Here is a 115343-nt window from a genome sequence, read left to right as displayed (position 1 = left end):
GTCATCTGTTTAATGATAAAGCGGACGTGGCTCGATATATGTTTGCGGTTATTTTTGGTGGAATGTTACTGCAATACCCTGTAGGTAAACTATCGGATGTCATTGAGCGGCGCCTGGTGCTTATTTTGATTGCTACAGGAACGGCTATCGTATCGATATTAGCCATCATTATCGCGACTCACAGAGAGCTTCTTTTTATTTTGATGGGTTTGTTTGGCGGGTTGACCTTTACCCTTTATCCTATCAGTATAAGCCATGCCTGTGATGCACTGGACAATCGTGATATTGTTGCCGGTACGCAAAGTCTACTGTTGGCCTATAGTGTAGGCGCGATGACAGGACCGTTTATTGCCCCCTTCTTTATGCAGTATTTCGGAACAACAGGGATTTTTACTTTTTTTATTACGGTTTGTTTGCTTATTATTCCTGTGTTTATCATACGTAAGGCACAAAAACCGGATATTCCTCAGGAAGAACCCTTTTTATCCATGCCGCAAACAACGCCCATTATGGCAGAAATTGATCCTAGAGGTGAAAATTAAAGGCGGTTCAAGCAGGAGAACACCTGCTTGAACAGAGAAGGATTAAGAAGGCTGAGCCATTGAGCCGGTGTCATCTGTATCGGAGTCTTCATTCGTTGAGTTATCATCATCCATGCCGCTCATGTCTTCATCACCGCTGCCATCCGCATCAATACCACTGTCAGTGTCCGAAAGTTGATCATCATCGGTTGTTGTTTGATTATCATCCTCATCGCTTGTCGCTTGATTCTCATTGTCATCGGCAGAAGTGCTGTTGCTGACCGGTTGATTTTGTATCTCACCAGGCTGATTTTCTGCCACAATGTTTTCTCTGGCTGTGGAAGGAGTTTCTATGACATTGGCTTGAGTGTTGGTATGTTTAGCGGAAGGGGCATTGGTGTCTTGTTTTGAATTGGATTGCTTTATTTGAGCATATGCCAGAAAAGAAATGGCCAGGATGGCTATCAGGGTAATTATTTTTCTCATTGTTTTCTCCCCAGGATTAATAAATATAAGTCATAACAGGGTTATAACCACTGCATACTATAACTTGAAATATTTATAATTAAAACAACTGATTAGGCTGATGAACAGGGAACCTAAACAGACCTACATAATTTTTTCAGTTGATTTAAATAAGAGGATTCATCGGGGATGCGGTTATCTTTTTGTGCCGCCCATAAACATTCTGCGAGACGTTCCATCATGAGATGTTCAACATTTATTGGCTCATTTCCTTTGTTAATTAGAAGTTGATATATGTTTTTTATTCCCTGAGGCCTGTCCGTTGCTATCTGTTCTCGAACAGCCATGTGAAGCCCCATATGCAAAAAAGGATTGGTTTCCCCCATTTCCGGTAGATAGGATTTATTCAGATTAGAGGATTGATTATCAAGAAGTGCATGATATTCGGGGTGGTCAATGATGACATTTATGATTTGTGTTTCCAAAGGAAGCAAAGGCAGCTTTTTTTTGTATTTTTGCCAGCACGTAAAAAAAAGTTGACGTGTATCCTGAACATGGTTTCCGTAAAACATGAGAAGGGCCTGGATTTTAAACTGATGATAATGGTACAACATGAGCTTCTTTCTAACAACTCATGTTATGCAGCTTTCTCTTTTTTGTATCTTTGAAACAACATGGAGTGGTTTGTAGCGAGCGGAATTTTGCAGTAAGAAGGATGTCAGGGTAAACGCTAATAGATCAATATAAAATCAATATGCCTTCATTGCGCGCTTTATGCGAGGAATTTAACACAACGCTTGATATGAGATCGTATGGATATTGTGCATAAAGAACAGAAATTAGCTACGTTTGTCCGGAGAAGATGTTAAATAAGTTGACAATGACTTCTTTCTTATGAGATATTACAACTGCGAGGTTGGACTTGCTATGTGTCAATCCACTGGGTCAATTGGCGACACACCGATTGGCCCTTTCTATATTCTTATTTTAATTTCACTGATATTGAGCAATATTCACTTATTTTCTTACCGCTAAGCTATACTTTTCTTAAAAACCTATTTTGTACTGGAAGATGTCATGAAACGATTAATAGCAACCTTTATTGGCGTTGCAGTTATTCATTCCCTCTATGCGTCAGGAATAAATTCAGATATCCATTTAAACAAGTGGACAAATTTAGCCAGCTTAAACACCGACAATTTTTTACATTCTCATAAAAAAACAGGTACCGATATCCAGAACGGTGGTTCACATCTTAATGCGGACACCTTTATGCACACAACCAATAAAAAAACTGGCACAGATATTGAAAATGGTTCACACATCAATACCGATACTTTTATGCATACAACCAATAAAAAAACAGGTACTGACATTGAAAATGGTGCTGGCATCAACACTGATACTTTCATGCACACCACCAATAGACCAACAGGTACGGATAAGTACTAGAGCGCCGCTGATGGGAGCAATCTGTGGTCAGGGTAATACCAGTTTGATTCCCATGCCAATCATTAACAAGCCGCTGACAAATTCAATTTTTTGCCAAATCATGGTTTGAGAGAGGATGGTCGAATAATAACGTGTAGTCAGTGTAAGGGATGAAAACCAGAGAAAGCTTGCTGTTAATACTCCCAGTAAAAAAGCCATTTCGTGATGAGGAAATTGACTACTGCCACTGCCGATAATGATTAAGGTATCGATAATGGCTTGAGGGTTGAGTAAACTAAAACCTATTGCAAGTAAAATAATTTGCCATCGGCTGTGGGAACAGAGCCTTTTTTCTTCAGACGATGTTGTTTGCAATAAGGCATTTTTTAGTGCGCTTACTCCATATAAGGCAAGAAAGCCGGCGCCTAACCATGTCATCCAGTTTTTTAGTAAAGGATGGAGTTCAATGAGCTGGTGTAGTCCAATAATACTTGCCGTGGCTAAAATGGCGTCGCAACAGAAACAAATCAACACAGATAAGACAGCATGGTTTTGCCGTGCTCCCTGGCGGATGAGAAAAATATTTTGTGGTCCGAGAGCCATGATAAGTGATAGCCCAAGGATAAGACCATTTAAATAGACGATCATCTTAAGATTCAGGATCAATGATTAAAATTTGAAAATAATATCATTATTTTTGCAATAAATAAACAGGATGTATTCTTTTGTGTCTAAAAAACACGGTACTGTTCAATGGCGCTTCAGGCTGTGCTTTCAAGTTTTGAAACTTGAATCCTGATTCATAAAGACAGATCATCGCAGTTGTCTTAAGTTTTTTATTTGTGCACTTGGTAAAAATTATTTTCATATGTGTCAGAGGTAGATTGAAATCCTTGTATTTTAGATTGCAACTTCTCTGCTCTGAGGTATAAAATGCCTAAATTATTTTTTGACGCAAAAAATTTTTTTCAGAGGAGAGAATGTGGTCCCTTTGTCAAAAAACAAGCCAATTGTTTTCTGTTTTCTATTTATGCTTTTGATGAGTAGCAAGACCATATATGCTGTGGAAACCATGCTCGGTAAAAAGAAAGTCGAACCTCTCATTCAAGGCTATTATCCTCAATATCCTCCCACGAAAGAAGCGACTGGCACTGAAAAAGAATTAATCAAGCGTGGTGAATATCTTGCAAAGGCCGGTGATTGTATTGCGTGTCATACCGATGTTAAGGGAGGAACCCCAGCTTTTGCCGGTGGCTTGCCGATCAATACACCTTTTGGAACGTTCTATAGTCCGAACATTACGCCAGATAAAGAAACAGGTATTGGCAAGTGGAGTGAAAAAGATTTTATTCGTGCTTTAAAAGAAGGCAGAGATCCAAAAGGGCGCAACTATTTTCCGGTTTTCCCTTATGTTTATTTTTCTAAAATTACCGACGATGATGCCCGTGCCTTGTATGCCTACTTCATGAGCATTCCAGCCGTGAATCAGAAAAATAAACCTTTGCCTTTTCCCTTTGGTGTGCCTGGCGCCCGCTTTTCTCTCTGGGGATGGAATTTACTGTTTTTCTTTCCTGACAAAGATGAATTTAAATATCAGCCTGACAAATCACCCCTATGGAATCGTGGACGTTATCTTGTAGATGGGCTTGGTCATTGCAGTATGTGCCATACCCCGTTAAATATTTTCGGAGCTCCAAAGGAACGCTTTTATTTAACCGGCGGCTTTGTTGACGGATATTGGGCACCAAACATTACTAATTATGGTTTGGAGTCCGCCAGTCGCTATGAGGTGGCGGATGTATTTATTAAGGGAGAGCTTATTAATAGAGCTGGCCCTGTCGCGGGACCGATGGCCGAAGTGAATCATAACAGTCTCAGTTATCTGACTGAACAGGATCGCCTGGCCATTGCCACGTACTTGAAAACAGTGGTGAGTGAAGAGCCTTTGGGCGTTCCTCCTTCGGAAGCACAGCCTACTTTAAAACGTGGAAGGCAGGTGTATGTGAACGCTTGTATCATCTGTCATCAGAAAGGTGAGTTGGGTGCCCCACGCATTGGTGATGGCGCTAATTGGTACATGCGATTAAAAAGCAGTGGGTTGACCGCTTTGTATCGTCATGCTATCCATGGCTATAACCAGATGCCCGTTAAGGGAGCCTGCGTAACCTGCTCGGATAATGATATTATAGCCGCGATCCAATACATTCTGAATAAGTCTTTGTCTCGTTCCCAGTGGAGTGATTTGATTTCTGGTGGTCCGGCGAAATATCCATCAGATGGCAAGGCAATATATCAGGAAAATTGCAGCGTTTGTCATGATGAAGGGAAACTCGGGGCTCCAAAAATTGGGGATCAGAAAGTCTGGAAGCCTCTTATTGAACAAAACATGGATGTTTTGATTGAAAATACACTCAAAGGCGGGCAGCACCCAAAGAATGCAGGCTGCAGCCACTGTACCACGGATGAAGTGATAGAAGCGATCAAATATATTATTAGCCAATCCAAGACCAAAGGTAATTACACTTTATGGTAATAAATAGGCTATTTATGCAAAACGAAAGTAAATGAATCTATGAGATGTTTTTTTAATGTGTACCTTGCACGGGTTACGGTTTGACATATAGCGAAAGAAATATACTGCCACCTGTGAAGGTATAATTTTGAAGAGGTGAGAACGGGGATGTTAAACAGCTTAAAAGCAAGCCGCCTGCTTGCTGCATTTATCGGGATAATAACCGCTCAAATGACATTTGCTGCTGCAGACAACTGGCAATTGAATATGTATAAAGGCGTCACTCCGATAAGCCATGATATGTATGATTTACATATGATTGCCATTGTTATATGTGGCATTATCGGAATTGTGGTTTTTGGCGTGATGATCTATTCACTGATACATCACCGCAAATCAAAAGGTTATCAGCCCGCCTCCTTTCATGACAATACGCGTCTTGAAGTTGTCTGGACCATCATTCCTTTCCTGATACTGATAGGTCTGGCTATTCCTGCCACTAAAGTATTGATGCGCATGGAAGATTCCGAAGAATCGGATGTTACGGTCAAGATCGTGGGTTATCAGTGGAAGTGGCAATACCAATATCTTGATCAGGGAATCAGCTATTTCAGTAATTTGTCAACCCCTTATGATCAGATTGAAAACCAGGAAAGGAAAGGTCAATGGTACTTATTGGAAGTGGATAAGCCCCTGGTTGTTCCTATTCATAAAAAAATTCGTTTTCTGGTCACATCCAATGACGTTGTCCATTCGTGGTGGGTTCCCGAACTGGGCGTAAAGCGAGACGCCATTCCTGGTTTTATGCACGAAGCCTGGGCTAACATCGAAACGCCCGGCATTTATCGTGGCCAATGCGCGGAACTTTGTGGAATTAATCATGCTTTTATGCCCATCGTGGTGCAGGCCGTTACAGAGGAAGACTTTGACAGCTGGGTAAAAAAACAACCGAAAGTCAAGGACAAATATGCTGCGGAGGAAGCAGACACTGAAGCTCCTAAACAAATGTCTCGTGAAGAATTGATGATTTTAGGTAAAAAACAATATGAAATGATCTGTGTGGCTTGTCATAAGGCTGACGGAACCGGAATACCTCCTATGTTCCCTGCATTGAAAGGAAGTTCCGTGGCTGTCGGTAAGCCTATTTCCCGCCATATTGATATTATTTTAAATGGTATTCCTGGCACAGCCATGCAGGCCTATAAAGACCAGTTGTCAGATGAAGAAATTGCTGCGATTGTGACCTATGAGCGAAATGCCTGGGAAAATAATACCGATGATCTGGTTCAACCTGCCGATGTTAAAAACGTGCGTCAGGGAGAAATGAAAAAACCTAAAATGGTGACAAAAGCTCAAGCTGGAGGTTTTCGATGAGTCAGGTGTTAACCCATGATGCAGAACATGAAGAACATGGTCCGGAACAAGGTAAAGGGCTAATTGGATTTGCCAAGCGCTGGTTGTTTACCACTAACCATAAGGACATAGGCACTTTATATCTGTGGCTTGCACTGATGAGTTTTTTTGTGGCGGGTGCAATGGCCCTGGTTATTCGAGCGGAACTGTTTCAACCGGGCCATCGCTTTGTGGATCCTAACTTTTTTAACCAAATGACCACCATGCATGGTCTTGTCATGCTGTTCGGTGTCGTTATGCCCGCATTTACCGGCATGGCGAACTGGCAGATTCCAATGATGATCGGGGCTCCTGATATGGCTTTGCCGCGATTAAACAACTGGAGTTTCTGGATTTTGCCTTTTGCTTTCAGCCTTTTGTTTTCCACTCTGTTTCATTCCGGCGGTGGGCCAAACTTTGGTTGGACGATGTATGCGCCTCTATCAACCAAATATGCTCCTCCCAGCACGGATTTTATGATCTTTGCTGTTCATATGATGGGCTTATCCTCAATTATGGGCTCTATTAATATTATTGCCACCATTTTAAACATGCGCGCGCCAGGCATGACTTTAATGAAAATGCCGCTGTTTGTCTGGACCTGGCTCATCACAGCCTTTTTGTTGATTGCCATTATGCCCGTTCTGGCAGGCGCTGTAACCATGATGCTGGCTGATCGGCATTTTGGTACCAGCTTTTTTGATGCTGCAGGTGGCGGTGATCCTATCCTGTTTCAGCATGTTTTCTGGTTTTTTGGTCATCCCGAAGTCTATGTTCTTATTCTTCCTGCTTTTGGGGTCATTTCCGAGATTATACCGACTTTTTCCAGAAAACCTCTGTTTGGCTACCACTTTATGGTTTATGCGACCGTGAGTATTGCCTTGTTGTCGTTTATTGTCTGGTCACATCATATGTTTACCTCAGGCATACCGCTTAGCGCTGAGCTCTTTTTCATGTATACCACGATGTTGATTGCCGTGCCAACGGGCATTAAGGTGTTTAACTGGGTAAGCACTATGTTCAAAGGTTCAATGACTTTTGAAACTCCCATGCTTTTTGCTCTTGCCTTTGTGTTTTTATTCACCATAGGTGGTTTTACTGGCCTGATGCTTGCTTTGGTACCAGCAGATTATCAATATCAGGACACCTATTTTGTGGTTGCTCATTTCCATTATGTTCTTGTTCCCGGCGCCATTTTTTCTCTCTTTGCCGGTGCCTACTACTGGCTGCCTAAATGGACGGGACATATGTATAACGAACGCTTAGGCAAATGGCATTTCTGGCTGTCAGTAATTTCCGTGAACCTGACTTTTTTCCCCATGCATTTTTTAGGATTGGCAGGCATGCCGAGAAGAATTCCTGATTATGCTTTGCAATTTACCAATTTTAATGTCATCACTACAATTGGCGCCTTTATTTTTGGTTTTTCACAATTGCTCTTTTTATATAATGTTATTGTGACGGTGCGTCGAGGTAAAAAAGTGGATAACCGCGTATGGGAAGGTGCGCATGGTCTGGAGTGGACGCTTTCTTCGCCACCTCCATACCATAGTTTTACCACGCCACCAGAAATACATTAATTCCGGTAGATGTCTATGGCTGGAAAAAGTCACACGCGGCTTATTGTTAAATTGCTCTGCGTGGTTATCGGCATGTTTGCTTTTGGTTTTGCCCTGGTTCCTATCTATAACAGTTTGTGTAAGAGTTTGGGAATCAACGGCAGAACCAATGCGCAGGCTGTTGCCTATGATGTTCAAAAAATAAAAATTGATAAAACCAGGATGGTGACGGTTGAATTTGTCGCTACAAACAACAGTAGTGTACCCTGGGCGTTTTATCCGAAAACCAGAAAATTGAAAGTGCACCCTGGAGACATTGCCAGGCTTGCATTTTATGCGGAAAACAAAACCAACTATCCTATGACCGTACAGGCTATTCCAAGCGTTACTCCGGGAATTGCTGCAAAATACTTAAAAAAAACCGAATGTTTTTGTTTTACTCAGCAAACGTTGAACGGACATGAAGCAATGGATATGCCTTTGCTTTTTCATCTGGATCCAGAATTGCCTAAATATGTAAAAACCGTTACCTTGTCTTACACTTTATTTGATGTAACGGGCAGAGTATAAATAAGATAAGGGCGACACAATAAACCAGTACCTTCTGTGTCGCTAAATAGGATTTTGACAAATCAATTCATCTCTAACTGTCGTATAGGAGAACAGAATACAATGGGAGCTCATGGAACTTATTATGTGCCTAAACCCAGTCATTGGCCTCTGGTCGGGTCGATTGGATTAACAACCACACTAGTTGGTGCAGCCTCCTGGCTACATGCCGACTGGTATGGGCCTTATATTTTTATTTTAGGATTGGTTATTTTAATGATCATGATGTTTGGCTGGTTTGGTCAGGTGATTTATGAAAACCAGAAAGGACTTTATGATTTGCAGGTGGACCGCTCTTTTCGCTGGGCAATGTGCTGGTTTATTTTTTCAGAAGTCTGTTTTTTTGCGGCCTTTTTCGGCGCTCTCTTTTTTGCCCGTTTCTGGTCTGTCCCTTTGTTGGGTGGCGAAGTGCATCCCATTACTCATTATACGCTCTGGGCAGATTTTAAGGCGACCTGGCCTCTGCTGACCAATCCTGATAATCAAACCTTTGTGGGGGCGAAAGAAGCAATGGGAGCCTGGGGACTTGCTGCCATAAACACCTTGATCCTTCTGACTTCCGGGGCAACCATCACTTGGGCTCACTGGGCATTGAAACTCAATAAGCAAAAACAATTAATTATCGGTATGTCCTGCACGATAGCTTTAGGTGTACTTTTCCTTATTCTGCAAGGTTATGAATATCATGAAGCTTATACTGAAATGGGCTTAACGTTGGATGCCGGTATTTATGGCACAACCTTTTTTATGCTGACGGGCTTTCATGGTCTGCACGTGACCATAGGAACCATCATGCTCATCGTAATTTTGATTCGCTGTGTAAAGGGACATTTTACACCGGAACGTCATTTTGCATTTGAAGGGGTGGCCTGGTACTGGCACTTTGTCGATGTAGTGTGGTTGTTTTTATTCGTTTTTGTTTATTGGTTATAATCAACGATGTTAAGCAAGAGGGAGCAAATATCCCTCTTAAGCATTTACGAGAAAATACAGCCACCTAACAAAAATCAAATGTTCAAATAAACCGTAGGATCCGGAACACCTGCCTGCAGGAAACCTTGTTTTCTGAACGTGCAGCTATCACATTGCCCACACGCAGCACCTTCAGAATTGGCCTGATAGCAGGAAATGGTCAAAGCATAATCTACCCCCAGCTTTGTTCCGCTAAGAATGGTTTCGGCCTTTGACATATATTGCAGAGGAGCGTGAATTCGAAAAGAATCGCCTTCAACGCCCGCTTTCGTTGCCAGATTGCTTAATTGTTCAAAAGCTTTGATAAATTCAGGACGACAGTCTGGATAGTGGGAATAGTCAATGGAACTGACACCAATGAAAATATCTCGCGCACAAAGCGCTTCGGCAAGTCCCAGCGCAATACTTAGAAAAACCGTATTTCTTGCCGGTACATAAGTGACCGGAATTTCTGTGTTTCCCTGATAAGAAGGGACATCAAGGCTGTTATCAGTAAGTGCAGAAGCGCCAAATTGACCAAGGTCAAGATGAACGACACGGTGCTCATGTGCACCCAAAGATTGAGCAATACGCTTTGCTGCCATTAATTCAACGGCATGCCGCTGTCCGTAGGCAAAACTTAAAGCGATGCATTGATAACCCTGATTCCTGGCAATAGCAAGGCAAGTACTGGAATCCAATCCTCCAGATAACAAGACAATGGCCTTTTTTTTCATGAGTGCTCCAAAATATTCTGAGGCTCAGGTAATTAAAGGTAGAGATTGCACATTTCAAAACAGTTTAATTTGCCATAAATGACAGACAAGCCACAAAAATGTTTTGATGTTGTTTGAAATGAGCAGCCTGCACCTTCACTATTACTTACGAACAGGCAATGAACATTGTAGTATTGGTTAAATTCTTGCTAGAATGTTGCCAGATTACGGTCAGTACGGAACATAATGATATCAAAAAATATACATCCTGTCATACTTGCAGGCGGCTCTGGCACACGTTTATGGCCGCTTTCCCGTAAAAATTATCCAAAGCAGTTTCTTCGGTTGCATGGAGAACAGTCATTATTGCAACAAACCGTACAGCGTGTTTTATCATTAAATGCAGCCTCTCCTTTGATTGTCAGCAATGAAGCGCATTATTTTCTTTGTCAGGAGCAATTACAGGATTATCAGCTGGATGAGTTTTATTTGCTTGAACCTTGTCCTCGCAATACAGGCCCCGCTATTGCAAGTGCCGCTAACTATCTTCGGGAAAAAATAGCTCCTCATGCTTTGATGCTGGTGTTGCCCTCTGATCACTGGATAGGTGATGATGAGGCGTGGCGTGAAGCAATGTTGACAGCAGCTCAATTTGCCATAGAAAACCAAGTGCTCGTGACTTTTGGCATTCGTCCGGATTCAGCAAAAACAGGTTATGGTTATATTGAAGCCGGCCAGGCATGTAATGAAAAAATCCAGCAGGTGCTCTCTTTCAGAGAAAAACCAGATGCTGAACTTGCAGCTCATTTTATTGCTCAAGGCAGTTATTATTGGAACAGTGGCATGTTTATGTGTCGCGCTGACGTTTTTCTTGATGAAATTGGAAAATATGCCAGTGAGATACTTCAACAAAGTTCTCTTGCCTGTTCTAAAGGCTGCCAGTACCATGACTATCTGCGGCTTGATTTAGATGCATTTTCACAGTGCGAAGCAAATTCGATCGATTACCTGGTGATGGAAAAAACACAAAAAGCGGTCGTTGTCCCAGTGACAATGGCATGGAGTGATCTGGGTTGTTGGCGTTCTGTTGCAGAGTCCAGGGAACAGGATGCGGAAGGCAATTCCCTGCAAGGCAATGTCATGGCAAGAAACACCCACAATTGCCTCATCAGCAGTGAGGGGACTTTAGTAACGACTTTAGGAATCAAAGATCAAATCATTATTGCCACAGGCGATGCGGTTCTTGTTGCCGATAAACAATATGCCCAGCAGGTCAAAGATATCGTCAGTCAGCTTGGAAAAGAGCAACATCCATTGGTTCATGATCATCAGCGCGTATTTCGTCCATGGGGATATTATGAGATCCTTGCTGAAGGTGAGGATTTCAAAGTGAAACGCTTGATGGTTAAGCCTGGAGCACGTTTATCCTTACAAATGCATCAGCACCGTGCCGAACATTGGGTGGTCATTGGCGGTGAGGCAGAAATAGTCAATGACCAGCAAACAAGCCGTCTATCGGTAAATCAGTCCACCTACATCCCTCAGCGTACCCGCCATCGTTTGAGCAATCCCGGCAAAGAACCGCTTTATGTCATCGAAGTGCAGAGCGGCAGTTATCTGGGAGAAGATGACATTGTTCGTTTCGATGATATTTATCAACGCCAATTCCTGCAGTCAGAATGTGTGTCTTCATAAATTACAAGCCAATTCAGTTTGTAAGTCAGTTTTTGTAACTATCACAAACTAAATGACAAATTATCTTTCAATTTTGTAAATTCTTTGTTAAGCAACTTGTCCTGCAAATAAATGATATGTTATAAAAAAGTACATTTAATTTTTTTGTGAATGGTTTGATGTAAATAATTAAAGATTTCATCACCAAGAATACTCTAAAAGAGGTGATACCATGAATGCGCAAACACAAGTCATTATTCCAGATTTTATTCTGAGTGATGAAGAGATGCGCCAGTATCGTCCTCAGCATGAAAATGAATTCTTCCAAAAACACATCAAATACAAAAAACAAAGGGCTGAAGAGGAAGAGGTTGAGAAGCTGCGAATTTCCTTATTAAGCTCTTTAGAGTATTACCTCAATATCTTGCAAAAATGCAACCCAGCCATGTTTAAATACATGAGCAATGATGAGCTATATCAGCTCTTTCAGGATCTTCATCATGCTTATTTATTGCTTGTTGCCAAATATCAGCATGATTTATCGTTTGGGAAAAAGGAACAATTAAAAGAGATTAAACAGCAGCAACGTCATTGTCTTCGATTGCTCAAGGCTTTGCAGTCTGAGCTTTATGATACTGATAGTATCCCTGTAGAATACCTGCAAGAAGAACCAGTTAAATACTGCGGCATTCCTTTTGCCCGCTGGTTTGTTGAAAAAATCCATCAATTTTCCACGGGTAAAACCAAGGTCATCAAGGAATGGATGGGTGATATCAACGAAAGACGGCTTTACTGGGTATGGGGCGGTGGCCTGTTAAAGACGGTTCTTGACAGTCTTCCTGATGAGTTTTTTAACAACCATCAAGCCAAGCAGGAGACGTCGGCTCCAAGCCCCTATATTGGAGCTTTAGGCTGGATTTTGTATTATGCCCGCTTTTTTATCAATTTAGGCTTGTTGCTGAAGCATACTATAAGAGGCCCATGGATGAGTGAGGAAGAGAAAAGCACTCCATGGACAAAACGGTTAAGTATGCAATGGCAGCAACGTAAATTTGCGCTGCTGAACGATTCCATCTGGGCGACGGCCAATCTGGTCTGTTATTTCTGGTTAGTGGGGCCCGGTGTTAAAGGTCATGCCGGTGATGCTTTGACCATCCTGTTATTAGCTATGGATTTAGGTCTTAGCATTTGGCGATATAAGGAGTCCAAGGCCCAGTTTAAAAAAGAGTTGACTGCTCTGGAAGCGAACAGACAGGCACTAATGGATAAGTTAAGCCTGTTAGAGGAACAAGAAGAAATCAATAGAATCAATATTCAAATCCGGCAGATGGATAAAGCCATTGCCAGGTGCAAAAGCGACTGGAAGTATAAACAGATTTCATTGATTAACGATATATCCTATGCTTTGGCGCTGATGGTCAGTTTTGCTGTATTAAGCGCGCCCTTTTTGCCCTTTGCCGCACCTGTATTAATGACCATGGCGATTGTCGGCACGGTGGCTTGTTTTGCCTTAACGGTGATTTACAGTGCTATCAGCGCTGGGGTGGAAGTGGCCAAGGCCAATCACGCCAAAAATGAAGCTAAAGAAGAGTTGCGTTTGCTTTTAGCACAGTACGAAACGGAAGAAGATGAGAATATAAAAAAGCGGCTTTATTTAGAGATGAAAGACTTAATGGCTGAGACGGAGTATCAAAAGAAAGTCTGCCGTTATCAAGCCATTTGCATGGTACGCTCAGTGCTTATTGATGCCATGATCCCAGTGGTTGTTTTTGCTGCAACGGTTTTTATGCCTTTGGGAGTTGGCCTTGCAGTTATGGGCGCCGCTCTGGTGGTCGGTTTGTTATCGAAAGTCATCATCGATAAACTTGCAAAACCCAAAGAAGCTGAAAAAAGTGAATTTAATAAAGAAGAGTATAAACGCTTTAATAACGCCCCAAGCCTGGAGACTTTAAAGCCTGAAGTTCCTTCTAAAACATCATTATTGTCAGGACTTTTCAGTAAGAAGAAAGGGAATGAGGCTAAGGAGACTAAAGGAAAACCTGAAATCAACGAGGATGTGGTTCTAGCCCATTAGGTTTCAACAGCGCCTCTGACATAGCGCAGCCTGTCATTTATCTTGATATTCGACTTTTTTCGATACACTGGCTTGGCCATTAAGTTCAAGCCAGATGCAACCTGTTGCATCACTGAAATAAAAATCCAAGTCCAAAGTTTTAATCAATAGTAAGTCTTTTCCTGGTTGAGCACCAAAAAACTAGTATGTCTTTTATAAAAAATTATTGCATCCAATGATTAAAAAATAAAATCATATTGGTCAAAATATGCACAATAACGTACAATTTAAATATGTGCTCTTGAATATTAAATCATATGCCTTTAATTTCTGACATTCTTAGTGGAGCAGATATAACTGAACATTACCTGGATGTAGAAAACGAACAATTTAAAATTTATCGTTATAACAAAAACGTTTATGCGGTTCGCTATGATGAAAACACTTCCCAACCCGTTGATTTTGTTCATATGTGGCATAGCCACAAAGGTGGGCCTAAAGACCCTCCAAAATATCTGGATCAAGGTGCATTTGGCACTGTATATGAAAAAACAGAAGATAAAGTGTTTAAAGAGTTGGAAGATAAAATGTCTAGAGGGCATGAGAAAAAAACGAACATTGCTATTTTAGAGCAAAAATTTCTTCTTAAAGAAAATAATATTGAAGAATACTTCATTTTGGGATTATGGAATATTAAAGATAAAAATAACGTATTTTTTAACATGCCGAGTGTCAAAGAGACTTCAAACAATTTCGACGACAACAAGTTGGAATTGATGTCTGATGAATTTATTCTGGCGCTTAAGAAGCTTAATGAATTAGGTTATATGCATCCCGATTTAGCCAGTATTAAGGGTACTCGTTTTCATTGGAGTCCTCAAAATATGCTCAAAACAGTAGAAGGCATAAGGCTCATCGATCTTGACAGGGGTTTAGATAATTATAGAGAGAATGCCAAATTTAGGATTTCCGGTAGAGATCAATGGATATATGTATATAATTTTTCCCAAAAAGGAGATTGGAAAAAAGTGCTGCAGCATTGGTATGAAAAAAATGAAGGGAAATCCTTATCAGACAATCCTAAAGCTCTTCTTAGTTTATATAAAAGCGGAAGTATCTCATTGCCAAAAAGCGTTGTCTATGAGATGCACTTAAGCAATTCAAGTGAAAACGTTACAGAATATCGATCTGGAAATAAAGAGGATAGAAAGCATACTTTTCATGAAGTCAGTGCAGAGGATTTTAAATCCCAAGAATATAAACAAGAATATCGGGGAATAAGAGGAGATGCTCTAAAAAGAACGATTCTTAAAGAGCTTAAAGACGCTTTAGAGGATGTAAAAACGGAAGAAGAGTTGGAAGAAATTAAGTCAAATTTTTTTAAATCTCCTGAAATGAAAATCATCGATAAGCCTCAGGGCAGAGCAACAAGGATGCTTGGTCATTTTGGTTTAAAAACTGATGCTCACAAAGCTGCTGAAGAAATATTTAAAAAAGCTGAAGAAAAAATAAGCAAATTTTCAAATACACCGTTATGATTTTGCTTGATGCCTAATAAAACTGTTTTTTTGTAACTCGACTTTAGCCATTTTTTAGGGCTCGAATCCCCGCTACTTGATAGCGGGGTCCATACGGGAGCTTCGCATAGATACCGCGGTCGATGCCGCGGTAATTCGTGCGCTGCGCGCCATGGAAGGCTGAAAGCCGAGGCGCGTAGTCCGCGATAGGCTGCGATTTTTTTAAACAGCCCGAAGGGATGTTAAAAAAATCTTTCTGCAGCCGTTAAGTCATTGGTGAAGGCGTACGCTTTGCTCGTTCAGAGCAAACGTGCCGTAAACAGGACGCTCGCGGCCCAAACACTTCGCGCGTTGGCGAGTCGATTTTGGTGACTTGGATGTCCCAAAATCTTTCATGAGGTAGCGCGACTCTTGCCATTCTATTTTCTCAAGTCATCGATTTAAAGCGACTTTGATAAATATAACGATGCGCTTCTATGGCTTTATCTATTGCTTTCCTTTACTTGAAATATGGCTAAAGTCCAGTGTAAAACCAATCATAAAAATGATTGAAAATCGAACACATAATTAATGAAATATTAAGATTATTATATTATCATATTGTGTAAAATATCAAATCAACCATTTGCAGCTAGTTCGCAGGAGAAGTTAAACATGCCTTTAATCCAAGCCTGGGTAGAAACTCCCACACCTTATTAGATTTAATGAATAGGATTCCTAATGTAAGAGATGAAAGACAATTAAATCGTCTTTATCAACAATACTGTCAAACATATACAACTTTAACTTCAGATTCTGCTGTAAAGGCAAACTCTGACACACAAAAAGCACTACAGGAGATGAATCCGTGTAAGATTGCTGATATTAATGAAAAGAAAATTCAAGTAGAGTTGTCTGCTTTATGCGGAAAGCGTGCCAGGAAACAAAAAAAGGCCATTCAGCAAGAACTCGTTGGAGCAACTTTTAATGAAGACAGCGGTAAAATCACACTTGACTCAGGAAATAACCTGCAGATATTTGATGAAACTTTTGAATTTTCCGGGCTTAGTGGAAAAGCAGTCACGTTAATTGATACGGATGGATCAGGGCTTACTTCTCGTGAAGCGGTATATTATGACCCTTCCGATGCATTGTTCGATCAGAATAGCAAATTGGATAAGTTATATCGTCAGATTTTAAGAGAAAAAACCCCAGCACTGAGAAAAAGCTGCAAAAAATTCAGAGCCAACTAAGTCAGTGCTTTTTTTCTGATGATGTAAAATCTTTAACGGAACAATGGAAAAAAGAGCATCCTGAAGCTGTTCTGAAAAGTAGCAAGGGAGAAGTGACACCTCTCGTTCCCCTGGAAAAATTCATTCAATCCGGCCGAGGTAAATGTCGTCATCACTCTTTTGCAAATGCTGTTCTTTTAGGCCGTCTTGTTCGGGACGGAATTCTTCCTGAAGGGAAGGTCAGACATTATAAAGGAACAGCTTATAATGGCAGTGCTCATACTTGGGTTATTTATCAAACAGGCAAACATACTTATCTGCTGGATTCTACTTTAAAAAACAAACAAGTATTTGATTTGAACGATGTTAAAGATAGACAAAACGCTATTGAAGCATATAGTAGCCGAGGCTTAAATGGGATTCTAGATGACATGTTGGAACAACTTCAATTAATGTCAATTAATAGGCCTATAGCAGCAGAACTAATAGACGGTGCTTTAAGCAGCGTGGTTGAGTTAAATGAGGAAGATGAACAAAATTACCTTTGTCCAATCTCCTTGCAAATCATGAAAGATCCTGTGGGTTTTAAAACCAAAGCCGGAAATATTATTTATTACGATAAAAAATCAATTGAAACTTGGCTTAGAAGTCATAATACAGATCCAATGACTCGACAGCCTGTAACTCTCTCTAGTTATTTACCTTCTGATGAAAAAAAGAAAGAAATACGTGAGTTTTTAGAAGGTAAGCTACCGGAGACGACTGAAGATCAGATTCAATCTCATTCATCACCTGAGGAAAATGAGGAAGTTTATAAGCGTAAATACGAAATACTGGTCAATAAGGTAAATGCAATTAGCCAGTCTGCTTATGCTGGTCGGTGTGCCCGCTTTTTCAGGACGGCTCATAAATCCCGCTTTGAATCGCTTGATGCGGTAAAAGAAATTATTGAGCGATTTAATGAGAGTGAAGGTATGAGTTATCAGAAGCGGTACGAACATTTACGCCAGGAAATTGAGTTTCAAAAAAACGTAACTAAGGCGGATCATGATGGAATTGATCAAACCAAGGGGCGGAAAACGTTGCAAGGCAATAAAAGCCGTTTAGTTCGGTTTTATGATGATGCACTTCTTGCTGCTGATACCATCAGCCTTGAAAGCGGAGCAATATATAAGAGTATACACTGAAATTAACGTGAATTGGTTTTGACTTAATCTGGCATAGGATCTCGTGTCGCAGCATCACAATAGAGGTAACCTGAAATGCTGATGTAACACGCAAAAAGTTGAATATCGCTTTCATCTGGATATCTCCCGGTAAAAAAGTGTATAATTGCACGATTTATTGCGCAATAAATACACGCTATGAATCTTGACAAAAGATATGACGTTATCGTTGTAGGTGGAGGCCATGCCGGAACCGAGGCAGCGCTTGCGGCTGCCCGTATGGGAGCTCATACCCTTTTACTGACCCATAACATGGACATGCTCGGCCAGATGTCCTGTAATCCGGCCATTGGTGGCATTGGCAAGGGGCATTTGGTAAAAGAAATTGATGCGCTCGATGGCATCATGGCCAAAGCAGCCGATAAGGCCGGAATACAATTCCGTATTTTAAATGCTTCTAAAGGACCCGCCGTAAGAGCAACCCGTGCTCAGGCGGATCGTGTTTTGTATCGTCAGGCGATAAGAGAAGCCTTGCAAAGCCAGCCAAATCTCACTTTATTTCAGCAAGCCGTAGATGATTTGCTGATAGAGAAGGAGCAAGTCATTGGTGTGGTTACCCAGATGGGGCTGAAGCTATACGCTCGTTCGGTGGTCCTGACCGTGGGAACCTTTCTTGGCGGTAAGATTCATATCGGAAAAGTCCAGTCAGCCGGTGGGCGTGCAGGTGATCCTCCGGCCATTGCCTTGGCCCAGCGATTGCGTGAAATGCAATTACCCGTAGGGCGGCTAAAAACGGGGACACCACCGCGCATTGATGGAAAAACGGTGGATTTCAGCCAGATGACGATACAACCTGGCGATACTCCTGTTCCCGTGTTTTCTTTTCTTGGGGAGGTCAGTGATCATCCAAAGCAGGTACCCTGCCATATCACTTCCACGACGGAAGCAACCCATGAGATCATTCAGAATAACCTTCATCTGTCAGCCATGTATTCAGGGAACATCGAAGGCGTGGGACCCCGTTACTGTCCTTCCATTGAAGATAAAGTGGTTCGTTTTGCCGATAAGTTATCTCATCAGATTTTTGTTGAGCCGGAGGGATTGACTAGTCAGGAACTTTATCCCAATGGTATCTCCACCAGCCTGCCTTTTGAAGTTCAGGTTCAGTTTGTAAGAACCATTAAAGGGTTTGAACAGGCTCATATCACACGACCAGGCTATGCCATTGAATATGATTATTTTGACCCGCGCGGACTGACTTCTTTTCTGCAAACCAAAGTGATCGCCAATCTTTTTTTTGCCGGTCAAATCAATGGCACTACCGGCTATGAGGAGGCTGCAGCTCAGGGCTTGATTGCCGGAATGAATGCTGCCCTGTGGGTGCAAGAACAGGAACTTTGGTGCCCAAGACGTGATGAAGCCTATATCGGTGTTCTCATCGATGACTTAATTACCTGCGGAACGCAAGAGCCTTATCGAATGTTTACCTCAAGAGCTGAATATCGTCTTTTGTTGCGAGAAGATAATGCTGATTTGCGGTTGACGGAAAAAGGACGACAACTGCACATGGTCAATGAGGAGCGATGGCAGCGTTTTTGTGCGAAACGAGAAGCCATTGAGCAGGCTAAAAAACAACTTGACAGTACTCATGTAAGAGTCAACCATAATGCTTTCCTGCAAGATATACTTGAAAAACCGCTGCAGCATGACTGCCGTGCGGCGGAATTTCTGAAACGCCCGGAAATTCATTACCAGCATTTATTGGCTTTAAAAGATTTGGAGTTGCCCGAGCTCTCTAAAGAAGTGGCAGAGCAAGTTAACATTCAGACCAAGTATGCCGGTTATATTGAACGACAACAGATGGAAATAGAACGATTGCGCAAGCATGAAAACCTGCGCTTGCCAGCCTCACTTGATTACGCTGAAGTCATAGGTTTATCCGCGGAGGTGGTGCAGAAGCTGAATCAGATTAAACCTGTATCACTGGCTCAGGCAGGCCGTATTTCTGGTGTGACACCGGCGGCATTGTCCCTGCTTTTGGTTCATTTGAAAAAGCGAAATTTAAGCGCATGAACGAGACGGATTTAATGCTGAAACTGAATAAGCGATTAAAGCCATTCGGTTTTGAGCAGTACAGCGATAAACTCATTCTTTATTTATATTTGCTGAACAAATGGAACCAGGCTTATAATTTAACTGCTGTTCGTGAGATAGAAACAATGCTGGACAGACACATCATGGACAGTCTTGCCATTTCTCCCTGGCTTAAAGGGAAACGTCTCATTGATGTCGGTACAGGGGCCGGTTTACCAGGCATTCCGCTTGCTGTTACCCATCCTGACCGTCAATTTGTGTTGTTGGACAGTAATGGCAAAAAAATTCGTTTTCTTCAGGAAGTCAAGCGTCAACTATCCTTAACGAATGTTCAAATTGAGCAAAATCGTGCCGAGAACTACCGCCCTGCTCAAGGTTTTGATACAGTAATAAGCCGGGCATTCAGCAGTCTTGAACAAATGATCCGCTGGACTCGCCATTTATTAGCGAAGCAGGGAATCTGGCTTGCTATGAAAGGTCGTTATCCGGAAAATGAATTAAGACAGTTGGCCTATTCTTATACGGTACGTTGTTACACGGTGGAAGGCATTGAGGCTGAACGTTGCTGTGTTCTTATTGACTCATGAGTTATTGATAACCAAACTAAGGAAATATGTATTATGGCGAAAGTCATAGCCATTGCAAACCAAAAAGGCGGTGTAGGTAAAACCACAACAGCCATTAATCTGGCGGCATCCATCGCTGCCAATCGCCAGCAGGTGCTATTGGTTGACCTGGATCCTCAGGGAAATGCCACCATGGGCTGTGGCGTGGATAAAAATCAGCTGGTCCATAGCATGAATGACGTATTGCTCAGAGATTGTCTTGCCGAACAAGCCTGTTTAACCACCGCTTGTGGTTTTGATTTGCTTCCTGCTAACGGTGATTTGACCGTGGCTGAAGTCAGTCTGATGGAGCGCAACCATCGAGAAACCTTTCTTTTTAAAGCTTTACAGCCTGTAAAATCAGCCTATCATTTTGTTTTAATTGATTGTCCGCCTGCCTTAAACACCTTAACCATCAATGCTCTTGTGGCCGCGGATTCAGTATTGATTCCAATGCAGTGCGAGTATTACGCCCTTGAAGGACTGGCTGCTTTGATGTCTACCATTGACCAGGTAAAAGCCTCTGTCAATCCGCGCTTACATATAGAAGGCGTGTTGCGTACCATGTATGATGCACGTAATCGCCTGTGTGCAGAGGTTTCAAGACAGCTGTTGGATTATTTTAATCATCGGGTTTACCGCACAGTCGTGCCCCGGAATGTCAGGCTCGCCGAGGCACCCAGTCATGGCATGCCGGCCCTCCAATATGATAAGAATTCCCCTGGTGCAGCAGCCTACATGGTATTGGCATCTGAAATCCTTAACAAACAAACGGTAGCAGGCTAATTTTGAGGTGGTTATGACGGTTAAACGCAGCAGCTTGGGTCGGAATCTTTCAGCTTTACTGGGACAATCCCATGCGATGATGTCGCCTCAAAATCCTGCAGAAAGCTCTTTAAGATTAGATGTGAGCTGTCTGCAGCCTGGAAAATATCAGCCACGGGCTGAAATTGAAGAAACACCGTTGCAGGAACTGGCTGCCTCCATTAAACAACAAGGCGTATTGCAACCCTTACTGGTTCGGGAAATCAGTAACGGTTGCTATGAAATCATTGCTGGTGAACGTCGCTGGCGTGCGGCTAAACTGGCTGGATTAACGGAAGTGCCGGTGATTTTACGGCAGGTGGATGATGAGACAGCCATGGCCATGGCCTTGGTGGAAAATTTGCAAAGGGAAGACCTAAATGCCATTGATCAGGCTCGTGCCATGCAGCGACTGGTCTCTGAATTTGCTCTGAGCCATCAGCAAATTGCTGATTTACTGAGTAAATCAAGGGCTGCTGTTAGCAATTTTTTACGTTTGTTGAGCTTATCCACAGAAGTTAAACGTTTGCTTGAACACGGTGATCTTGATATGGGACATGCCAGAGCCATGCTGACTCTTGATGAGGAACAGCAGCATCAGGTGGCGCAAATCATTATCGCCAAACAGTTGTCGGTGAGAGAGACTGAGCATTTAGTCAAGCGAGTTAAAGAAGGTAAAAAGGAGTCTAAGAATAAACCGGATATTCAACCTGTTTTCAAAGAGCGTGTCCAACGATTGGCCGAGCATTTGCAGGCTAAAATTAAATTAAAACCAACACAATCGGAAAAAGGAAATTTGATCATCCATTATGACAGCCTGGACAGTCTCGAAGAGATACTGGATCGATTTATTGATTAACATGAGTGATTACTCCCCCCAGCGTTTTATCAGATCATTGTCAATCTCAAACAAATCAAGAACCCGTCCTACGGTATCATTTACAATATCCTCAATGGTTTTTGGCCGGTGATAAAAGGCAGGAACCGGCGGGCAAATGATACCGCCCATTTGCGTGACGGTGGTCATGTTTTGCAGGTGAATCAGATTCAGTGGGCATTCACGTGGTAAAAGCACTAGCCGACGTCGCTCTTTCAAAACGACATCGGCTGCACGGCTTAACAGATTTGAACTGATGCCATGGGCGATTTCACCTAAGGTTTTCATTGAGCAAGGGGCAATGATCATTCCTAAAGTTTTAAATGAACCGCTGGCAATGCTGGCAGAAATATCATTGCAGGGATGATAGACGTCAGCCAGTGCCTTAAGCTCAGAGGCTGAAAGCTCGGATTCATAAGCGCGGGTCAGCTGCCCAGCTTTAGAGACCACTAAATGTGTCTCAATGGATAGAGTTTGCAGCACTTCTAACAAACGTATGCCGTAAATGATGCCGGAAGAACCGCTGATACCAATAATGAGTCGGGGATGTTGGGCCATAAGGATCCACAGATAACCGTTTTGAGTATTTTTCTATGTAAAAATAAGCTAATCACAAACCAGATTCGGAATAGAGAAAGATGATTTAAGTTTAAATCATTCGACGCTCTGGCACTTTAGACAGTATAAATGATTTCACTACTTCTTGCATCTTGACATTTCCTGTATAATTTGTCCTTTTTTGAACGCAGGGATAACCGGCATGAGCAAGAAACGTAAAATGTTAGTGACCAGTGCATTGCCTTATGCCAATGGTCATTTGCATTTGGGCCATTTGGTAGAGCATATTCAAACCGATATCTGGGTCCGTACCCACAAAATGCTTGGTGTGGATTGCATCAGCGTTTGCGGCGATGATGCGCACGGTACACCCATAATGCTTAAGGCAGAGCAACTGGGCATTTCTGCCGAAGAATTGACGGCACGTATGCAGAAAAGTCATGAAGAGGATTTTAAAGCCTTCGCCATTCACTATGACAGTTACCATTCCACCCATTCAAAGGAAAATAAGGAGCTGGCGACAGCCATTTACCAGCAGTTGCAGGCCAGAGGCGATATTGTAAAAAAAACCATACGTCAAGCCTTTGATCCTGTAAAGGAAATGTTTTTGCCCGATCGTTTTGTTAAGGGGACTTGTCCAAACTGTGGCGCAGAGGATCAATACGGTGACAACTGCGAAGCCTGTGGGGCAACATATGACCCAACTGAACTGATTCGTCCTGTGTCTGCCCTGTCAGGTGTTACTCCTGTTGAAAAGGAATCCGAACATTATTTTTTTGATTTGCCACGTTATGAAGCCTTACTCAGGGAATGGACACAGCAAGGTCATTTGCAATCCGAAGTCACCAACAAGCTTGATGAATGGTTTACCTCAGGTTTAAAACCTTGGGATATTTCCCGCGATGCGCCTTACTTTGGTTTTCTTATTCCAGGGACAAAAGATAAATATTTCTACGTCTGGTTAGATGCACCTATTGGCTACATGGCCAGTTTTAAAAAATACTGTGATGAAAAGGGAGTGTCATTTGCGGACTACTGGTCGGAGAGTTCAGTGACTGAACTTTATCATTTTGTCGGCAAGGACATTATCTATTTTCACGCCTTATTCTGGCCTGCCATGCTGGCAGCCAGCGGACACCGGTTACCAACTGCCATTTATACTCATGGTTTTCTGACTGTAAACGGCCAGAAAATGTCAAAGTCGCGAGGAACGTTCATTGAAGCGCGTACCTACCTTCAATATTTAAATCCCGAATATCTGCGTTATTATTTCGCTGCCAAGCTGAACGGAAGCGTGGATGACATTGATTTGAATTTTGATGATTTTGTCTACCGCGTCAATGCTGATCTGGTGGGCAAAGTGGTGAACATTGCCAGTCGCTGCGCTGGATTTATTAACAAGCGTTTTGAGCAAAGATTAAGTACGGAGTTGCCCGAACCTCATCTTTATGCAGACTGGCTTTCAGTAAAAGACACAATTGTAGAGGCTTTTATTGAGCGTGATTATGCTCGAGCTGTTCGAGCGATTATGAACTGTGCCGATAAAATTAATCAATATATCGATCAACACAAACCCTGGGTCCTGGCTAAAGAGGATGAACGTTTACCGGAGGTTCAAGGGATTTGCACGATGGGATTAAATGGATTTCGCCTGCTGATGACCTTTTTAAAGCCGGTATTGCCCATCATGGCTGAGGCGGCTGAAGATTTTTTAAATTCACCACCTCTTTTGTGGTCTACGGTCGATAAACCCTTATTGGACCATCGCATTGAAGCCTTTAAGCCTTTAATGGTTCGGGTAGACAGGGAGAAAATTGACGCCATGTTGGCTCAGGGCAGGGAGGGTTAATGGTCTCGGTAAAAGACATTGATGCTCTTCTTCCTCAGACTCAATGTGGTGAATGCGGGCATGCGGGATGTATGCCTTATGCTGAAGCGCTGGCGGCTGGACAGGCTTCTGTTGATCGTTGTCCACCTGGGGGAATAACGACCTTAAAGCGTTTGGCAAGCCTGTTAAAGATTGATCCTTCGCCTTATCTGGAAGCTGTAAAAGCGAATACCCGGGCGCCGGCAGTGGCTAACATCAGGGAAGCGGAATGCATTGGCTGCACTAAATGTATTCAAGCTTGTCCTGTAGATGCTGTCATTGGCAGTGGGAAGCATATGCACACTGTTATCCCTCAGGAATGTACCGGTTGCGGCTTATGTATTGAACCATGTCCTGTGGATTGCATCGATTTGTTACCTCTGCCTGAACCTCTGTATGATAAAGAGCAGGCAAGAGCTCGCTACCATGCTCGCCAAAGTCGTTTATTAAGAGAAGAGCAGGACAAACAGCGACATTATAAGGAAAAAAGGCGTCTGGCAAGCCTCAAGGCTGATCAATCACAAGACAAAAAGGCTAAACAAGATTATATTTTAAAAGCGCTCGCTCGAGTACAGGCTAAAAAATCTTATGAATAAAGAAAAACGACGCGCCATTTTTGAACGCTTTCAAGCAAAAAACCCTCATCCTGAGACGGAATTAAACTATAATTCTCCTTTTGAATTGCTGGTAGCTGTCATTTTATCGGCACAGGCAACCGATGCCAGTGTGAACAAGGCAACGGCTAAATTATTTCCTAAAGCTAATACCCCGGAGGCTATTCTGAGCTTGGGAGAGGAGAAGCTCAAAGAGCTGATTAAAACGATTGGGCTGTACAATTCCAAAGCTCAAAATATTATCAAAGCCTGCCAAATCTTGAAAAAAAAACATAATGGAAAAGTTCCAGGGACTCGGGAAGAGTTGGAAGCATTGCCTGGGGTGGGAAGAAAAACGGCCAATGTGGTTTTGAATACAGCTTTTAATCAACCCACCATTGCAGTAGACACCCATATTTTTCGTGTATCCAACCGTACTGGTCTGGCTAAAGGTAAAACACCACTGGAAGTGGAGAAAAAACTTTTAAAATACCTGGATAAGGAATTCATAAAAGATGCTCATCATTGGTTGGTTTTACATGGGCGATATATTTGTGTGGCACGCAAACCGAAATGTCCTGAATGTTTGATTCGTGATTTATGTGAATATCCACACAAAACCGCTTCTGAAGATAAAAGTAAATAGCAAGCGCCTGGCAGGCATTATGCATCATCATAATGATTTAAAAACGGTACAATTCATAAAAATTGTTGTCAAAATGCTTTTTTTCCTCTTAGAATAAAATCCTAGGGAACAGGGAGAGGACTATGGGTTGGGTTTCTTGGGCAAAGGAAAAAGCATGGGGGGCTGTCAGTGCGACCGCTAAATACACCTATGGAACAGTATCTCATCTTTTTGAGCAGATTGGAGTTTTGCCTAAAACAATACGCTCATTGCTCGCTCACGAGAGTTCACGGACCATCACTAATCATCTTGCTTATATCATAAGCCATGATTTGCTTCCTCTTTTACTGGTTAATTTTGCCAATAATTATATTCAACAAAGCTTCTCCCCTGAATACGATGAAGAAGATAGCAGCTGGCTCAGTGCCAATTACTTTATTGACTGCTCGCTGATGTTACTCGGTCTGGCAGTTAAAGCGTATAACTTTCGTCAGGGAACACAAATGGCGACTCGGACTATCCTTGTTTCCTTACGGGCAGCCGATGCATTTAATCAAATCAATCCCCGAGAGCGCTCTCCACTTTGCATTGAAGAGAAATGTACGGTGGCTCAACAGATTAAAGGCAGTGGCCGTGAGTTGGTCGAACTTATGGCTAATGATCTTGCGGTTCATCTGATAAGCCAAATCCCCGGCATGAGCGGTGTATCCTACCTGGTTTCTATTTATGTGCGTGGGCGTTATATAGCAAAAAGTACCACGCCGGAGCGCTGTCCTGATCATCGTGCACTCGAGTCAGAATATGCTTTGGCTTTGGGCTTGGGGCATGAAGGGATGGCCATGCTTTTAAGAGCTGCATTGACAGCGACGTCAGGATTACCTCCCGAGTTTTGTTTGAAAACCATGGAGCAGATGTTATTAATGTTTCAAATTGCCATTGCTGCTCATTTAAATCCTCCCTTGGTACGATCAGGGGAGCAGACCATACCTGTTGATCCCATGGATTTATATGAGCGTTTCATGGGCTGGTGGACCAAAGTTGTGGCTTCTGGCTTGAAAAAACAAATCCCTCCATTGCTGCAAGGTCCTCCTTCCAATATCCCCTGGCAAACCATCTCCAATTCTCTGTATAAAGTTGCTCATCACCCTCTGACTCGTCAATTAAAATATATTATTTTGCCTCCTATGTTCCATTCAGAAGACCAGTTTATTAATGACCCCATCATAAAAAGGGACTGGGAAACCTTAATGAATCGAACGGATAGTGTATTGGCGTTTATCATCAATAAAGGCAATCCTGAAAAATCCTATACCGTTAAAGTGGCTGCCTGGGCACCAAAAAGCACTGCGGCAGCGGTGAAAGTGGTATATGGTATTCCCCAGTTCATTACAAAAAGTCTGCTAATTGTGGTTGGAGAAGAAGTTTCACTGGATTACTTACGCGCAGTACGAAACTGGGTTGGTGAGTTAACGATTAAAGTGAATGCAAATACAGAGAAAAAGCTGCTCTTGCCTAGGGCGCCGGATTTAAGAAAAAATATGGAGCCGTCTGTAATCAGCGAAGTCCAGGACAACCTTAAGAGAACTTCTACTAACAGAAATAAAAAAGCAGAAATTAATCCCCGGCTTTTACTGAAGAAGCCTAAGCCAACCATTGATACGACAAAATTACTGCCTTCAAGAGCTAAAGATTCAGTTGTATTTTTCCCAAGTGATTCCCAATTGAAAAAAGAACCCTCACCCCTGAATAAGAATAATTTGTTGAAGTTTTAATTTAGATTAACCAATCTGCTATATAAAATGAGCAAAATTTTCTTTACAACAGTTTTTTTCGCTTAAAATAATATAGCATAATAAAGGCTAACGCTGCCATACCTATAAGTACCACAGGATAAGCATAACGTAATTTTAATTCTGGCATGTACTCAAAATTCATGCCATAAATTCCAGCTATGAAGGTCAAGGGAATGAAAATGCTGGCAAATAAAGTTAACAGCTTCATGGTTTCATTCATACGATTGTTCAATGTGGACAAATAAATATCCAGCATACTGGTGGTCATATCCCGGTGCAGATCCACCATTTCCAGCAGACGGGTACAATGATCATGCAGATCACGATAATAAAGATGGTGTTTTTTACGGATCCAATTGTTTTGCTCAGTTAGCAGCAGATGCACAATATCTTTTATGGGAGCTATCGTTTTACGCAGAGTCAAGGTCCTTCGTTTGATGGTATAAAGCATATCCAGTTTAATTGCTTCTGGATCTTTAATGAGAAGATCCTCCATTTTTTCAAGACTCAAAGCCGTTTCTTCCACAAAATTGAAATAATCATCAATGATATTGTCCATAATGAGATAAGCAAGATAGTCGGTACCATGTTCTCTGATAATAGATTGTTTTAAGGCGAGACTTTTATAAAGATCATGTAAGGAATAATCCTCTGTTTCTCTGACGGTGAGCAAAAGATTGCTTTTTAGAACCATGCTGAATTGTTCACTGTTATAAGACGGCTTGTGAGGCGGATTATCCAGTAACTTAAAAACGATAAATAAGTATTCCTCAAAAATATCCAGCTTAGGTCTTTGATGCGTGTTGAGTAAGTCTTCAATGATTAAAGGATGTATGGAAAATTCGAGGCACAAATCGTTGATTTGGGTGCTGTCGGCAAGTCCTATAATATCCACCCAGACATTGTTTCCTGATTTCAGTGCTTTTTGAATGTCATTGCTTTGGAAACCTTCAAGAACCTGATAGCTTTGAGAATCGTATATATGTGTAAGGATTCTGGTGGATTGCGGAGGCTCTTTACCGACATATATTGCTGTGCCTGGTAACATACCAATTTTTGCTGAAGCCTGCCTGTTATATTCAGCCACGTTTATCTCTTTATATCAGTTCAACTGCCAAGATTCTGTAAGGATTTTTTTCATATCGGAAAAGATCGAGCCAAATAGGAATGTTTGTCAAGATTTTGGCCGCAAAAATGTTAAAATCCTTCGTAAATATAACATCCAGTATATCAAAAATGTTCTTTAAAAAAAGAACATTAAAAAATATCAGGCCAGATTACTTCTGCTGCAGCAGGCTTTTTACGTTATTGAATGTGGATTAATTTGGTTATCAAAGTGGATGTGTGGTATATTAATGTCCAACTTGGATTACAAACAACAATAATCACCAGGATTTTGGACATACAAAATGATTATTTCCGGATGTAACATGGTGGATAAAAGACAAGATGTACTTTTCAATTTCATCACAGTCAAAAAGTTTTTTGGTGATAGCAGTCAGCATGATTTCATGCTTGCTGCTCTTAATTAATCTTTCCTTTAAAATCGTTGCTGTATCGGGCTTGGTTTTTACTGCCAGCAGTCTGTTATGCCCTTTGATAACATGGTTTTATTTACTTGCCCTGCGACAGTGCTCGCTGGCTGAACAGCGGCATATTCTGAATTTGTCATTAATGGGTGTCTACATTTTTTCTATCGGGGTGTATTTACTGGTTAATCTTCCAGCTGCCGAGTACATGCATAACAATCCCGTATATCAGATCGTTTTTGAAGACATCCCCAAGAAATTTTTTGCAACAGTCTTTGCTTTTGGAGTGAGTTTTTATCTGCCTCATATTTTATTTAGTCGAAAACGGGATTCCTTCTTCTCCTCAACAAAAAATGCCGTTCTTTTAGCTGTTTTTGGGGGGATGAGCTTTTTTGCTGTTGATTTTTATTTTCTGTTCTCTGTGCCAAGAATTCAGAATTTTCAATTGATCTTTTTTGACTCCTTTCTTATTTGTGCAAGCCTTCTTTTAATCATAGGGGTCAGTTATCTTGCTTGGTCCGTGAGTTATGGAAAAGACATGAAAAAAAAGGAGAAGGTGGCGCAGAAGCTACCTATATTCTATTACTTAGTTTGTATCGCTGTCGCTATTTTACTGATTTGCTTAGCCTGTGAATATCGTTTGGTGACTCTTAATGGGCAATGGACTTTAACAGCAAACGGTTTATTATTTCCAATAGCTTTGATGTCCGGTACCTTGATTGGTGAGCTTTATGGTTATAGAGCTTCAATTTTGCTGACCGTGATATTGATTCTTGCGCAATTGTTTTTTGATGCCTTATTGATGCTTGCCGTAGCTTTACCCTCCCCCGATTTTTTTAACTTAAATCCTTTTTACTCCATCATTTTACCGCGACGTATTCCTGCAGCAACGGTAGCGCTATTGATTATTTTTTTAAGCAATGGCTTTCTTCTTGATCGGTTACGTCGTTTGCCCTGGCTTACCAGTCGGGCAGCACGAATGTTTATTGCCAATTTCTGTGCCAGAACCCTTCTGGTTCTCGTCAGCTACAGCTTATTATTTACTGGTGTTTACAGTTATGAACAGATGTTAACGCTTGCCTTCAATGCCTGGGTATACAAAAATATTTTTGAACTTCTTATCTTGCCTCTATTGGTTTGGGTGTGTCATGCCTTGGAAAAGCGTTTACAGAATGAACAGGACAGCAGCCTGTCATTGACAAACACGAGTAAAGCCAGGTCAACCATTTCATAATTCTTCCCCCAAAGCAGATTGTCAATTAAACAATTTGCCTTGATCTTGCGAATCTGATAAATGTTGTTATGATTAAAAAACCGTACTAAAGGGAGTGTAGTCATGACCATTTTTCTAAAAGTTGCCCAGGAATTTCTCAATGTAAGGCTCAATTCAACCTATAAGACGTCGGTAGCGGCAGATAACTGTGTATCAAACACGGTATTGAGTTATTTGTGGACTGGGAGAAATACAGAGTTATCAGAGGAAAAAAGACAATTGCTGATGAACCTGATGCTTGAAATTAAGACAATGGACGGTAAGGAAAGTGACGAAGCTACCCTGGAGTATTTGAAACAGTTACTTGATGATAAAAGAGCTGAAAATCAGCGATTATGCAAGAAATATGGCTATAAAAATGAAGGGGAGACAGGTAGAAGTTTGGTCGCCATCAAGAATTTTCTTGATGATATCCATAAAAAACTCTCTGAACATGAATTCATTGATAAACCCTTTGATAGCGCCGATCCTTTTAATGAATTTCAATATCATGCAGCTTTTTATCTGATCCAAAAAATTGAAGATGTGAACAATCAGGGTTTAATTGAAAAATTGGCTATTCACTTAGAGATCAGCTCATTATATGAGCTTGCGGAAGATAAAGAAAATATGCTTCTTTCCGTATTAAAAAAATGTGAAGAAAGTTTACAGGCTTTAGGTGAAGAAAAGCCTGACTATTTAAAATGGCGCAAAAATAATGTCATTGAGGCAATAGAAAAGGTAAAACGAGAAAATACTGCCTTATGTAAAAAATATGGCTCAAAATTCGATATACCTTTTGCATTAAGTCTTTTTTCCACCCTGAAGATAGGTCTTCCCACACTTCGCCCGGATGTAGGGGAGTTGGATAAATGCATGCAGAAGGCTTTAGAGCAAATATCTCCCGAAGAGTCAATTGAGAAATCCAGTAGCCTTGTTTTACATTAACTGTAAGTGTTAGCCCCGCTCAAGAAACGGCCATATCTGGTGCTTGAGGTTTTGATAAGGTAAAACTAATGACTCAGCTCACCGCACAAATCCGTTTCAACCCATGTTTTGATGTGTTGAATGTTCTGATGTTTGCTCAGTAAATAAAGGAGCTTGCAATGAGCGGCCTCAGGTGTCATGTCATGACCGCTGATGAGGCCTGCTTTCTTAAGCGACATACCGGTGGCATATTGATTCATTTCCACTTTTCCCTGGTGACACTGTGTGCAATTGACAATAATCACTCCCTTGTCACAGGCTTTTTTGAGCAGATGAAGAAAATGTGGATCATTATTTTGCGCATTACCTGTGCCATAACTTTCCAATATGAGGCCTTTCAGTGGTTGATTTAAAATATAACCGAGAACTTCAGAGGAAAAACCGGGAAAAAGACGAAAATTGGCAATAAAACTGGGAAAAATAGTATGCAGGTGAAAATCTCCTTCTGGTTTAGGGCGTAAGTATTCACGGTTCAGTTCAATATGAATTCCGATACGTGCTAAAGGAGGATAGTTAGGTGAATTAAAGGCATTAAAACTTTGCGCATTGACTTTTTGTGTTCGATTGCCCCGCAATAATTGTTGATTAAAATAGATACATACTTCATAAATGGGTTGGGTTGCGCAAAGCCAGAGTGAGGTGATGACATTGTCAATTCCATCACTGCGTATTTCTGACAACGGGATCTGAGAACCGGTCACAATAACGGGCTTGGCCAGATTTTCCAGCATAAAAGAGAGAATGGAAGCGGTATAGGCCATGGTATCTGTGCCATGAAAAACGATAAATCCGTCGAACGCTTCATAATGATCGGCAATGTCTTTGGCAATATGGTTCCAGTCATGGACGGTCATGTTGGATGAGTCAAGCAGTGGTTTGTATTCCTTGATGGTATAATCAGGCATGGCTGGATGGGACAGAGTCGGAATCTGTTTCAAGGCCCCTTCAATGTAATCCTGGGCAGGCTGATAACCCTGCGGAGTTTTAATGCTGCTGATGGTACCGCCCGTATTGATGATAAAAATGCGTTTTTTTTTCATAGCGTGCTTCTAATGGCTAAATCCAAATCTGCTAAAAAAGACCATGCATGCATAACATGTCTTATAAACCCTCATTAAATGGGAAATATACACGCTTTAATCCTTCGTTCAAGCGAATTTCTCATCGATTTTAGCTTGCACGTGTTAAAATTATTAAATATAGGCAAATAGTTCATGGTTTTATTTGCCAAAGTCTTGTATTTTGTGGAAAAATCAAAGCAATATCGACTTAGTGTAAGTAGTGACAAAATGGTGATTGATCGCGCCGGTTATCGATTGAATGTTGGAATCATTCTCGTCAATAATTACGGCAGAGTTTTTTGGGGGCGACGGTATGGGCACGATGCCTGGCAGTTTCCGCAAGGCGGGCTTGCTACAGGCGAAACGGCCATGCAGGCCATGTTCAGGGAATTACGAGAAGAAGTGGGCTTGGAAAAGGATGACGTGGAAATTTTGGGCTCAACGCGACGCTGGTTGAAATATCGTTTGCCTAAGCAATATTTGCGTCATGGCAGCACACCTTTGGTGATCGGCCAGAAGCAAAAATGGTTTTTGTTGCGTTTGATAGCCAGTGAACAAAAAGTTCGCTTAGACTTAAGTGACTCCCCTGAATTTGACAGCTGGCGATGGATTGATTTTCATGAACCTGGACAGCAGGTTATTTTTTTCAAGCGTCAGGTGTATGTTCAGGCGTTAAAAGAGTTAGAGCCCCTGCTGAAAAATCGTCGACACCCCTTCATTGGTCGTAAGAAAAAAAAGTGATAATTTTTCACCATAATCTATCCATCTTGGTGAAAAGCCGGATTTCCGTTCAAGAGGCGACAAATATGGTTTTTCGGTGAGTGCTGAACAGTTACAAAAAGAGGTAGTCATAGATTATAGATGCTAAAAATACTGAAACGAATCGTTCAAGATGTAACGACGGCTAATGATTTATCCGAAGCCCTGGGCGTATTGGTTAAGCGTGTGAGCAAAGCCATAGATGCCGAGGCCGTTTCTGTATATCTCATTGACAATAAAACCGCTGAATATGTATTGATTGCAACTGAAGGTTTAAATAAATATGCCGAGTCAAGGGTACGTATCGCTCTTGACTGTGGTTTGCTGGGTCTGGTAGGTCGCCGCGAAGAACCGATTAACCTGGAGGATGCCTCTTTACATCCTGACTATTACGAGAATCCCTTATTGGGAGAGGAGCATCTAAAGGGTTTTTTAGGGGTTCCTGTTATCCAACATCGCAAGCTGTACGGCGTGATGATCATTCAGCAAACTGAGTCACGATGTTTCGATGATGCTGAAGAAGCTTTTTTAATTACACTTGCCGCACAGCTTGGGGGAGTCATCGCTCATGCAGAGGCAACGGGTGAACTTGAGGCATTGACGCGACCCAAAAAATCCCTTGGCGTTACAAAAGTGGAAGTGGCGCAAGCTTCTTTGACGGGGATTGGTAGTGTTCCTGGGGTGGCGATTGGAACCGGTGTGGTGGTTTATCCACCTGCCGATCTGGATGCTGTTCCCAGGCATTTGGCTGATGATGTGGACAATGAAGTCGCGGTTTTTTACCAGGCACTGGAATCGGTAAAAGACGATATGCGTCGTTTGGGCAAGCGAATTAAATCCACTGTTGTGGCGGATGAAGAACATGCCTTGTTTGATGTGTATCTGCGCATCCTGGATAAAGACAGCCTGGGAGCTGAAGTAGCCAGCGTGATTCGGGAGGAAAAATTGAGCGCGCAGGCAGCCTTAGCTTCTGTCATCAAAAAACACGTCCAGCAGTTTGAATCCGTCGAAGATGATTATTTGCGGGAGAGAGCCAGTGACTTTCGTGATTTGGGTCGCCGCGTTCTGGCTGAGTTACAGCTGACACAGCGGCAGGAAATTGACTATCCTCGCCGGACAGTGTTGATTGGAGAAGAAATCACGGCCTCTGAACTCGCTGAGGTACCTGAAGGACAACTGGTTGGTGTTATTTCTGCAAAGGGCTCAAATAACTCGCATGTGGCTATTTTGGCTCGGGCATTAGGTGTGCCAACCGTTATGGGGGTTCGCGGGTTAAAAGTGGAACATCTCTCTCGTCGTGCAGTGGTGGTGGATGGTTACTATGGCCATGTTTTTATTTCTCCTTCCAAAGCGGTGTTGGCTGAGTTTAAACAGCTTCTTCAGGAAGAAGAAGAATTGAATCAAAGTCTGGTTAGTCTGCGGGATAAACCGGCTGAAACCACGGACAATTACCGTATTTCTTTACAGGTCAACACCGGTTTAGCCATGGATGCCGGTTTGTCAATGAGTGTAGGCGCTGAAGGCATTGGTTTATATCGTTCTGAAATACCTTTTATGAGCCGGGATCGCTTTCCTTCTGAGGATGAGCAAACCATTATTTATCGCCAGCTGTTAAAAGCTTTCGCACCTCGTCAGGTGACGATGCGCACACTGGATATTGGCGGGGATAAGCTTTTGCCTTATTTTCCGGTAAAAGAGGATAATCCTTATCTGGGCTGGAGGGGAATCAGGATAACACTGGATCATCCCGATGTCTTTTTGATTCAGGTGAGAGCAATGATGCGGGCCAGTGAAGAACTTAATAATTTACGTATTATGTTGCCGATGGTAACCACTTTAGGAGAAGTGGATGAAGCCGTTTATCTTATTGAGCAGGCTTATGAGGAATTGCTTGAAGAAGGATGTAAAATTGAGAAGCCACCGCTGGGCGTTATGATTGAGGTGCCTGCTGCTGCCTATTTATCACGCGAGTTGGCCAAGCGTGTTAATTTTCTTTCCGTAGGTAGCAATGATTTGACCCAATATGTACTGGCTGTTGACAGAAATAATGCCAGAGTTGCAGAATTATATGATGCATTACACCCAGCCATGTTACGCATGTTAATGAAAATTGTGGAGGGAGGGCATGCGGCGGGCGTTGAAGTCAGTATTTGCGGCGAGATGGCCAGTGATCCCTTAGCGGTGGTTTTGTTGTTGGCTATGGGATTTGATACCTTAAGTATGAATTCTGCCAGCTTGCCTCGTGTTAAATGGGTCATTCGCCATTTTTCCCTGGCCAATGCCCGACGAATTCTTGCTGAAGTTCTGGAACTGGAGCATCCTGCAGAAATTCGCTTGCTTTTGCGAAAAGCATTGGAAGAAGAAGGTCTAGGTGGGCTTATAAGGGCAGGGAAATCATGATCATTACTGAATTGTTGGAAAATGGCGCAGTGTTTGCTTTGACCGGAGCTTTTGCTGGTCTGATGGCTGGTATTCTGGGTATTGGCGGTGGGATGGTAGTGGTGCCTGCTTTGGCATTTATTTTTCGTCATAACCAAACTGTTCCGCCTTCTCTTATCATGCATGTTGCCGCGGGAACCTCTCTGGCTGTTATGATCATCACATCTCAGGCTTCTGTTCGTGCTCATTATCGTCTGGGTGAAATTTTATGGTCGGTCTATCGGCGTCTTTGGCCTGGTATAGTCATTGGTGCTGTGTTGGGAGCTATTCTTGCGGATTTACTGCCTTCCCATTGGTTAAAAATCATTTTTGGCGTTTTCTTGCTTATTGTGGCCTATAAGATGTTTCTTGACAGGCATATCACTCGGCCGCATCAATATCCAAGAGCCTGGATACATCACTTCATCAGCGGTTTAATCGGTGTAAAATCAGGTCTCTTAGGAGTGGGTGGTGGGGCTTTGATCATTCCTTACCTTACTTATTGTGGGGTTGATATTCGTAAAATTGCTGCTATTTCAAGCTTATGCACTATGACAGTTGCCGTTGTAGGAACCCTGGCCTTTATGGTTACCGGTAGCAATGAGCCGGGGCTGCCAGCCTACTCTATAGGTTATGTTTACTGGCCGGCTGCTTTTTGGGTGGCGATACCCAGTGCTTTATTTGCGCCTGTGGGTGCCCGCTTAACCTACGTATTGCCTGTGGCACAGTTAAAAAATGGATTTATTGTATTTTTGCTTTTAGCTGCCCTGGATATGTTGATTTAAAAAGAAAGGATATTCCATTGTCTATGTTAGTTTTTCCTCATATTGATCCAGTTGCCTTCTCTTTCGGGCCTGTAAAAGTGCATTGGTATGGGCTGATGTATCTCTTGGCGTTCATTGGTGCTTGGGGCTTGGCACATTTACGCGTCAGACTTTATAAGCTTCAATGGACTTCCGAGCAAATTGCTGATCTGATTTTTTATGGTGCCCTGGGTGCTGTGATCGGTGGACGCTTGGGATACATGCTCTTTTATAATTTTAAAGAATTGCTGACACAGCCCTGGGTTCTTTTCAAAATATGGGAAGGCGGAATGTCCTTTCACGGTGGGCTTTTGGGGGTTTTTCTGGCTTTAATTCTTTTTGCCCGCCAGAAAAAAAAGAATTTCTGGCAAGTGGCTGATTTCATTGCACCTTTAGTACCTTTGGGATTGGGACTAGGCCGGATAGGTAATTTTATCAATGGCGAATTGTGGGGTCGGGTAACGAATGTTCCCTGGGCAATGGTCTTTCCTCACGTGGATGGGCAGCCAAGACACCCTTCACAAATCTATGAATTTACCTTGGAAGGTGTCGTATTATTTATGGTGGTATGGTGGTATGCCTCCAAGCCTAGGCCGGAAGGTCGCGTTTCGGCTGTGTTTCTGATTGGCTATTCCTTGTGCCGCTTTTTGGCCGAATTTTTCCGCGAGCCTGATGCTCACATAGGTTATATTGCTTTTGGCTGGTTGACGATGGGACAGTTGTTATCCATACCTATGCTTATTGCTGGACTTCTCATATGGTGGATTAAACGATGAAAACATATTTACAATTGCTGCAACATATTTTAAGACAAGGCGTTGAAAAATCTGACCGTACGGGTACTGGCACTTTGTCCGTCTTTGCTTATCAGATGCGCTTTAATTTACAGGATGGTTTTCCATTGGTGACCACGAAAAAATTACATGTGCGCAGTATTATTCATGAGTTATTATGGTTTTTGCGCGGCGATACCAATATTCGTTATTTGAATGAAAATGCTGTAACCATTTGGAATGAATGGGCTGATGAAAAAGGTGAGCTTGGTCCGGTATATGGCCGTCAGTGGCGCAGTTGGCCTGCCTCTGATGGTCGCCATATTGACCAATTAACTGAGATACTTGGGGAAATCAAGCGTAATCCGGATTCCCGTCGTTTATTGGTGAGCGCCTGGAATGTGGGCGAACTCGACAAAATGGCTTTAATGCCATGCCATGCCCTGTTTCAGTTTTATGTGGCGGAAGGTCGCTTATCTTGTCAATTGTACCAGCGTTCAGCGGATGTTTTTCTTGGTGTCCCTTTTAACATAGCGTCGTATTCCCTCTTGACGCATATGGTAGCTCAGCAATGTGATCTTGACGTGGGTGAATTCATCTGGACAGGCGGCGACTGTCATTTGTATTTAAACCATATCGAGCAGGCTCGTACTCAGTTGCAGCGCGAACCTTTCCCTCTGCCTCAATTAATGATTAACAGAAAACCCTCATCTTTATTTGATTATCGTTTTGAGGATTTTGCATTTAGGAATTATCAGTGTCATCCTGCGATTAAAGCACCCATCGCGGTATAAGGCATGAAGCGGGATTTATTCATTAAACAATTTGCGAATGGATTCGGGTAAAGGAATCGCCTTGTTGCTGTTGTAGTCGATCCAAACAATTTTGCTGCTTCCCTGCGCCATGAGATTTTGATCCTGATATAAATCATGATCTATCAGTAAACTCGAACGACCTGGACTGTGTGCCTTGCTTTTCAGGGTTAAGGTGGCTGGATAAATGATGGGTTTAAGATAAGTACAGGCAATATGAATCAGCACTGGTCCTTGCTGTTGTTTCATATCCAACTTAAGCTGCTCCAGCCATTCAATTCTTGCTTGCTGGAAATAATCAAAATACCTTCCATTATTGACATGCCCCAAGGCGTCCATATCACCCCAAGCAATATTAAAGGTTCTTTCATGTGTCTTTAAGTTATGGGTCATGATTTTCTCGATTTAATGTGTCTTTGGATAGTAAAATTATCGAGATTTCCCGTTAAGGTCAAATTCTTATTCACTGAAATTATTTTTTTCATCGGATAGAAAGATAACCTCCAGGTTTTCCGCCTTTACTGAAGACAATTTGCCATAATTGCTGGCTGCGCGCACGAAAGCAAGCTGCCGAACCTAAAAGAAAATATGTCCACATCCGGTAAAAGCGTTCATCATAATCCTTTTTTAATGCTTCCCAGTGATGAGAAAAATTGTCATACCATGCCATGAGTGTTTTATCATAATCAGCACCAAAATTATGCCAGTCTTCCATAGTAAAAAAGGGTTCAGAAGCTGAGGCAATTTGTTGAATAGAAGGAAGATGTCCTTTGGGAAAAATATATTTACGGATCCACTGGGAGCTTAAAAAATGACTTCGGTTGGAGCCGATGGTATGCAGTAAAAACAATCCTTTTTCGATGAGAGAACGGTGAACGATCTCCATAAATTTCCGATAGTTCAACGGCCCCACATGTTCAAACATCCCGATGGATACAATTCGATCAAAGCATTCATTGAGGTCTCGATAATCCTGTAAACGTATTTCCACGTCCAGGTTCTTGCAATTTTCTTTGGCAAATTGATATTGTTGTTCCGAAAGAGTTATACCGGTGACATGAACAGCAAATTTTTCTGCCATATACTTGGCTAATCCGCCCCATCCGCAACCTATATCCAGAACTTTCATGCCGGGTTTTAATTGTAATTTCTGGCAAACCAGCTCCAGTTTTGCAGTTTGAGCTTCATCTAACGTTGACACATTCCTGAAATAGGCACAACTGTACATCATCTTTTCATCTAACATGGCCTTAAAAAGAGAATTGCCAAGATCATAGTGGTGGTGGATAGCCTGTTTTGATTGGGTTTTCCCTTGAAAATTGATGAGCCTGGCCATCGAGTAGGATATAAAAAAATGCCAGGGTATTTTTATTTTTTCATCAAGTTTTGCCTCAAGCAAACGCGTAATCAATACATCAAGGCGCTCGCAATCCCAACCATTTTCCATATAAGCTTCACCTAAACCAAGCTCTCCCTGCCTGAGTACACGACGATAAACATTTTCATCGTGTACTTGGATATCCCATGGTTGATTTCCATTTATGGTGATCCCGGCATGTTCCAGCATGGATTCAATGAATTTTTTTTCTGATGTCCTTGTCATAATCACCTGCTTGAAGAAAAAAATTAATTTAAAACAAGAATAAATTATGTTTAGAAGAAAGATATGTCAAATCGTTTATATCTCACAGTCAGTAGAGAATACAAGCCAGGGCAAAAAAGGATTCAAGATTTGATTTTTTTCTGCGGTTTTTAACTAACTTTATGATGTAAACCTTGCTATGCTTCAATGCATTGGTGATAATTTCCCTTTTGGCTGCGGAGAAAAGATTGAGTTTATATATAAAAGACACGGCAACATCCACTGAGGCCTGTGTGATCTGGTTGCATGGTTTAGGGGCGGATGCTTCTGATATGGCGGGGCTTGCCGAGCAACTACCTTTGTCGGATCTTGCACTGCGTCATGTGTTTGTGGATGCCCCTGTTCGGCCCGTGACTTTGAATGGTGGTATGCCTATGCAGGCTTGGTATGACATTATTGGCATGAAACTTACTGATAGAGAAGATAAAGAGGGCATCAAGGATTCTGAAACACATATTTCTTCCATTGTTCAGGGCCAGATAGAACAAGGTTTTTCCTCCCGCCAAATTTTTCTTGCCGGTTTTTCCCAAGGTGGAGCGATGGCTTTATATACTTCACTGCAAATGGCTGAGCCTTTGGCTGGGGTTATTGCCTTGTCGGCTTATCTTCCCTTGCTATCGGACATTGATGTTCAACAACCGTCCCAACTGCCTTTGTTTATGGCCTCTGGTAAATTTGATCCGCTTGTTCTGCCTGTTTGGACACGCGCCAGCGCGGATTGGCTGGAATCAAAAGATTTTACCAATATCTCCTGGCATCAATATGATATGGAGCACTCCGTATGTATGGAAGAAATTAAAGATATCGCTGTCTGGTTAAGACAACAGGTAAAAAAGGAGGCTCAATGACTGTTGTTAAGAAATCACGAACCGTCCCTTATTCCTGCAATGAGATGTTTGCTCTGGTGAATGAAGTGGAGCATTATCCAGAGTTTCTACCCTACTGTTCAAAAAGTGATGTGCACCATCGAGATGAGGATGAAGTGCAGGCTACGCTTGTCATTTCTGCTGCGGGAATAAGCAAATCTTTTACGACACGAAATCGTTTGCAGCATGGTAAAATGATAGAGATCCGTTTGATTGATGGTCCTTTCAAGCACCTTGAAGGTTTTTGGCGTTTTGATGAGCATTCTGAAGGATGTACCATCTCTTTTGACTTGGAATTCGAGTTTGCCGGGCGTATGTTTTCCATGTTGCTAGGTCCGGTATTTGAGCAGGTTACCAATAAAATGGTGGATGCTTTTTGTGAACGAGCCGAGGTCTTATATGGTCAACGTTGAAGTGGTGTATGCGGCCGCTGATCAGAAAATAACCCAGATTAAACTATGCTTGCCTGATAACAGCACTGTAGCTGATGCGCTTGATCATTCGAACATTTATATCAAACAACCGGAAACAAAGGATTTGGCCTTAGGTGTTTTTGGTAAACAAGTTTCTTTGGAATATGTTTTAAGCTCAGGTGATCGAATTGAAATTTATCGTCCTTTGGCTCTTGATCCCATGGAAAGGCGGCGTAAGAGAGCAGGGAAGTTTGCATAGGTTGCTATATGTTTAATTATCTTGTTCTTTGGTTTTTTAATTTCTCTAAGATGTCTTCTGTCTCTTTTTTTTGAAGCGCTTTCTCTAAACTATCTTTTGCCGCCCCTGTTGCCCTATTGGAAATAAAGAATATTGGATTGTTCGCTAAAACATTTGCGCCTTTCTTTTGTAATGACTCATGTTACGCACAATCGACTTTAACGAGCCATATTTTTTAACTCCTGCATAGCAATTTGGTTAGCCCTGAGTATTAATTTGTACTTGATGGCAAAGTGATTCAATTTTGTCTTTATTTTCATCATTTCCAGTTTGCAGTATGCAATGATTGCGGCAAAGATATGGTTGGATTGTGTTTTAACCGTACGGGTTGGAGACTTGTTCAGGCTTGCATTTTGTTTAATTGACTTGTGATACTCTTCAATCCGCCACCGTTTCTGGTACACTTCATAAAGACGTTCGGCACTGCTGGTCATGTCATTAGAAACGAGATAGAGAACCCCTGTAGAACCATTTTCGTTTTTGAAAATTTTCTTCAAAAGCCTCACTGGGAAGTCTAATCCCTTGAGATAGACTGTGTGGGCTATGTCCTCTTCAAGCTCTAATTCTCTGACTTTTGTGTACCGTCCGTTGTTGGCGTCGTTTTTGGATAAAGCTAAGGTTCGATTAGATTTAATCCCAATAATAAACGATTTTTGAAGGTCATTATGGATGTAAGCCATATTGGCCTTCGAGCCAAACCAATTGTCCGCAAGTACAAAGTCAAACAACACATGATTACTAACCGCTTGTGCGATAAGCTTGCGAAAAAGTTCATTTTTAGTCGTGGATGACTTTCTGCGAGCTTGCCTTGTTTCAATGTCACAAAAAGCAACGTCTTTTTTGATAACTTCATAACCAACAGGAACACTGAAGTCACCATACCGAACCATGCAGGTCAGGATATTAATCCCTTTGACCACATCACCTTTAGCATGGGAATAATGCCAACAATTAATTTCATTCTCATCCGTGTAAGGCTTCTCCTCAATCGAGTCATCCAATAAAAGAACACCGTCTGATGCTTCACTCTCCCTGACTGACTTCTTGACATAATTCCAGAGCGCTTTGGAACCAAAATCTTGTAGTCGTAAAAATCGTGTCACCTTGTCGTGAGCAAATTCACCATCCAACATCTCCGATAAACCTGTAGCTGTTGCATATTTATTCTGGCAAATCAAATAGTCACTATAAATATCAAGCATATCCATTAAATCTTCCTCCCTAAAAATCAGGGATGAAATTTTAATTAAATTTCAGGGAGCAGCAAGGTTTAGTGCGTAACATGAGTAATGATTCAAGCTTAGGTCTATAGGTTTCATTTTTTTCCAGGATCATTATTGTGTCCTTCGCAAGACAAAAAGTCCCATCAGGACGTATAGTCGTATATTCTTCAATGGGGATGTATAATCGTACCACTTTAAATTTTTCTTCTGCAATGTTATTAAGTTGAGCCCAAATTTTAATGTTTTGTTTTGCTTCATCTAAATGACAAGGATTAGAGATCAGGGATTTAGAACCATTGATACAATAAAATACATACTTTTTATCTTGACACATTTTCTGATATTCATTTAATTGCAAAATTAGATTTAATTATAAACAAAGAGCTTTATTGGTATAAAGGAAAGATGTACAAAATTGCTTATATTTCTACTAACCCGACGTGACTCTTGATTTTCTGTGCAAAAATAAGGATGCTTGAAATTGAGAATTTTTTCTAGAGTGCTTTTTTGCTCAAGCCGTGAAATTCCTGCTTGTCTATCGATTATTTACAGAGCGTCTTGCGCGAATTCGCTCCGTTTTTCTTCTGCTATTACTCCTGGTGCTTCCTCCTGAGTTAAATGCCCATAACTTACCCGTTAAATCCACCGCATAAATACCCCCATTTTTCGCAATGGCTGGTGTTGAGACCCCACCGGGGAAATCTTGTGCCCGGGAATGTTTTTCTCCTTCGAAAGTATGTGTATACAAGCCGTGGCTTGTAAGCAAATAACAATAGGAAGCTGATAAAGAAGGAGCGGCCAAGACTTTTTCGTAACTCGGGTAATGTATTTCTTTGTAAAGTTCATTACCGGAGTCAATGACAGAAAAAGTATTCATTGCGCAAACATATAACTGGCGTCCGAAGCTGGCAATAGGAGAAACCACTGCTTTTCCCGCTTTTACCCAGGGATGATATAAATTTGAGCCGTCGGCTGCATTAAAAACCAAGACTTTGCCATCTTCCTGTCCGATAACAATCGTTTCATTGGGAAAAACTGCCGGAGATGAGCGGTAGCGAAATTTTCTGTCTGCCCTCTTCCAAATCGGCAGTAAATCCCTGTTCCGCCATGCATAAGCAGCCAGGGTTCTTACACCGTCTTCAAAAATAATGACAGGATTCTGCAGATTGTGCAGCGAGTTTACAATTGCCAGCGAGGGAGGGGGCCTGCTTCCGACCAGTTTCATGTATTGTTCCCGTGCACTTGAACTTCCCGGAATTCCGGAGGTATCAAAATCAACGGGTGAACTTATAAAATCCCAAATGGAATCCCAGAGGTCGCCCCAATCCGTGCCACCGGTGATCGCTTCAGGTGGATAGCTGGAATGTTGCTGTTGTTCCAGCAAATTACCGCTTTGATCGATGGCAATAATATAATGAACAGTATTTGCGCCTTCCGTCGTCATCATTGTTGTAAATATAATGGATTCTCCGGCTTCATTTTCCAGTATTTTCGGCGAACTGAAAGTATACGAGCCTTTTGAATACGGATCGATGCTATCGGGAAAAGAAAACTGCCATTTTTTATTGCCGTCCTTATCATAACAATGCAATTTACTGTCAATTTTTTGTCGGTAATCGGTTTCTCCGATACGGTGGTCGGCCTCCTGGCGTGCGAAAGTGTCAATGACGTAAACATTTCCTTCATGGTCCACGGCCGCAGATGCGGTGATTTTAGTGTGTCCTAATCCGGGCATTAACTCTTTTTTCCAACGAATGAAGCCATCAGGACTTATCGCAAAAAGCTGTCCATCAAGGGAGCCGAGATAGATATCACCCTCAAGGCCGATGCTTGGGGAAGCATAACCGATGGGGCTTGTTTGTAAGGTCCATGAAGGATTGATCGCTGGTTCGGTTCGACGGGGGATAAAACCGGTGTTGGAAATGTTTCCCTGATATTGACTCCAATTCATGATAAGCCTTCCTCCCTGAGACACTGATGATAAAGTATATACCGAAGTAGTGAAATTTTCGACAGAATTCATTGAGCCGGCAGGGCAAAATCATACCACTTAAAGCATAAACAATAAGACGTCATTGCTCGCAATGACGACAATTGGTTTTATTTGGGCAAAGGAAGATTTTGCCTGATTAAGGCAGGCTGCAAATACCACACAGGGTTACTTGCATCAAGGATAATGCTCTATTTTTACTAATGTATCGTTTTTAAAATAAAGCCGAAGATTACGTACCAGGGTTTTACTGCTGCCTTTACGTATAGAGTAGGCATAATCCCAACGATTGTTATTAAAGACAGGGCTTAAAAGGCTGGTTCCCATTAAAATGGCAACACTGTTTTTGCTCATGCCAATCTTTAAGCGGTCAATCTTCGATTGTGGCAGCAGGTTACCCTGTTGAACGGTTCGCCTTGAAAAATCATAGGATGCGCAATGAGATAAGCCCAGTATCAGAAAAAATACAATAAAAAGAAATCGAATTCGCATTTTTTTTGCCTGCATATAAAAATTCGGCCATAATAACATGCCAGATGGAGAAAGACACCTGTATTTCGAATCATTTAATAAGAGGAGCCTTTGTGCAAGAAAGCCAGCAATTAAAAGAGGCAGGGTTAAAAATCACTTTACCTCGATTAAAAATTTTGCAAATACTTGAGCAAACCCGCGAGCGCCATTTAAGTGCAGAAGATATTTATAAGGCTTTGCTGGAAATGGGGGAGGATGTAGGTTTGGCTACAGTATACCGTGTATTGACCCAGTTTGAGGCGGCAGGTTTAGTGGCACGTCATAATTTTGAAGGCGGACATTCTGTTTTTGAGTTGAGTCAGGGGGAACATCATGATCATCTGGTCTGTGTTAAATGTGGTCGAGTAGAAGAATTTGTTGATGACATCATTGAAGAACGTCAGCGCATGATTGCCGAACATGCGCAATTTAAAATGACAGATCACGCTTTAAATATCTATGGCATATGTCCTGGTTGTTTGAAATAATTAAGAGCATATAGACCTCCTTGCACCATTTGATGTAATTTTATACAATTTTTTAATCTTGAGTTCCTCTGGACTTTAGCCATTTTTCAAGTAAAGGAAAGCAATAGATTAAAGACCATAGAAGCGCACCGTTATATTTATCAAAGTTGCTTTAAATCGATGACTTGAGAAAATAGAATGGGACGAATTACCGCGGTATCTATGCGAAGCTCCGTATAGACTCGCTATCAAGTAGCGGGGATTCGATCCCTAAAAAATGGCTAAAGTCGAGTTCCTAAGGTTGATAGATCAAGTCGGGGAAAATTTGGTTGTGATTTTTAAAGCGTTTATTAGACCTGTTGACATTTGCTCTATAGTCCTTACGTACCGTGGCTCGTCCTCGGTACCTAGAGCTCCCGTAGTGCCAACAGATCCTAGTTTATCTTTGAATCGTTCAGCCCAGGCTTTTAATGAATTTATTTTTTGGAGAATGATATTGTGACCATAAAATCAGATCGTTGGATAGAAAAAATGGCTTCAGAGCATGGCATGATTTCCCCTTTTCAACAGGAACAGGTGCGGATGAATGAAAACGGCCGCATTATCTCCTATGGGGTATCAAGCTACGGTTACGATGTGCGTTGTTCAAATGAATTTAAAATTTTTACGAATATAAATTCTGCTATTGTCGATCCCAAAGCCTTTGATGCCAACAGCTTTGTGGATGTTGAGTCCGATGTTTGCATTATTCCGCCAAATTCTTTTGCCCTGGCCCGTACCATTGAATATTTCCGAATTCCCCGTAATGTATTGACCATTTGTCTGGGAAAATCGACCTACGCCCGCTGCGGGATTATTGTCAACGTGACACCCCTGGAGCCGGAATGGGAAGGACATGTTACACTTGAATTTTCCAACACCACTCCTTTGCCGGCAAAAATTTATGCATATGAAGGTGTTGCACAGATGCTTTTTTTGGAGTCTGATGAAGTCTGTGCCGTCTCATATCGGGATCGCGGTGGCAAGTATCAAGGTCAGAAAGGAGTTACTCTACCACGTACTTGATTGATATTATTTTGCCTGATGCATATTATATGCAGCATGGATACTATGTTGCTCAAGCCTCATGGAAGGTTAGAGGTATTTTTTCCTGGAATAATCTATTCTTCCAATGGACGCTGAGAACGTGATTCATTCACGCGTTCACGTAATTCTTTGCCAGGCTTGAAATGAGGACTGTATTTCGCCTCGGTGATTACTTTTTCTCCGGTTTTGGGGTTATGGGCATTTCGTGGTGGGCGATAACGTAAGGAAAAGCTGCCAAACCCCCGGATCTCGATCCTCTGTCCGGCAACAAGAGACTTGCTCATCAACTCGAGAATGTGATTTATGGCGTTGGCAATTTGTTTTTCAGGAAGATGTGTCATTTGAGCCGCAATTTTTTCAATGAGTTCTGATTTTATCATGCCCCACCTCAGTAGTTCCGCTTTATTAATTTGTTTCTCATCACCATGACACATCAGGTGAGATTGAATTGGATAATTGTCCACGCCATTTTAAATATTAGTATAGTCGGCTATTGAAATTATTCAATGTTTTCAAGTGACTGGTTTAATTTAAAATGACATTTTTGTAATGGTGGCGGGGCAGTTTAATTAACATGAGTTCAACATAAAAGATATTGATGCCTTTTATGTGGCTAAAGGAGTGTTACTCCGTATGAGACCTAAAACAAATGTCGGTTAATCTTTGGCCAATGACTTGCGCTTATGAATGTAAGCAGAGACAAGGCCCCAACTCACTTCCAACTTAGTGCTCATCACCAATTTATAACATTTAGACAGTAAGGGTTTGCTGGTAGTGATAACGGTATGGCAATGAGCCAGTGAGTCCAGTCGTTCATTTAGTTTTTCCCAGGTTTCGCCAAAAAAAGAGGTAGCATTAATAAAAATAACATTCGCATCCGTTAAATCAAACTCAAGAAAATTGGCATGATAAAAATGAATAGACCGAGCTTTTTCCTGATAAAGAGGTAATTGACTTAATTTTTCCTGTTGTAGACAGGCAGTTTGGTACAAATTTTCAAAATGCTCTATTCCACAACATTTATGAGGATAAAAAACCATGGCACAGGCAAGGACAGCCTTTCCGGTGCCGCTACCCAAATCATAGAAAACCGTATCCTTATTCAAAGAGACAAGACTTAATAAGGCGATAAAGGGTAGAAATTTGATTTCTCCATATACATATTCCATGGCATCATTCGCTTTACGAGCTTCCAGAGACAAAGCATAACCATTCACTGTTTCATATAACTGCTGATAAACTCGTTGATGAAGATCCAAAGACAAATGGTTTCGCCATCGCCATAAACGGTAACGTCTGATCCATCGGGGTAAGTAGGCAAGGATAGTTACTGCGACGGCGCAGGCAATAAAGCCATATAGCCAGTTATCCATTGGAAGCTGTTTCATGTTTTAAGATTTTAATTCTCTCCTGATGAGATAAATGCGGCCATGCCTGCAATAATACGCGTCCGGCCTGCCTCTCATTCATTGCCTGTTGATGCGTTTCCCAAGGCATTTCATCGCTGACATATAACCCAATGACAAAGGTCGTTAACAAGGTTGTAATAATGGCAAGCAGTAAAAATCGCCATTGCAGTGATTTTAACAGATGTTTATTTTTGTTTATCGCATTTTGAGAAAAATGCTCAATATGCAAACAACTTTCGTCCACGATACGATGAAACTCATTCACATCATATTGAGAAAGTTTTGTGTCAAAGCGTGTGATGGCTTCCGATGTATAATTTTGTATTTTTTCAATACCTTGCTCGGTAAATTGATTAAAATGTTCCAATTGTAAATTCATATTCTCGACAAGTTTCTCGCCTTTGGCTTGTAAAGATTTAAGCTGTTTTTCACCTTGTGACAGCGTTGTGGTTATTGACTGGCGAAAATGATCCATACCGGTTTGCGAAAGCAGCTGATGTAAAGCATCCAACTCTTGACGCAGAGACTGTGTTTGTTCCTGGTGTTGTTTAAGATGGGTTTGTTTCTCTTGCTCAATGGTTTGCTGCCACTCTCTCATTTTGGCTTCAACCAATTCAAAATAAGCAACGAACTCCGTTGTACGTGTCAGCAATTCTTTAATACGAGCCAAATCTTCTTTTTCATCCTTCATAGTGGCTCCTGTTGTTTGACTTATTCTGATGATAACCATCATACTTATACCTTACTTTGATCATTTTATAAAAGCCATGTTAAAAGAAATCGGCTGGATACTAGTAATTATATTATTGTTTATAGCTATCCTTTATGGTTTGCAACGCTCATTTATTTATCTTCCTGCAAAAATAACACCACAACGAGGCGATTTCCAAGCCAATGATATGTCAAAAATAAAGTTGCAAACGGCCGACGATTTATCGCTATTGGCCTGGTATAAGGCGGCAGAAGATAATTTACCAACGGTGATTTATCTTCATGGGAATGCCGGACACATTGGTTATCGAATGCCCATTGCTCGAAAATTGATGGATGCCGGGTTTGGTGTATTGCTGGTTGAATATCGTGGTTATGGTGGCAATGCAGGACGACCCAGTGAAAAAGGCTTTTATATGGATGGAGAGGCAGCCATACAATTTTTGTTACAACGCGGTCTAACACCACAGGAGATGGTTTTATACGGTGAATCTATCGGCAGTGGTGTCGCCACTTATTTGGCAGCTAAGCTTCCTGTTTGCGCTGTTATATTGCAGTCACCCATGACCTCTCTGAAAGGACTTGCCCGTTTTCATTATCCCTGGTTTCCATTCAGTCCCTGGGATAAATATGATTCTTTAAAACGAATTGACAAAATAAATGCCTCCTTGCTGATCTTGCATGGCAAGCAAGACAGAGTGGTGCCTTTTGAAGAAGGCAAGACGCTTTTTGAAAAGGCTGTTGAACCGAAACTCATGATTTCATTTACTGATCGTGGACACAATAATCTTTGGGATAATACTTTTTATCAGAAGATCCTTGATTTTATTCGTGCATATTGTGCATAAATCATTCTTTTTCGCAATAAAATGACACTAAATTGTAAATTAATTGTTAATATTTCCTTAATTTAAGTGCAGTAGAATGAAATCATTAGACAAGCATGGGAGACAGCCATGTCCAATTCCAATGCACAAACATTACAAACCTTTTTTGGCAGTAGATTAAAATCAGCGCATAGCAAAACAAAGACAAATTATGGCTCGTTCATCGATGTGGGTGATGTCAACGACAGCGGTTTTCGAGCGATGGCTGCAGCCATTGTCGATGGATTTTATACTTCTTCCCGTCGTTTTGATCCTGTCTTGAAAAGATTTTTATCTCAATACTATCTTTATTATCCAGAATTCAAATTACGCGGCTTAATGACTGTCACTGATCACATGAATTTTTTATGTGAAACGAACAACTTAGGTGTAGGTAAGCCAGAGCTTTTGAATACCATGGCATTCGTATTACGCCAAATGGCGGTTGATGAGATGCTTAAACACCCCGACTTGTACCGTGATGCGTTTATTGAAGCCAAGAAAGGAAAAAGCTCTTTGCAAGATATGCGCCTGCCAGGCACTCCAATCCATAAAGTATGTATGGCCGCACTGGCAAGTGTTTTGGATGTCCCTGTCCAGCTTTCTGTTAAAGAAGCTCATAAAGAACTGCCCTCACGTTTGCAATATAATAAAAAGGCAGAAGTTTCTGGTAAGCCGCTTGTGCAAATTCAGCTCAACGGTCAATATTATTTCCCAAAATTAAAAAATCCTGAACGTTTTAAATCTGTAACTCAACGACAAGCTCGTAAAGTTAATCCACGAGAACTTGAGAAACAGGATCCATCTATAACAGAAGTTACTGAAAAAATTGCTGAAAACGAGCAAGGCATATTGAATTTATATGAGGATACTCAAAAGCGGCTGGAAGCTTTAGTTGTGGACGGTGAATTAAGCAAAAAGGATTTATTAGACCTGTATATTTCCATCATGAGTTATAGTGAGGACTCAGAAATACCTGTTAAAGTCGGTCTGGAACATGGAAATCAAGCTTTCATTGATACTATCCAGACCCGTTGGCAAAGACTGCCTGCCGAGGAAAACCAGTCTGTCGAAAAGGCCCTTCCCAAAGATCATCAGGACTTGATAGATGCATTAGCCCGAGCAGTCGGAGTTGGTCAGATCTCTCAAGAGAAACTGTTTGCTGCAGTGGAAGAGCATATAAGTCCAACCCCTCATCGCGCCTCTATCTAGTACCTCATCCTGTAAATAGGGAGCGGCTAGGTCTGATTATAAAAATCCTTGTTCCTTCATCCATTCATCATTGACGAATTTTGATAAATAATTGCGAATAGAGTCGGGAAGTATGACCAAACATTTTTGGCCAGTGCTTAGTGTTTTAGCTGCCTGTAATGCTCCCCACATGGCAGCGCCAGAGGAACCTCCTGCCAAAAGCCCTTCTTCATGGATTAATTGCCTTGCCATGTGAAAAGAATCTGCATCGGTGGTTTTAATGTATTGATCAACTAGTGTATTGTCGAGAACCTCTGGAAAGAAATCATAGCCTATGCCTTCGACATGATAGGGTTCTATTTCATTTCCGCCTCCAAGAATAGAGCCTACAGGATCAATGCCAATGATTTTTACGGAAGGATGATGCTCTTTGAGCCTTCGAGCGATTCCAGTAATGGTGCCACCAGTGCCCACACCCATCACCACCATATCAAGTTCATCGCCAAAATCATCAATGATTTCCTGTGCTGTGTGATAATAGTGAGCATTAGGATTATCTGGATTGGCGTATTGATCAAGAATGTGGGCGTTTGGCAGTTCTTTCTCCAATTTTTTAGCGATGGAAATATGACTATCTGGATCATTCCAGGCTGCCTCTGTCGGTGTGCGATAAATGGTAGCTCCCAGGCGCTCCAGAACAACCTGCTTTTCCTGGCTCATTTTCTCAGGCATGGTGATGATGACCTTATAACCCATTACTGCACCAGCTAAGGCAATGCCTATACCGGTATTGCCAGAAGTGGGTTCAATCAGTGTATCACCTGGTTTGATACGGCCACTTTGTTCAGCATTTTTTATCATTTCAAAGGCAATGCGATCTTTAACTGAGCCCCCGGGGTTGAAGAATTCACATTTGGCATATAACTCACAGTCCAGATCTTGTGCGAGTCGGTTGATCTTTACAATGGGGGTTTTTCCAATGGTGGTAAGAATATTATCGTAAATCATGAATCATCCTTATAACTTCTCAAATATATTGTAATATAAAGGCAAATTAACGCTATAACGCAGTGTATACACTTTTCGAATTCCCGCTCGCTGATTTGCTCTGTCTTTGCTGAAAAGTCATCCTTTGTGCATGCATGGAAACCTTTCATGGCCTGTCAATGTATACCATGAAATGGATATGAGGTCATTTGCCATTTAAAACAAAGCCGAACATCATGTAAGTATACGCTTTTTCTCAGGAGGTACAAAAAAGAAAAGGTATAAACACACGGTTTAGAATTTATTAAAATGAAAAAGGCACAGTAAAAGGCCGATGAGGATTAACTGCCTCCGTTCTTATCGCCTTGTTTCGTGGTTACATTATCGAGAACCTCATCAGGTGCATCCGGGAGTTTTACCTGAACGTTTGTTTCAGGGGTGGTAGCAGGTGGTACAGGACTCGGGCTACGAAATAAATAATAAAGGACAAATGCAGCCAAAAGGACAATAACGACAATAGCTACAATTGCGACAAAGTTGCTGGAATTATTATTCGCCATGTTACTCTCCATGTAATCTTTCTTTAAAAAGTGTAGCACATATTGATTATGCACGGAGCGCAATTTGTTTGGACACCATGATGAGGACAATTTTAGTCTGTTTAGTCAGGATTTTTCCGATAAATGACTGCCGTATTCCCGATAAGTTGTATCAATTCGGCTTCAAGCTGCTGGCAAAGTTTACCGGCAAGCAGACGTCGGTCACCTTTTTCCAGCCCCTGTATTTTAACTTTAATTAATTCATGAGCCTTCAAAGCATGATCGGTTTCCTCGGCCACCGCGTCTGTTAGCCCTTTCGCTCCTATAATGACCACTGGCTTTAAATGATGAGCTTGTGCTTTGAGATTTTGTTTAAATGATGTATCCACAACGGTGATCCATGCTAAAATGCCAAATTATTGCACGTTTTTATGGGAAAAGGTAGATAAATTAAGTATCATTTTTATAGTTATCCTTTTATAATGTGGTTATGTCTCGTTCAAAAAGCAGTAAGCGCTGGTTAAAAGAGCATTTTGATGATGCTTATGTAAAAAAAGCTCAGGTGGAAGGCTATCGAAGTCGTGCCGTATACAAACTGAAAGAAGTGGATGAAAAAGAAAATCTGTTAAAGCCGCGGCAAACTGTGGTGGATCTGGGTGCTGCGCCAGGTGGCTGGACACAATATGTCTCGCAAAAACTGGCAGGAACAGGAACAATCATTGCCTTAGATATTTTGCCTATGGATGCCTTGCCGGATGTGGAATTTATTTTGGGTGATTTTCGTGAGGATGAAGTTTTTGAACGTCTAATTCAATCAATACCGGAAAAGAGTGTGGATTTATTGCTTTCAGACATGGCGCCCAATTTGAGTGGAAATGCCGCTATTGATATCCCTCGTGCTATGTATCTGGCAGAACTTGCTTTTGATTTTGCGGAAAAAATGTTAAAACCTGGGGGAGCAATGTTTATTAAGCTTTTTCATGGCTCAGGTTTTGATGAATTAGTGAAAAAAGCACGGCAACAATTTAATAAGGTAGTGATACGTAAACCTTCTGCCTCACGATCTCGCTCCAGAGAAACCTATTTGCTGGCGAAGGGCTATAATTTGTAGTAAGTATGTTTTATCATTTTTTAAATCGTAGAAATACGTCATAAATGAGGTTATTGCTTTGAATGACATGGTAAAGAATTTATTTTTATGGCTGATTATTGCAATCGTACTGGTTTCAGTATTCAGTAATTTTGGTCCTCGCCATGCGGCTTCTGAAAAAATTCCTTATAGTCAGTTTCTTAAAGAAATTGATCAGGGTATGGTGAATTCAGTAACCATAGAAGACAATAAGGTTATTAAAGGGGTGACCAAAAACAACAAGCGCTTTGTAACCTATATACCTATGCAGGACAATGCCCTTCTCGGCGATCTTCTGAAAAATAATATAGAGGTCAGTGGTCAGGAAAAACAACAGGAAAGCTTCTTGCTGCATCTGTTCATCAACTGGTTTCCTATGTTATTGCTTATTGGTGTGTGGATATTTTTTATGCGCCAAATGCAAGGCGGTGGTGGACGGGGTGCAATGTCTTTTGGTCGTTCACGTGCCCGCCTTTTGGGAGAAGATCAGGTTAAAGTGACATTCTCTGATGTGGCTGGTGTGGAAGAAGCCAAAGAGGAAGTAAAAGAATTGGTTGATTTTCTCAGAGACCCCTCTAAGTTCCAGAATTTAGGTGGACGCATTCCCCGCGGCGTATTGCTTGTGGGTCCGCCTGGTACCGGTAAGACTTTATTGGCCCGAGCTGTCGCTGGTGAGGCAAAGGTACCGTTTTTCACTATTTCCGGTTCCGATTTTGTGGAAATGTTTGTCGGGGTGGGTGCTTCTCGCGTGCGTGATATGTTTGAGCAAGCTAAGAAACATGCTCCCTGCATTATTTTCATTGATGAAATTGATGCGGTTGGTCGGCACCGTGGTGCGGGTCTTGGTGGTGGTCATGATGAACGTGAACAAACTTTAAATCAATTGCTGGTTGAAATGGATGGTTTTGAGGGCAATGAGGGAGTTATCGTGGTTTCTGCTACTAACCGTCCGGACGTATTGGATCCCGCTCTGCTTCGCCCTGGTCGTTTTGACCGGCAAGTGGTTGTTCCCTTGCCCGATATCCGAGGGCGTGAACAGATCCTTAAGGTTCATCTTAGAAAAGTGCCGATTGAATCGGATGTGGATGTTTTGCCTATTGCCCGCGGCACTCCCGGCTTCTCAGGAGCTGATCTGGCCAACCTTGTCAATGAAGCAGCCCTTTTTGCTGCCCGAGCCAATAAACGGAAAGTCAGCATGATAGAGCTTGATAAAGCAAAAGATAAAATCATGATGGGTGCAGAAAGACGTTCTATGGTAATGGATGATAATGAGAAAAAACTTACTGCTTATCATGAAGCAGGACATGCTATTGTCGGATTACTGGTGCCGGAACATGATCCGGTTTACAAGGTGACCATTATTCCTCGTGGTAGAGCATTGGGAGTAACCATGTTTTTACCTGAGCAGGATCGTTATAGTCACAGCAAACGGCGTTTAGAGAGCCAATTGTCCAGCCTTTTTGGTGGCCGAATTGCAGAAGAGTTAATTTTTGGTCCGGAGAGTGTCACGACAGGCGCATCAAATGATATTACCCGCGCGACCGAAATCGCTCGTAAAATGGTGACGCACTGGGGATTATCTAAGCTGGGTCCTTTGACGTTTGGCGAAGAAGAAGGCGAAGTGTTCCTGGGTCGTCCGGTGAGTCAGCATAAGGAAGTATCTGACAGCACTGCACAACAAATTGATGAAGAAGTGCGTGAAATCATCAGTCGTAATTATCGTCGAGCCAAAGAAATACTAACAGAAAACATTGAAAAACTGCACATGATGGCTGAAGGCTTAATAAAATACGAAACCATCGATATTAAGCAAATCCAAGATATTATGGATGGCAAGCATCCTTCTCCTCCGCCTGACTGGGAAGCGGCCAGAAAACTGGATAAGGACGATAGCGATTACAATGCATCAGTATCAGATGTCAGTGGCGGCTCCGCCGAAGATCCGGCAAGTGAGCATTAATCATCCCATATGAATTTAAAGGGTTAAATTCGTGAGTCCAGAACAGTTCATTCGTTGGTGCGGCAGGAGCACGAATCGGTATTTATCCAATGATTGGCAAAGGCCTCTCATCATGGGGGTTTTGAATGTGACTCCGGATTCATTCTCCGATGGTGGCTTATATTTTTCCGTAGATAAAGCCTGCCGACGTGCAGAGGAAATGATTGCTCAAGGCGCGGATATCATCGATATAGGGGGGGAGTCGACGCGTCCGGGAGCAGAGCCTGTCTCAGAAGATGAGGAATTGTCTCGCGTCATCCCGGTCATAGAAAAACTTTGCCAAATCACTGAGCATTGTATTTCTATCGATACTTCTAAGCCACAAGTCATGAAACAAGCATTGGCAGCGGGCGCAGGAATGGTTAATGATGTCTGCGCGCTAAGAGCAACACATGCGCTTGATGTGCTTTCACAAAGTTCTGTGCCAATATGTCTTATGCATATGCAGGAAACTCCCAGGATCATGCAGAACAATCCATGTTATCCTGATGGCATCATGGAAGAATTGAGGTGGTTTTTTAGCGAACGCATTTCAGCCTGCCTAAGTGCTGGAATAGATAAATCGCGATTAATTCTTGACCCTGGGTTTGGTTTTGGCAAACGGGTTGAGCATAATTTACAGTTAATAAAACAAATCGATAGGCTGGCTGAGTTCAAATTGCCTTTATTACTGGGTGTTTCTCGTAAAAATACGATTGGTTCCGTGCTCTCCAGAGACGTTAGCCAGCGTATGATAGGTAGTGTCGTTGCTACCTTATATGCGGCACTTAAGGGTGTCAGCCTGATAAGAACTCATGATGTGGATGAGACGCACCAGGCACTGTTGATGATGGAAGCTATCAGTAATGCCGGAAGTGTTGGAATCAAGAAGGAAAAAGAATATGAATCAACGTAAGTATTTTGGTACGGATGGCATTCGCGGCCAAGTTGGTTTATCAAACGTTAACCCGGAATTTGTATTGAAATTGGGATGGGCTGTTGGGCGTGTGTTGGCCAATGGCCATCGAAAAAAAGTGGTTATCGGCAAAGATACACGTGTTTCCGGTTACATGCTGGAATCGGCACTGGAAGCAGGTTTGTCAGCTGCAGGGGTCGATGTGGCTTTATTGGGTCCGATGCCAACACCTGCAATTGCCTATTTAACACAGACCTTACGAGCTAATGCCGGAATTGTCATCAGTGCTTCACACAATTTGTTTCAGGACAATGGCATTAAATTTTTTCAGGCTGATGGTACCAAGCTGCCTGATAAGGTGGAACTTGCCATTGAAGAAGAAATTGATAAACCTCTGCAAACCGTTCCATCTTCTCAATTGGGTAAAGCCAGTCGTATCAATGATGCGGCCGGTCGATATATTGAATTTTGCAAATCCACCATTCCCTCACTGACTCGCTTATCTGGTTTAAAAATCGTTGTTGATTGTGCTAATGGTGCAACTTATCATATTGCACCCAATGTTTTTGTGGAGCTAGGCGCTGAGGTAAAAACCATAGGAGAGAAGCCGGATGGTTTCAATATTAACCAGTCTTGTGGTTCGACTTCTCCAGAAGCTTTAAGACAGAAAGTATTACAGGTTAAAGCAGATATTGGTATAGCTTTGGATGGCGATGGAGATAGAGTAATTCTGGTAGATGCAGACGGCCAGCTGGTAGATGGTGATCAGATTCTATACATTATTGCCAAAGACCGATATCAAAAAGGATTATTGCATGGTGGTGTTGTTGGTACTCTAATGAGTAATTATGGCTTGGAAAGTGCATTGAGAGAGCTTGATATTCCTTTTATCCGTACCAAGGTAGGCGACCGTTACGTTCTGGAAGCTTTACGTGAAAAAGACTGGAAAATTGGTGGAGAATCCTCAGGCCATGTTGTTTGTTTGGATAAAACCACGACAGGCGATGGCATTGTTGCGGCCTTACAGGTATTAGCCATCATGATAAGACAGCAGAGATCGCTTAGTGAATTATTAGAAGGCATTACCCTTTGTCCTCAATCATTGATCAATTTGAAAACGGAAAAAGCTCAACAATTGGCTGCAGATTCTTTAGTTACCGAAGCCGTTAATGCTATACAAGCCAGTTTAAATGGCCAGGGGCGTGTACTTCTTCGACCTTCAGGCACTGAACCTATTTTACGTGTTATGGTTGAAGGTAAGGATAAGCAAGTAGTGGCTGATAAAGCTCAGCAATTATCTGAGCAAATCTCCGATATAGAAAAGTCTTTATTTCACTCAAAAACAGCAATTTAAAAAATCGCATGCAGTTATAGGTTACTAACGGTATGGGGAAGCCACTGATTAAGCTCATGTTCGGCTTTTTCCAACAACTTTTGTGAGTCTGTTTTGAAAAAGCAAGAGCGATTCAGGACTGAAGGAGATGGTCGATGCCAAATTTTCGATATCAGGGAATGAACTGCATTTTCTACTTTCTGCCATATTTTTAACAGACCTCGATGTTTTTTTAAACAATCATAACGTGAGTCATCCATTAATTTAATAGTGTCAATGCCTTCATTGTTTTCTCCAGCCAAGGCACGATGATACAGCGTGTTTGTCGCTTGAGATAAAAGTTCCGCTTCCCGCTCATGTTCCCTGCTTCTAAGTTCCTTGCATTTATCTGAAAGTGTCTGAATAACTCCTTCTATTTTTTTGTTTTTTAATCTTTTTGATGGAGCGTCAATGGGCCATTGTGGTTTTAATTGCAATAAAAGATCAAGGTCGTGTGCTGGATTTGGGCATAAGGTTTTATACTGTTTAAGGACGGTAAACTCTATATTTTCAGGGTATTCAAGCTCAAAATGAATATCCCTCAGCAAATGGAAGGCTTGATGAAAGAATTTTTTGTCCCGCAATAGAAGACTTAGATGAATAAACAATGATTCATACCATTCTTTTAACTCTTCGGAAAGGTTCATGTGGTGCATGATTTTTGCATGCCATTCATTAAGCTGTTCGAAATGAACGGTATTTAACGTTAATTCGTGGCTGGACGCATAATCATTTTCACTGAAAGATGGGAGCTTGCCAAGCTGCTGCAGGCTGTTTTCTATGTCTTGCTCGATCACTTTACTTTGAACTTTCAGTTTTTCAATGTCCTGTATCTCTTTTTTCAGATATTGAATGGATGATTTTAATTTGATTTGTGTGGATTTCTTAAGCTCAATCTCCTGGTTAATCTGCTCATAATTCTCTACTTTTCTTAGGTATTTTATACAGGAGTTTTCCAATTCTGATAGCAGGATTTCATTTTTTTCCTCAGAGTTGATTCTGAGTTCTAATAATTCAATCGAATCATTCTCATGAGCTTCTATGACGTTGTGCTGTAAACGGAGGACAGTAATGGCTTCATTGAGTTTTTTAACTTCATAAAGCGTCGCTAATGTATTTGATTTTATATCGGCCAAATTTTCAGTCGCTGAGATGGACATGATCAAATCAGCAAATAAATGGGTCGGGGAATGAGCTTCCTGAATGGGCAAAAGAGGGCCATATTTTTCATGCAGAGCTTTCAATAGGGAATAACCGTCTTCCATGGTTTTTGCCAGTGAGACGAGCTCGCTGGAGTGTTCTGATTCATTACCTAAAAGATCGGATAAACGCTCTATGCTTTTTTCAGTGGCTATTATTTTTTGCTGCAGTGTTCTCTGCCGGTTTAATCGTTCTAGAAAATGTATTTCCTCTTTAAGGTGTTGCTGCTTATTTTGAAAGTCGCTGGTTGTATTCGATACCCATTCATACCAACCGGAAAAACTGAAGTAAGAAGTTAAGTTGGTCAGTTGTGCATTTTTATCTTCAAGCAAGCTTTGTGGGTTAGCAAATTGAGAAAATTTGCTCTGCAGAGCTTGTTTGCTCTCTTCTGATAAATCTTCATCTTCTTTATTCTCTTCTAACAGTTGTTTTTTCAGATCTATCAGTAATTGCTGCAATTGTTCTATATTTTTATCAATATTATCTTTTGAAAGATGATAAGCCAGATGCTTTTGACAATCTTGCAATTGTTGTCCTGCCAGGATTAAAGCATCGTTTTCTTTCTTTATCCCGGATATCAGTGATTCAAAATCATCGAGAAAATGACTTGCTGAACTCAGGCCGTATTGATGCAATTTGCAGATGTGTTCTTCACGTTTTTGCTGTTGTTGAAGCAATGTTTTTCGTGCTTGCAAATGCCTTATTTTTTGCAAATTCTTCTTTACTTCTTTATGGATTTCATGGATTCTCCGAATTTGGCTTTTTGTATCTATGAACGCCGTACGGGCTATAAGTGGCTCGGTGATGCATGTATACTTGTAGTATTCATTTTCAATCTCTTCATATTGCGATTGAAGGTTTTTTTCCTGCTCAACGAGTGCAAGGTTCAGTTTGCTTATTTCCTCCTGACAATGCTTAATGGCTTGTCCCTTTTGCTTTAATTCTTCATCTAATCCTTGTTTGTCAATCAATATTTGTTTTTTTTGTTTTAATGTTGTACATAATTGAAAAATTTGATTGAGGGCTTTTGCATGTGGCTGAAGTTCAACAGGCAGGGTATTAACCGTTAGCGGAAGGGAAAGGTTAAGAATTTCTTCTAAAGATTCTCCCGAAAAAGGAAAGGATAACTTGGTCAGGAAATGAATATATTGCTTAATGAGTTTTCGCATGTCCCTATTCTCCCTGTAATGCCCATTTGTTTGATTTTATCCAATTGTCAAAGGATCACAAGAGAAAATTGTACTGGTAAAGTCCAGTATTCGTTTTTTGGCATTTAATGGTATTGCTCGTTCAATAAATATCATAAAGTTTCGCTTTTATAAATTTAATTTATAAAAATGCAACTGAGCACTACACATCTTCTCTGGGATTCGGTATATTCCGCTGCAAAGAAAGCGAGAAGCAGAGACAGAAAACTCATGAGACAAAAAATAATAGCTGGAAACTGGAAAATGAACGGCCAAAGCCAGCAACTGTCCCATCTAAGCGAATGCTTGAAAGCAGAATTAAGTGAATTAATGGAGGTGACTTGTATTGTTTTTCCGCCGTCTCTTTATCTGGAGATGATCCATCGTATTTTGGCAGACAGTCCGATTTTCATAGGCGCGCAAAACGTCTATCCTGCCGATTGTGGAGCTTATACTGGAGAAATATCGGCATCAATGTTAAAGGATTTTCAATGTCGGCACGTGCTGGTGGGGCATTCGGAAAGACGCCATTTGTTTAATGAAGATGAAAATTTTGTTGCTCAGAAATTCCACCACGTGAAAGAACATGATATGATACCTGTTCTTTGTGTGGGAGAAACGCTCAAAGAGCGTGAACTTCAACAAACAGAAGAGGTTATTGCCAAACAGATCCTGGCTGTTGCAAAAAATAATAATCATTGTTTTAAAAGTGCCATAGTGGCTTATGAGCCGGTTTGGGCAATCGGTACAGGTAAAACGGCTACGCCGGAACAGGCACAGGAAGTACACCATTTCATCAGAAAACTTATTTCTGAATTAAATACAGAAGATGCAGTTCAGTTGCCGATTTTGTATGGTGGTAGTTTGAATGAGCAAAATGCTCAGGGATTGTTTGCAATGCCAGATATTGATGGTGGCCTTGTGGGTGGTGCATCATTAAATGCAGAAAAATTTGTGGAAATTGTGAAATGTATCAATTGATATTAATGACTCATGTATTGGTAGCAATCGCCTTAATTGCTCTTGTGCTTATCCAGCATGGCAAAGGTGCAGAGATCGGCGCTGCATTCGGTTCTGGAGCTTCCAATACAGTTTTTGGCAGCCACGGCACAGGAGGATTTCTGTTCAAGTTAACAGGTGCTCTGGCGATGATTTTTTTTGTCACCAGTTTGACCCTATCCTATATGGTGGCCACACGCTATCATCAGGTGGAGCAACAGGCTGTTCCTCAACAAACCAGTACTCCTGCGGACACTATTCCTGTACCGGTTGACAGTGACAACAATAACAATTAATTTCAGGTTTTGTGACACCTTCGCCAGCCGAGTGAAGATTTAACAAGCCCTAAAACATTGCCGAAGTGGTGGAATTGGTAGACACGCCGTCTTGAGGGGGCGGTGGCGTAATGCTGTGCCGGTTCGAGTCCGGCCTTCGGCACCATTTAAAAATGAATAAGGTGGCAAATGTTATCTCAATATTTACCTGTTCTTGTTTTTATTCTCATTGCATTGGCTCTGGGCCTGCTTATGTTGGGTGGCGGCTCAATGCTGGCCAAACACAACCCCGATGCGGCCAAAAACGCCCCTTATGAATGTGGTTTTGGAGCGTATGAAGATGCACGAATGCCTTTTGATGTGCGATTTTACTTGGTTGCTTTGCTTTTTATTATTTTCGATTTAGAGACAGCATTTTTCTTCCCTTGGGCATTAGCATTGCGTAAGATCGGCTGGTTTGGCTTTTCCGCGATGATGTTATTCTTAGGGCTTCTTGTGATAGGCTTTATTTATGAATGGAAACGAGGTGCCTTGGAGTGGGAATAATCTTGCTGACAAAAACGTTAAATGGTTTGATTTCTTAGAGGCTGGTTATGGCTGTTGCAGAATTGCAAAAAAGTGGTTTTGTTACGACATCCGTTGAAAAACTTGTCGGATGGGCGAGAAGCGGCTCGATGTGGCCAATGACTTTCGGGTTAGCCTGTTGTGCAGTCGAAATGATGCATGTAGGCGCAGCTCGATATGATTTGGATCGCTTCGGGGTTATATTCAGACCCAGTCCAAGACAATCTGATGTCATGATTGTAGCGGGAACCTTGTGTAATAAAATGGCTCCACCACTTCGAAGGGTTTATGATCAAATGCCTGAGCCAAGATGGGTCATTTCAATGGGATCCTGTGCTAATGGAGGTGGTTATTATCACTATTCTTATTCCGTAGTCAGAGGCTGTGATCGTATTGTTCCTGTGGATGTCTATGTGCCAGGTTGCCCTCCAACAGCTGAGGCTTTATTGTATGGGATCATTCAGCTGCAAAATAAAATCAGAAATAAAAACCTCCTGGAAGGTTAACGGTTAGGTGCGTAATAGATGACAAAACAAGAGCATTTGGTTAAGCATTTACAAAGTGAGTTTTTAACCCAATTATCCGCAATTGTTCCTGCAAATGATGAAGTGACTGCAGAATGTGATGCCGATAATTTGTTAAATTTCATGATTCAACTCAGGGATCATCCCCATTTTGTTTTTGATCAATTAATTGATATATGTGCTGTGGATTATTTACTTTACGGCGAATACGACTGGGAAACGGAAAGCGCGACGGAGAGTGGCTTCTCCAGAGCAGTTGAAAAACAGGAAGCCAAAGCTTACGCTTTATCCAAGCCCAGATTCGCTGTGGTTTATCACTTACTGTCAACCGTTAAAAATCATCGTTTAAGAGTCAGATTATTTGTGGAGGAAGATCATCTTATTGTTCCCTCAGTTCATCATATTTGGAAGGCTGCGAACTGGTTTGAAAGGGAAGCTTATGATTTATATGGAATTTTATTTGACAATCATCCCGATTTAAGGCGAATACTTACCGATTACGGTTTTATAGGTCATCCTTTTCGCAAGGATTTTCCCTTAAGTGGTCATGTGGAAATGCGTTATGACGCAAAATTGAAAAAAGTTATCTATGAGCCAGTAGATATTGAACCAAGAATTCTCGTGCCTAAGGTCATTCGTAACGATAACCGTTATATCGAAACTCAGGAGAACGAGTAATGCTAGAGCTAAAAAATTATACATTGAACTTTGGACCTCAGCATCCTGCAGCCCATGGCGTTCTTCGGCTGGTCATGGAACTGGAAGGCGAAACCATCGTACGTTCTGATCCGCATATTGGCTTATTGCATCGCGCAACTGAAAAACTGGCTGAAACCAAGCCATATATACAAAGTATTGGCTATATGGATCGGCTGGATTACGTGTCGATGATGTGCAATGAACATGCTTACGTGATGGCCATTGAAAAACTTCTGGGTATAGAAATCCCAATTCGAGCACGCTATATTCGTACCATGTTTGATGAAATCACGCGTCTGCTCAATCATCTCCTGTGGCTTGGTGCTTGCTCTTTGGACATTGGTGCTATGACAGTATTTCTATATTGTTTCAGAGAACGTGAAGATTTATTTGATTGTTACGAAGCGGTTTCTGGCGCCAGAATGCATGCCACCTACTATCGACCAGGCGGTGTGGCACGAGATCTTCCAGACAGCATGCCCAAATACACACCCTCTCGCTGGCATAATGAAAGAGAAGTAGAAAAAATGAACGAGACAAGAGAGGGAAGCTTGCTCGATTTTATCTGGTCTTTTACGGAACGTTTTCCTGCTCGTGTGGACGAATATGAAACTCTGTTAACGGATAATCGTATCTGGAAACAAAGAACAGTGGATATAGGAGTTGTTTCAGCGGAAGAAGCGCTTCAAATGGGGTTTACCGGTCCGATGTTGCGGGCTTCCGGAGTGGCCTGGGACTTAAGGAAAAAACAACCTTACGCGGCTTATGATCAAGTAGATTTTGATATTCCAGTGGGTAAAACCGGTGACTGTTATGACCGCTATCTTGTCAGAGTGGAGGAAATGCGTCAGTCCAACAAAATTATCCGCCAATGTGTGAAGTGGCTGAAAAATAATCCAGGTTCCGTTCGTTTGCATGACTATAAAATCACACCTCCACGTCGTGAAGTCATGAAGCATGATATGGAAGCTTTGATTCATCATTTTAAACTGTTTACCGAAGGGTTTTGTCTGCCCCAGGGCGAAGTTTATAGTGCCGTTGAGGCCCCTAAGGGGGAGTTTGGAATTTACCTGATATCTGATGGAGCCAACAAGCCTTACCGTTTAAAAATCAGAGCCCCCGGCTTTGCTCATTTGGCAGGCTTTGACGAAATGGCCAGAGGACACATGCTCGCAGATGGTGTGGCTATATTAGCCAGTCAGGATATAGTTTTTGGCGAAATTGATCGCTGATGTTGTGGTGCAACATGCCCGCACTGGTAATAATGAGATAAGGTTTGCATATGTCTGAGAATTCAGCAAAATTACTTAACCAGCTTGTTTCTGCAGAAGCTATGAAGAACATCGATCATTGGATAGCTAAATATCCGGCTGAGGAGAAGCAATCGGCTGTTATGAGCGCTTTAATGATTGTTCAGGATGAATACGGCCATTTGACTCAGGAATTGATGAATGCAGTAGCTGAATATCTGGAGATGCCACCGATTGCTGTATATGAAGTTGCTACTTTTTATTCGATGTATCACATCAAGCCTGTTGGTCGGCATTCAATTAATGTCTGTACGAATATTTCCTGTCTTCTTCGCAATTCTGACGAAGTCGTTGAACATTTGCAGAAAAGGCTGGGTATTAAATTAGGTGAAACAACCAGCGATGGGCGTTTCACGCTTAATTCAGTTGAATGCCTCGGTGCTTGTGTTAATGCACCCATGATGCAGGTGGACAAGGATTATCATGAAAATCTGACTCCTGAGAAAATTGAGGCTGTATTGGAGCAATACCAATGAATGATATAGGTGGTTGTCATGGTTGAGCTGAATCAAGTCTGTTATCGCACCTTTCATCTGCCTGAGTCCTGGACACTTAAGGCCTATGAAAGCATTGGCGGCTACACAGCATGGCGGAAAATTCTAAAGGAAAAAACACCGCCACAGCAGATCATTGAGGAACTGAAAATTTCTGCTTTGCGTGGTCGAGGCGGGGCGGGCTTTCCCACTGGTCTGAAATGGAGTTTTATGAATCGCAATGCCCCTGGGCAAAAATATGTCGTCTGCAATTCAGATGAAGGTGAGCCAGGGACCTGCAAGGATCGGGAAATTTTAACTTTAAATCCGCATCAGCTTATTGAAGGAATGGCGATTGCTGGTTACGTCATGGGAGCAACCGTGGGATACAACTACATTCGCGGTGAGTTCTGGCACCCCTTCCAACGAACAGAAGCTGCAATACAGGAAGCATACAAGGCGGGACTGTTAGGAAAGAATATTTTAAATTCCGGAGTCGATTTTGATTTATATAATCATTTAGGTGCCGGTGCTTATATATGTGGAGAGGAGACAGCTTTATTGAATTCTCTCGAAGGCAAAAAAGGCATGCCACGTTTTAAACCACCATTCCCAGCCAATTACGGGCTGTATGGTAAGCCCACTACCATTAACAATACGGAAACATTTGCTTCTGTTCCTGTCATCATGGAAAAAGGCGGCAAATGGTTTCTTGAGCTTGGCAAACCGAATAATGGCGGTGCAAAATGCTTCAGTGTAAGTGGTCATGTCAATAAACCAGGTAATTTTGAAATTCCTATGGGTACGCCTTTTAAAGCCTTGTTGGAACTAGCCGGAGGCATGCTGGATGGTCGTAGGTTGAAAGCGGTCATTCCCGGCGGAACGTCTATGTGTGTTCTTCCAGGAGACCTAATGATGGAACTGGACATGGATTATGACAGCATTCAGAAGGCGGGTTCGGGGTTAGGCTCGGGTGCGGTTATCATCATGGATGAAACCACATGTATGGTCAACGCCCTTTGTCGCATTTCAGAATTTTATATGGATGAATCCTGTGGACAATGTACACCTTGTCGTGAAGGAACCGGCTGGATGGTCCGACTGCTTCATCGTATTAAGGAGGGACAGGCGGAGCCTGGTGATATAGAAAAGCTGGTCAATGTCGCAGACAATATTGAAGGAAGAACGATATGTGCCCTCGGCGAAGCTGCTGCATGGCCTGTACAAAGCTTCGTCAAACATTTTTATCATGAATTTGAATATTTCGTTAAGCATAAACGCTCGATCGTCGCAGCATAATTGAGAAGGTTTAAACAATGGCCACCATTGAAATAGACGGTAAAACACTAGAAGCAGAAAACGGCAAAATGATCATAGAAGTTGCCGATGATGCCGGTATACACATACCCCGCTTTTGTTATCACAAAAAATTGTCGGTTGCTGCTAACTGTCGTATGTGTCTGGTTGAAGTTGAAAACGGACGAAAGCCTGTTCCGGCTTGTGCAACACCTATCACTAATGGCATGAAGGTATTTACAAAATCTGAAGAAGCCATTCGTTCCCAACGTGCAGTCATGGAGTTTCTGCTGATTAATCATCCATTGGACTGCCCAATCTGCGATCAAGGTGGGGAATGTGAATTACAAGATATTTCCATGGGCTTTGGCCATGATGCTTCCGAATATGAAGAAAGCAAGCGAGCAGTAGTAGATGATGATCTGGGTCCACTTATCTCTACGGAGATGACAAGGTGTATTCATTGCACACGCTGCGTGCGTTTTGGTCAAGAGGTTGCCGGGTTACGTGAACTCGGTGCCACTGGCCGCGGTGAGGAGATGCAAATCGGGACTTATGTTAAGCACAGTATCACATCTGAAGTGTCAGGAAATGTGATTGATCTTTGCCCTGTGGGGGCTTTGACGTCAAAACCTTATCGTTTTACTGCCCGTGCCTGGGAAATGACTCAGCATGATGGTGTTGCTCCACACGATTGTTTAGGTTCAAACATACATCTTCATGTCAGAAGAAATCATTTAATGCGTGTTGTTCCCAGAGAAAATGAAAGCATTAATGAAACCTGGTTATCAGATAGAGACCGATTCAGTTATTTAGGTATAAACAGTGGTGCGCGAGCACTTCAGCCTAAAATCAAGCGAAACGGCCAATGGGAAACTGTAGACTGGCCAACAGCCTTAAAATTTACGGCTGAGGGAATTGCAAGAATAACAAAGCAGCATGGCGCTGAACAAATGGCGGCTTTTGCTTCTCCTTCATCTTCCTTAGAAGAATTTTATTTATTGCAGAAATTAATGCGCTCACTTGGGGTAAATAATCTCGACCATCGTCTGCAACAAGTTGATTTCCGTGATCAATTTAACCAGCCTTTGACCCCAACAAGCAGCCTTATGTATGCAGAAATTGAACATCAGGATAGTGTTTTGTTGCTGGGTTGTAATATTGACCGCGAAATTCCACTGGCAGGTCTCAGAGTACGTAAAGCCTATCGAAATGGCGGTAAAATATATGCAATCAATTCCATTGATTATGATTATCATTTCGAACTAAGCGGCAAAGCGATTACTGCACCTCAGGAAATACCATTGCAGTTGGCTCGACTTGCTTTGGCTTTGACCGATGATATCAAGAAGCTTCCGGAATCTTTGCAAAGATTGCTGATTGGAATCAAAATTGACAAAACATCGGAAGAAATGGCCGCCGCCTTAAAAATGGATAAAGCAGTAATTGTAAGTGGCGCTATTTGTGAAAACCATCCGCAGGCTTCATTGATCAGAACACTCATTAGTTCCATCAGTCATTTAAGTGGAGCAAAAATTCTACGGTTTACTACAGGAGCAAACAGTGCTGGAGCCTGGTATGCTGGTATGCTTCCACACAGAACTGCAGCGGGAAAAGAAATCGCCGAGGCAGGGCTCGATATTCAAAGTGCTCTTGATGCCAGACTTAAAGGTTATTTTTTAATGGGACTTGAACCCGCCTATGACATTGCAAATCCTTGTAATGCCAGACAATCAATGTTAGCAGCGGAATTTGTTGTCATGCTGTCCGCTTTTGAAAATGAGTCGATGTATGATTACACTGACGTTATTTTGCCTATGGCCGCATTTGCCGAAACCTCTGGAACATATGTCAATGTAGATAAAGTCTGGCAAACAGCTAATGGGGCTTTGGCGCCTTGTGGGGAAGCACGGCCGGCGTGGAAAATTTTACGGGTCCTGGGAAATCTCTTGCATTGTCCTGAGTTTGAATATACATCAACAGCGGAAATATTATTGGAAGTGAAGACGAAGCTGGATATGGCATCTGAGCCTAAATATGAGCTTTATTATCCCGAAAGCCTGCCGGAAGTCACAGATAAATTGGTTCGAGTTGGAGAATGGCCATTGTATCGTTCTGATCAGGTGGTTCGACATGCTGAGGCATTGCAGAAATGTGCCGCATCTGAGACAGCTTGTATAAGAATTAACCCTGCGACGGCAAGTCGCTTGAAATTAGATGATGTTGCTACTGTATCTCAAGGAGATATTGAGATAACATTGCCGCTGAAACGAGATGAGCGAGTTGTGCCCGATGTAATATGGGTTGCCAACGCTTTGCCGGAAACGGTGGATTTGGGGCATTCATTTGCTGGAATAACCATTAAGCGCTAGACGGGTAAGAACATGCTGCAAGACATTGGCATACTAATATGGATTATCATTAAAATCATTGCTATCGTGATTCCATTATTGATCGGCGTCGCCTATTTGACTTTTGCGGAACGTAAGGTAATAGGTTATATTCAGACACGCATCGGACCTAATCGTGTGGGTGTGGCTGGTTTGCTACAGCCTTTTGCCGATCTTTTTAAACTGATAACCAAAGAAATTATTGTACCGACTCGTTCAAATAAATATCTTTTCGTGATTGCCCCACTGTTCGCTCTGGCCCCCTCTCTTGCAGGATGGGCTGTTATTCCTTTTCAGGAAGGCGTCGTGTTATCGAATATTAATGCTGGTGTGCTCTATGTTTTTGCTATGAGTTCATTGGGCGTTTACGGCGTGTTAATAGCCGGCTGGTCTTCCAATTCAAAATATGCCATGTTTGGCTCTCTTCGCAGTGCTGCCCAAACCGTGTCTTATGAAATCGCGATGGGTTTTGCTTTTGTAGGTGTCTTGCTTGCAGCGGGAAGCATGAATTTGACAGAGGTTGTTTTGTCACAGAAAGGAGGGATTTGGCACTGGTGGTTTTTGCCGCTTTTACCGCTTTTTATCGTATTTTGGATAGCAGGTGTGGCGGAAACGAATCGTGCTCCATTTGATATGGCGGAAGGTGAGTCTGAAATCGTCGCCGGTTTTCATGTTGAGTATTCAGGTATCGGTTTTGCCCTGTTTTTTCTTTCTGAATACGCGAGTATGATATTAATTTCAGCCATCATGTCCATTATGTTTTTAGGCGGGTGGCTCTCACCGGTTGAAGGCATTCCACTGCTGGAGGATATTTTCTTTTTTGTACCAGGCTTCATTTGGCTGCTGGCAAAAATCAGTTTTTTCCTGTTTGTTTATTTATGGATAAGGGCCACTTTTCCACGATACCGTTATGATCAGTTAATGCGACTCGGGTGGAAAGTACTTATTCCTGTGACCATAGTCTGGGTCGTTGTTACAGCCCTGATGGTGGTAGCACAAGTAAAACCCTGGTTTTGACGAATAGTCGAGAAATGAATGAAAAAATTATATCGATACATAAAGCATTATTTACGTAGCTTTACATTACTGGAATTGCTTTCTGGACTGAGTGTAACCGGCAAATATTTCTTTAAAAAGAAAACTACTGTTCAGTTTCCGGAAGAACAGACACCGATATCACCACGATTCAGAGGACTTCTTGCTTTGCGCCGCTATCCTAATGGTGAAGAACGTTGTATAGCTTGTAAATTGTGTGAGGCTGTTTGTCCTGCATTGGCAATTACCATTGAGTCTGAGCCGCGAGAAGATGGATCAAGACGCACTACCCGCTACGATATTGACATGTTTAAATGTATTAATTGCGGTCTTTGCGAAGAATCATGCCCGGTAGATTCCATTGTGGTAACTCCAGTCCATCATTACCATATTAGTGAACGCGGCCAGAATATAATGACTAAAGAAAAATTATTGGCTTTGGGCGATCTTATAGAGCCAAAATTGGCCGCCGATAGAAAAGCCGATGAAAAATACCGATAACGGGGTAAGTTATGAATGAGCTCTTGATCAATGCCGTATTTTATGTGTTTGCCGGGGTGACTGTTCTTTCAGCATTTATGGCCGTAACCCAAAACAATCCCGTTCGTTGTGTGTTGTTTCTTGTCCTTGCCTTTTTTGCCAGCTCCGTATTGTGGATATTAGCTGAAGCTGAATTCTTAGCCTTAATCCTGGTTCTGGTTTATGTTGGCGCCGTAATGACCCTGTTTTTATTTGTGGTCATGATGCTTAACATTGAAACAGAATCCGTTAAGCGTCATTTAATTCGTTATATGCCTTTTGGACTGATTGTGGTTGCTTTTTTGGCCGGATTACTTATGGTGGCTATCCCCTCAGATGCCTTTGAAGAAAAAGTGGAACAACAGCCGTCTCAACAGATAACACCTTCCGCAGAGATGGTTATGGACACGGCAGTAGGCATGGAAACGGTCAATAAAGAAAAAATTTCAAATACCGAGCAGCTTGGCTTGGTACTCTACACAGATTATGTGCTTGCCTTTGAATTGGCTGCCGTTATATTACTGGTTGCTATTATTTCTGCTATTACTCTTGCTCACCGCACAATATTGCGTTCAAAACGCCAGGATATTCTGAAGCAACTTATGACCAGGCCCGAGGACAGAATTGATTTAGTCAATCTGAAGCCAAAAGAATAATTGAGGAATTTTTTTAAATGATACCGATCAATCATTATCTAATTTTGGGAGCCATATTGTTTGGACTTGGGTTAGTAGGTATTATGCTCAACCGAAAAAACATCATATTGTTACTGGTATGCGCTGAGTTGATACTGTTGGCAGTCAATACAAATTTTATTGCTTTCTCTCATTACTACGGTGATAACGCGGGCGAAGTTTTTGTTTTCTTTATATTGACTGTGGCTGCTGCAGAAGCTGCCATTGGCTTGGCTATCGTGGTACTGTTATATAGAAATCGCGGTAACATTGATGTAGATAAAATGAATCATTTAAAAGGCTAATATCGTGAGTATATTTCAACTGAGTTTGATTATTGTGCTGACTCCTCTTGCAGGCTCTGTCATATCCGGCTTTTTGCGTAAGCAACTGGGGAAAGTCGGAGCACATAATATCACCATATTCGGCGTTGGTATTTCCTTGCTTTTGTCTGTTTATGTGGCTTATAGCATCCTGTCAGGAACCTCTGATCCTGTAAATACCGTCCTCTACACATGGGCTGACGGTGGTACATTGTTCCCCTTTGCTTTCCACATTGGCTTTTTGATTGATCCATTGAGTTCAATCATGATGGTGATCGTAACGTTTGTGTCTTTCCTTGTTCATATATACAGCATTGGTTATATGGCTGACGATGATGGCTATCAGCGTTTTTTCAGTTACATTTCCTTATTTACTTTTATGATGTTGATGCTGGTTACGGCAAATAATTTTCTTCAACTCTTTTTTGGCTGGGAAGGTGTTGGCCTGGTGTCTTATCTGCTGATTGGATTCTGGTATACCAAAGAATCGGCATTACAAGGCAGCCTTAAAGCATTTATTGTAAATCGTGTAGGTGATTTTGGTTTTGTCCTGGGTATTGCTTTGGTGTTTGCCTATACAGGTAGTCTTGATTATGAGACTGTATTCAGCAGTGCGAAATATTTGTCAAATGAAACCATTCAACTTTACCATGGTTATCACTGGTCCTTGTTGACTGTGATTTGTTTGCTGCTTTACGTAGGAGCCATGGGTAAATCGGCGCAAGTTCCTCTCCATGTTTGGTTGCCAGAGTCAATGGAAGGTCCTACACCTATTTCGGCCTTAATTCATGCTGCCACTATGGTAACGGCCGGTGTTTTTATGATCGCACGCATTTCACCCATGATTGAGTTTTCAACCACTGCATTGACCGTGGTATTGGTGATTGGGGCAACAGGCGCCTTGTTTACTGGGATCCTTGCTATAGTGATGAATGATATTAAGCGGGTGGTAGCTTATTCTACTCTATCGCAATTGGGTTATATGATGGTGGCTATGGGGGTTTCTGCCTACAGTGCAGGAATGTTTCATTTGCTGACACATGCCTGCTTTAAGGCTTTGCTCTTTCTCGCTGCCGGCTCTGTCATTATGGGGATGCATCATGAGCAGGACATGCGTAAGATGGGCGGGCTTTGGAACAAAATGCCGATCACTTATGTAACTTTCTTAATCGGTGGACTTGCGCTCTGTGCTATACCTCCTTTTGCTGGTTTTTACTCTAAAGATACCATCATTGAAGCGACCCATATTTCACAAATACCAGGCAGTGGATATGCTTATTTTTGTGTGGCTCTTGGTGCCATGGTCACGGCAATTTATACATTTAGGGCATTATTTATGACTTTCCATGGTGTGCCACGCATGGATAAGCACACGTATGATCATGTACAGGAATCACCTGCGGTAGTTTGGGGTCCCTTAGTGGCCCTCGCAATACCGTCGATCATTATTGGTTATATTCTTTATATGCCGATGCTATTTGACAAACCTACGTTATTGCAATCCTCATTATTTGTTTTGCCAGAGCATAATGTTCTCGGGGAATTATCTGAAGAAGTCGTATCGCCCTTTCGCTCAACGATAGACGCATTTACTTCTCCCACCTTCTGGCTGGTCATTGTAGGTATATTTCTGACATGGATTTCTTATATTGTGTTTCCCTCAATTCCTGATCGCATGGCCCGAAGTATTTCCTGGGTATATCGTATTTTATTGGATAAATATGGCTTTGATCGTTTTAATGATTTGGTCTTTGTTCGTGGGGCTCGAGCATGCGGAATGCTCTTCTACCGCTTAGGAGATCAAAAAATCATCGATGGACTGGCTGTTAATGGTAGTGGAAAATTGATTAGATGGTTTTCTGGCAGAGGAAGAACGGTACAAAGCGGTTATCTCTATCATTATGTGACGGTAATGGTTTTAGGTGTATTGGCTTTTCTGTCCTGGCTGATACTGGGCTGAAGATAAGGTGAGGATATGTACCATTTGCTCAATTTGTTAATTTGGTTACCGATACTTGGGGGAGTGTTTATCTTCCTCACAGGCGACGATAACAATCCCAACGTATCAAGGTATTTATCATTATTTACGGTGCTCCTGACCTTATTGTTGTGTATTCCTTTAGTCAGTGGCTTTGATGCCGATACTTTCAGCATGCAATATGTTGAGGAAATACCATGGATGCCCTCTCTAGGAATTAACTATAGTTTGGGTATTGATGGGCTATCCCTGCTGTTAATTGTACTAAGTGTTTTCACTAACCTTATCGTTATATTGGCGACCTGGGATAGCATTAAATTTCGTGTCGCACAGTACTTGGCCGCCTTTTTGATCATGCAAGGTTTGTTGGTGGGCGTTTTTTCTGCTATGGATGCGATTGTATTTTATATTTTTTGGGAAGCGACACTGATTCCAATGTATTTGATCATAGGTGTATGGGGCTCGGACAACCGTGTTTATGCTGCAATAAAATTCTTTTTATATACTTTTCTTGGTTCAGTGTTGATGCTGGTTTCTTTTTTATATATGGGCTATCTTGCCGGCTCATTTAAAATTGAAACTTTTTACGCTGTAAAACTAAGTATGACGGCGCAAACTTTAATTTTTATAGCCTTTTTTCTTGGGTTTGCCATTAAAATCCCCATGTTTCCTGTTCACACCTGGTTGCCAGATGCCCACACTGAAGCACCGGCAGGTGGGTCCATTGTGCTGGCTGCCGTTCTGCTTAAATTGGGAGCGTATGGGTTTATTCGCTTTGCTTTGCCCATTGTTCCTGACGCTTGCAGCCAATATGCCATAATTATTGTGGTTTTATCACTAATTGCCGTCGTTTATATTGGTCTTGTGGCTATTATTCAGCAAGACATGAAACGCCTGATTGCTTATTCTTCAATTTCACATATGGGATTTGTTACATTGGGTTGTTTTGCTATATATGCAATTGCCCATCAATCCGGTTTACGGAATGCAGGCTTGGTCTTAGAAGGGGCAATTGTGGTCATGATATCTCATGCTTTCGTATCCAGTGCAATGTTTGCAGGCGTAGGATATATTTATGACCGCATGCATTCGCGACAGATTAAGGATTTTGGAGGTGTCGTAAACACCATGCCTGTTTTTGCTTCTTTTCTGATGTTTTTTGCTATGGCTAATACAGGTCTACCTGGTACTTCAGGTTTTGTCGGCGAGTTTATGGTTATATTAGGCAGCATCAAAGCTGGTTTCTGGATTGCCTTTTGGGCAGCAACGACTTTGATTCTTGGCGCAGCTTATACCTTATGGCTTTATAAACGAGCTATTTTTGGTCCAATTAATAACAAAAAGGTAGCTGAACTTAAGGATATATCAGGATTTGAATTGAGTGCATACATTTTATTGGCTGCAATGGTGTTGCTCATGGGTGTTTATCCTAAGCCAATGCTACAGTATGTGCACCAAACCGTCAGCTATACGCTGGCTCAGGCAGATAAATCGAAATTATAGATTACAAGGTTGAAAGGTTGAATACATCATGACATCCATATTAGAAAATTTTCATATCGCGTTGCCAGAAATTATTATTCTTTCAACTGCTTGCCTGGCTCTATTAGGTGATTTATTTTTTCGTCAGCGCATCCAATCCATAGCATGGTACTGTGCATGTCTTGGATTGCTCATTTCCTCATTTTTTTGCTGGGCTTTTATTGGCGATTATAAACTGATAGCCTTTCATGGTCTTTTTGTAGGTGACGATATCGCCTATTTAATGAAGTTTTTTATCCTGGCGACCGCATTGCTCAGCTTTCTTTATTCAAGAATATATATAGTTGAAAGAAATATGCCTGCTGGGGATTACTATATTTTAGGTCTCTTTTCTACCTTAGGAATGTTAATTCTAGTTTCATCCCACTCTTTATTGACCGTCTATTTGGGACTTGAATTGTTATCATTGCCGATATATACAATGACTGCTATTAAACGCACAGACAGCGATGCCGCTGAAGCGGCAATGAAATATTTTATAATGGGTGCTATTGCCTCCGGGATGCTGCTATACGGTATGTCACTGATATATGGTGCTACAGGGAAACTTGACCTATTGGATATATCTCATGCCATTACAACAAATTGGGAAACGCAAAATGGAATGGTGTCCTTTGCCCTCGTGTTTATCGTCGCAGGCATTGGATTTAAGCTTGCGGCAATGCCATTTCATATGTGGGCACCTGATGTCTATCAGGGTGCCCCCACATCTGTTACTTTGTTTCTTAGTACCGCACCTAAAATTGCAGCCTTGGGCATGGCTTTCAGAGTATTGACATTTGGCTTAGGCAATATTGCTTTACAGTGGCAACAATTATTATTAGTCCTTGCCTTATTATCGACAGGTTTTGGCAATTTGTTGGCTATTTCTCAAACTAATATTAAACGACTTTTTGCTTATTCCGCCATTTCACATATTGGTTATACATTATTTGGTCTGGTTGCAGCCAGTGATGCGGGTTATGCAGCTTCTTTATACTATATTCTGATTTACTCTTTAATGTCTGCAGCTGCTTTTGGCTTGGTCGTTCTGATGTCAAGTCAGGGTATGGAAATAGAAAATATAAGTGATTTAAAAGGCTTAAATAAAAGAAATCCCTGGCTGGCATTTATGATGCTGATCATCATGTTTTCCATGGCTGGCGTACCACCGACCGTAGGGTTTTTTACTAAGTTGCTGGTATTAAAGGCCTTAGTGGACGTTCATTTGACCTGGGTTGCTACACTTGGTTTGATTTTTGCGGTAATAGGTGCTTTTTATTACTTGCGAATTGTAAAAGTAATGTATTTTGATGAACCAGAGATTAAAGAACCTGTTGTAATGTCAGGCTCATCTCAATGGATTTTTTCACTGAATTGTTTATCTCTGCTTTATTTTGGTATATTTCCCGGCGCACTAATCGCGGCTTGCATTAATGCATTTGCCAGTTAGTTATTGAGCTGGAGAGAATAAAAGAACCATCCATGATGGTCGCTGCAAGTTAAACTTCTGTCATTATTGGCTATAAACGGCAAAACTTTTATTAAATGGCTTGATATTTGCTGTATGCATGAGTATACTTCATTTCATTGATGCGGGGTGGAGCAGCCTGGTAGCTCGTCGGGCTCATAACCCGAAGGTCGTAGGTTCAAATCCTGCCCCCGCTACCAATTATAAAAACGAAAACCCCATTTATGGGGTTTTTTATTATGCTTAACTGGTAAAAGCGGGCAAATACGATATAAAAAACCCAAATTGTTTATAAAAGACTATGATTAAAGATAAATTAAAACAATTACTGGAACCTGTTATAGAAGATGCAGGTTATCAGTTATGGGGAATTGAATATTTAGCGCAGGGGAAACATTCGCTATTGCGAATTTATATTGATAAACCAGAAGGGATAGGTATTGATGATTGTGAACGCGTGAGTAAACAGGTTAGCTCACTTCTGGATGTTGAGGATCCAATATCTGGAAACTATAATTTGGAAGTTTCTTCACCAGGCATATCCAGGCCCTTGTTTTTTACATGGCAATACAAGAAATACATTGGGTCTGATGTTCAACTTAAATTGATCAAGCCATTAAAAAATAAAAGAAAAATAACCGGAACGATTGCTTCTGTATCTGATGACGCAGTGGTTCTGGAGATAGATCAGGAACAGCATGAAATTTTATTTTCCGCAATTGCGAAAGCAAATTTGACAGTCTAGAGAGGCAAGTGATGAGCAAAGAATTGTTATTGATTGCTGAGGCATTATCCAATGAAAGAGGTGTAAGCAAAGAAGTGGTATTAAATGCCATTCAATCTGCTTTGGAATCAGCAACACGTAAACTTTCTGGATTGGACATGGGAGTGAGGGTCAAATTGGATCCCCGCACCGGTGAATATGAAACATTTCGCTATTGGGATGTCGTTGAAGATGATTCGCTGGAGTCTCCCGATCGTGAAATGACTTTAGAACAAGCGAGGGAAAGAAACCCTTCCATCAACATCGGCGAACGCATTGAAGAGCCTGTTCCTTCAGTAGATTTTGGTCGTATTGAAGCTCAGACAGCCAGGCAGGTGATCATGCAAAAAGTGCGTGAAGCTGAACGTCAGTTGGTGATTGATCAATACCTTAAAAAGAAAGGTCAACTTGTTCATGGAACAGTAAAAAAAGTAACGCGCGATAATGTCATTATAGACTTAGGTAATAAAGCAGAAGCTTTTTTACCTCGTTCGGAAATGCTACCGCATGAAATGTTCAGGGCAAATGATCGAGTGCGTGCTTTATTGTATGATGTTGTCCAACAGGCCAGAGGGCCTCAGCTGTTTGTGAGTCGCACCTGCAATGAAATGCTGGTGGAGCTTTTCCGTATTGAAGTACCGGAAATTGGTGAGAATATTATTGAGGTCAAAGCTGCAGCCAGAGAGCCGGGCAGCAGAGCAAAAATTGCTGTTAAAACAAATGATGGACGAATTGATCCTGTTGGTGCTTGCGTAGGTATGCGAGGTGCACGAGTTCAAGCCGTATCCAGTGAGCTGGGTGGAGAGCGAGTTGATATCGTCTTATGGGATGATAATCCGGCTCAGTTAGTCATTAATGCTATGGCTCCTGCTGAAATTTCTTCCATTGTTGTAGATGAAGACACAAACACGATGGACTTAGCTGTCGAAAAAGAACAGCTATCACAAGCCATTGGACGAAATGGTCAAAACGTTAGACTGGCCAGTCAATTAACAGGTTGGACGTTGAATGTTATGACTATAGAGGAATTTGAAAATAAAAGTCAGGAAGAATCCAAAAAAATCATTCAACTATTTACTTCAACCTTGGACATTGATGAGGAAGTTGCTTCTTTATTGGTGGCAAATGGTTTTTCCTCTCTGGAAGAAGTAGCCTACGTGCCTAAGGAAGAGTTATTGGCTATTGAGGAATTTGATGAGGAAATCGTTGAGGAATTGCGAGATCGTGCTAATAATGCTCTATTGACAATGGCTCTTTCTTCTGGAAAGTCTGGTGAACCAGATGAGTCCTTGGTAAACATGGAAGGTATGACTGAAAGTTTGGCTCAAGAATTGGCCAGCAAGGGTATTATAACGATAGAAGATTTAGCAGAGCAATCCGTGGATGAGCTTTTGGATATTAAGGGCATGACGGAAGAAAAAGCAGGTACCCTGATCATGAAGGCAAGAGAGCCTTGGTTTAGCGAATAAAAAATAAGTTTTTATATCTTAAACCGATATTCCGTACCACGATATTAACAAAAAAAACACAGGTGCGGATGGTCGGCTTAATTATTTTTTATCCGAGATAATAACAAACTTTAGAGTCTGTTGACCTTTCCTTAGCTTGAGCTTTCAGGTAAAAGATAGTAGAAATGTCAACTGACCCTAATAAATCAAATACAAAGCGTGAATACGCTGTTTCATATATTGAATCGAATAAAATGCAGTTAATACTGCTGAAAGGGGAATTAAGATATGGCGGATGTGACGGTTAAACAATTAGCTCAAGTCGTTGGTATTCCGGTTGATCGCTTATTGAACCAGTTACAGGAAGCTGGATTGTCTTTTACCGATGATCAACAGACTGTGAATGAAGATCAGAAACGTATTTTACTCAATCATTTGAAAAGTAAATCCGTTAATGAGGAGCGAGCGACACCAGAGAGAATTACTATCAAACGCAAGAGTTTGTCGCAGGTGCCTATGGGGCATGACAAGCATGGTGGTAAAAAAATCAACATTGAAGTACGTAAGAAAAAAACCTATGTTAAACGAAGTGTGTTGGCAGAACCAACTGAGCCCGAAATTGAGAAAAAACCTCCTGTAGAGGAAGTGACTGCTGAGACCATGCCAGAGATGGCGACTCCGGAAAAAGAAGCGGAAATCAGCTTTCAACCCTCCGAAGAAATTACAAGAGAAACAGCTAAAGCGAGCGAAGAAGATATTCAACCTGCCGAAGCACCTGTAGAGTTGTCTGAGGAAGAAACAATAGCAGAGTCTGAAGAGCCTAAAGAATCAGAAAGTACGAAAGAGGAAGAAGCCATTTCAGCTGCGAAGGAAAAAGAGGAGTCTTTTTCAGAGCAAGATACTCTGATGGAAGCTGAGGAAAGGAAAACCAAGAATGAACATAAGGTGGAAAAGCACGGTAAAAAAAGACATGCTGAACATCAGGATAAAGTTGGTGAAAAGACTGAATTTAAAAAGGGTAAGAAAAAAGTAAAATATCAGCCTGATATTAATGATGAGGATGATGAGCGCTCATCACATCTGTACGGCAAGCGCGGTAAAGCCAAAAAAAGAAAAGTTATCGAGAAATCGGAGAAATATCGGGAAGCCGAGGAAGCATTAACACACGGTTTTGCTCTGCCTACTTCCCCCAAGGTCAGAGAGGTTTTAATTCCTGAAACCATTACGGTAGCAGAATTAGCTAAGCGTATGTCTGTAAAAGCCGCAGAAGTGATCAAAGCCATGATGAATCTTGGTGCTATGGCTACGATTAATCAGGTTATTGATCAGGATACAGCTGCCATTGTTGTAGAAGAAATGAAGCACAAGCCTAAACTTCTTAAAGAAGACTCATTGGAAGATTCATTGGATGAGCTTATCAGCAAGGGCAGCAAAAAGGAATCCAGGGCTCCTGTGGTTACAATTATGGGGCACGTAGATCATGGTAAAACCTCATTGTTGGATTATATTCGCCGTGCTAAGGTGGCAGCTGGCGAAGCTGGCGGCATTACCCAACATATTGGCGCTTATCATGTCAGTACGCCTAAAGGCGATGTCACCTTTTTAGATACTCCGGGACATGCCGCATTTACTGCCATGCGTTCTCGCGGTGCCCAAGCGACGGATATTGTTATTTTGATTGTAGCGGCTGATGATGGTGTTAAACCACAGACCATTGAGGCTATTCAGCATGCCAAAGCTGCAAAAGTTCCCATTATTGTAGCCATCAATAAAATGGATAAAGAGGATGCTGACCCTGACCGAGTAATGAATGAATTGTCTGCACATGAGGTTATTCCTGAGTCCTGGGGTGGGGAAAACATGTTTGTTAACATTTCCGCTAAAACCGGCAAAGGCATTGATGACCTTCTGGAAGCCATATTACTCCAGGCTGAGGTTCTGGAATTGACGGCGATGATGGATGGTGCAGCAAAAGGGGTCGTTATTGAATCGCGCCTTGACAAGGGACGCGGACCTGTCGCAACTGTCCTCGTTCAGAATGGAATACTTCATAAAGGAGATATTCTCCTTGCTGGCTTGCAGTATGGTCGAGTCAGGGCATTAATCGATGACAGTGGTGAATCCGTTGAAGCAGCCGGACCTTCAATACCTGTTGAAGTTCTAGGATTGTCTGCTGTTCCTCATGCCGGCGATGAAGCCATCGTTGTCCCTGATGAGAAAAGAGCTCGTGAAGTGGCTTTGTTTCGTCAAGGTAAATACCGTGACGTAAAACTTGCCAGGCGTCAAAAATCATCATTAGAAGGCATCTTTGAGAATATGGCAGCGGCTGAATCCAAAGTCCTGAATATTGTTCTCAAAGCCGATGTGCAAGGTTCAGTTGAAGCCATTACGGATGCTTTAATAAAACTCTCTACTGACGAAGTCAAGGTTGATATTATTTCCAGTGGTGTAGGTGGTATCACCGAGTCAGATGTTCATCTGGCTATGGCATCTCATGCCATTTTAGTCGGTTTTAATGTGCGTGCGGATACGGCAGCAAAACGTCTGGCTGAACAAGAGTCTGTCTCTTTACATTATTTCAGCGTCATCTATGATGTAGTGGATCAGATAAAAGCTGCGCTTTCTGGTATGCTGGCTCCTCAATTTAAGGAAGAAATTATAGGAATTGCCGAGGTACGCGATGTCTTTAGATCACCTAAGCTGGGTGCTATTGCCGGATGCATGGTCGTTGAGGGAGTAATTAAACGTAATAATCCCATTCGCGTATTGAGAAACAATGTGGTGATATATGAAGGGACTTTAGAATCATTGCGGCGCTTTAAAGATGATGTTCTGGAAGTGCGTCAGGGTATGGAGTGTGGGGTTGGCGTTAAGAATTATAATGACGTCAAGCCTGGTGATTTAATTGAAGTCTTTGAAACGATTGAAATAACACGTAATATATCATGAACCATTTTAAGCGAACTGATCGAGTAGCTGGTTTAATCCAACGAAAGCTGGCACAAATTATTCAACAAGAAGTGAAAGATCCGCGGTTATCCGGTTTTGTTACCGTTTCCGCTGTCAAAGTCTCCAGTGATCTTGGGCATGCAAAGGTGTATTTTACTGTTCTTAATGAAGACAAAGAACTGGCTACTTCGATTTTAAATTCTGCCGCAAGTTTCTTACGTACTGTACTGGCTCGTTCCATTAAATTAAGGACGGTGCCACAACTGCATTTTGTTTATGATGAGTCCATTGAATATGGAAAACGTTTAAGTCGTTTGATCGATGAGGCAAATGCACCTAATGACTCCAGTAATGAAGAAGATTAACGAGCAAAATTCTTTTAACGGGATTTTATTGGTTAATAAACCACAGGGAAAATCATCGAATGCGGTTTTGCAACAGGTTAAACGTCTCTTGGGTGCAAAAAAGGCTGGACATACCGGAAGCCTGGATCCTTTAGCGACGGGAATGCTGCCTATTTGTCTGGGAGAGGCCACTAAATTAAGTCAATATTTACTTGAATCGGATAAATGTTATCAAACAACGGGTCTTTTAGGCACTAAAACCGACTCTGCTGATGCCGCAGGAAAAATCATCAAAATGACTGAGAAATTTGTCATATCTAAAACGCAGATGTTGGCGGTTATCTCAGCTTTTCAAGGGGCAAGCCAGCAAATTCCCTCCATGTATTCCGCATTAAAGCATCAAGGCATACCTTTATATCGTTATGCCCGCCAAGGCATTGAGATCGAACGTAAACCAAGAGATATCATGATTCATGAGCTTCATTTAATGGATTTTGATGGTAAAACTTTTTCTCTTCTCGTTAAGTGCAGCAAGGGAACTTATATCCGTAACCTGGTGGAGGACATTGGAGAGCAATTGGAAGTTGGCGCACATGTCATATCGCTCCATCGACATTATACGAGCGGCTTCGAAGACCAGAAGATGTACACGCTTGATGAATTGAAAGACATGAGCCCTCAGGATATCAGGCAATTAATCTTGCCAATGGAAATGGCGGTTAGACATCTCCCCTCGATAGGTTTAAGCGCGCATGAGACCACTTCAATACGTCAAGGGAAAATATTGCATCAGCAAGGACGACACGAAAATATTAAAGGAACTGTTCGCCTTTATAATGATGAAAAATTTATCGGCTTAGGTGAGAAATCAAAAGAAACATTAAAAGCCAAACGATTATTTGTCGAAGAGGTTTAAAAGCAAACTCTGGGCCCGAGCACTTGCTTATGGACAAATAATTTGTATAGGACTTGTTTCATTTGATCTGAGTTGGTAAAATACCCCTTTTTGAAGACCCCTTAGCATATTTCAGGAGTACATATGTCGCTAAATAGCGAGCAAAAACAAGAAATCGTTAAAGAATTTCAACGGGCAGATAATGACACCGGCTCTCCGGAAGTTCAAATTTCATTAATGACAAATCGAATTAAGTATTTAACCGAACATTTTAAAGAACATAAAAAGGATTTTCATTCAAGACGTGGACTGCAGCAATTAGTGAACAAGCGTCGTAAGTTATTAAAATACATCAAGCGCAAAAACGAATCCCAATATCAGACACTCATTAAAAAATTGGGTTTGAGAGATTCCTATTGAGTTTAGCACGTCTTTTAATGAGACATCAGACAAAAGCAGAATATCAAAGTTAAAGGCGCAGATTTCTGCGCCTTTTTTTCATCTATTATCAGGGTGAGGTTAACAATGGCCAAAACAATAAAAGAAATTGCATTTGGAGAGCACCGTTTGGTTCTCGAAACTGGCGAAATTGCTCGTCAGGCAGATGGAGCAGTTATCGCTTCAATGAATGGTACGCAGGTTTTAGTTACCGTTGTAGGTAAAAAGGAAGTTGATCAAAACAGTGATTTTTTCCCCCTTACTGTCAATTACCAGGAAAAATTTTATGCTGCAGGTAAAATTCCTGGCGGCTTCAACAAGCGAGAAGGTCGCCCTAGTGAACATGAGACTTTAGTCTCTCGCTTAATTGACAGACCAATACGCCCCTTGTTTCCCAAAGGTTTTCATAATGAAGTTCAAATTGTAGCTACTGTATTATCGTTTAATCCCGAAGTGTCCGCGGATATTGTGGCCATGATTGGTGCTTCTGCAGCCTTGGCGATTTCAGGTCTTCCTTTTCAAGGACCGATTGGTGCAGCACGCGTTGGTTACAAAAATGGCATCTACATGTTGAATCCTGGCACAAAGGCGCTTGAAGATTCACAACTTAATTTGGTTGTAGCCGGCACAAAAGAGGCTATTTTAATGGTTGAATCTGAGGCTCTTGAATTAAGCGAAGATGTTATGCGAGGCGCTATTATTTATGGTCATGAAATGATGAAAAATGTCATTAAGGCCATAGAGGAGTTGGCAAAAGATACAGGAAAACCGGCATGGGACTGGCAGCCTTTTGAAATGGATTCGCAATTGGAAGCCCGGATTTCCGAGCTTACTTCAGAAGCGCTGGCCGAAGCCTACCAGATCAGGGATAAACAACAGCGGTATGAACGACTAAACGAAATACGTCGTAACATCATCGACACGTTAGTTCAGGAAAATGAAGATTTAAACCCTGATGTGATCCTCGACATCATCGCCTCACTTGAAAAACGTATCGTTCGCCAGCGAATACTTGATGGTGAGCCAAGAATAGATGGTCGCGATAAAAAAACCGTACGTCCAATTGCTATTCGTACCCGTCTGCTTGAACGTGCTCATGGTTCGGTCTTGTTTACAAGAGGTGAGACACAGGCGATTGTTGCAGCAACCCTTGGAAATGAACGAGATGCACAACTCCTTGATAATTTAGAAGGAGAAAATAAAGAACGCTTCATGTTGCATTATAATTTCCCTCCTTATTGCGTGGGTGAGACAGGCATGGTAGGTTCGCCAAAACGACGTGAAATAGGTCACGGACGTCTGGCCAAGCGGGCAATGGCGGGAGTTATGCCCTCGTCGGATAAATTTCCTTATGTACTGCGTGTGGTATCAGAAATAACAGAATCTAATGGTTCCAGTTCAATGGCTACGGTTTGTGGTACCAGTCTTGCCTTAATGGATGCTGGTGTTCCTATAAAAGCACCGGTTGCTGGCGTCGCTATGGGATTGATCAAGGAAGGTGAGCGATTTGCTATATTAACGGATATTCTCGGTGATGAAGATCATTTGGGAGATATGGATTTTAAAGTTGCTGGTACGGAAAAAGGCGTTACAGCCCTGCAAATGGATATAAAAATCACAGGCATTACGGAAGACATCATGAAACAGGCACTTGAGCAGGCTTTGGAAGGACGCTTGCATATTTTAGAAGTCATGAATAATGCCTTGCCGGAACACAGAGAAGAATTATCAAAGCATGCGCCCAGAATTACAACAATGAAAGTCTCTGAAGATAAAGTCCGTACGATCATTGGCAAAGGCGGGGCGACAATTAAAGGACTGATTGAAAGCACGGGTGTGTCTATTGATATCGATGATAGTGGCATCGTACAGTTGTTTTCTCCAGATGCGGAAGCCTTGGAAGAAGCGCAAAAGCAAATCAAAGCGTTGGTTGCTGAAGTAGAAGTCGGACAGACCTATCGTGGAAAGATTACAAAAATCGTTGATTTTGGTGCTTTTGTTAATTTATTGCCAGGTAAAGATGGCTTGCTTCATATTTCTCAAATTTGTGCAGATCGTTCACAAAAGGTTGATTCGGTGTTAAGCGAAGGCCAGGAAATCGAAGTGTACGTCGCCGGAGTGGATAAGCAGGGACGAGTCAAATTGGAGTGGAAAGATAAACCACAATCCGCGACAAAAACTGAAGTTGAAAAAGAAGAACAGCATAATGAATCAACAATTCAGACTTCCGATGATTTGGATGGATAATTCTTATTAAATCACGAAGCAGCTTCGTCTTTTTACATTCTTGGACGCATTTTATTCAAGTGCCTGTTTACTTCACGTAAACTTGCACTTTAACCCCCCAAAAAAATGCGCTCAAGTCTGCCAAAATGTTGTGCTGCAAGGTGACTCATCATCTGCTTCAAGATGCAATGTTTAGACCGTGTGTCATAAGACTGATTGGCTGCAAAGGCTGACTGATATTTGCTTAAACTTCGAAAACCTCGGTACAATACAGCTTAACGAATTAAATTTAAAAACTCACTTCGGCTGGGGGGATTATTTTTCATTTCTCCTAACATCACAGAAGTCGTCATGATTGAATTTTGTTTTTCCACACCGCGCATCATCATACATAGATGTTTGGCTTCAATGACGACAGCGACCCCTCGTGCACCGGTGATGGATTCAATGCATTCGGCTATTTCCGCCGTAAGTCGTTCCTGAATCTGTAGACGACGCGCAAAATAGTCTACAATGCGTGCTAGTTTTGACAGACCTATGACTTTTCCATTTGGCAAATAACCAATGTGACATTTGCCTAAAAACGGTAATAAGTGATGCTCGCACATAGAATACATTTCAATATCTTTGACAATCACCATCTCACTCATGTCGGATTCAAACAAGGCGTTGTTGATGATTTCCTTGAGACTTTCGGAATAACCCTTGGTTAAATATTTCAATGCATTAGCAGCGCGCTCAGGTGTATCACGTAAACCTTCACGAGCAGGATCCTCACCTATTTCCTCAATAATTTTTCTATAATACTCTTGCATATCTGGCTTTTTCCTAGCCAGGAGGCCAAGTCATCTGACGGCCTCCCAGTAAATGTAAGTGAATATGGTAAACTTCCTGTCCGCCACCTGAATTCACGTTAAACACCAATCGATACCCTTTATCACTAAATCCCAATTCTCTGGCTGCTTTTTTAGCCGTCAAAATCATTCGACCCAAAAGTTGTTCATGCTTACTGTCTGTATCATTGATTGTCTCAATATGTTGTTTGGGGATAATCAGCAAGTGGGTTGGGGCTTGAGGTTTAATATCGTGAAAAACCACCAGTTCAGCGTCTTCAAACACTTTTTCTGCCTCTACATCACCTGAAGCAATTTTGCAAAACAAACAATTCATGATCATCCTGATTCCTTTTAAACATATTTCATTATACCTTTTGTGAGCAGGAATGTCAGCTTCTGAAAGGCTTAAATGGTTATAGATTACTCATTTCAAACCTTTGTTCGCCATGGATGTCGAGTGAGAATGACAGGAAGTTTTGGTGCTTTAAAATGAGCAGAGTTTAATCGTATCCTTGCCAAAATCCATTTTTTGCCTTTTAGAATAAAATTGATCATAATACCGCCTTTCTTTTATTAAAGAGGATAATATGAGCTTAATGAAGATCAGCACCGGACGAGATGTGCCTAGTGAATTTAATGTGATTATTGAAATACCGATGAACGGCGCACCGGTTAAGTATGAAGTGGATAAAGAAAGCGGCGCGTTGTTTGTCGATCGTTTTATGGCAACGGCCATGTTTTATCCGGTAAATTATGGCTATATTCCTAACACTTTAGCTGAAGACGGTGATCCGGTGGATGTGCTTGTCATTACTCCAGTCCCTTTAAACAGTGGTGTGGTGATTCCCTGTCGTACGGTAGGAATGCTGAAAATGACCGATGAAGCCGGAGCTGATGCCAAACTTCTAGCCGTTCCAATTGATAAGCTTTCCAAATCCTATCAGTCCATTGAAACCTATAAAGACGTCTCTCAACATCTGTTATTGTCTTTGGAGCATTTTTTTAAACACTATAAAGACTTGGAAGAAGGCAAATGGGTGAGAGTTGATGGCTGGGAAGGACCTGAAGCGGCAAAGCTGGAAATTATTTCCAGTGTTGAACGTTATCAAAAACAACATGCAAGCTCATAACCTTTTTATTTTTTGATGTCCGTAAAATAATGAACAAAGAGATCTTAAGATCTCTTTGTTCAACTGGACTTTTCTATTACATGATCACTTCTTTTTGATGGTTATTACTTGCTTCGTTAGCTATTGAAACTTCTTTTGAGTAACCATATACGCTGCTTGAAATTTCTTTTAAAAGCGTGAGAAGTCTAACATGCAATTCTTAATAAAATAGAATTGCTCAAAATGGCAAAAAAACACCTCTGCTTTGTGTTTGAATTAACCTCCTGTTTTTTCTGACATGCACAATCAAAGTTGTAATCTCACATATTTTTAGCAAAATGATAAAAAATTGACAAAATCATGATTGAATGGTTAATATTTTCTTAAGGAAGCTGTGTTATCTTGTAGAGAATGTAAGGTTGATGAGGAGCAAAAAATGAGTAGTACGAATCAAATGCTGAGTGCTATGTCTGCTTTGTCTCGATCTGACTCATCCAGGTCTTTATCTGAAAAAGGGAAAAACACAGAGGCAGTGAATGAGGAAGCTCCACAATTAAAACACCAGCCTCCTGAAATGAAGAATGTGCTTGAGAATTGCCTCACCATGGAAGGAAAAGAATTTACACCCATGGATTGAATTTTAAATCTTCTTTGCTATCTTATCTTGCATAATGGTCGTTGCTCGATATACTTTTATTATATAATCCGTAAAAAAATAAATAGTAATTGAGGTGGCAATGGCTGATACATTTGAACAAACTACCCATTGGCGCGACTCAGCTCGCAGTGCCCGTTTTTTTATGGTTGATGCCCGGGCTGCTTTTCCCATTTTCATTTTTTTAATGCATATTCGTATCTGGACGGCTCTTTTGGTCTTGGTTTCTGCTGTTATTTTTGGCATCATTGAGCATTATGGGTTTACCGTTCCCGTATTTTTACGTTGGATACGCAGTTTTCTGGGTGGCCGTCTTAAATCATCCCAACCTTGGTGGCGACAATGAGTAATGATATTCAAAAAAGCATGGCGCTTATATCGGCTGCTTTAAACGCCAAGTTTTATTTAAATGATCGCTTTGTCAGCTACGAAGAAGTTTTCTCGGATACGGGTTTATTACCTGCCATTACAAAACGTGCTGATCAGTTGTGTTCTTTATGCTTGGGCTATGGCTTGGGGGCAACTTTTGATGAAGCGGAGGACGCCTTGTTGGGCACACGAGTAGTTTTTGATGATGTGACTCCAAATGTCTTGCGTCTTTTATGTTTTACAGATGTCATCAATGAACTAATACAGGGCGGACCGAGTCGAGATTATACCCCCCTGGATGAGTTGATGTATGATTAAGGACTGCTGAAATATTATCTGTCTCAATCTTCTAAAAAATACTGTGCTGCGTAACATGAGCTAATCATACATACTGTACTTCGATAAAAATTAACAGAGCCGTCACAGCACAGAAGCTAGTACCTCATCCTGTAAATATTCTGATCGCTATCCAATGCTATTGGTGCCTCAACTGCGTTGCTCGTTAATTGAATATGCTCAATATTCGCCTTCCTCGCGCCTTGTCATTGTCAGTCGCCAATATCGCCTAGCCTAACGATAAGAATATTTACAGGATGAGGTACTAGAGTAAAGGGCGATCCTGTGCTGTGATTTTTTCAGAAGATGGTGTCAGGCCTTCTTCTTTTAACCTAAGCATTTGGTTTTGGTGGGCGGATATTAATTTTAAAGATGAATCTATTTGTTTTTGCAGTCTTTTTATATTTTTTTCAACTAAGCTTTTTTTTTCAAGCTGTTCTTTCTCTTCCGGTAAGGAATTCATAAAAAATGGATTGTTTTTAATTTCTTTTAAGATAATGACGGATACATCTTTGGATTGATGTTTCAGGATATAGCGTAAAAACTGGTTGAAATAGCTCAAAATTCTTTCCATATCATGGCTGTTACGAATTTGCTCGGCATCGGGTAATTTAGCTGATTTATCCGAGCTGGAAAAAAATAGGCTGGAGCGTTTTTTGACGGTTTTATCTTCATTGAGCTTGATAAGCTGTAATAACGTCTCCTTTAAATGCGATGTGAGTTCATCTTCAAGTGCCTTTTCGCTTAACATGCTTGTTTTATAAGCTAATACGTAAGCTTGTTTTTTGAAAAAATGAGTCAATAATGAAAATTTGTCGGGGTACTCCAAAGTAAAATGACTGACAATGGAATAAAAATCCTTGACCAAACTGTGTTCTACTATATGTTCACAAAATTTTTCCGGCGGTATTTCATCAACCAGTGAATCACTCACGCGGCGTAAAAAATCCTGATAAGCTATTTGAGCCGGCGTCAATTGAACAGCTGTTTTCTTATATATTTTGTTGATGGCGTTGAACAAATAAGCCTTGGCTACCGCACTTGAGGATAAAGAGCCATATTTTGCTTCCTTGTCAAATTGCTCTGCTTGAACAAGCTCTTCAAGAACCGGTTGTAATACAAGGTATAGCTTTTTTATAACTTGCGCAGTTGGCGGGATGAATTCTTCTAATGTTATCTCAGGCAATTTCAGGCTCGTCGCTATAGGACCCATTTCTACAATATAAGGAGACTTGGTGTCGAAAGGTCTCGAGACACCTTCTATTTTATGTTCTTTTAACGCAAAAAGATATTCATTTAAGGTCCAAATTGATGCGTTCATAAACAACTCCTTTTGTCTATCTTATTTGACAGTATAGATATATATGTTATAAAAATAAACGTATTGATTTTAAAATTATCAACTTGTTGATTTGACGGCAGGAAATAAGAGAAATTTTTTACGGCAGGATGTATCGATTGCTTGCTTTAGCCATATTTTTTCTGATAAAGATATATTAAAAAACTAGAGCGAATATATTGTACAGACTGTCTATACTTTAAAATGTAAAGAAAGCGCAATGTTTAATGATGTTAATGTTATCTTAATCATTGTTCTGGTAATCTGGGTTTATAGAATTTTTAGGAGTTAATACATGAAAGGTAATTTACCAGATGAAAGTGAGAAAAAAACTGATCTGGCCTCAAATCGTAGCAGTTTCTTCGGAGATTTTAAAAGTAGACTGGAAGACGTAAAGTCAGGACATTCTGTTAAAGAATATGTACAAAATAAGGTAATTCCAGGGCTTCAGTCAGCTGAAAAAGACATCGAAAAAATTATAGGCGCACAATTGAAATCCCCGATGGGAGGCGCATCTAAAGCTAATGAGGATGGGGCTGGACAAATTAAGAAAGGCATCGAAGATCTTGGTAATATCCTTGAAAATGTCTTTACAAGAAAACATACTCATACCTCATAAATTCATATAATTTCACATTGCAAATGCAGGGTTATTAGCAAATGCTGTTATACTTGCTATATCCGTGTTAGCTTCCAAAGATTTTGATAAATGAAAGACGATCTTTCCCAAGAACAAATTGATGAAATTCTTAAAGTCCTGGATGATATATTGGAGGAAGGTCCCTGGGATAAGTCCACTTTTTTGCGTGTTATCGGTAAAAATATTACTAAGATACGTGAAGATTTTGTCCATCATATCGAGAGTAAACAGCAAGGTAAGGCTAAAAAAATGACAAATCTGGCTGATCGTATGGCATTAAGAAGTGGTCAGCAGGAAATCTACATTTTACTGTATTCATCCGAGGGGGGAAAATTACAAAGCTGGGAGCGCATTATTGCCAATTTGCCTCTACATACCACCTCACGTCCTATCTATGCTAATGAAGAAGATGTTAAGGCGGCGATTCGCTCCAAAACCAATAAAATCAATGAAGCGTATGTAGCTGTTTTTGTGAGTCAATCAGATTTATTATCTGTTCCTGAAGATAAAATACCTGTCGATAAGCTGGGTAAAAAACTACTTACCTTGAAAGATAAAACGCTGAATCTGAATAATATACGCTATTTTAAGCATCAATCAGGCATTTATCGTTATTCAGGTGGGCGTTTGATTAAATCCTCAAAGGAAAATTCTTCCGACTAGGATTTTACAAGATAAGTTTTTTTTAAGGATCGAATTGCGCAAAATATCGCAAAATCAGCTATATTAGGTATATACTTAAAAGAAAACAATCTTAGATTTTTTATTAAATGGCACAGCAACAAGGTCAACAACAAGGCGGTGGTGACAATTCAATGGCGCCCATATGGATTACGGTGCTGCTTTTTCTTACCGTGTATATCATCTGGCGTGAGGGTCATCAGTACATTGTCTCAGCCATCTTTTATATTAATGTATTACAGGCTAAGCTGATCAATTTCATTCTCGGTAATCAGCAGTTGAGCAATGAAATTTTTTACATGCAAACTGCCGATCCTGCAACGGTAGACTGGAATACGCTTGTGGAATACACACGTAGTGTCGGCGATTTCGTACGCTATCCCGTTGTTGTTGCCTTGGTGGTTCTTGCCGTTTATCTCTATAAGTCGAATATAGTTTTAAAATATCGAAAAACACATAGCATGAAAACATTGCGCGCTCAGGAGCAATATAATTGGCCAGCAATTATGCCTATTGTCAAAGAAGATCTGGTCAATCAGGATGTTGATAAAGGTCCCTGGGCAATGGCGATGACACCTTTGGAATTTGCGCGCAAATATAATTTATTAAGAAAAGATGATGTTTTGCTTGATAAAGCTGTACCTGGTCAGGAAATGACGGCAGGTATAAGACGGGGTGATGCCAAACGCGTTTTTACCCTTCAGCTCGGGCCTTACTGGGACGGATTTGAGCGCTGCTCCCCCCAGGCTTATGCTCTGGCAGGGGTATTTATGGCGCGCATCAATCGTGACCGTAATGCAGCACATCAAATCATGGAGACCATTGATAAAACGTATGCTCAAGGGAAACCGGATTTTAGTGTGGCAAGACCCATCGTCAGAAAATATCAAAACAGTGAACTGGTGCAGGAGATTGTGACTCGGCATGCCTATTTACTGACTGTGTTGGCTTCATTACTGGAAGCGGCAAGAAATGATGGGGTAGTGCCGAGTTCGGAATTTTTATGGTTAAAACCCATTGATCGACGATTATGGTATATGCTTAATTGTGTGGGAAGGCAAACTCCCTATTCGGAGGTTGCAGGACCATTTGCTCATTGGAAAGCTGAAAAGGAAATGGGGCGACGCTCCTTAGTCCCCATGATTGATGAAGCCATAAAAGCTCTGGAAATTGCAGTTAAGGAAGTTAAACTGACACCTCGTGAAATGCAGGAGTTAGAACCATGATGCGCGGTATAGATTCTCGTCATGAACTGGATCCAACCCAGCTGCTAAGGGATACCAGAACCCTTGGCCAACGTATGGCTGATTTCTTTAAAGATCCAACCAATATTTCCATCGTGTTGATAACGATGGCCGCTGTCTCCTATTATTTATCGGAAGCTGCCACCTTAATGCTGATTGCAGGCGTTTGTTTTTTTCTTTATACCTATACGCGCAAACAGACCTTACCCTTTCGACTGCCCAAAATATCCCGGGCGAAGGATTATAATGATTTGAAGCCTGGTATTAAAACGCCGAACACTGCTCGTGGAATAGCCTTTTTTGGCAACGATCAAAAAACCAATGAAGAACTATGGTTTGGAAATGACGATTTAAGAACCCATGCCTTGATTTTTGGCTCAACCGGTAGTGGTAAAACGGAGGCATTGGTATCACTGGCATATAATTCACTGGTTCAGGGTAGTGGATTTATTTACGTGGATGGAAAAGGTGACAACACCTTGTATGCCAAGGTATTTTCAATGGTTCGCAGCATGGGGCGGGAAGATGATTTATTGCTGATCAACTTTATGACAGGTGCCCGTGATATTGTGGGACCTCAGGAAAAAAGACTATCGAATACCCTCAATCCCTTCTGTCAGGGCTCCTCCAGTATGTTGACTCAATTGGTGGTCAGTCTCATGGGTTCTTCCAGTCAGTCTTCTGATGGTGACATGTGGAAGGGAAGAGCCATTGCCTTCGTGGAAGCTTTAATGCGTCTGTTGGTGTATATGCGCGATGAAGGTGCGATACTTCTTGATGCGAATACCATCCGTAACTATTTTGACTTATATCGTCTCGAGACCATTGTGGTGGATAAGCTTTTTCCACGTGATGATCAGGAAAGCATTAACATAGAAAATATTCCCAAGCTCGTGACCGACCCTTTACGAAATTATCTTAATACTCTGCCGGGTTATAACAAGGAAAAAAAAGGAAAACAGGTTTCACAAGTCTTGGAACAGCATGGTTTCATCACCATGCAGCTTGTGCGCAGTTTTTCATCTTTGGCTGATACTTACGGCCATATTATTCGTACGAACCTCGCTGAAGTTGATTTCAAGGATGTGGTTTTAAATCGAAGAATTCTGGTGGTTCTGCTTCCTGCATTGGAAAAATCACCGGATGAATTGGCTAACCTTGGCAAGGTCATTGTTTCTTCTTTAAAAGCCATGATGGCTGCGGGTCTTGGTGAAGAGGTAGAAGGTGACTATCGTGATGTGATAGAACGAAAGCCCACGAACTCACCTACCCCCTATATTTGCATACTGGATGAGTATGGGTATTATGCCGTACAGGGGTTTGCTGTGGTTCCTGCACAGGCACGTTCACTTGGATTTTCTGCTATTTTTGCTGGACAAGATTTACCTGCTTTTCAGAAAGCCTCCAAAGAAGAAGCAGCATCTATTGGAGCAAACACCAATATTAAGATTTGTATGAAACTGGAAGATCCTTCCGAAACCTGGGATTTCTTTACAAAGACCGCAGGCGAGGCCTATGTCACGAAAGTGGATTCTTTTCAAACCAAAGAAACCAGTATGTCAAACAGCTATCTTGATACCAAAAGCTCTTCTTTCGAAAAAAGAGCACGTATTGATCTGCTTGATCTGAAAGAACAGACAGAGGGTGAAGCACATATTTTCTTTAAATCCCAGATTGTTCGTGCCCGCATGTTTTATGCTAACCCACAGCCTGTCAAGCGTTTGAAAATTAATCAATTTTTAAAAGTGGAAGCGCCTCCAGATGATTATCTGATAAAGTTACAAAAACAACTTACTGACTTCCAGAAAATTTTAGACAGTGGTGATTTGTCAATTGACAAGGTGATTGAAAGTGAAGAAATCACCCTTATTACCAAAGCATTAAAGGAAACCACTGCTACCGAACCCATTGAAAGAGGCGTTTCAGCTCTTTTGGCCTTCCATGGCTATTCTGAGCCAGAACCTGTAGAGGAACTGGTTGAGGAAGAAAGTGAAGACACCTTAACAATATTCAGTCGTCTGAAGAGAAGTGAAAAATCTTTACCGATATTGGCCAGTGATAAGGAACAGTTCGCGCAGTCCATATTACCTATTAATGAAACCCGTAACCAGATCATGTCCATTGAGCGGTTGGCCGGAGCCAAAGATAAATATGCAGGAACGGTTGCTAATGAATTGATTAAAGACTTTCAAATGGCCACCAGTTATCCTCCTGAAGAACGGGATGAAATTGAAGTCTCAGAATTAACGGATATGGTTGCGAGTTTAACTGCAAAAATTAAGGATGAAAGCGAAAAGTCTGGCGAGAGTGGCGAAGATCTCCTTTAGTAAATTCCGCTGATACTGGTCTTCGCCCGGCACAGAACCTAAAATTTCTTGTATTTTTCATAAAAGCCCAGTTAGTTACATCCTTTACATGTTTTTTGCATTTTATGTCGATTTTTTTTTGCATCTTTTCCATCTTCTTAGGTTATAGTTGAAGCCTAGAAGTAAATGATGTCAGAAGCTGTATGAGAGTGACTCAAAAATAGTTGCGCAGCATGAGTCAAAAACAAATGTTTTTATAAAACGAGCAAAAATTTGCTTATTGGCTTCTTTCAGACAAGTATGGGCTACTTTAGCATCTGAGCACAACCAACCAGAGAGAGTAACGAATTACCGGGCTTGTGATACTTCGATTTACCGTTTTGAATTTTACAAGAATAATTTAATTTGACTTTATAACAAGAGACTTGTAACGTGATGATTTGAATATTTTTATTTGTTATAAATCAAAATAATAAAAATTATTTTTTCTTTGGGGAAATAAGTGAAATTTGCAGATGCAAGCTTATTGCGCCTTTGGCTTGGTATATTAATCATTTTACCTGGCTTAACTGCTTGTCACAAAAAGAATAAGGTATCGTATGAGCCGGGTGTATTACCTTGTAAAGTGTATGGCGCATCGGATGAAGCCATCATTAAGATGCAGGCTAGCCTGAATAAATCAGGAGTCAGGGTAATTACAATCGGGCAAAATTATCTTATAAGCATCCCCTCGGTTATGTTGTTTGCTGACCAAAGCCCCCGATTGCGGTGGGCCTCTTATGCTTTGTTGAACAATGTAGCCTGTTACCTTAAACAGTTTCGGAAGGTAGCGATTACAATTACGGGTTACAGCAGCAAATGTGTGTCATATCAGCGCGAAAGAGCATTGACTCTGGCACGTACTAGAGCTGTAGGAGATTATTTGTGGTCGCAAGACATTAACAGTCGGTTTATCTTTACCCAGGGATTAGGAAGTGATAAACCTTTGATGAGTTATTCAGCAGGCGGGGATGCTTCTCCAAATTCAAGGATTGAAATTACTTTTAGAAGAGCGATTGTCTGATGAGGGTTGAATGAGCAGATATTCTTGGAGCATAATTAAACAATCAAAGTTTTTTTATATTCAGTCTTTTCGAAGGGCTGGAATCTTTTTGTTCATTTCACTGGTTTTGAATACAATCTTTAGTCTGGCTATTTATTTTGCATATACTAATCAACCGGAAAGAGATTTTTATGCATCGAATGGCATTACAGCTCCTATTAAATTAAAACCCATGTTGACGCCAAATTATTCTTCTGAGGCAATGTTGGCACCTGACCCAGTGAATACTGAAGATGTCAGGAAGGTTATACCACAGTAATAGAGGCTTATAATGGCAGAAGACGCCTTAGTAACAGTAGCATTGAGAAATAAATTTTATAAAGACAGTCAACGAAAGATCATGTTGGCTCTTTTGGTGTCCATTGTTGTAAATTTTATTATGGGTGTATTATTGATCTATATTATTACACACCCTCCTCAACCTAAATATTTTGCTACTAGCATTAATGGTCGTATTACTCCTCTTTACCCATTAAACGAGCCTAACCAATCGGATTCAGCCGTTTTGCAATGGGCAAATCAGGCCGCTATTGCAGCGTTTAGCTATAATTTCGTGAATTACCGAGATGAGTTGCAAGCTGCCTCGGGATTTTTTACCCCCAATGGATGGCAACAATTTTTGAATGCATTACAGCAATCCAACAATCTCGATGCCGTGAAGGCTAAAAAATTGGTTGTTTCTGCTGTTGCCACGCGTGCTCCGATTATTCTGGAAAAGGGAGTATTGAATGGACGCTATTCCTGGAGGGTGCAAATGCCAATATTGGTGACATATCAAAGTGCAAGTGAGTTTACACAGCAGAATAATGTTGTCACGATGTTAATAACCCGTGTTTCAACATTAAACTCCCCAAGAGGAATAGGAATATCTCAATTTGTGGTCGGGCCCGCCAGCGGTGGAATAAGCTAATGAAAAAAAAATTGATAATAATAAAAATAATCTTAATCTGTTTGCTTTTTTTCAATGTAAGTATAATGCACGCTGCTGAGCAGGCGGATTCTGCTCAGCAGGCTTTGGAACAGCTTCGCTTATTACAAAAAAGATTGTCTCAGGATGCCGGGCAAAACGCTCAGCCACCACAGGCTGAACAACAGCAGGGAGCCGCGCCTGCTCCTGCGCAGCCAGCTCCGCAGACCCAGCAAAATGAAACAGAGACAGTATCACCTGATGCGGAAAAAATTATCGAGAATAAAGCCTTCAAGGACATGGCGCGCCAGTTATTTCCTTTATCTCCGAGTCAGTTACTACAACTGAAGCAACTGTATCATTCCAATGAATTTGCAAAGGCTTCCTCGGCAGGTACCCCACCTAAACCGACAGCAACATCACAATTTGTAAATTTATCTCCTGGCTCTACTCCCCCGGCTATTCGTTTGGCACAGGGGTTTGTTTCATCTCTTGTTTTTCTGGATTCCACAGGGGCTCCCTGGCCAATCAGTGCATATGATTTGGGTGATCCTTCTTCATTTAATATTCAATGGGATAAAACCAGCAATACCTTAATGATTCAGGCGCTAAAGCTATATACTTACGGTAATTTGGCCGTTCGGTTGCGAGGATTAAATACACCGGTTATGCTGACTTTGATTCCTGGTCAAAAAGCAGTCGATTATCGTGTAGATTTACGCATTCAAGGACTCGGACCAAATGCAAAGTCCCTGCCCACAGAAGAAGGTATTCCACCAGCGGCCAGTGATATCTTGTTGCATGTTCTTGATGGTGTGCCCCCGCCAAACAGTCAACGCTTGACGGTTAGTGGTGGTGATGCCAGGGCATGGACGGTCAATGACAAAATGTATGTGCGAACCAATCTTACCATTTTATCTCCAGGTTGGATTGCCAGTATGACAAGTGCTGATGGCATGCATGCCTATGAAATGCATAAATCTCCCGTATTATTGGTTTCCTGGCATGGTAAAGTCATGCAACTCAAGGTAGAAGGGTTATAGTATATGGCAAGTAGAAGGGAAAATTTAAAATCATTGTTTACCAACAGCCGCACGCGAATCATTATTTTATTTACCGCCGTGTTATTGATTATTACTGTTGCTATCGGCATTATCCGATTACAAAGAACGGAAAGACCAGGACCTGCTGCAACGGCTGAAGTGACCACGACGCCAGCGGGTATTCGATCTATACCTGGAGCTCTTGACCCGACGGTTCAATATGCAAAATTACAGGAGCAGCAAAATATTGCTCAGGCTCAACTGGCAGAAAAGACCGGCGGAAGTGCAGTACCTACTATCATTCGAACTCAAGCCATAGGAGAAGGTGTTGGCGCTATAGGAGCGCAAGATGGTAAAGGAGGGGTTGGTTTTGAAACCTTGGCACGAGAATCTGAAGCTGGTGCACAAAAAAGTCTTTGGATTCAGGATTTACAACAGAACAACTGCGATAAACAAACCATGACCCGAGTAGTTAATGAGGGAGCACAACTCAGTGATCTCAAACAGGCTTGTACCTGCACACAGCTTAAGGATAATGGTTACGCTTTGCAGGACTTGCAGGAAGTCTGCTCTTGCAAAGAACTTAAAGCAGCCGGTTTTAATGCCAGGCAATTGAAAGACGCTGGATATACTGCAGGTCGTTTAAGGTTATGCGGTTTTGATGCTTGTGAACTGCGCAATGCGGGATTTACAGCCCAGCAACTAAAAGATGGCGGTTTTACAGATGGTGAATTAAGGGGAGCCGGCTATCCTCAAAATGAAATTGATGCCGCCAGCGGTTTACCTGAAGGCATCACAGCAGCGGACATACGAAATGCGGGTTGTAGTGCCAATGCCTTAAGAAGACTGCGCCAAGCGGGGGTCAGTGCTGCTGCCATACGGCGTATCAGTGGTTGTTCTGCTGCGCAATTAAAGGCTGCTGGTTATACGGCAAAAGATCTTGCTGATGCTGGATTTAGCGCTGCCGATTTAAGAAAAGCAGGTTTTACACCCAGTGAATTAAAGGCGGCGGGCTTTTCAGCCAGAGATTTGCTCAATGCTGGTTTTACGCCAGATGAACTGGCTGATGCCGGCTATACTCCGGCAGAAATCAGAGCCGCAGAATCGGAGTTACCTCCCGGAATAACATCAGCAGATATTAAAAATGCGGGCTGTGATGTGGATGCCTTAAGAAAGGAAAGACTGGCAGGAGTAAGTGCAAAGCTTATAAGACAATATGCGGGTTGTAGCGCAAAAGCTTTAAAAGCTGCAGGATTTACTGATGGTGATCTGGCCAATGCAGGCTTTACCCCTGAACAGATTAAGGCCGCCGGACCCGTATCGGATAGTGCGATACGCGCTGCCGGCTGCGATGTCGACAAATTAAGACAATTACGTGAGGAAGGCGTTTCTGCAAAACGTATTCGGGAGCTAAACGGTTGTACCGCCGAAGCTTTAAAAGCCGCCGGCTATGGTCCTCAATCTCTAGCGGATGCCGGTTTTACTCCCCAGCAACTTTTGGATGCCGGTTTTACTCCGAATCAATTGAGAGAGGCGGGATTAAAACCCTCGGGTGTGCTTGCAGAAGGTCGCCAGCAGGATTGCAGCGTTGAATCATTGCGTAAGGCGAGAGAAGCTGGCATTTCAGCTTTAACGATAAAACAAACATTGGGTTGCTCTGCAAAGGCATTGAAGGATGCCGGCTATACGGCAAAAGAATTAAAGGATGCGGGGTTTACTGCTGCAGAACTTAAAAACGCCGGCTTTACTGCCAGTCAGCTGAAAAATGCCGGTTTTACTCCGAAAGAATTGGCGGATGCTGGATTTACAGCTCAGGAATTAAAAGATGCTGGTTTTACAGCAGCAGAATTGAAAAATGCCGGCTTCAGTGCAAAAGCATTAAAAGATGCAGGATTTACTGCTGCCCAACTTAAAGCGGCTGGTTTTAGTGCAAAAGATTTAAAAGATGCTGGTTTTACAGCGGCTCAACTTAAGGCAGCCGGTTTTAGTGCAGAGGATTTAAAAGATGCAGGATTTACTGCGCAGCAATTGAAAAATGCCGGTTTTTCTGCAGGAGACCTGCGAAATGCTGGCTTTACAGCAGCACAATTGAAAGATGCGGGATTCAGCGATTCTGAACTAAGAGATGCTGGATTTACTTTACCAGGCACAGAAGTTGCTGGATTGGAAGGCGTACAACAACCTGGTCAGCCCTCGGCATTAACAGCTGTCCCAACACCACCAGGCCAGACGACGGGGGTCACTGCAGATCAAAGACGATTACAAGCTATTCTTCAACGGCAAACCGATCAAATGGCAGAACAAAGATACCAGCAAAGAATACAACAACGTTCCAATGCAATGTTGTCAGCTGCTAATGAATCTCTGCAGGATTGGAAAAAAGTTTCAACACAGCAATATACTGCCGGTCAACCTCCGCAGGAAAAACAAGCTGGTCCAGGAGGGGCAACGATTGTTTCGGGAGCTGCAGGAAGCACTCAGGTTACAACCACTGCTGGAAGCGGAGCCAATGTACAACAAAATGCTGTCGTCAAGGCAGGTGAAATTTTTTATGCCGTACTGGATACTTCCATCAATAGTGATGAACCCGGTCCAATACTGGCCACAGTTGTAACTGGAAAATTGAAAGGCTCAAAATTAATAGGCAGTTTTAATTTACCTTCCAATTCGGATAAATTAATTATTTCTTTTAATACCTTATCTTCTCCAGGGGCACCCAAAACCATATCCATCAGCGCTTATGCCATTGATCCAAACACAGCCAGAACGGCATTGGCTACTCGGGCAGATCACCATTATTTGTTGCGTTATGGTTCGTTGTTTGCCTCCTCATTTTTGGAAGGATTTGGTAATGCTTTTCAATCGGCTAATACTAGAGTAACTATTGGTGGAACTGGAGGTGGAGATAATATTACCATACAGAATGGAATTGGACGTTCAGCTTTGGAAAATGCAGTAATCGGATTGGCCACGGTCGGTAAAACATGGGGGCAGCAAGCACAACAGTTGTTCAGTCGACCAACAACCGTGGAAATTTGTTCGGGTACAGGGATAGGTGTCTTGTTTACACAGGACTTAACATCACTAACATGATGGCGGATAAAAATGGCAGATAATGATCAAAATAATCCAGATACCGATCAGTATGATGATCAGTATAATGAAGAATATCAATTCTCCGATCTGGATGCACTTAATCCTGAATTTAATCAGCCAGAGGGTAAAGGCAGCCAGTTTGATACAACTCCTACTGAAGGAAGGAGCACGACCAATGTCAGGCGAAATGCTTTGATCGCTGTAGGCATTATTGTATTAGCTATGATCATTTATAAATTTTTGGGATATTGGTTTACAGGAAGGACTCAGCCAGAAAAATCTTCTGTACCTGCTGTAGATACGACGGCAATCAAACAACCTACCAAGGTAACCAGGCCAGAAGCAGCACCTCCTTCACCTGCACCGACTCCTGCGATTACCACAGAGACGGAGCGAGAATTCAGACAAAAATTGAACGCTATGGAAGTAAGTCAGCAAAGTTTGCGTTCAGAGGTGAATTCCATCAGCAATCAGATAGGGAGTCTTAGCAGTAATCTGAGTGGACTTAGTGATCAAGTGAGTAAATTAAACCAAACATTAAGCCAATTGTCTTCTCAACTGGAAGCTCAATCTCAAGAACTGGCTCATCTCAAGGTCCGCTTAAAGCCCAAAGTTGTAAAACATCGAGTAGTTCGACGCGTTAAGCCGAGCGTAGTTTATTACATTCAAGCGGTGATTCCAGGTAGAGCTTGGCTAATTGCCTCAAACGGTTCTACAATTACAGTTAGTGAGGGATCAAATATTTCCGGGTATGGAGTAGTTAAATTGATTGATCCAATACAGGGTAAAATAATAACAAGTTCAGGAAAAATTATACGGTTCAGTCAGCAAGATAACTGAGGATCTATGGCAGATTCAACTTGTACAGGCGGCACTGTTGCGTGCTGGATAGCGAGCCAGGCAGATATATTAACCAATATTGCTAAATCATTAGAACCAGTAGAAAGATTATTAACCGGTGCAGCTTATTTAATAGGACTGGCTTTTGCATTCAAGGCTATATATAGTCTTAAGGTATATGGTGAAGCAAGAACCATGATGTCTAGTAATGCCAGCCTTAAAGAACCCATAACATATTTGATCGTTGCCGCTATTTTTATTTATTTCCCCACGGGTCTTGCAATTTTGTTGCAGACTTCATTTGGTGATTCAAATATATTGCAATATGCGCCAATTACCAGCCAAAATCAAACTTTGAATACACTTTTTGGCCCAGGAAGCGTAGTGGGACGTCCTTTGGTTTTGCTGATACAAGTCATAGGGCTCATTGCTTTTATCAGAGGGTGGGTACTTATAGCCCGTTCTGCTTCTCAGGGACAACCCCCAGGGGGAACAGGAAAAGGTTTTGTTCACGTAGTGGGCGGTATTCTGGCAATAAATATCGTAGCTACATTAGAGGTTATTAATAATACTTTATATGGTACTTAATTGATGAGATTGGTTAATATCTTTTCTTTTTTCCAGTGTATTAGAGACGGTTTATGCTATGCTTTATTTAGGGAAACTCATTGTAGAAAAGTTCACTGGAATGGCGTAATCTAAGTGCATAATTGAAATATGTTTAGAGATTACAAAATTTTTATATTGATTATAAATACAGTTGCGAGGTTAGAAATTATCCATAATACTTTTTTATATAATGTTAATTTTAGAATGGGGGAGATATTACTGTGATGAATAAAATAAAGGCTAGTTCAATTTATGGCCGATTGCTTGCTTGTATGGGTGGTTTCAGTTTATTGCTCATTGCAAGTGATGCATTTGCCGGTAGCAGTAGCGCCTTGACGCTAGGTGGAATGGCTTCGCAAATAACCCAGTCATTTACCAGTTTGGCAAAATTAATTACCGCTGGTTCTTACCTGGCCGGATTGGGCTTTTCAATTGGTGCTATTATGAAATTTAAGCAGCATAAAGATAACCCAACGCAAATACCAATAGGTACACCTATTGCCTTGGTTTTCATCGCTGCGGCATTGTTATTCCTGCCTACCATTTTAGGTATTACTGGGGAGACGATGTTTGGTTCATCTGGTACAGTTGCAGGACCTACGGGTACGGTTTTCACCACCAGTGGTGGTGGATCCTAATAGGATTAAATATCTTATTCATGCAATTGCAAGATAAAAGTACTTATGAGCAATGATTTGCTCATAAGTTTTTTATTTAATCCTGCATCACTATCTTGAGAGCTTACATGTATGGGCAGCAATGACAAACAATACAGCTTAAGGTTGATGGCTACACCCGGTTCATGGCGCTTGTATTCAGCGAGGAAAGCGGACAAACGCTTTAAGGCTTTCGAGGAAAAAATATTGCAGAGGGATCGATATACCTGTCAATTCTGTGGATTTCAGGCCAAAAATTTTCAGGAAATTGTAAATCTGGATGGAGATTATACCAATAATCGTATGACAAATCTGCTGACAGCATGCTGTTTTTGTGCCCAATGTTTTTTTGTCGAATCTGTTGGCGTCGGTGGCTATGGAGGAGGTACCTTAATTTATTTGCCTGAGCTTTCTCAAGCGGAGTTAAACAGCTTGTGTCACGTATTATTTTGTGCAATTACCAATGACACAGGCTACAAGAGCAGTGCACAAAACATTTATCGCAGTTTTAAGTTTCGATCCCAGACTGTAGAGGAAAAGTATGGTGAAGGAACAAGTGATCCAGCGATTTTTGGGCAGTTGATCATTGATTCGGGTATTAACCAAGAAGACGTAGATAAAATCTTTAAAAATGTACGTTTATTGCCGTCAAGGGCTAAATTTCGTAAACAAATTGAAAAATGGGCTGCAAGCGCTCTTGAAGAAATTGCTGTGTAGTAGACAAAAGGAAAGTGCCCTGAATGTTCAAGTCTTTTCCTGAGATTCTCGGCTGCAAATTTAGACTGATTTACTTGATTTTTAGTTTGACTACGTTAAATAAAAAATGGCTATTGAAAGAGCTATTTACTTAGGTCAACTAAAATTTGAGCTAAACCATGTTCATTTGCAGCCGAGAATCTCAGAACGAGATGGCCGGGACAATAAAGTTGCAAAGATAAAAAAAATGATAGGAACAAGTTCTAAGAGATTTTATGCCAAAGGATATTATTGTTAGAATGATTTTGCAGCATGTAAATACGGGGATATGGTATGGGTAAATGGGTAGAGTCGTTTTTTGAAAGTGTTGATACTTTTTTAGCCTGGCTAAGTACATCACTCAAACAAACGACAGAATCCTATTGTGATCTGGAAACTGCTGACAGCCCAACGGTTCTTGTCAATCACGATGGATCTCTTATCTCAATTATAAAAATTGAAGGTATAACCGCCCTTGCCGGTAGTGAAGAATTCATTCGTTTGGTGGAAGGTTTAAGCAATGCATTTCAGCCTGCCATGGGTAGGCCAGGACACGCCTTGCAAGTCTATTTTAGTCATGACAAACAAAATATCCGAAAGGTCATTCGCGACATTTATGCCCCGGCAGAAGCGACCTCCAAACGTCTGGAACTGGAATTGGATGATTTATTTACAGAACGTGTGAATTATTTGGCTCAATATTGTGCTGAAGAACGAGTGTATTTTGTGTTGATCACCCGGCCGTTCAATTTGACCAGTGATCAGTTAAAAGCAGCGAACAAAGCCAAAATGAAAATGCTTAAGGAGAATAAAGCCCCTCCATTTCTAAACACCCAGGCGATTTATGCCGCCATACCAGAATTGAGAGATACCCACGATGCTTATGTACGCGCTATCCAGAATGACCTGGATGCATTAAATATTTATGGCAGTTTACTGGAAGTTCATGATGCCGTTCATGCCATAAGGATGACTGCTGATCCCGACTATACCGCCGATGATTGGCGCGCCACATTGCCTGGTGATCGACTGCCTGTAAGGGAGATTAATGGATTTGATGGTGACCCTTCTGATTTATTGTGGCCATCATTGGCAAAACAGACCATTCCTCGGGATGCAGAAGTATTGGATTTGCGTACGGTAAAAGTAGGTAATAAAATATACTCCTCGGCCTTTATTGATTTATTCCCTAAAGATGTACGGCCATTCCTCAGCTTATTTGCCCGAATTTTGCCTTCACATATTCCCTGGCGTATATCATTTCTTATTGAAAGTGAAGGTTTAAATACAATCAAGTTAAAGGGGCTGTTGTCAGCCATCCTGAGCTTTTCCTCGGCACAAAATCGCTTGATCAGTGACTCGGTTAATTTATTAAAATACCTTGATCTGAATACAGACGACTCTATCGTTCGTCTGCGGGTCGTCGCTACCACATGGGCGCCTGAGGATAATCTGCCTTTATTACGACGACGTAGTTCTGAATTAGTGAAAGCCATTCAGGGATGGGGGTCAACCGACGTATCGGAAATTTGTGGTGATGCCTTTGCAGGTTTTGTCTCGAGTATGTTGGCAACGACTTTAAAAAGCGCTGCAGTGCCTTCTGTAGCTCCCTTGTCCGATGTTATAACGATGCTTCCTATTACTCGACCGGCTTCTCCTTGGAAAACAGGCGCCTTATTGTATCGTACCCCAGATGGGAAACCATGGCCGTTTCAACCAGGCTCAACACAACAAACCACTTGGATTGATTTGGTCTATGCTCGCCCAGGCTCCGGTAAGTCCGTATTATCGAATGCTTTAAATCTTGCTTTGTGTCTTTCGGGAGGATTGACGCGTTTACCACGCATTGCCATTATTGATATTGGTCCTTCAAGCAGTGGTTTAATTTCGCTGTTGAGAGAAGCTTTACCGGCTTCCAAGCGACATTTAGTGGGCTATCATCGTTTGCGAATGACACCTGAATATTCTATTAATCCATTTGATACTCAGTTGGGTTGCCGTTATCCAACTGCTCTTGAACGCTCATTTTTGGTTAATTTTCTTACTTTGTTAACCACGCCCTTAGGCTCAGAAAAACCTTATGATGGCATGGCGGATCTTGCCGGTATGGTCGTGGATGAGCTTTATAAAAGTCTGGCGGATGAATATAATCCTGCACCATACTCTCCTGGTCTGGAAGAATTTATTGATGGAATTCTGGAAGAAATAGGATTTGTTCGTGATTCAAAATCCACCTGGTGGGAAGTGACGGATTCACTATATTCCGCAGGTTTTATCCATGAAGCGATGTTGGCACAACGTTATGCCATGCCTTTGCTTGCTGATGCGGCTTCAATTTGTCGAACGCCTTCCATCGAGGATTTATATGAAAAGGTTACAGCTCCTACCGGTGAATCTTTGATCAGCGCTTTTTCCCGTATGGTTTCCTCAGCTGTTCGCGAATATCCCATTCTCTCCCGTGTCAGTGCTTTTGATATTGGTGATGCGCGTGTGGTTTCTCTTGATCTGGACGAGGTAGCCAAAACAGGCGGTGAAGCTGCTGACAGGCAAACAGCGATCATGTATATGTTGGCACGTTATGTCCTTGCAAGGCATTATTATCTGACAGAAGAAGCCTTGAGTGAGATCCCTGAGCAATATAAAGACTATCATAAGGATAGAATTCAGGAAATCAGAGAAGATCACAAACGTATTGTTTATGATGAATTCCACCGCACAGCCAAATCACAGGCCGTTCGCGATCAGGTGATTATTGATATGAGGGAGGGTCGTAAATGGAAGGTGCAAATTGCCTTGTTATCCCAGGCAGTTGAAGATTTTGACCCTATCATGATTGATTTTGCAACAGCCATTTATATCATGGATGCTGGACCTTCACAGGCTATTGATAAAACCACCAAGATTTTCGGTTTGTCCGAAACAGCAAAAATCGCTTTAAGAAATCGTGTTCATGGGCCGAGAAGAGGCGGAGCAACGTTTCTTGCTCAATTTGCCACAAAAGCAGGAGTGAACGTTCAACTGCTGACTTTGACCTTAGGACCTATCGAGCTGTGGGCCTTCAGTACCACGGCTGAAGATGCGACAGTACGCAACCGATTGTACCGTCATCTTGGGCCTGCTGAAGCCAGAAGATTGCTGGCAACCTTATTTCCAAACGGCTCAATTGCCAAAGTAGTTGAAGATCGCCTTGCGGCCATGAAAGAGGAAGCCGGATTAATTGAAGAAGAGGCTAAAGAAGGGGTCATTGAGCAATTAATAACAGATATCCTTAATGCCTATTCCAAAGATCCGAATGTCAAAGCTCTTCCTCCTTCATAAGAACTCTCAAAATGCTCAGATAGCTATCTATGCTGCGCTTTTATACGTTTCATTCTCGTAAAAAATGATTTTGAGTTGCTCGAATTTTAAATAGGCATGTGTCAGACGATGCTTTCCTGCAAACCAAAGCCATTCAGAATGCCGGGTATAAACGGATTAACCGGATTTGATGTTCTAAGAAGATAGCGTCCGGAATTTGAATTGATTTCAAAAAGTATCTGCAGAGAACTGCTATTTGTTTCATCAACAATGACATTTACCTTTTCAAGCAGCCGAAAAAAGGCCCATACGCCCTTTTCCGATAATTCATAATGATTTCCATCAATAGAATCTAAAGAGAGCTTAGCATCCAACTGTGGCCATCTGAAGGGCATATAAGATTCACTGTCTTGATTATCCGTTAATTCTTCATGACCAATTTTCAGTTCAAGATTGGCAATAACAGGGTCAAGATTAATTTTCTGTAAGCTGAATTCAATTTTACTTTCCTCTCCTTGATTGGGAAAAAACATATTGGTGATGATGTTGGCACGAATGATTTCATTCATCATGTCTTTTGAGATGGGAAGAAGATACTCATTGACCGCTTTAGGTTGCCATTTAGCACTGGATGTGTTGAGAAATGGCTTTATATAATCGTTAATGAATTGATTGAAGATTCCATGTGTTGAGAAAAAATGATTGAAGTCGCCCAGAGCGATCTCATTTTGAGAAGCTTCAAAAGGATAGCGGTGGGCAATTTTTGTTTGATATTCTTTGAACACGATATCCTGCCATTTTTGATTAATATATTGGCGTGTGTCATTAATAAGCAGCACCCAGCTATCATCAGCCAGTTGCTTAATCCAGTTAGAGACAGGTTCTGGCAAACGTTGCGAGTGGCTATAAAGTATAGTGATCGGATCAGACGAATTGACATGATTGAAACGCCCTTTTGTGATATGAAAAGCTGTTTTGCCCTGATCATTGATCACGCTGAGCGTTAACATAAATTTTTCCATTTCTCCCAGGGTCTGGTTAAATTCCTGTATGGATGACAGACTGATGAGATTTAAGTCAGTGAACTGATTGGCAATGAGCTGATTAAAAATGGGTTTATTATCATTGAGCTCAGGATTCGTCTGCATTTGCACAAATGTAAGTAACTGACGAAGAGCGCTGGATTGATGTAAGGTTTGGAAAAGCTGACGGCCTTCACGATAATTCTGGAAGTGAGAAGGTCGGGAGCGGTTTAAAAAATTATTCCACCAGCTGACGTAATCATAGCAATAGGCTTCTGTCAGCAAGCTCTGAAGCTCGGAAAAATCCTGCTGCGACAGGACCCAGTTTTCATCTTGTATCTTCTGGCTGATAGCCGGCAACTCTCTCATGACTTGGTAAAAGCCTGATTTCGTATAATATACAGGCAATTGCCGTGTGACTAAATCAAATCCTTTGATATCAATAGATTGAGTTTGCGAGGGGAAGTATTCTTTAGCTAAAGAGTAATAAAAATAACTTGCTGGTAGGGCATTCAGATAATTTCTTGCGTCATTAACGATATCCTGATGCACGGAAAAGGGTTGTAAGGGCTGTCGAATAGCCTGTTGAAGCAGTTTTATTTTTTCATCGATATTTTTAACAGATTGTCTTTGCCAACGTTGTGTAAACCATTTAATGACTTCGGTGGTGGAGAAATGTTCAGGTTCCTTGAGCATCAGATAGATTTTAAGCGCCTTATAACGGTTGACGGGGGTTTGTTTCGGGTCATTGATAACCGTTTCCAATTCTCCGGTGATGGAAGGTAAAAATCGTACATTTAACTGTTCTTTGGTGTTTTTCTGCAGTTGAGATTTTAACTGGTGAATACTGGAAAATAAGAGTGCATTCGTATTGAGATGGGCAACAGAATCTTTTGCTCTGGTTAAGTGATAAAGTGCATTGGCATCATCTTTATTTTGCCTCAGCAAAGATTCATACGTTAGCAGTTCCTTACTGGTTTCATCCAGGATATGAAATGTTTTAAAATAATTCATCATTAAAATAAGGACAGCGACGGTCGTCAAACTTCCTATCATCAAACCCCAGGTTTTTGGGGAAAATCGTTCCCCTGCAGTTATTAATGTTGTTTGTGCTTGAATTTTTTCAATGGCACCGTCAATAAAGTACGGGCGATAGTTTGTCGCTTGTGAAAAGGTGTCCTGAACGGTCAAAGCATATTCATGCTGAATTTTTTTATTTAAACGATCAATGCTGGTTCCGCCCTGTTCGGCGCTGGTGAAATACAAGGCTCGCAGTCTGCAGTGACTGGCCGCTATTTTTTGAATAAGCAGTTGTATCGGCTGGCGCAGACTTAGCAGTTGTAAAGGAAATTCACGAATCAACGTGCGTTTGAGCGAAGATCGTGCGGGGTGAAGTTTATGAATGATCTGTTGGCCGAGAATCTCAACGAACTGATTAAACTGTTGTTGGTATAGGCTCGTGACTCTTGACGGTATTTGGTCAGATTCAATGGAGAAACCCAGAGGTTTTGCTAAATCACTGCCATGCTCTCCTTGATAAAATTCTGAAAAACCTGCCAGAGCATCCAGTTTAGTGAAGAGAAGAAAACAGTCTACAGGATAAGCTAAGTCTGAAGTAAAACGTTGAAGTAACTGGGTATGCTCCTTGATTTCCTCGTTCAGTTGAACGGGTTCTTCTACCAAAAGTTTTTTAATATCCACACATAAAATAACGCCGCTGATTTTAATGGCTCGATGACAGCGATTTAATTGTTTTAATATCTGCTTGGGAAGCAGGTTTTGCTGATTGAGCCAAGATTCGCTCAACTCAACAATAACCCCCTGCCGATTATAATATATTTTAGCCTGATGCTCACCAAATAAGGTGGCTTCCTCAAGCTGGCTTTGCCGTAATATGGCAGTTTTTCCTACCTGATGTCTACCCGTCATGATAAGAAAAGACAAGGGATTATGTTGTGGTTTCAGAGGCCATATAACTTTCTTAACTGCTTCACAGAGGGCTGCAAGAGAATTATCCATCAGTGATCCATCATTGATTGTTGAAAATGACCAAAAAGAACGTTTTTTGCCTTATTTTCCAGAAGCAAGTGACTTAGCCCAAGAACAGAAAGAAAAATACTTATCCCCACAAGGCCTGCAATGAGTATCGGTTTACGATTTTTGGGCAGGGTTTTTGGTAAATGGGTCTCTTTATCTAATTTATAAGGTTTGTTAACTCGATGTTTTTGAATCAGCAAATATAATTCTTCGATCAGATGATCAAGATTTTGTCGGCCATTGGCATGAAAATGCTGCTCGCCTTCAAAGCCGGCTATCAGACAATAATAGGCTAATTCAATTAAATCGAGGTATTGATTGGGGCTTTCTTTAATAGAATTAACGATTTCAAAAAATCTGGATTGAGGTCCTGCTTTATTGGACGTTAGGGGCGTGAATGCTTTGAATTCAGTGTTTTCACCATATAGACGTAGATAACTCTTAGCAAGCATTTCATCAATGGTAGCGCAAAGCAAATAATAAGCAATGGCCATGAGATCTTGTGAGTAGTCAGAGGCGCTCAGTTTACTTTGGAAAGCGTGTAATTCATGCTCGATATTATCGCGGATTAAATTGATTGCTGGTAAAACAGAACTGATGCTCAAGCGTTCCAGCAGGGAAAATAAAGGACCCGCAGCAGCAATTAATGGGTTTGTCGTATAAGGAGCAATAAATAATTTGGAGCGGTAGTAGGCCTTAGGGACATTTTTAGACATTGATATTGTGAGCTGGTTGACCAATGAAACCGAACAAGACTCGGCAGACATGATAGCACTCCGGTGTTAAACCATTTATCGCATCGCTTTAATAAAAAAGATAATACGTTATGTTGCTTGATCAGTTCAAGTATCCAATGATTCTCCTGAGCTCCATTTAAGGCATGAAGTATTCGTTGAAAAGTACTATAAGTGTTAAGAGACAGGGCGATTTCATCAAAGTTCAAAATCCAATCACTTTTTTCAAATATTGAGTAGAAAGGGCAGCTTTCATTCGTTTTAAAGCGATGCCATCTTGGTTTGAAGTATCCTGGGTTAATAATTTAAGGACTATTTTACGCATAATGCTTAAATTTATATCAGCGCATCCACGATATATCGGACATTGGTCTTCATTCATCCCGACATCTAACTTGTAGTGCAAGCCATTTTCTATTTTCCAATGGTCGCGAATTGCCTGACGCATTAAGTTGTGTTTTTTATAAGGCAGGGATGTCATGTAGTAACGTGTAGCCGTTTCAATGTCTCCTGTGGGTAGATGCCGCGTGGATTGCACACGGATATAGGCGCTTAAATCTTTCCATTGTTGACCGCAGGAAGGAAGGTACATGGCTGGTAATACGGTGTATGTTCTTTCTTCAAAACGGCTGTGGTCATAATTATTGGTGTCTTTTTGTTGGAAAACCATGGCCTTGTAATTTAAGGAATCCGCTTTTTGAAAGAGGTTATCCACCTTTCGGTGCATGCGTTTATGATTCTTTTTTAAAGCAAGCACATAATGAGCTTGTTTGAGACGTATTAAATTGGCAATTCCCTTTTGCGTTCCCATTGCATCAATCGTTATCACCTTATCTTTGATACTGAGCGCCTTTAATAGTATAGGTATCCCCTTTATTTCATTAGACTTGTCAGGTGTAACCGTGCTGCCAAGGGTCACGGATAAGCGTGGGGAGTAAGCATTCACCAGATGGGTCGCCTTCTTATTGCCCCTTTGATAAGAGGAGCCGCGACTCGTCTTACCATCAATCGCAATCAGCTCATCCATAAAAAATTGACTGATTTCTTCTATCCACGAACTTAAACAACGCTCAAATTCTAAAGGGTCAATCAGAGAAAATACCCGCGCCAATGTGTGGTGGCTCGGAAGACCTTCACTGACATCAATAAATTGGCTTAACCAGCGCTTGCGCGACCTGGCAAAAATCTCCATGGCTTTCCAACTGTCACAGCCACATATTAATCCGCATAAAACAATAATCAGTATCGTTAAAAGTGAATACGTGCAACGACCTCCAACTCGTGGATCGCGGATGGACAGAAAACAATGAAACAAATATTGATTTTTTCCAAATTTACGCGTACTTTCTAACACAATCAGGCTCCTTCTTAAGATTTTTATAATCTACGTCGACCAACGTAGGCGCCTGATTTTTAACATTTTTTATTTTAATTTGCCAGATTAATAAAACATATCCCTACAATTTAGCTCATTCTCAATGATGAATTTTTGAACTTTGATGAAATCGCCCTGGTTAAGAGAGAGAACTTAGGAGAAATCAGATTTTCAAATAAAAAATTCAAAATAAATTAATTTGTCTATAATAAAATCATAAGTGGCCAAAAAATTACTCATATATAAAAGAGCCAAAAAGGTACAAGGAGTCATTATGGGGGTTGTCATCGCAATTAGTCAGTCTAAGGGGGGTAGCAGCAAAACCACAACGGCTATCAATCTCTGTGGGGCTTTAAAGGAAACAGGATATAAAGCGATTGTTGCTGACATGGATAAGGATAAACCCGATGCTATCAATTGGGCAAGACAAGGAAAAAGCATTGATTTTGTGATGGAATTATTTGAAGAAAAACCAATGGATATTCTAAATCAATTAAAAAGCAAATATGATTTTATTATCCTGGATACGCCACCGAATTACATGCCGGCAGCCTTTAAGGCCATTATGTTATCTGATTTCATTATCCTGCCTTGCTCTCCCAGTTTTCTCGACCAGAACAATTTAACCGATGCCATCGCCATTCCGCGAATGGCCCAGAAACCTTTTAAAATATTGGGCTGTAAGTTGCAAAAACGGCAAAAACTTTCCGATAAACTAATGTCTGAGCTAAGGGAGTCTGGATTGGCTTTTGAGACAGTGATTAGTTCTAAAACGGCTGTTTTGGAATGCCCATTTCAGGGAAAGTGGTTGGGGGATTATTTGCCAGGTTGTGATAATCATCGGGAATTTTTAGCGCTGGCGAATGAAATTATTCAGCTACTAAACATACAACCAGCAGGATCATCGGGCATAACCGTTGAGATGCAAAATGAAAATCAGCAGGCACGACTCTCCAGAGTGAATGAAAGGAATTGAAAAATGCAGAATTTTTGTCTATCGGCAGCTATCAAACAACGTTTTCAGGACGTTGAAGAAGAATTAGGTTATTCAGAGAGGATTGTTACACTCGATTGTGGACAGGTTGATAGCTGGGTGTTTCGCGATCGCAAGACTTTTGAGTTGGGTGATCTCGATGAATTAGCATTAAGCATCAAATATAAAGGGCAATGTCAGCCCATTGTCGTGGTGGAAGCTTCTTCATTATTTCAGCCGAAAGAAAATAAAGATGCCCAGTATATCGTTATTGCTGGCTATCGTCGTTGGATAGCCTGTAAAAGGCATTCCCTTAAGATAAAAGCGGTGGTCAGGAAACTGAATTTTGAACAGGCTGTGGCGGCTTTAGTATCAGAAAATGAGAAAGAGAACGTTTCTGATTATTCCAGAGGTCTTTTTTATCATTCTTTACTCGAACAGCAAAAAATGACACAAGAACAATTGAGTCAGAAACTCGGCATAAACCCAGCCACTTTAAATCAATACCTGGCTTTTGCTCAAGTGCCAGAGAAGATTTGGAAGGCTGTGGGGGATACATCGAGAGTTTCGGCAAATACCGCATCCACCATCCGTTCAATTGCTAACAAAGGTGAAATTTATACGAATGCGCTTATAGCAATTGCCGACAAAATTTCTAAGGGTTTTGGCGAAAAACGTATTCGTGATGCTGTCGATAAGATTTTGCAGAAAGAGGTCAAAATATCCCCGGTGGATAAATATAAAAATTATAAATTCCAGTATCAGGGAAAAACATTAATGAGTATGCATAAAGACCGAATAAAGCTTGATAAATCATTAATGACTAAACATTTTCCCGAGCTATTGGCAGATATCGAGAAAGCGGTTCGCTGCTTTGCTGAGCGCCACATAAAATCATAGAAAGGATATAAGCATTTGGATCAACATGCTGTTTTCTGCGTGGGTTGAGCGTTTTTTTGTGAAATCAATGTTTAAAATGCCGTATGCCGGTAAACACCATTGCTATATCATTGGCGTTGGCAAACTCGATGATCTCCTTATCGCGGATGGAACCTCCTGGTTGAATGACCGCCGAAATGCCGGCATTAGCAGCCAATTCGAGGGTGTCAGGAAAAGGAATAAAGGCATCAGAGGCCATGACGGCTCCTTCTGTATCAAAACCGAATTGCTCAGCTTGCCAGAGACCAATGCGAGCGCTCATGACACGGCTGCTTTGTCCAGCTCCAATGCCAATGGTGGTTAAAGACTTGGCATACACTATCGCGTTGGATTTAACATGTTTCACCGCTTGCCAGGCAAAAAGCAAATCTTTTAGCTGATTATCCGTTGGTCGCTTGAGCGTAACGGTTTGCAGTTCATTCAGGGATATATCCAGAGCATCATGTTCTTGCACAAGCAGACCCCCGCTCACTTGTCGTAAATCAAGGCAGAACTCCTGGTTTTGGGGAAAGGAACCGGTTTGAAGAACGCGGATTTTGTCTTTTTGCTTGAATACAGCCAAGGCCTCCGGATGAATTTCGGGAGCAATAATGACTTCAACAAATTGTTTGTCAAGAATGGCGGCAGCTGTATCAGCGGTTAACGTTTGATTAAAAGCAATAATTCCACCAAAAGCGGAAGTGGAGTCTGCTTGAAAAGCACGGAGATAGGCGTTTATAGTATCATTGCTTGTGGCAATGCCACAGGGGTTGGCATGTTTGACAATAACACAGGTGGCTTTATCCCTGGAGAAACTTTTCACACAATTTAAAGCGGCATCGGCATCCAGCAAATTATTGTAGGATAACTCCTTACCTTGCAGTAATTCTGCTCCTGCCAATGAGCCAGGGGGTGAATTTTTATCGGTGTAAAAAATCGCCTGTTGATGAGGATTCTCCCCATAACGTAAATCTGTTTCCTTTTTTATAAACTGGCGAGTCATAATGGATGGAAAATTACTGGGTTTATAGTGCTCATCAAGTGTTCCTAAATAATTAGAAATGGCCGCATCATAAGCCGCAGTGTGAGCAAAAGCTTTTTTAGCCAAATGAAAGGCCCAGTTGGCCGGTACCTTTTGAGAATGAAGATATTTCATCAATTCCTTATAATCTTCTGGAGAGACGATGACATAAGTATGAGCGTGATTTTTGGCAGCGGAACGAATCATGGTAGGCCCGCCAATATCAATATTTTCTATAGCGCGGTTAAAATTGCAATTCGGGTTGCTGATCACTTGTTCAAATGGATACAGGTTGACAATGACCAGATCAATCGCTTGCAATCCATGTTGAGCAAGGATCTCGCTATCCTGCGAGCCACGGGCCAATATGCCTGCGTGAATG

The 115343-nt window shown here is 41.6% G+C and carries 107 protein-coding genes, 2 tRNA genes and 2 pseudogenes (2 of these 111 only partly in view); 84 read left to right on the top strand and 27 right to left on the bottom strand.

Going from position 1 to position 115343, the window contains the following annotated elements; all coding sequences use genetic code 11:
* Positions 1 to 542, top strand: the 3' portion of a protein-coding gene (locus E4T55_RS06110; protein ID WP_058500988.1) for an MFS transporter. 676 nt of this gene lie to the left of the window's left edge; 542 of the gene's 1218 nt are visible here — the last part of the coding sequence; its start codon lies off the left edge, out of view; its stop codon occupies positions 540 to 542.
* A 42-nt stretch (positions 543 to 584) separates the two neighbouring features.
* Here the strand turns inward: E4T55_RS06110 and E4T55_RS06105 are convergent, their stop codons facing one another.
* Both E4T55_RS06105 and E4T55_RS06100 read right to left on the bottom strand, forming a co-directional pair.
* The gene (locus E4T55_RS06105; protein WP_058500989.1) at positions 585 to 1007 is read right to left on the bottom strand and encodes a hypothetical protein; all 423 of its coding nucleotides are present in this window, start codon (positions 1005 to 1007) and stop codon (positions 585 to 587) included.
* Positions 1008 to 1120: 113 nt separating this feature from the next.
* Positions 1121 to 1558, bottom strand: coding sequence for a DUF1841 family protein (locus E4T55_RS06100; RefSeq protein WP_058501002.1), 438 nt, complete (start codon positions 1556 to 1558; stop codon positions 1121 to 1123).
* A gap of 505 nt (positions 1559 to 2063) precedes the next feature.
* On the opposite strand from E4T55_RS06100, the gene E4T55_RS06095 reads away from it, so the two are divergent.
* Complete coding sequence (locus E4T55_RS06095; RefSeq protein ID WP_058500990.1) at positions 2064 to 2438, top strand: hypothetical protein; 375 nt, start codon at positions 2064 to 2066, stop codon at positions 2436 to 2438.
* 27 nt (positions 2439 to 2465) lie between these two features.
* On the opposite strand, the gene E4T55_RS06090 is transcribed toward E4T55_RS06095, so the two are convergent.
* Complete coding sequence (locus E4T55_RS06090; RefSeq protein ID WP_058500991.1) at positions 2466 to 3065, bottom strand: LysE/ArgO family amino acid transporter; 600 nt, start codon at positions 3063 to 3065, stop codon at positions 2466 to 2468.
* Positions 3066 to 3489: 424 nt separating this feature from the next.
* Between E4T55_RS06090 and E4T55_RS06085 the strand changes: the two genes are divergently transcribed.
* From E4T55_RS06085 to E4T55_RS06065, 5 genes are all read left to right on the top strand, one after another.
* Positions 3490 to 4950: a c-type cytochrome gene (locus E4T55_RS06085; protein ID WP_394367483.1), complete on the top strand. Its 1461-nt coding sequence runs from the start codon at positions 3490 to 3492 to the stop codon at positions 4948 to 4950.
* Positions 4951 to 5097: 147 nt separating this feature from the next.
* The gene (coxB, locus tag E4T55_RS06080; protein ID WP_058500992.1) at positions 5098 to 6303 is read left to right on the top strand and encodes a cytochrome c oxidase subunit II; all 1206 of its coding nucleotides are present in this window, start codon (positions 5098 to 5100) and stop codon (positions 6301 to 6303) included.
* Positions 6300 to 7901 carry a cytochrome c oxidase subunit I gene (gene ctaD, locus E4T55_RS06075; RefSeq protein WP_058500993.1) on the top strand — a complete coding sequence of 534 codons (1602 nt, stop codon included), beginning with the start codon at positions 6300 to 6302 and terminating at the stop codon, positions 7899 to 7901. Before coxB ends, ctaD begins: the two co-directional genes overlap by 4 nt.
* A 15-nt stretch (positions 7902 to 7916) precedes the next feature.
* Positions 7917 to 8450 carry a cytochrome c oxidase assembly protein gene (locus E4T55_RS06070; RefSeq protein ID WP_115325374.1) on the top strand — a complete coding sequence of 178 codons (534 nt, stop codon included), beginning with the start codon at positions 7917 to 7919 and terminating at the stop codon, positions 8448 to 8450.
* Between the two features lie 102 nt (positions 8451 to 8552).
* Positions 8553 to 9422 (top strand): cytochrome c oxidase subunit 3, encoded by an 870-nt coding sequence (locus tag E4T55_RS06065; RefSeq protein WP_058500995.1) that lies wholly within the window; start codon positions 8553 to 8555, stop codon positions 9420 to 9422.
* 74 nt (positions 9423 to 9496) lie between these two features.
* Here E4T55_RS06065 and queC read toward each other — a convergent pair whose 3' ends face one another.
* On the bottom strand, positions 9497 to 10177 hold the full coding sequence (gene queC, locus E4T55_RS06060; RefSeq protein ID WP_058500996.1) for a 7-cyano-7-deazaguanine synthase QueC: 681 nt from the start codon (positions 10175 to 10177) through the stop codon (positions 9497 to 9499).
* 228 nt (positions 10178 to 10405) lie between these two features.
* On the opposite strand from queC, the gene E4T55_RS06055 reads away from it, so the two are divergent.
* The 9 genes from E4T55_RS06055 (at position 10406) to E4T55_RS06015 (ending at position 22139) form a co-directional block, all read left to right on the top strand.
* Positions 10406 to 11851, top strand: coding sequence for a mannose-1-phosphate guanylyltransferase/mannose-6-phosphate isomerase (locus E4T55_RS06055; RefSeq protein ID WP_058501004.1), 1446 nt, complete (start codon positions 10406 to 10408; stop codon positions 11849 to 11851).
* Between the two features lie 211 nt (positions 11852 to 12062).
* The gene (locus E4T55_RS06050; protein WP_058500997.1) at positions 12063 to 13904 is read left to right on the top strand and encodes a hypothetical protein; all 1842 of its coding nucleotides are present in this window, start codon (positions 12063 to 12065) and stop codon (positions 13902 to 13904) included.
* Between the two features lie 296 nt (positions 13905 to 14200).
* Positions 14201 to 15421 (top strand): hypothetical protein, encoded by a 1221-nt coding sequence (locus E4T55_RS06045; protein WP_058500998.1) that lies wholly within the window; start codon positions 14201 to 14203, stop codon positions 15419 to 15421.
* Positions 15422 to 16104: 683 nt separating this feature from the next.
* Entirely contained in the window at positions 16105 to 16632 is a 528-nt protein-coding gene (locus tag E4T55_RS06040; RefSeq protein ID WP_058501321.1) for a hypothetical protein, read from the top strand.
* A 92-nt stretch (positions 16633 to 16724) separates the two neighbouring features.
* Positions 16725 to 17798 (top strand): U-box domain-containing protein, encoded by a 1074-nt coding sequence (locus tag E4T55_RS06035; RefSeq protein ID WP_058501320.1) that lies wholly within the window; start codon positions 16725 to 16727, stop codon positions 17796 to 17798.
* Between the two features lie 177 nt (positions 17799 to 17975).
* Positions 17976 to 19850: a tRNA uridine-5-carboxymethylaminomethyl(34) synthesis enzyme MnmG gene (mnmG, locus tag E4T55_RS06030; RefSeq protein WP_058501319.1), complete on the top strand. Its 1875-nt coding sequence runs from the start codon at positions 17976 to 17978 to the stop codon at positions 19848 to 19850.
* Complete coding sequence (rsmG, locus tag E4T55_RS06025; protein ID WP_058501318.1) at positions 19847 to 20458, top strand: 16S rRNA (guanine(527)-N(7))-methyltransferase RsmG; 612 nt, start codon at positions 19847 to 19849, stop codon at positions 20456 to 20458. Before mnmG ends, rsmG begins: the two co-directional genes overlap by 4 nt.
* Positions 20459 to 20491: 33 nt before the next feature.
* Complete coding sequence (locus tag E4T55_RS06020; RefSeq protein ID WP_058501317.1) at positions 20492 to 21262, top strand: ParA family protein; 771 nt, start codon at positions 20492 to 20494, stop codon at positions 21260 to 21262.
* Between the two features lie 13 nt (positions 21263 to 21275).
* Positions 21276 to 22139 carry a ParB/RepB/Spo0J family partition protein gene (locus E4T55_RS06015; protein WP_058501316.1) on the top strand — a complete coding sequence of 288 codons (864 nt, stop codon included), beginning with the start codon at positions 21276 to 21278 and terminating at the stop codon, positions 22137 to 22139.
* 9 nt (positions 22140 to 22148) lie between these two features.
* On the opposite strand, the gene E4T55_RS06010 is transcribed toward E4T55_RS06015, so the two are convergent.
* Positions 22149 to 22715: a UbiX family flavin prenyltransferase gene (locus E4T55_RS06010; protein ID WP_058501315.1), complete on the bottom strand. Its 567-nt coding sequence runs from the start codon at positions 22713 to 22715 to the stop codon at positions 22149 to 22151.
* A 202-nt stretch (positions 22716 to 22917) separates the two neighbouring features.
* Between E4T55_RS06010 and metG the strand changes: the two genes are divergently transcribed.
* The 4 genes from metG to E4T55_RS05990 all read left to right on the top strand — a co-directional run bounded on the left by metG (position 22918) and on the right by E4T55_RS05990 (position 27572).
* The gene (gene metG / locus E4T55_RS06005; RefSeq protein WP_058501314.1) at positions 22918 to 24564 is read left to right on the top strand and encodes a methionine--tRNA ligase; all 1647 of its coding nucleotides are present in this window, start codon (positions 22918 to 22920) and stop codon (positions 24562 to 24564) included.
* Complete coding sequence (locus tag E4T55_RS06000; protein WP_058501313.1) at positions 24564 to 25178, top strand: RnfABCDGE type electron transport complex subunit B; 615 nt, start codon at positions 24564 to 24566, stop codon at positions 25176 to 25178. The genes metG and E4T55_RS06000 overlap by 1 nt, the downstream gene beginning before the upstream one ends.
* Positions 25171 to 25821 carry an endonuclease III gene (gene nth / locus E4T55_RS05995; RefSeq protein ID WP_058501312.1) on the top strand — a complete coding sequence of 217 codons (651 nt, stop codon included), beginning with the start codon at positions 25171 to 25173 and terminating at the stop codon, positions 25819 to 25821. Before E4T55_RS06000 ends, nth begins: the two co-directional genes overlap by 8 nt.
* 122 nt (positions 25822 to 25943) lie before the next feature.
* On the top strand, positions 25944 to 27572 hold the full coding sequence (locus E4T55_RS05990; RefSeq protein WP_058501311.1) for a hypothetical protein: 1629 nt from the start codon (positions 25944 to 25946) through the stop codon (positions 27570 to 27572).
* A 43-nt stretch (positions 27573 to 27615) separates the two neighbouring features.
* On the opposite strand, the gene corA is transcribed toward E4T55_RS05990, so the two are convergent.
* Positions 27616 to 28680 carry a magnesium/cobalt transporter CorA gene (gene corA, locus E4T55_RS05985; protein ID WP_223168258.1) on the bottom strand — a complete coding sequence of 355 codons (1065 nt, stop codon included), beginning with the start codon at positions 28678 to 28680 and terminating at the stop codon, positions 27616 to 27618.
* Between the two features lie 416 nt (positions 28681 to 29096).
* Here corA and E4T55_RS05980 point away from each other — a divergent pair, with 416 nt between their 5' ends.
* Entirely contained in the window at positions 29097 to 30356 is a 1260-nt protein-coding gene (locus E4T55_RS05980) for a VUT family protein (RefSeq protein ID WP_316409756.1), read from the top strand.
* 102 nt (positions 30357 to 30458) lie between these two features.
* Entirely contained in the window at positions 30459 to 31322 is an 864-nt protein-coding gene (locus E4T55_RS05975; protein WP_058501310.1) for a hypothetical protein, read from the top strand.
* A gap of 65 nt (positions 31323 to 31387) precedes the next feature.
* Here E4T55_RS05975 and ansA read toward each other — a convergent pair whose 3' ends face one another.
* The gene (gene ansA / locus E4T55_RS05970; protein WP_058501309.1) at positions 31388 to 32401 is read right to left on the bottom strand and encodes an asparaginase; all 1014 of its coding nucleotides are present in this window, start codon (positions 32399 to 32401) and stop codon (positions 31388 to 31390) included.
* Positions 32402 to 32650: 249 nt separating this feature from the next.
* On the opposite strand from ansA, the gene E4T55_RS05965 reads away from it, so the two are divergent.
* From E4T55_RS05965 to thyA, 5 genes are all read left to right on the top strand, one after another.
* Entirely contained in the window at positions 32651 to 33163 is a 513-nt protein-coding gene (locus E4T55_RS05965; protein ID WP_058501323.1) for an RNA pyrophosphohydrolase, read from the top strand.
* Between the two features lie 120 nt (positions 33164 to 33283).
* A complete protein-coding gene (gene ptsP / locus E4T55_RS05960; protein ID WP_058501308.1) occupies positions 33284 to 35581 on the top strand; it encodes a phosphoenolpyruvate--protein phosphotransferase in 2298 nt (765 codons plus the stop codon).
* On the top strand, positions 35578 to 36384 hold the full coding sequence (locus E4T55_RS05955) for a sulfite exporter TauE/SafE family protein (RefSeq protein ID WP_058501307.1): 807 nt from the start codon (positions 35578 to 35580) through the stop codon (positions 36382 to 36384). The genes ptsP and E4T55_RS05955 overlap by 4 nt, the downstream gene beginning before the upstream one ends.
* A 23-nt stretch (positions 36385 to 36407) precedes the next feature.
* Positions 36408 to 37178, top strand: a complete 771-nt coding sequence (lgt, locus tag E4T55_RS05950; protein ID WP_058501306.1) for a prolipoprotein diacylglyceryl transferase — start codon at positions 36408 to 36410, stop codon at positions 37176 to 37178.
* Positions 37175 to 37969, top strand: coding sequence for a thymidylate synthase (thyA, locus tag E4T55_RS05945; RefSeq protein WP_058501305.1), 795 nt, complete (start codon positions 37175 to 37177; stop codon positions 37967 to 37969). Before lgt ends, thyA begins: the two co-directional genes overlap by 4 nt.
* A gap of 15 nt (positions 37970 to 37984) precedes the next feature.
* Here the strand turns inward: thyA and E4T55_RS05940 are convergent, their stop codons facing one another.
* Both E4T55_RS05940 and cfa read right to left on the bottom strand, forming a co-directional pair.
* The gene (locus E4T55_RS05940) at positions 37985 to 38380 is read right to left on the bottom strand and encodes an acyl-CoA thioesterase (RefSeq protein ID WP_058501304.1); all 396 of its coding nucleotides are present in this window, start codon (positions 38378 to 38380) and stop codon (positions 37985 to 37987) included.
* An 88-nt stretch (positions 38381 to 38468) separates the two neighbouring features.
* Positions 38469 to 39590: a cyclopropane fatty acyl phospholipid synthase gene (gene cfa, locus E4T55_RS05935; RefSeq protein WP_058501303.1), complete on the bottom strand. Its 1122-nt coding sequence runs from the start codon at positions 39588 to 39590 to the stop codon at positions 38469 to 38471.
* A gap of 227 nt (positions 39591 to 39817) precedes the next feature.
* Between cfa and E4T55_RS05930 the strand changes: the two genes are divergently transcribed.
* From E4T55_RS05930 to E4T55_RS05920, 3 genes are read left to right on the top strand one after another with little or no spacing between them, the layout of a single operon-like run.
* Entirely contained in the window at positions 39818 to 40477 is a 660-nt protein-coding gene (locus tag E4T55_RS05930) for an alpha/beta hydrolase (RefSeq protein WP_082636498.1), read from the top strand.
* Complete coding sequence (locus E4T55_RS05925; RefSeq protein WP_058501302.1) at positions 40474 to 40908, top strand: type II toxin-antitoxin system RatA family toxin; 435 nt, start codon at positions 40474 to 40476, stop codon at positions 40906 to 40908. The genes E4T55_RS05930 and E4T55_RS05925 overlap by 4 nt, the downstream gene beginning before the upstream one ends.
* Positions 40895 to 41167: an RnfH family protein gene (locus tag E4T55_RS05920; RefSeq protein WP_058501301.1), complete on the top strand. Its 273-nt coding sequence runs from the start codon at positions 40895 to 40897 to the stop codon at positions 41165 to 41167. The genes E4T55_RS05925 and E4T55_RS05920 overlap by 14 nt, the downstream gene beginning before the upstream one ends.
* Positions 41168 to 41364: 197 nt before the next feature.
* Here the strand turns inward: E4T55_RS05920 and E4T55_RS05915 are convergent, their stop codons facing one another.
* The 4 genes from E4T55_RS05915 to E4T55_RS05900 form a co-directional block, all read right to left on the bottom strand.
* Complete coding sequence (locus tag E4T55_RS05915; protein ID WP_115325247.1) at positions 41365 to 42414, bottom strand: IS701 family transposase; 1050 nt, start codon at positions 42412 to 42414, stop codon at positions 41365 to 41367.
* 34 nt (positions 42415 to 42448) lie between these two features.
* Entirely contained in the window at positions 42449 to 42763 is a 315-nt protein-coding gene (locus E4T55_RS05910; RefSeq protein ID WP_058501278.1) for a hypothetical protein, read from the bottom strand.
* Between the two features lie 201 nt (positions 42764 to 42964).
* Entirely contained in the window at positions 42965 to 44380 is a 1416-nt protein-coding gene (locus tag E4T55_RS05905) for a PQQ-binding-like beta-propeller repeat protein (protein ID WP_058501277.1), read from the bottom strand.
* 216 nt (positions 44381 to 44596) lie between these two features.
* Positions 44597 to 44911 (bottom strand): outer membrane protein assembly factor BamE, encoded by a 315-nt coding sequence (locus E4T55_RS05900; protein ID WP_115325405.1) that lies wholly within the window; start codon positions 44909 to 44911, stop codon positions 44597 to 44599.
* 92 nt (positions 44912 to 45003) lie between these two features.
* On the opposite strand from E4T55_RS05900, the gene fur reads away from it, so the two are divergent.
* On the top strand, positions 45004 to 45417 hold the full coding sequence (gene fur / locus E4T55_RS05895) for a ferric iron uptake transcriptional regulator (protein WP_058501276.1): 414 nt from the start codon (positions 45004 to 45006) through the stop codon (positions 45415 to 45417).
* Between the two features lie 477 nt (positions 45418 to 45894).
* On the top strand, positions 45895 to 46461 hold the full coding sequence (gene dcd / locus E4T55_RS05890; RefSeq protein WP_058501283.1) for a dCTP deaminase: 567 nt from the start codon (positions 45895 to 45897) through the stop codon (positions 46459 to 46461).
* A 95-nt stretch (positions 46462 to 46556) separates the two neighbouring features.
* Here the strand turns inward: dcd and E4T55_RS05885 are convergent, their stop codons facing one another.
* The 3 genes from E4T55_RS05885 to E4T55_RS05875 form a co-directional block, all read right to left on the bottom strand.
* On the bottom strand, positions 46557 to 46916 hold the full coding sequence (locus tag E4T55_RS05885; RefSeq protein ID WP_162262318.1) for an integration host factor subunit beta: 360 nt from the start codon (positions 46914 to 46916) through the stop codon (positions 46557 to 46559).
* A 222-nt stretch (positions 46917 to 47138) separates the two neighbouring features.
* Positions 47139 to 47855: a class I SAM-dependent methyltransferase gene (locus tag E4T55_RS05880; RefSeq protein WP_058501281.1), complete on the bottom strand. Its 717-nt coding sequence runs from the start codon at positions 47853 to 47855 to the stop codon at positions 47139 to 47141.
* A complete protein-coding gene (locus E4T55_RS05875) occupies positions 47848 to 48582 on the bottom strand; it encodes a hypothetical protein (RefSeq protein WP_065235976.1) in 735 nt (244 codons plus the stop codon). Before E4T55_RS05875 ends, E4T55_RS05880 begins: the two co-directional genes overlap by 8 nt.
* 76 nt (positions 48583 to 48658) lie before the next feature.
* Here E4T55_RS05875 and E4T55_RS05870 point away from each other — a divergent pair, with 76 nt between their 5' ends.
* Entirely contained in the window at positions 48659 to 49450 is a 792-nt protein-coding gene (locus tag E4T55_RS05870) for an alpha/beta hydrolase (protein WP_058501280.1), read from the top strand.
* Positions 49451 to 49558: 108 nt separating this feature from the next.
* Entirely contained in the window at positions 49559 to 50680 is a 1122-nt protein-coding gene (locus E4T55_RS05865; RefSeq protein WP_058501274.1) for an OTU domain-containing protein, read from the top strand.
* A 36-nt stretch (positions 50681 to 50716) separates the two neighbouring features.
* On the opposite strand, the gene E4T55_RS05860 is transcribed toward E4T55_RS05865, so the two are convergent.
* The 3 genes from E4T55_RS05860 to yhbY all read right to left on the bottom strand — a co-directional run bounded on the left by E4T55_RS05860 (position 50717) and on the right by yhbY (position 52574).
* Positions 50717 to 51667, bottom strand: a complete 951-nt coding sequence (locus E4T55_RS05860; protein ID WP_058501273.1) for a pyridoxal-phosphate dependent enzyme — start codon at positions 51665 to 51667, stop codon at positions 50717 to 50719.
* A gap of 320 nt (positions 51668 to 51987) precedes the next feature.
* Complete coding sequence (locus E4T55_RS05855; protein ID WP_058501272.1) at positions 51988 to 52206, bottom strand: hypothetical protein; 219 nt, start codon at positions 52204 to 52206, stop codon at positions 51988 to 51990.
* A gap of 101 nt (positions 52207 to 52307) precedes the next feature.
* Positions 52308 to 52574 (bottom strand): ribosome assembly RNA-binding protein YhbY, encoded by a 267-nt coding sequence (gene yhbY / locus E4T55_RS05850; protein WP_058501271.1) that lies wholly within the window; start codon positions 52572 to 52574, stop codon positions 52308 to 52310.
* 101 nt (positions 52575 to 52675) lie between these two features.
* Here yhbY and rlmE point away from each other — a divergent pair, with 101 nt between their 5' ends.
* The 4 genes from rlmE (at position 52676) to glmM (ending at position 57562) form a co-directional block, all read left to right on the top strand.
* The gene (rlmE, locus tag E4T55_RS05845; protein ID WP_058501270.1) at positions 52676 to 53296 is read left to right on the top strand and encodes a 23S rRNA (uridine(2552)-2'-O)-methyltransferase RlmE; all 621 of its coding nucleotides are present in this window, start codon (positions 52676 to 52678) and stop codon (positions 53294 to 53296) included.
* A gap of 67 nt (positions 53297 to 53363) precedes the next feature.
* Complete coding sequence (ftsH, locus tag E4T55_RS05840; protein WP_058501269.1) at positions 53364 to 55274, top strand: ATP-dependent zinc metalloprotease FtsH; 1911 nt, start codon at positions 53364 to 53366, stop codon at positions 55272 to 55274.
* A gap of 31 nt (positions 55275 to 55305) precedes the next feature.
* Positions 55306 to 56208 carry a dihydropteroate synthase gene (gene folP / locus E4T55_RS05835; RefSeq protein WP_058501268.1) on the top strand — a complete coding sequence of 301 codons (903 nt, stop codon included), beginning with the start codon at positions 55306 to 55308 and terminating at the stop codon, positions 56206 to 56208.
* On the top strand, positions 56195 to 57562 hold the full coding sequence (glmM, locus tag E4T55_RS05830; RefSeq protein WP_058501267.1) for a phosphoglucosamine mutase: 1368 nt from the start codon (positions 56195 to 56197) through the stop codon (positions 57560 to 57562). Before folP ends, glmM begins: the two co-directional genes overlap by 14 nt.
* Positions 57563 to 57576: 14 nt before the next feature.
* Here glmM and E4T55_RS05825 read toward each other — a convergent pair whose 3' ends face one another.
* Positions 57577 to 59949 carry a coiled-coil domain-containing protein gene (locus E4T55_RS05825; RefSeq protein WP_058501266.1) on the bottom strand — a complete coding sequence of 791 codons (2373 nt, stop codon included), beginning with the start codon at positions 59947 to 59949 and terminating at the stop codon, positions 57577 to 57579.
* A gap of 249 nt (positions 59950 to 60198) precedes the next feature.
* Between E4T55_RS05825 and tpiA the strand changes: the two genes are divergently transcribed.
* From tpiA to pnp, 26 genes and pseudogenes are all read left to right on the top strand, one after another.
* Complete coding sequence (gene tpiA / locus E4T55_RS05820; RefSeq protein WP_058501265.1) at positions 60199 to 60948, top strand: triose-phosphate isomerase; 750 nt, start codon at positions 60199 to 60201, stop codon at positions 60946 to 60948.
* Complete coding sequence (secG, locus tag E4T55_RS05815; RefSeq protein ID WP_058501264.1) at positions 60936 to 61262, top strand: preprotein translocase subunit SecG; 327 nt, start codon at positions 60936 to 60938, stop codon at positions 61260 to 61262. The genes tpiA and secG overlap by 13 nt, the downstream gene beginning before the upstream one ends.
* A gap of 59 nt (positions 61263 to 61321) precedes the next feature.
* Positions 61322 to 61407 (top strand) — tRNA-Leu (locus tag E4T55_RS05810).
* Between the two features lie 23 nt (positions 61408 to 61430).
* Positions 61431 to 61787 carry an NADH-quinone oxidoreductase subunit A gene (ndhC, locus tag E4T55_RS05805; protein WP_058501263.1) on the top strand — a complete coding sequence of 119 codons (357 nt, stop codon included), beginning with the start codon at positions 61431 to 61433 and terminating at the stop codon, positions 61785 to 61787.
* 47 nt (positions 61788 to 61834) lie between these two features.
* The gene (locus E4T55_RS05800; RefSeq protein WP_058501262.1) at positions 61835 to 62311 is read left to right on the top strand and encodes a NuoB/complex I 20 kDa subunit family protein; all 477 of its coding nucleotides are present in this window, start codon (positions 61835 to 61837) and stop codon (positions 62309 to 62311) included.
* Between the two features lie 18 nt (positions 62312 to 62329).
* Positions 62330 to 63007, top strand: a complete 678-nt coding sequence (locus tag E4T55_RS05795; RefSeq protein ID WP_058501261.1) for an NADH-quinone oxidoreductase subunit C — start codon at positions 62330 to 62332, stop codon at positions 63005 to 63007.
* On the top strand, positions 63007 to 64260 hold the full coding sequence (locus E4T55_RS05790; RefSeq protein ID WP_058501260.1) for an NADH-quinone oxidoreductase subunit D: 1254 nt from the start codon (positions 63007 to 63009) through the stop codon (positions 64258 to 64260). Before E4T55_RS05795 ends, E4T55_RS05790 begins: the two co-directional genes overlap by 1 nt.
* Positions 64261 to 64310: 50 nt before the next feature.
* Positions 64311 to 64814, top strand: a complete 504-nt coding sequence (gene nuoE / locus E4T55_RS05785; protein ID WP_058501259.1) for an NADH-quinone oxidoreductase subunit NuoE — start codon at positions 64311 to 64313, stop codon at positions 64812 to 64814.
* 18 nt (positions 64815 to 64832) lie between these two features.
* Entirely contained in the window at positions 64833 to 66110 is a 1278-nt protein-coding gene (gene nuoF / locus E4T55_RS05780; RefSeq protein WP_058501258.1) for an NADH-quinone oxidoreductase subunit NuoF, read from the top strand.
* A 17-nt stretch (positions 66111 to 66127) separates the two neighbouring features.
* Complete coding sequence (gene nuoG, locus E4T55_RS05775; protein WP_058501257.1) at positions 66128 to 68479, top strand: NADH-quinone oxidoreductase subunit NuoG; 2352 nt, start codon at positions 66128 to 66130, stop codon at positions 68477 to 68479.
* A gap of 12 nt (positions 68480 to 68491) precedes the next feature.
* Positions 68492 to 69514: an NADH-quinone oxidoreductase subunit NuoH gene (gene nuoH / locus E4T55_RS05770; protein ID WP_058501256.1), complete on the top strand. Its 1023-nt coding sequence runs from the start codon at positions 68492 to 68494 to the stop codon at positions 69512 to 69514.
* 18 nt (positions 69515 to 69532) lie between these two features.
* Positions 69533 to 70033 (top strand): NADH-quinone oxidoreductase subunit NuoI, encoded by a 501-nt coding sequence (gene nuoI / locus E4T55_RS05765; protein ID WP_058501255.1) that lies wholly within the window; start codon positions 69533 to 69535, stop codon positions 70031 to 70033.
* 11 nt (positions 70034 to 70044) lie between these two features.
* On the top strand, positions 70045 to 70707 hold the full coding sequence (locus E4T55_RS05760) for an NADH-quinone oxidoreductase subunit J (protein WP_058501254.1): 663 nt from the start codon (positions 70045 to 70047) through the stop codon (positions 70705 to 70707).
* A gap of 17 nt (positions 70708 to 70724) precedes the next feature.
* On the top strand, positions 70725 to 71030 hold the full coding sequence (gene nuoK, locus E4T55_RS05755) for an NADH-quinone oxidoreductase subunit NuoK (protein ID WP_058501253.1): 306 nt from the start codon (positions 70725 to 70727) through the stop codon (positions 71028 to 71030).
* A 4-nt stretch (positions 71031 to 71034) separates the two neighbouring features.
* On the top strand, positions 71035 to 73008 hold the full coding sequence (gene nuoL / locus E4T55_RS05750; RefSeq protein WP_058501252.1) for an NADH-quinone oxidoreductase subunit L: 1974 nt from the start codon (positions 71035 to 71037) through the stop codon (positions 73006 to 73008).
* Positions 73009 to 73023: 15 nt separating this feature from the next.
* The gene (locus E4T55_RS05745; protein WP_058501251.1) at positions 73024 to 74529 is read left to right on the top strand and encodes a complex I subunit 4 family protein; all 1506 of its coding nucleotides are present in this window, start codon (positions 73024 to 73026) and stop codon (positions 74527 to 74529) included.
* A gap of 28 nt (positions 74530 to 74557) precedes the next feature.
* On the top strand, positions 74558 to 76000 hold the full coding sequence (gene nuoN, locus E4T55_RS05740; RefSeq protein WP_058501250.1) for an NADH-quinone oxidoreductase subunit NuoN: 1443 nt from the start codon (positions 74558 to 74560) through the stop codon (positions 75998 to 76000).
* A gap of 141 nt (positions 76001 to 76141) precedes the next feature.
* Positions 76142 to 76218 (top strand) — tRNA-Met (locus tag E4T55_RS05735).
* 101 nt (positions 76219 to 76319) lie between these two features.
* Positions 76320 to 76763: a ribosome maturation factor RimP gene (rimP, locus tag E4T55_RS05730; protein ID WP_058501249.1), complete on the top strand. Its 444-nt coding sequence runs from the start codon at positions 76320 to 76322 to the stop codon at positions 76761 to 76763.
* An 11-nt stretch (positions 76764 to 76774) separates the two neighbouring features.
* Complete coding sequence (gene nusA / locus E4T55_RS05725) at positions 76775 to 78250, top strand: transcription termination factor NusA (protein ID WP_058501248.1); 1476 nt, start codon at positions 76775 to 76777, stop codon at positions 78248 to 78250.
* Between the two features lie 267 nt (positions 78251 to 78517).
* Positions 78518 to 78878, top strand: a pseudogene (locus tag E4T55_RS15605) (translation initiation factor IF-2 associated domain-containing protein); the annotation flags it as partial.
* A 281-nt stretch (positions 78879 to 79159) separates the two neighbouring features.
* Positions 79160 to 81178 (top strand): annotated as a pseudogene (infB, locus tag E4T55_RS05720) (translation initiation factor IF-2); the annotation flags it as partial.
* The gene (rbfA, locus tag E4T55_RS05715; protein WP_115325370.1) at positions 81172 to 81543 is read left to right on the top strand and encodes a 30S ribosome-binding factor RbfA; all 372 of its coding nucleotides are present in this window, start codon (positions 81172 to 81174) and stop codon (positions 81541 to 81543) included. The pseudogene infB and the gene rbfA, both read left to right, overlap by 7 nt.
* The gene (gene truB / locus E4T55_RS05710) at positions 81530 to 82438 is read left to right on the top strand and encodes a tRNA pseudouridine(55) synthase TruB (protein ID WP_058501245.1); all 909 of its coding nucleotides are present in this window, start codon (positions 81530 to 81532) and stop codon (positions 82436 to 82438) included. The genes rbfA and truB overlap by 14 nt, the downstream gene beginning before the upstream one ends.
* A 123-nt stretch (positions 82439 to 82561) precedes the next feature.
* Positions 82562 to 82837 carry a 30S ribosomal protein S15 gene (gene rpsO, locus E4T55_RS05705; RefSeq protein ID WP_058501244.1) on the top strand — a complete coding sequence of 92 codons (276 nt, stop codon included), beginning with the start codon at positions 82562 to 82564 and terminating at the stop codon, positions 82835 to 82837.
* Positions 82838 to 82942: 105 nt separating this feature from the next.
* Positions 82943 to 85102: a polyribonucleotide nucleotidyltransferase gene (gene pnp, locus E4T55_RS05700; RefSeq protein ID WP_058501243.1), complete on the top strand. Its 2160-nt coding sequence runs from the start codon at positions 82943 to 82945 to the stop codon at positions 85100 to 85102.
* Positions 85103 to 85356: 254 nt separating this feature from the next.
* Here the strand turns inward: pnp and folE are convergent, their stop codons facing one another.
* Both folE and E4T55_RS05690 read right to left on the bottom strand, forming a co-directional pair.
* Complete coding sequence (folE, locus tag E4T55_RS05695; protein ID WP_058501242.1) at positions 85357 to 85896, bottom strand: GTP cyclohydrolase I FolE; 540 nt, start codon at positions 85894 to 85896, stop codon at positions 85357 to 85359.
* A gap of 13 nt (positions 85897 to 85909) precedes the next feature.
* Positions 85910 to 86251: a histidine triad nucleotide-binding protein gene (locus tag E4T55_RS05690; protein WP_058501279.1), complete on the bottom strand. Its 342-nt coding sequence runs from the start codon at positions 86249 to 86251 to the stop codon at positions 85910 to 85912.
* A gap of 253 nt (positions 86252 to 86504) precedes the next feature.
* On the opposite strand from E4T55_RS05690, the gene ppa reads away from it, so the two are divergent.
* From ppa to E4T55_RS05670, 4 genes are all read left to right on the top strand, one after another.
* The gene (ppa, locus tag E4T55_RS05685) at positions 86505 to 87047 is read left to right on the top strand and encodes an inorganic diphosphatase (RefSeq protein ID WP_058501241.1); all 543 of its coding nucleotides are present in this window, start codon (positions 86505 to 86507) and stop codon (positions 87045 to 87047) included.
* Positions 87048 to 87462: 415 nt separating this feature from the next.
* Positions 87463 to 87663, top strand: coding sequence for a hypothetical protein (locus E4T55_RS05680; protein ID WP_058501240.1), 201 nt, complete (start codon positions 87463 to 87465; stop codon positions 87661 to 87663).
* A 100-nt stretch (positions 87664 to 87763) separates the two neighbouring features.
* Positions 87764 to 88027 (top strand): IcmT/TraK family protein, encoded by a 264-nt coding sequence (icmT, locus tag E4T55_RS05675; RefSeq protein WP_058501239.1) that lies wholly within the window; start codon positions 87764 to 87766, stop codon positions 88025 to 88027.
* Entirely contained in the window at positions 88024 to 88368 is a 345-nt protein-coding gene (locus tag E4T55_RS05670) for a type IV secretion IcmS family protein (RefSeq protein WP_058501238.1), read from the top strand. Before icmT ends, E4T55_RS05670 begins: the two co-directional genes overlap by 4 nt.
* Positions 88369 to 88651: 283 nt before the next feature.
* Here the strand turns inward: E4T55_RS05670 and E4T55_RS05665 are convergent, their stop codons facing one another.
* Positions 88652 to 89707, bottom strand: a complete 1056-nt coding sequence (locus tag E4T55_RS05665) for a hypothetical protein (RefSeq protein WP_058501237.1) — start codon at positions 89705 to 89707, stop codon at positions 88652 to 88654.
* 313 nt (positions 89708 to 90020) lie between these two features.
* Between E4T55_RS05665 and E4T55_RS05660 the strand changes: the two genes are divergently transcribed.
* The 14 genes from E4T55_RS05660 to E4T55_RS05595 all read left to right on the top strand — a co-directional run bounded on the left by E4T55_RS05660 (position 90021) and on the right by E4T55_RS05595 (position 106902).
* The gene (locus E4T55_RS05660; protein WP_058501236.1) at positions 90021 to 90344 is read left to right on the top strand and encodes a hypothetical protein; all 324 of its coding nucleotides are present in this window, start codon (positions 90021 to 90023) and stop codon (positions 90342 to 90344) included.
* Positions 90345 to 90434: 90 nt separating this feature from the next.
* Entirely contained in the window at positions 90435 to 91028 is a 594-nt protein-coding gene (icmQ, locus tag E4T55_RS05655) for a Dot/Icm secretion system protein IcmQ (RefSeq protein ID WP_058501235.1), read from the top strand.
* A 107-nt stretch (positions 91029 to 91135) separates the two neighbouring features.
* Complete coding sequence (gene icmP / locus E4T55_RS05650) at positions 91136 to 92272, top strand: type IVB secretion system coupling complex protein DotM/IcmP (protein WP_058501234.1); 1137 nt, start codon at positions 91136 to 91138, stop codon at positions 92270 to 92272.
* On the top strand, positions 92269 to 94617 hold the full coding sequence (locus E4T55_RS05645; RefSeq protein WP_058501233.1) for a TraM recognition domain-containing protein: 2349 nt from the start codon (positions 92269 to 92271) through the stop codon (positions 94615 to 94617). Before icmP ends, E4T55_RS05645 begins: the two co-directional genes overlap by 4 nt.
* Before the next feature lie 481 nt (positions 94618 to 95098).
* The gene (gene icmN, locus E4T55_RS05640) at positions 95099 to 95659 is read left to right on the top strand and encodes a type IVB secretion system protein IcmN/DotK (RefSeq protein WP_058501232.1); all 561 of its coding nucleotides are present in this window, start codon (positions 95099 to 95101) and stop codon (positions 95657 to 95659) included.
* A 10-nt stretch (positions 95660 to 95669) separates the two neighbouring features.
* Complete coding sequence (gene icmM / locus E4T55_RS05635) at positions 95670 to 95957, top strand: type IVB secretion system protein IcmM/DotJ (protein ID WP_058501231.1); 288 nt, start codon at positions 95670 to 95672, stop codon at positions 95955 to 95957.
* Positions 95958 to 95969: 12 nt separating this feature from the next.
* A complete protein-coding gene (locus E4T55_RS05630; RefSeq protein WP_058501230.1) occupies positions 95970 to 96608 on the top strand; it encodes a type IVB secretion system apparatus protein IcmL/DotI in 639 nt (212 codons plus the stop codon).
* A complete protein-coding gene (locus E4T55_RS05625; protein ID WP_058501229.1) occupies positions 96608 to 97648 on the top strand; it encodes a DotH/IcmK family type IV secretion protein in 1041 nt (346 codons plus the stop codon). Before E4T55_RS05630 ends, E4T55_RS05625 begins: the two co-directional genes overlap by 1 nt.
* Positions 97649 to 97651: 3 nt before the next feature.
* The gene (gene dotG / locus E4T55_RS05620) at positions 97652 to 100741 is read left to right on the top strand and encodes a type IVB secretion system protein DotG/IcmE (protein ID WP_058501228.1); all 3090 of its coding nucleotides are present in this window, start codon (positions 97652 to 97654) and stop codon (positions 100739 to 100741) included.
* A 12-nt stretch (positions 100742 to 100753) separates the two neighbouring features.
* Positions 100754 to 101584, top strand: coding sequence for a type IVB secretion system protein IcmG/DotF (icmG, locus tag E4T55_RS05615; RefSeq protein WP_058501227.1), 831 nt, complete (start codon positions 100754 to 100756; stop codon positions 101582 to 101584).
* 6 nt (positions 101585 to 101590) lie between these two features.
* Positions 101591 to 102172: a hypothetical protein gene (locus tag E4T55_RS05610; protein ID WP_058501226.1), complete on the top strand. Its 582-nt coding sequence runs from the start codon at positions 101591 to 101593 to the stop codon at positions 102170 to 102172.
* A gap of 293 nt (positions 102173 to 102465) precedes the next feature.
* The gene (locus E4T55_RS05605) at positions 102466 to 102831 is read left to right on the top strand and encodes a type IV secretion protein IcmD (protein ID WP_394367482.1); all 366 of its coding nucleotides are present in this window, start codon (positions 102466 to 102468) and stop codon (positions 102829 to 102831) included.
* 111 nt (positions 102832 to 102942) lie between these two features.
* Positions 102943 to 103566 carry a type IVB secretion system protein IcmJDotN gene (gene icmJ / locus E4T55_RS05600; RefSeq protein WP_058501224.1) on the top strand — a complete coding sequence of 208 codons (624 nt, stop codon included), beginning with the start codon at positions 102943 to 102945 and terminating at the stop codon, positions 103564 to 103566.
* A 312-nt stretch (positions 103567 to 103878) separates the two neighbouring features.
* Positions 103879 to 106902, top strand: a complete 3024-nt coding sequence (locus E4T55_RS05595) for a type IV secretion protein IcmB (RefSeq protein ID WP_058501223.1) — start codon at positions 103879 to 103881, stop codon at positions 106900 to 106902.
* Between the two features lie 101 nt (positions 106903 to 107003).
* Here the strand turns inward: E4T55_RS05595 and icmF are convergent, their stop codons facing one another.
* The 3 genes from icmF to E4T55_RS05580 form a co-directional block, all read right to left on the bottom strand.
* The gene (icmF, locus tag E4T55_RS05590; protein ID WP_058501222.1) at positions 107004 to 109922 is read right to left on the bottom strand and encodes a type IVB secretion system protein IcmF; all 2919 of its coding nucleotides are present in this window, start codon (positions 109920 to 109922) and stop codon (positions 107004 to 107006) included.
* The gene (icmH, locus tag E4T55_RS05585; protein ID WP_058501221.1) at positions 109922 to 110707 is read right to left on the bottom strand and encodes a type IVB secretion system protein IcmH/DotU; all 786 of its coding nucleotides are present in this window, start codon (positions 110705 to 110707) and stop codon (positions 109922 to 109924) included. The genes icmF and icmH overlap by 1 nt, the downstream gene beginning before the upstream one ends.
* A gap of 172 nt (positions 110708 to 110879) precedes the next feature.
* The gene (locus E4T55_RS05580; protein WP_115325254.1) at positions 110880 to 112028 is read right to left on the bottom strand and encodes an ISAs1 family transposase; all 1149 of its coding nucleotides are present in this window, start codon (positions 112026 to 112028) and stop codon (positions 110880 to 110882) included.
* Between the two features lie 295 nt (positions 112029 to 112323).
* On the opposite strand from E4T55_RS05580, the gene E4T55_RS05575 reads away from it, so the two are divergent.
* Together E4T55_RS05575 and E4T55_RS05570 are read left to right on the top strand one after the other, a co-directional pair.
* The gene (locus tag E4T55_RS05575) at positions 112324 to 113025 is read left to right on the top strand and encodes a ParA family protein (protein ID WP_058502912.1); all 702 of its coding nucleotides are present in this window, start codon (positions 112324 to 112326) and stop codon (positions 113023 to 113025) included.
* Between the two features lie 3 nt (positions 113026 to 113028).
* Positions 113029 to 113922: a ParB/RepB/Spo0J family partition protein gene (locus E4T55_RS05570; protein WP_058502913.1), complete on the top strand. Its 894-nt coding sequence runs from the start codon at positions 113029 to 113031 to the stop codon at positions 113920 to 113922.
* 64 nt (positions 113923 to 113986) lie between these two features.
* Here E4T55_RS05570 and purH read toward each other — a convergent pair whose 3' ends face one another.
* Positions 113987 to 115343, bottom strand: partial view of a bifunctional phosphoribosylaminoimidazolecarboxamide formyltransferase/IMP cyclohydrolase gene (gene purH, locus E4T55_RS05565; RefSeq protein ID WP_058502914.1) — the 3' portion only. 233 nt of this gene lie beyond the right edge of the window; only the last 1357 of its 1590 coding nucleotides appear in the window; the start codon falls outside the window, past its right edge; its stop codon occupies positions 113987 to 113989.

This window comes from Legionella israelensis, from assembly GCF_004571175.1.
Taxonomy (GTDB): Bacteria; Pseudomonadota; Gammaproteobacteria; order Legionellales; family Legionellaceae; genus Legionella_D; species Legionella_D israelensis.
The sequence above is the reverse complement of the archived record's forward strand: the minus strand, read 5'-3'. Positions and strand labels throughout refer to the sequence as shown.

Coding starts and splice junctions, on each gene's coding strand:
- E4T55_RS06100 (WP_058501002.1), bottom strand. CDS start 1,558: ATGTTTTACGGAAACCATGTTCAGGATACACGTCAACTTTTTTTTACG.
- E4T55_RS05575 (WP_058502912.1), top strand. CDS start 112,324: ATGGGGGTTGTCATCGCAATTAGTCAGTCTAAGGGGGGTAGCAGCAAA.
- rimP (WP_058501249.1), top strand. CDS start 76,320: ATGATTAAAGATAAATTAAAACAATTACTGGAACCTGTTATAGAAGAT.
- E4T55_RS05825 (WP_058501266.1), bottom strand. CDS start 59,949: ATGCGAAAACTCATTAAGCAATATATTCATTTCCTGACCAAGTTATCC.
- rpsO (WP_058501244.1), top strand. CDS start 82,562: ATGTCGCTAAATAGCGAGCAAAAACAAGAAATCGTTAAAGAATTTCAA.
- nuoK (WP_058501253.1), top strand. CDS start 70,725: ATGATACCGATCAATCATTATCTAATTTTGGGAGCCATATTGTTTGGA.
- nuoN (WP_058501250.1), top strand. CDS start 74,558: ATGACATCCATATTAGAAAATTTTCATATCGCGTTGCCAGAAATTATT.
- E4T55_RS05605 (WP_394367482.1), top strand. CDS start 102,466: ATGGGTGGTTTCAGTTTATTGCTCATTGCAAGTGATGCATTTGCCGGT.
- E4T55_RS06095 (WP_058500990.1), top strand. CDS start 2,064: ATGAAACGATTAATAGCAACCTTTATTGGCGTTGCAGTTATTCATTCC.
- E4T55_RS05865 (WP_058501274.1), top strand. CDS start 49,559: ATGTCCAATTCCAATGCACAAACATTACAAACCTTTTTTGGCAGTAGA.
- E4T55_RS05800 (WP_058501262.1), top strand. CDS start 61,835: ATGGCTGTTGCAGAATTGCAAAAAAGTGGTTTTGTTACGACATCCGTT.
- cfa (WP_058501303.1), bottom strand. CDS start 39,590: ATGACAAGGACATCAGAAAAAAAATTCATTGAATCCATGCTGGAACAT.
- dotG (WP_058501228.1), top strand. CDS start 97,652: ATGGCAAGTAGAAGGGAAAATTTAAAATCATTGTTTACCAACAGCCGC.
- E4T55_RS05645 (WP_058501233.1), top strand. CDS start 92,269: ATGATGCGCGGTATAGATTCTCGTCATGAACTGGATCCAACCCAGCTG.
- E4T55_RS05940 (WP_058501304.1), bottom strand. CDS start 38,380: ATGACCCATAACTTAAAGACACATGAAAGAACCTTTAATATTGCTTGG.
- ansA (WP_058501309.1), bottom strand. CDS start 32,401: ATGAAAAAAAAACGCATTTTTATCATCAATACGGGCGGTACCATCAGC.
- ctaD (WP_058500993.1), top strand. CDS start 6,300: ATGAGTCAGGTGTTAACCCATGATGCAGAACATGAAGAACATGGTCCG.
- E4T55_RS05860 (WP_058501273.1), bottom strand. CDS start 51,667: ATGATTTACGATAATATTCTTACCACCATTGGAAAAACCCCCATTGTA.
- rlmE (WP_058501270.1), top strand. CDS start 52,676: ATGTCTCGTTCAAAAAGCAGTAAGCGCTGGTTAAAAGAGCATTTTGAT.
- E4T55_RS05595 (WP_058501223.1), top strand. CDS start 103,879: ATGGGTAAATGGGTAGAGTCGTTTTTTGAAAGTGTTGATACTTTTTTA.
- E4T55_RS05925 (WP_058501302.1), top strand. CDS start 40,474: ATGACTGTTGTTAAGAAATCACGAACCGTCCCTTATTCCTGCAATGAG.
- icmQ (WP_058501235.1), top strand. CDS start 90,435: ATGAAAGACGATCTTTCCCAAGAACAAATTGATGAAATTCTTAAAGTC.
- E4T55_RS05965 (WP_058501323.1), top strand. CDS start 32,651: ATGGTGATTGATCGCGCCGGTTATCGATTGAATGTTGGAATCATTCTC.
- E4T55_RS05570 (WP_058502913.1), top strand. CDS start 113,029: ATGCAGAATTTTTGTCTATCGGCAGCTATCAAACAACGTTTTCAGGAC.
- E4T55_RS05920 (WP_058501301.1), top strand. CDS start 40,895: ATGGTCAACGTTGAAGTGGTGTATGCGGCCGCTGATCAGAAAATAACC.
- E4T55_RS05745 (WP_058501251.1), top strand. CDS start 73,024: ATGTACCATTTGCTCAATTTGTTAATTTGGTTACCGATACTTGGGGGA.
- E4T55_RS05670 (WP_058501238.1), top strand. CDS start 88,024: ATGAGTAATGATATTCAAAAAAGCATGGCGCTTATATCGGCTGCTTTA.
- E4T55_RS05885 (WP_162262318.1), bottom strand. CDS start 46,916: ATGTGTCATGGTGATGAGAAACAAATTAATAAAGCGGAACTACTGAGG.
- queC (WP_058500996.1), bottom strand. CDS start 10,177: ATGAAAAAAAAGGCCATTGTCTTGTTATCTGGAGGATTGGATTCCAGT.
- rsmG (WP_058501318.1), top strand. CDS start 19,847: ATGAACGAGACGGATTTAATGCTGAAACTGAATAAGCGATTAAAGCCA.
- E4T55_RS05660 (WP_058501236.1), top strand. CDS start 90,021: ATGAAAGGTAATTTACCAGATGAAAGTGAGAAAAAAACTGATCTGGCC.
- glmM (WP_058501267.1), top strand. CDS start 56,195: ATGAATCAACGTAAGTATTTTGGTACGGATGGCATTCGCGGCCAAGTT.
- thyA (WP_058501305.1), top strand. CDS start 37,175: ATGAAAACATATTTACAATTGCTGCAACATATTTTAAGACAAGGCGTT.
- icmG (WP_058501227.1), top strand. CDS start 100,754: ATGGCAGATAATGATCAAAATAATCCAGATACCGATCAGTATGATGAT.
- E4T55_RS05870 (WP_058501280.1), top strand. CDS start 48,659: ATGTTAAAAGAAATCGGCTGGATACTAGTAATTATATTATTGTTTATA.
- ppa (WP_058501241.1), top strand. CDS start 86,505: ATGAGCTTAATGAAGATCAGCACCGGACGAGATGTGCCTAGTGAATTT.
- E4T55_RS05990 (WP_058501311.1), top strand. CDS start 25,944: ATGGGTTGGGTTTCTTGGGCAAAGGAAAAAGCATGGGGGGCTGTCAGT.
- E4T55_RS05665 (WP_058501237.1), bottom strand. CDS start 89,707: ATGAACGCATCAATTTGGACCTTAAATGAATATCTTTTTGCGTTAAAA.
- nuoE (WP_058501259.1), top strand. CDS start 64,311: ATGTCTGAGAATTCAGCAAAATTACTTAACCAGCTTGTTTCTGCAGAA.
- icmF (WP_058501222.1), bottom strand. CDS start 109,922: ATGGATAATTCTCTTGCAGCCCTCTGTGAAGCAGTTAAGAAAGTTATA.
- E4T55_RS05625 (WP_058501229.1), top strand. CDS start 96,608: ATGAAAAAAAAATTGATAATAATAAAAATAATCTTAATCTGTTTGCTT.
- lgt (WP_058501306.1), top strand. CDS start 36,408: ATGTTAGTTTTTCCTCATATTGATCCAGTTGCCTTCTCTTTCGGGCCT.
- E4T55_RS05880 (WP_058501281.1), bottom strand. CDS start 47,855: ATGGATAACTGGCTATATGGCTTTATTGCCTGCGCCGTCGCAGTAACT.
- metG (WP_058501314.1), top strand. CDS start 22,918: ATGAGCAAGAAACGTAAAATGTTAGTGACCAGTGCATTGCCTTATGCC.
- secG (WP_058501264.1), top strand. CDS start 60,936: ATGTATCAATTGATATTAATGACTCATGTATTGGTAGCAATCGCCTTA.
- E4T55_RS06105 (WP_058500989.1), bottom strand. CDS start 1,007: ATGAGAAAAATAATTACCCTGATAGCCATCCTGGCCATTTCTTTTCTG.
- nuoH (WP_058501256.1), top strand. CDS start 68,492: ATGCTGCAAGACATTGGCATACTAATATGGATTATCATTAAAATCATT.
- E4T55_RS05980 (WP_316409756.1), top strand. CDS start 29,097: ATGATTTCATGCTTGCTGCTCTTAATTAATCTTTCCTTTAAAATCGTT.
- folE (WP_058501242.1), bottom strand. CDS start 85,896: ATGCAAGAGTATTATAGAAAAATTATTGAGGAAATAGGTGAGGATCCT.
- ftsH (WP_058501269.1), top strand. CDS start 53,364: ATGGTAAAGAATTTATTTTTATGGCTGATTATTGCAATCGTACTGGTT.
- nth (WP_058501312.1), top strand. CDS start 25,171: ATGAATAAAGAAAAACGACGCGCCATTTTTGAACGCTTTCAAGCAAAA.
- E4T55_RS05790 (WP_058501260.1), top strand. CDS start 63,007: ATGCTAGAGCTAAAAAATTATACATTGAACTTTGGACCTCAGCATCCT.
- mnmG (WP_058501319.1), top strand. CDS start 17,976: ATGAATCTTGACAAAAGATATGACGTTATCGTTGTAGGTGGAGGCCAT.
- icmJ (WP_058501224.1), top strand. CDS start 102,943: ATGGGCAGCAATGACAAACAATACAGCTTAAGGTTGATGGCTACACCC.
- nuoI (WP_058501255.1), top strand. CDS start 69,533: ATGAAAAAATTATATCGATACATAAAGCATTATTTACGTAGCTTTACA.
- E4T55_RS05855 (WP_058501272.1), bottom strand. CDS start 52,206: ATGGCGAATAATAATTCCAGCAACTTTGTCGCAATTGTAGCTATTGTC.
- truB (WP_058501245.1), top strand. CDS start 81,530: ATGAAGAAGATTAACGAGCAAAATTCTTTTAACGGGATTTTATTGGTT.
- E4T55_RS05875 (WP_065235976.1), bottom strand. CDS start 48,582: ATGAAGGATGAAAAAGAAGATTTGGCTCGTATTAAAGAATTGCTGACA.
- E4T55_RS06065 (WP_058500995.1), top strand. CDS start 8,553: ATGGGAGCTCATGGAACTTATTATGTGCCTAAACCCAGTCATTGGCCT.
- tpiA (WP_058501265.1), top strand. CDS start 60,199: ATGAGACAAAAAATAATAGCTGGAAACTGGAAAATGAACGGCCAAAGC.
- E4T55_RS05630 (WP_058501230.1), top strand. CDS start 95,970: ATGGCAGAAGACGCCTTAGTAACAGTAGCATTGAGAAATAAATTTTAT.
- icmP (WP_058501234.1), top strand. CDS start 91,136: ATGGCACAGCAACAAGGTCAACAACAAGGCGGTGGTGACAATTCAATG.
- nuoF (WP_058501258.1), top strand. CDS start 64,833: ATGGTTGAGCTGAATCAAGTCTGTTATCGCACCTTTCATCTGCCTGAG.
- coxB (WP_058500992.1), top strand. CDS start 5,098: ATGTTAAACAGCTTAAAAGCAAGCCGCCTGCTTGCTGCATTTATCGGG.
- E4T55_RS05610 (WP_058501226.1), top strand. CDS start 101,591: ATGGCAGATTCAACTTGTACAGGCGGCACTGTTGCGTGCTGGATAGCG.
- E4T55_RS05795 (WP_058501261.1), top strand. CDS start 62,330: ATGACAAAACAAGAGCATTTGGTTAAGCATTTACAAAGTGAGTTTTTA.
- E4T55_RS06070 (WP_115325374.1), top strand. CDS start 7,917: ATGGCTGGAAAAAGTCACACGCGGCTTATTGTTAAATTGCTCTGCGTG.
- E4T55_RS06040 (WP_058501321.1), top strand. CDS start 16,105: ATGAATAGGATTCCTAATGTAAGAGATGAAAGACAATTAAATCGTCTT.
- E4T55_RS06050 (WP_058500997.1), top strand. CDS start 12,063: ATGAATGCGCAAACACAAGTCATTATTCCAGATTTTATTCTGAGTGAT.
- pnp (WP_058501243.1), top strand. CDS start 82,943: ATGGCCAAAACAATAAAAGAAATTGCATTTGGAGAGCACCGTTTGGTT.
- E4T55_RS06020 (WP_058501317.1), top strand. CDS start 20,492: ATGGCGAAAGTCATAGCCATTGCAAACCAAAAAGGCGGTGTAGGTAAA.
- ptsP (WP_058501308.1), top strand. CDS start 33,284: ATGCTAAAAATACTGAAACGAATCGTTCAAGATGTAACGACGGCTAAT.
- E4T55_RS06010 (WP_058501315.1), bottom strand. CDS start 22,715: ATGGCCCAACATCCCCGACTCATTATTGGTATCAGCGGTTCTTCCGGC.
- E4T55_RS06085 (WP_394367483.1), top strand. CDS start 3,490: ATGCTCGGTAAAAAGAAAGTCGAACCTCTCATTCAAGGCTATTATCCT.
- E4T55_RS05905 (WP_058501277.1), bottom strand. CDS start 44,380: ATGAATTGGAGTCAATATCAGGGAAACATTTCCAACACCGGTTTTATC.
- E4T55_RS05900 (WP_115325405.1), bottom strand. CDS start 44,911: ATGCGAATTCGATTTCTTTTTATTGTATTTTTTCTGATACTGGGCTTA.
- E4T55_RS05915 (WP_115325247.1), bottom strand. CDS start 42,414: ATGGATATGCTTGATATTTATAGTGACTATTTGATTTGCCAGAATAAA.
- icmM (WP_058501231.1), top strand. CDS start 95,670: ATGAGCAGATATTCTTGGAGCATAATTAAACAATCAAAGTTTTTTTAT.
- icmH (WP_058501221.1), bottom strand. CDS start 110,707: ATGTCTGCCGAGTCTTGTTCGGTTTCATTGGTCAACCAGCTCACAATA.
- E4T55_RS05690 (WP_058501279.1), bottom strand. CDS start 86,251: ATGAATTGTTTGTTTTGCAAAATTGCTTCAGGTGATGTAGAGGCAGAA.
- E4T55_RS06045 (WP_058500998.1), top strand. CDS start 14,201: ATGCCTTTAATTTCTGACATTCTTAGTGGAGCAGATATAACTGAACAT.
- E4T55_RS05975 (WP_058501310.1), top strand. CDS start 30,459: ATGACCATTTTTCTAAAAGTTGCCCAGGAATTTCTCAATGTAAGGCTC.
- E4T55_RS06090 (WP_058500991.1), bottom strand. CDS start 3,065: ATGATCGTCTATTTAAATGGTCTTATCCTTGGGCTATCACTTATCATG.
- E4T55_RS05680 (WP_058501240.1), top strand. CDS start 87,463: ATGAGTAGTACGAATCAAATGCTGAGTGCTATGTCTGCTTTGTCTCGA.
- nusA (WP_058501248.1), top strand. CDS start 76,775: ATGAGCAAAGAATTGTTATTGATTGCTGAGGCATTATCCAATGAAAGA.
- E4T55_RS06000 (WP_058501313.1), top strand. CDS start 24,564: ATGGTCTCGGTAAAAGACATTGATGCTCTTCTTCCTCAGACTCAATGT.
- E4T55_RS05910 (WP_058501278.1), bottom strand. CDS start 42,763: ATGTGTCAAGATAAAAAGTATGTATTTTATTGTATCAATGGTTCTAAA.
- icmT (WP_058501239.1), top strand. CDS start 87,764: ATGGCTGATACATTTGAACAAACTACCCATTGGCGCGACTCAGCTCGC.
- ndhC (WP_058501263.1), top strand. CDS start 61,431: ATGTTATCTCAATATTTACCTGTTCTTGTTTTTATTCTCATTGCATTG.
- E4T55_RS06015 (WP_058501316.1), top strand. CDS start 21,276: ATGACGGTTAAACGCAGCAGCTTGGGTCGGAATCTTTCAGCTTTACTG.
- nuoG (WP_058501257.1), top strand. CDS start 66,128: ATGGCCACCATTGAAATAGACGGTAAAACACTAGAAGCAGAAAACGGC.
- E4T55_RS05760 (WP_058501254.1), top strand. CDS start 70,045: ATGAATGAGCTCTTGATCAATGCCGTATTTTATGTGTTTGCCGGGGTG.
- E4T55_RS05955 (WP_058501307.1), top strand. CDS start 35,578: ATGATCATTACTGAATTGTTGGAAAATGGCGCAGTGTTTGCTTTGACC.